The organism is Pseudoxanthomonas kaohsiungensis, assembly GCF_010211765.1.
GTDB lineage: Bacteria > Pseudomonadota > Gammaproteobacteria > Xanthomonadales > Xanthomonadaceae > Pseudoxanthomonas > Pseudoxanthomonas kaohsiungensis.
Genome location: NZ_PDWO01000001.1, coordinates 1 through 111189, shown reverse-complemented (window position 1 = coordinate 111189; position 111189 = coordinate 1). Strand labels below are relative to the sequence as shown.

At 70.2% G+C, this 111189-nt stretch carries 111 protein-coding genes and 1 pseudogene (1 of these 112 only partly in view); 59 read left to right on the top strand and 53 right to left on the bottom strand.

Annotation, left to right across the window (positions count from 1 at the left end; translation table 11 throughout):
- The 22 genes from fliF to CSC66_RS00445 all read left to right on the top strand — a co-directional run.
- A protein-coding gene (gene fliF / locus CSC66_RS00550; protein ID WP_162375340.1) for a flagellar basal-body MS-ring/collar protein FliF crosses the window boundary here: on the top strand, nucleotides 1-70 show its final stretch. 1649 nt of this gene lie to the left of the window's left edge; 70 of the gene's 1719 nt are visible here — the last part of the coding sequence; the start codon falls outside the window, past its left edge; its stop codon occupies nucleotides 68-70.
- Entirely contained in the window at nucleotides 57-1073 is a 1017-nt protein-coding gene (gene fliG, locus CSC66_RS00545; protein WP_162375339.1) for a flagellar motor switch protein FliG, read from the top strand. The genes fliF and fliG overlap by 14 nt, the downstream gene beginning before the upstream one ends.
- Entirely contained in the window at nucleotides 1070-1687 is a 618-nt protein-coding gene (locus CSC66_RS00540; RefSeq protein ID WP_162375338.1) for a FliH/SctL family protein, read from the top strand. Before fliG ends, CSC66_RS00540 begins: the two co-directional genes overlap by 4 nt.
- Nucleotides 1684-3114, top strand: coding sequence for a flagellar protein export ATPase FliI (gene fliI / locus CSC66_RS00535; RefSeq protein WP_162375337.1), 1431 nt, complete (start codon nucleotides 1684-1686; stop codon nucleotides 3112-3114). Before CSC66_RS00540 ends, fliI begins: the two co-directional genes overlap by 4 nt.
- A complete protein-coding gene (fliJ, locus tag CSC66_RS00530; RefSeq protein ID WP_162375336.1) occupies nucleotides 3111-3569 on the top strand; it encodes a flagellar export protein FliJ in 459 nt (152 codons plus the stop codon). The genes fliI and fliJ overlap by 4 nt, the downstream gene beginning before the upstream one ends.
- Nucleotides 3566-4834 carry a flagellar hook-length control protein FliK gene (locus tag CSC66_RS00525; RefSeq protein WP_162375335.1) on the top strand — a complete coding sequence of 423 codons (1269 nt, stop codon included), beginning with the start codon at nucleotides 3566-3568 and terminating at the stop codon, nucleotides 4832-4834. The genes fliJ and CSC66_RS00525 overlap by 4 nt, the downstream gene beginning before the upstream one ends.
- Nucleotides 4835-5105: 271 nt before the next feature.
- Nucleotides 5106-5636, top strand: a complete 531-nt coding sequence (locus CSC66_RS00520; protein WP_162375334.1) for a flagellar basal body-associated FliL family protein — start codon at nucleotides 5106-5108, stop codon at nucleotides 5634-5636.
- 13 nt (nucleotides 5637-5649) lie between these two features.
- A complete protein-coding gene (gene fliM / locus CSC66_RS00515; protein WP_162375333.1) occupies nucleotides 5650-6669 on the top strand; it encodes a flagellar motor switch protein FliM in 1020 nt (339 codons plus the stop codon).
- A complete protein-coding gene (gene fliN, locus CSC66_RS00510; protein ID WP_162375332.1) occupies nucleotides 6666-7004 on the top strand; it encodes a flagellar motor switch protein FliN in 339 nt (112 codons plus the stop codon). Before fliM ends, fliN begins: the two co-directional genes overlap by 4 nt.
- An 8-nt stretch (nucleotides 7005-7012) precedes the next feature.
- Entirely contained in the window at nucleotides 7013-7417 is a 405-nt protein-coding gene (gene fliO, locus CSC66_RS00505; protein WP_162375780.1) for a flagellar biosynthetic protein FliO, read from the top strand.
- Nucleotides 7418-7420: 3 nt separating this feature from the next.
- A complete protein-coding gene (fliP, locus tag CSC66_RS00500; protein ID WP_162375331.1) occupies nucleotides 7421-8188 on the top strand; it encodes a flagellar type III secretion system pore protein FliP in 768 nt (255 codons plus the stop codon).
- A gap of 500 nt (nucleotides 8189-8688) precedes the next feature.
- Entirely contained in the window at nucleotides 8689-8958 is a 270-nt protein-coding gene (locus tag CSC66_RS00495) for a flagellar biosynthetic protein FliQ (protein WP_162375330.1), read from the top strand.
- A gap of 17 nt (nucleotides 8959-8975) precedes the next feature.
- On the top strand, nucleotides 8976-9770 hold the full coding sequence (gene fliR / locus CSC66_RS00490) for a flagellar biosynthetic protein FliR (RefSeq protein ID WP_162375329.1): 795 nt from the start codon (nucleotides 8976-8978) through the stop codon (nucleotides 9768-9770).
- 202 nt (nucleotides 9771-9972) lie between these two features.
- A complete protein-coding gene (locus CSC66_RS00485; RefSeq protein ID WP_162375328.1) occupies nucleotides 9973-12171 on the top strand; it encodes an EAL domain-containing protein in 2199 nt (732 codons plus the stop codon).
- Between the two features lie 81 nt (nucleotides 12172-12252).
- Nucleotides 12253-13398 (top strand): flagellar biosynthesis protein FlhB, encoded by a 1146-nt coding sequence (gene flhB / locus CSC66_RS00480; protein ID WP_162375327.1) that lies wholly within the window; start codon nucleotides 12253-12255, stop codon nucleotides 13396-13398.
- Between the two features lie 77 nt (nucleotides 13399-13475).
- Nucleotides 13476-15488 (top strand): flagellar biosynthesis protein FlhA, encoded by a 2013-nt coding sequence (flhA, locus tag CSC66_RS00475; RefSeq protein ID WP_379655851.1) that lies wholly within the window; start codon nucleotides 13476-13478, stop codon nucleotides 15486-15488.
- Nucleotides 15489-15535: 47 nt separating this feature from the next.
- Entirely contained in the window at nucleotides 15536-16945 is a 1410-nt protein-coding gene (gene flhF / locus CSC66_RS00470; protein ID WP_162375325.1) for a flagellar biosynthesis GTPase FlhF, read from the top strand.
- A complete protein-coding gene (locus tag CSC66_RS00465) occupies nucleotides 16932-17813 on the top strand; it encodes a P-loop NTPase (protein WP_202935564.1) in 882 nt (293 codons plus the stop codon). The genes flhF and CSC66_RS00465 overlap by 14 nt, the downstream gene beginning before the upstream one ends.
- Nucleotides 17810-18553, top strand: a complete 744-nt coding sequence (locus tag CSC66_RS00460) for an RNA polymerase sigma factor FliA (RefSeq protein ID WP_162375323.1) — start codon at nucleotides 17810-17812, stop codon at nucleotides 18551-18553. Before CSC66_RS00465 ends, CSC66_RS00460 begins: the two co-directional genes overlap by 4 nt.
- Nucleotides 18554-18603: 50 nt before the next feature.
- Nucleotides 18604-18996 carry a chemotaxis response regulator CheY gene (locus CSC66_RS00455; RefSeq protein ID WP_162375322.1) on the top strand — a complete coding sequence of 131 codons (393 nt, stop codon included), beginning with the start codon at nucleotides 18604-18606 and terminating at the stop codon, nucleotides 18994-18996.
- Complete coding sequence (locus CSC66_RS00450; protein ID WP_162375321.1) at nucleotides 18993-19616, top strand: protein phosphatase CheZ; 624 nt, start codon at nucleotides 18993-18995, stop codon at nucleotides 19614-19616. Before CSC66_RS00455 ends, CSC66_RS00450 begins: the two co-directional genes overlap by 4 nt.
- Before the next feature lie 13 nt (nucleotides 19617-19629).
- Nucleotides 19630-21489 (top strand): chemotaxis protein CheA, encoded by a 1860-nt coding sequence (locus CSC66_RS00445; RefSeq protein WP_162375320.1) that lies wholly within the window; start codon nucleotides 19630-19632, stop codon nucleotides 21487-21489.
- A gap of 42 nt (nucleotides 21490-21531) precedes the next feature.
- Here the strand turns inward: CSC66_RS00445 and CSC66_RS00440 are convergent, their stop codons facing one another.
- The 4 genes from CSC66_RS00440 to CSC66_RS00425 form a co-directional block, all read right to left on the bottom strand.
- Entirely contained in the window at nucleotides 21532-23673 is a 2142-nt protein-coding gene (locus CSC66_RS00440; protein ID WP_162375319.1) for a M56 family metallopeptidase, read from the bottom strand.
- Nucleotides 23666-24085, bottom strand: coding sequence for a BlaI/MecI/CopY family transcriptional regulator (locus CSC66_RS00435; protein WP_162375318.1), 420 nt, complete (start codon nucleotides 24083-24085; stop codon nucleotides 23666-23668). Before CSC66_RS00435 ends, CSC66_RS00440 begins: the two co-directional genes overlap by 8 nt.
- A gap of 124 nt (nucleotides 24086-24209) precedes the next feature.
- Complete coding sequence (locus CSC66_RS00430) at nucleotides 24210-25061, bottom strand: HDOD domain-containing protein (RefSeq protein ID WP_162375317.1); 852 nt, start codon at nucleotides 25059-25061, stop codon at nucleotides 24210-24212.
- 186 nt (nucleotides 25062-25247) lie between these two features.
- Nucleotides 25248-26168, bottom strand: a complete 921-nt coding sequence (locus CSC66_RS00425; protein WP_162375316.1) for a M14 family metallopeptidase — start codon at nucleotides 26166-26168, stop codon at nucleotides 25248-25250.
- A 284-nt stretch (nucleotides 26169-26452) separates the two neighbouring features.
- Between CSC66_RS00425 and CSC66_RS00420 the strand changes: the two genes are divergently transcribed.
- The gene (locus CSC66_RS00420) at nucleotides 26453-26656 is read left to right on the top strand and encodes a hypothetical protein (RefSeq protein WP_162375315.1); all 204 of its coding nucleotides are present in this window, start codon (nucleotides 26453-26455) and stop codon (nucleotides 26654-26656) included.
- 15 nt (nucleotides 26657-26671) lie between these two features.
- On the opposite strand, the gene CSC66_RS00415 is transcribed toward CSC66_RS00420, so the two are convergent.
- From CSC66_RS00415 to CSC66_RS00395, 5 genes are all read right to left on the bottom strand, one after another.
- Complete coding sequence (locus CSC66_RS00415) at nucleotides 26672-26920, bottom strand: hypothetical protein (RefSeq protein WP_162375314.1); 249 nt, start codon at nucleotides 26918-26920, stop codon at nucleotides 26672-26674.
- Between the two features lie 76 nt (nucleotides 26921-26996).
- Complete coding sequence (locus tag CSC66_RS00410) at nucleotides 26997-27479, bottom strand: YciI family protein (protein ID WP_162375313.1); 483 nt, start codon at nucleotides 27477-27479, stop codon at nucleotides 26997-26999.
- A 129-nt stretch (nucleotides 27480-27608) separates the two neighbouring features.
- Nucleotides 27609-28514: an acyltransferase gene (locus CSC66_RS00405; protein ID WP_379655879.1), complete on the bottom strand. Its 906-nt coding sequence runs from the start codon at nucleotides 28512-28514 to the stop codon at nucleotides 27609-27611.
- Between the two features lie 232 nt (nucleotides 28515-28746).
- Entirely contained in the window at nucleotides 28747-29217 is a 471-nt protein-coding gene (locus CSC66_RS00400) for a hypothetical protein (RefSeq protein ID WP_162375312.1), read from the bottom strand.
- 239 nt (nucleotides 29218-29456) lie between these two features.
- Nucleotides 29457-29990, bottom strand: coding sequence for a riboflavin biosynthesis protein RibA (locus tag CSC66_RS00395; RefSeq protein WP_162375311.1), 534 nt, complete (start codon nucleotides 29988-29990; stop codon nucleotides 29457-29459).
- A gap of 238 nt (nucleotides 29991-30228) precedes the next feature.
- Between CSC66_RS00395 and CSC66_RS00390 the strand changes: the two genes are divergently transcribed.
- Together CSC66_RS00390 and CSC66_RS00385 are read left to right on the top strand one after the other, a co-directional pair.
- Nucleotides 30229-30624 carry a DUF1398 domain-containing protein gene (locus CSC66_RS00390; RefSeq protein WP_162375310.1) on the top strand — a complete coding sequence of 132 codons (396 nt, stop codon included), beginning with the start codon at nucleotides 30229-30231 and terminating at the stop codon, nucleotides 30622-30624.
- Nucleotides 30625-30737: 113 nt separating this feature from the next.
- On the top strand, nucleotides 30738-31847 hold the full coding sequence (locus CSC66_RS00385; RefSeq protein WP_162375309.1) for an NAD(P)/FAD-dependent oxidoreductase: 1110 nt from the start codon (nucleotides 30738-30740) through the stop codon (nucleotides 31845-31847).
- Between the two features lie 41 nt (nucleotides 31848-31888).
- Here the strand turns inward: CSC66_RS00385 and CSC66_RS00380 are convergent, their stop codons facing one another.
- From CSC66_RS00380 to CSC66_RS00365, 4 genes are all read right to left on the bottom strand, one after another.
- Nucleotides 31889-33763 carry a DUF885 domain-containing protein gene (locus CSC66_RS00380; protein ID WP_162375308.1) on the bottom strand — a complete coding sequence of 625 codons (1875 nt, stop codon included), beginning with the start codon at nucleotides 33761-33763 and terminating at the stop codon, nucleotides 31889-31891.
- 169 nt (nucleotides 33764-33932) lie between these two features.
- Complete coding sequence (locus tag CSC66_RS00375; protein ID WP_162375307.1) at nucleotides 33933-34973, bottom strand: S66 peptidase family protein; 1041 nt, start codon at nucleotides 34971-34973, stop codon at nucleotides 33933-33935.
- Nucleotides 34974-35082: 109 nt separating this feature from the next.
- Nucleotides 35083-35640: a cysteine hydrolase family protein gene (locus tag CSC66_RS00370; RefSeq protein WP_162375306.1), complete on the bottom strand. Its 558-nt coding sequence runs from the start codon at nucleotides 35638-35640 to the stop codon at nucleotides 35083-35085.
- 45 nt (nucleotides 35641-35685) lie between these two features.
- Nucleotides 35686-35889 carry a hypothetical protein gene (locus CSC66_RS00365; protein ID WP_162375305.1) on the bottom strand — a complete coding sequence of 68 codons (204 nt, stop codon included), beginning with the start codon at nucleotides 35887-35889 and terminating at the stop codon, nucleotides 35686-35688.
- A 310-nt stretch (nucleotides 35890-36199) separates the two neighbouring features.
- Here CSC66_RS00365 and CSC66_RS00360 point away from each other — a divergent pair, with 310 nt between their 5' ends.
- Nucleotides 36200-37210, top strand: a complete 1011-nt coding sequence (locus CSC66_RS00360) for an SDR family oxidoreductase (protein ID WP_238394187.1) — start codon at nucleotides 36200-36202, stop codon at nucleotides 37208-37210.
- 90 nt (nucleotides 37211-37300) lie between these two features.
- On the opposite strand, the gene CSC66_RS00355 is transcribed toward CSC66_RS00360, so the two are convergent.
- The 6 genes from CSC66_RS00355 to CSC66_RS00330 form a co-directional block, all read right to left on the bottom strand.
- The gene (locus CSC66_RS00355; protein WP_162375303.1) at nucleotides 37301-37498 is read right to left on the bottom strand and encodes a hypothetical protein; all 198 of its coding nucleotides are present in this window, start codon (nucleotides 37496-37498) and stop codon (nucleotides 37301-37303) included.
- A gap of 13 nt (nucleotides 37499-37511) precedes the next feature.
- The gene (locus CSC66_RS00350) at nucleotides 37512-37799 is read right to left on the bottom strand and encodes a hypothetical protein (RefSeq protein WP_162375302.1); all 288 of its coding nucleotides are present in this window, start codon (nucleotides 37797-37799) and stop codon (nucleotides 37512-37514) included.
- Entirely contained in the window at nucleotides 37799-38053 is a 255-nt protein-coding gene (locus CSC66_RS00345; protein WP_162375301.1) for a hypothetical protein, read from the bottom strand. Before CSC66_RS00345 ends, CSC66_RS00350 begins: the two co-directional genes overlap by 1 nt.
- Nucleotides 38054-38146: 93 nt before the next feature.
- Complete coding sequence (locus CSC66_RS17670) at nucleotides 38147-38995, bottom strand: hypothetical protein (RefSeq protein WP_162375300.1); 849 nt, start codon at nucleotides 38993-38995, stop codon at nucleotides 38147-38149.
- A 206-nt stretch (nucleotides 38996-39201) separates the two neighbouring features.
- Nucleotides 39202-40176 carry a GGDEF domain-containing protein gene (locus tag CSC66_RS00335; RefSeq protein WP_162375299.1) on the bottom strand — a complete coding sequence of 325 codons (975 nt, stop codon included), beginning with the start codon at nucleotides 40174-40176 and terminating at the stop codon, nucleotides 39202-39204.
- Between the two features lie 452 nt (nucleotides 40177-40628).
- Nucleotides 40629-41966, bottom strand: coding sequence for a tyrosine/phenylalanine carboxypeptidase domain-containing protein (locus CSC66_RS00330; protein WP_162375298.1), 1338 nt, complete (start codon nucleotides 41964-41966; stop codon nucleotides 40629-40631).
- Between the two features lie 213 nt (nucleotides 41967-42179).
- Between CSC66_RS00330 and CSC66_RS00325 the strand changes: the two genes are divergently transcribed.
- The 4 genes from CSC66_RS00325 (at nucleotide 42180) to CSC66_RS00310 (ending at nucleotide 44461) form a co-directional block, all read left to right on the top strand.
- A complete protein-coding gene (locus CSC66_RS00325; protein WP_202935563.1) occupies nucleotides 42180-43076 on the top strand; it encodes an SDR family NAD(P)-dependent oxidoreductase in 897 nt (298 codons plus the stop codon).
- 176 nt (nucleotides 43077-43252) lie between these two features.
- Nucleotides 43253-43774: a DUF2975 domain-containing protein gene (locus tag CSC66_RS00320; RefSeq protein ID WP_162375297.1), complete on the top strand. Its 522-nt coding sequence runs from the start codon at nucleotides 43253-43255 to the stop codon at nucleotides 43772-43774.
- 1 nt (nucleotide 43775) lies between these two features.
- Nucleotides 43776-43997, top strand: coding sequence for a helix-turn-helix domain-containing protein (locus CSC66_RS00315; RefSeq protein ID WP_162375296.1), 222 nt, complete (start codon nucleotides 43776-43778; stop codon nucleotides 43995-43997).
- A 2-nt stretch (nucleotides 43998-43999) separates the two neighbouring features.
- Nucleotides 44000-44461: a hypothetical protein gene (locus CSC66_RS00310; protein WP_162375295.1), complete on the top strand. Its 462-nt coding sequence runs from the start codon at nucleotides 44000-44002 to the stop codon at nucleotides 44459-44461.
- Nucleotides 44462-44497: 36 nt separating this feature from the next.
- On the opposite strand, the gene CSC66_RS00305 is transcribed toward CSC66_RS00310, so the two are convergent.
- Nucleotides 44498-44857 (bottom strand): DUF2200 domain-containing protein, encoded by a 360-nt coding sequence (locus tag CSC66_RS00305; RefSeq protein WP_162375294.1) that lies wholly within the window; start codon nucleotides 44855-44857, stop codon nucleotides 44498-44500.
- Nucleotides 44858-44948: 91 nt separating this feature from the next.
- Between CSC66_RS00305 and CSC66_RS00300 the strand changes: the two genes are divergently transcribed.
- Nucleotides 44949-46298, top strand: a complete 1350-nt coding sequence (locus tag CSC66_RS00300; protein WP_238394186.1) for a hypothetical protein — start codon at nucleotides 44949-44951, stop codon at nucleotides 46296-46298.
- A 137-nt stretch (nucleotides 46299-46435) separates the two neighbouring features.
- On the opposite strand, the gene CSC66_RS00295 is transcribed toward CSC66_RS00300, so the two are convergent.
- Complete coding sequence (locus tag CSC66_RS00295; protein WP_162375293.1) at nucleotides 46436-47284, bottom strand: amidohydrolase family protein; 849 nt, start codon at nucleotides 47282-47284, stop codon at nucleotides 46436-46438.
- Nucleotides 47285-47566: 282 nt separating this feature from the next.
- Between CSC66_RS00295 and CSC66_RS00290 the strand changes: the two genes are divergently transcribed.
- A complete protein-coding gene (locus tag CSC66_RS00290; protein WP_162375292.1) occupies nucleotides 47567-48016 on the top strand; it encodes a VOC family protein in 450 nt (149 codons plus the stop codon).
- 266 nt (nucleotides 48017-48282) lie between these two features.
- Nucleotides 48283-48762 (top strand): VOC family protein, encoded by a 480-nt coding sequence (locus CSC66_RS00285; RefSeq protein WP_162375291.1) that lies wholly within the window; start codon nucleotides 48283-48285, stop codon nucleotides 48760-48762.
- A gap of 256 nt (nucleotides 48763-49018) precedes the next feature.
- Here the strand turns inward: CSC66_RS00285 and CSC66_RS00280 are convergent, their stop codons facing one another.
- The 4 genes from CSC66_RS00280 to CSC66_RS00265 all read right to left on the bottom strand — a co-directional run bounded on the left by CSC66_RS00280 (nucleotide 49019) and on the right by CSC66_RS00265 (nucleotide 53249).
- Nucleotides 49019-49945 (bottom strand): DUF4344 domain-containing metallopeptidase, encoded by a 927-nt coding sequence (locus CSC66_RS00280; protein ID WP_238394185.1) that lies wholly within the window; start codon nucleotides 49943-49945, stop codon nucleotides 49019-49021.
- A 71-nt stretch (nucleotides 49946-50016) separates the two neighbouring features.
- A complete protein-coding gene (locus CSC66_RS00275; protein WP_162375290.1) occupies nucleotides 50017-50856 on the bottom strand; it encodes a DUF5694 domain-containing protein in 840 nt (279 codons plus the stop codon).
- Nucleotides 50857-51011: 155 nt separating this feature from the next.
- Nucleotides 51012-52355: a hypothetical protein gene (locus CSC66_RS00270; RefSeq protein WP_162375289.1), complete on the bottom strand. Its 1344-nt coding sequence runs from the start codon at nucleotides 52353-52355 to the stop codon at nucleotides 51012-51014.
- Nucleotides 52356-52445: 90 nt separating this feature from the next.
- Nucleotides 52446-53249, bottom strand: coding sequence for a PIN domain-containing protein (locus CSC66_RS00265; protein WP_162375288.1), 804 nt, complete (start codon nucleotides 53247-53249; stop codon nucleotides 52446-52448).
- Nucleotides 53250-53320: 71 nt separating this feature from the next.
- Here CSC66_RS00265 and CSC66_RS00260 point away from each other — a divergent pair, with 71 nt between their 5' ends.
- Nucleotides 53321-54013: an NAD-dependent epimerase/dehydratase family protein gene (locus CSC66_RS00260; protein WP_238394184.1), complete on the top strand. Its 693-nt coding sequence runs from the start codon at nucleotides 53321-53323 to the stop codon at nucleotides 54011-54013.
- A gap of 72 nt (nucleotides 54014-54085) precedes the next feature.
- Here CSC66_RS00260 and CSC66_RS00255 read toward each other — a convergent pair whose 3' ends face one another.
- Entirely contained in the window at nucleotides 54086-54442 is a 357-nt protein-coding gene (locus tag CSC66_RS00255) for a GAF domain-containing protein (protein ID WP_238394183.1), read from the bottom strand.
- Here CSC66_RS00255 and CSC66_RS00250 point away from each other — a divergent pair.
- Nucleotides 54324-55244: a DUF429 domain-containing protein gene (locus tag CSC66_RS00250; RefSeq protein ID WP_238394182.1), complete on the top strand. Its 921-nt coding sequence runs from the start codon at nucleotides 54324-54326 to the stop codon at nucleotides 55242-55244. The genes CSC66_RS00255 and CSC66_RS00250 overlap by 119 nt on opposite strands.
- 67 nt (nucleotides 55245-55311) lie before the next feature.
- On the opposite strand, the gene CSC66_RS00245 is transcribed toward CSC66_RS00250, so the two are convergent.
- The 3 genes from CSC66_RS00245 to CSC66_RS00235 form a co-directional block, all read right to left on the bottom strand.
- Entirely contained in the window at nucleotides 55312-56169 is an 858-nt protein-coding gene (locus CSC66_RS00245; RefSeq protein ID WP_162375285.1) for a restriction endonuclease, read from the bottom strand.
- A gap of 156 nt (nucleotides 56170-56325) precedes the next feature.
- Nucleotides 56326-57165: a glycoside hydrolase family 11 protein gene (locus CSC66_RS00240; protein WP_238394181.1), complete on the bottom strand. Its 840-nt coding sequence runs from the start codon at nucleotides 57163-57165 to the stop codon at nucleotides 56326-56328.
- A gap of 551 nt (nucleotides 57166-57716) precedes the next feature.
- Nucleotides 57717-58187 carry a hypothetical protein gene (locus tag CSC66_RS00235; RefSeq protein ID WP_162375284.1) on the bottom strand — a complete coding sequence of 157 codons (471 nt, stop codon included), beginning with the start codon at nucleotides 58185-58187 and terminating at the stop codon, nucleotides 57717-57719.
- Nucleotides 58188-58454: 267 nt separating this feature from the next.
- On the opposite strand from CSC66_RS00235, the gene CSC66_RS00230 reads away from it, so the two are divergent.
- Entirely contained in the window at nucleotides 58455-59261 is an 807-nt protein-coding gene (locus CSC66_RS00230; protein WP_238394180.1) for a protein NO VEIN domain-containing protein, read from the top strand.
- 22 nt (nucleotides 59262-59283) lie between these two features.
- Nucleotides 59284-60171, top strand: coding sequence for a nuclease-related domain-containing protein (locus CSC66_RS00225; protein WP_162375283.1), 888 nt, complete (start codon nucleotides 59284-59286; stop codon nucleotides 60169-60171).
- 126 nt (nucleotides 60172-60297) lie between these two features.
- Here the strand turns inward: CSC66_RS00225 and CSC66_RS00220 are convergent, their stop codons facing one another.
- Nucleotides 60298-61266 carry an IS5 family transposase gene (locus tag CSC66_RS00220; protein WP_162375282.1) on the bottom strand — a complete coding sequence of 323 codons (969 nt, stop codon included), beginning with the start codon at nucleotides 61264-61266 and terminating at the stop codon, nucleotides 60298-60300.
- Between the two features lie 131 nt (nucleotides 61267-61397).
- Here CSC66_RS00220 and CSC66_RS00215 point away from each other — a divergent pair, with 131 nt between their 5' ends.
- On the top strand, nucleotides 61398-62159 hold the full coding sequence (locus CSC66_RS00215) for a DUF2971 domain-containing protein (RefSeq protein WP_162375281.1): 762 nt from the start codon (nucleotides 61398-61400) through the stop codon (nucleotides 62157-62159).
- Nucleotides 62160-62225: 66 nt separating this feature from the next.
- Here the strand turns inward: CSC66_RS00215 and CSC66_RS17760 are convergent, their stop codons facing one another.
- The 7 genes from CSC66_RS17760 to CSC66_RS00185 all read right to left on the bottom strand — a co-directional run bounded on the left by CSC66_RS17760 (nucleotide 62226) and on the right by CSC66_RS00185 (nucleotide 71686).
- On the bottom strand, nucleotides 62226-62447 hold the full coding sequence (locus CSC66_RS17760; RefSeq protein ID WP_162375280.1) for a KTSC domain-containing protein: 222 nt from the start codon (nucleotides 62445-62447) through the stop codon (nucleotides 62226-62228).
- Nucleotides 62447-63565 (bottom strand): helicase HerA-like domain-containing protein, encoded by a 1119-nt coding sequence (locus tag CSC66_RS17725; protein WP_202935561.1) that lies wholly within the window; start codon nucleotides 63563-63565, stop codon nucleotides 62447-62449. The genes CSC66_RS17760 and CSC66_RS17725 overlap by 1 nt, the downstream gene beginning before the upstream one ends.
- Nucleotides 63566-63568: 3 nt before the next feature.
- Entirely contained in the window at nucleotides 63569-64123 is a 555-nt protein-coding gene (locus tag CSC66_RS17755) for a helicase HerA domain-containing protein (RefSeq protein WP_425501021.1), read from the bottom strand.
- Nucleotides 64124-64200: 77 nt separating this feature from the next.
- Complete coding sequence (locus CSC66_RS00200; protein ID WP_162375279.1) at nucleotides 64201-65193, bottom strand: SIR2 family protein; 993 nt, start codon at nucleotides 65191-65193, stop codon at nucleotides 64201-64203.
- Nucleotides 65194-65371: 178 nt separating this feature from the next.
- The gene (locus tag CSC66_RS00195) at nucleotides 65372-69391 is read right to left on the bottom strand and encodes a methylmalonyl-CoA mutase family protein (RefSeq protein WP_162375278.1); all 4020 of its coding nucleotides are present in this window, start codon (nucleotides 69389-69391) and stop codon (nucleotides 65372-65374) included.
- A 691-nt stretch (nucleotides 69392-70082) separates the two neighbouring features.
- On the bottom strand, nucleotides 70083-71021 hold the full coding sequence (locus CSC66_RS00190; RefSeq protein WP_162375277.1) for an alpha/beta hydrolase: 939 nt from the start codon (nucleotides 71019-71021) through the stop codon (nucleotides 70083-70085).
- 20 nt (nucleotides 71022-71041) lie between these two features.
- Nucleotides 71042-71686, bottom strand: coding sequence for a TetR/AcrR family transcriptional regulator (locus CSC66_RS00185; RefSeq protein ID WP_162375276.1), 645 nt, complete (start codon nucleotides 71684-71686; stop codon nucleotides 71042-71044).
- A gap of 226 nt (nucleotides 71687-71912) precedes the next feature.
- Between CSC66_RS00185 and CSC66_RS00180 the strand changes: the two genes are divergently transcribed.
- Complete coding sequence (locus CSC66_RS00180) at nucleotides 71913-73013, top strand: Glu/Leu/Phe/Val family dehydrogenase (protein ID WP_162375275.1); 1101 nt, start codon at nucleotides 71913-71915, stop codon at nucleotides 73011-73013.
- 439 nt (nucleotides 73014-73452) lie between these two features.
- A complete protein-coding gene (locus tag CSC66_RS00175; protein WP_162375274.1) occupies nucleotides 73453-74625 on the top strand; it encodes an acyl-CoA dehydrogenase family protein in 1173 nt (390 codons plus the stop codon).
- 338 nt (nucleotides 74626-74963) lie between these two features.
- Here CSC66_RS00175 and CSC66_RS00170 read toward each other — a convergent pair whose 3' ends face one another.
- Nucleotides 74964-77840 (bottom strand): autotransporter serine protease, encoded by a 2877-nt coding sequence (locus CSC66_RS00170; protein WP_162375273.1) that lies wholly within the window; start codon nucleotides 77838-77840, stop codon nucleotides 74964-74966.
- Between the two features lie 173 nt (nucleotides 77841-78013).
- On the opposite strand from CSC66_RS00170, the gene CSC66_RS00165 reads away from it, so the two are divergent.
- From CSC66_RS00165 to CSC66_RS00130, 8 genes are all read left to right on the top strand, one after another.
- Nucleotides 78014-79189, top strand: coding sequence for a thiolase family protein (locus CSC66_RS00165; protein WP_162375272.1), 1176 nt, complete (start codon nucleotides 78014-78016; stop codon nucleotides 79187-79189).
- A 122-nt stretch (nucleotides 79190-79311) separates the two neighbouring features.
- A complete protein-coding gene (locus CSC66_RS00160; RefSeq protein ID WP_162375271.1) occupies nucleotides 79312-79665 on the top strand; it encodes a hypothetical protein in 354 nt (117 codons plus the stop codon).
- A gap of 148 nt (nucleotides 79666-79813) precedes the next feature.
- Nucleotides 79814-80215, top strand: a complete 402-nt coding sequence (locus CSC66_RS00155) for a hypothetical protein (protein ID WP_162375270.1) — start codon at nucleotides 79814-79816, stop codon at nucleotides 80213-80215.
- Between the two features lie 121 nt (nucleotides 80216-80336).
- A complete protein-coding gene (locus CSC66_RS00150; protein WP_162375269.1) occupies nucleotides 80337-81944 on the top strand; it encodes a carboxyl transferase domain-containing protein in 1608 nt (535 codons plus the stop codon).
- Nucleotides 81945-81952: 8 nt separating this feature from the next.
- A complete protein-coding gene (locus tag CSC66_RS00145) occupies nucleotides 81953-82699 on the top strand; it encodes an SDR family oxidoreductase (RefSeq protein ID WP_162375268.1) in 747 nt (248 codons plus the stop codon).
- Nucleotides 82700-82740: 41 nt separating this feature from the next.
- The gene (locus CSC66_RS00140; RefSeq protein ID WP_202935559.1) at nucleotides 82741-83517 is read left to right on the top strand and encodes an SDR family NAD(P)-dependent oxidoreductase; all 777 of its coding nucleotides are present in this window, start codon (nucleotides 82741-82743) and stop codon (nucleotides 83515-83517) included.
- A 31-nt stretch (nucleotides 83518-83548) separates the two neighbouring features.
- Nucleotides 83549-84052 (top strand): SRPBCC family protein, encoded by a 504-nt coding sequence (locus CSC66_RS00135; RefSeq protein ID WP_379655882.1) that lies wholly within the window; start codon nucleotides 83549-83551, stop codon nucleotides 84050-84052.
- A gap of 97 nt (nucleotides 84053-84149) precedes the next feature.
- Nucleotides 84150-85487, top strand: a complete 1338-nt coding sequence (locus tag CSC66_RS00130; protein WP_162375266.1) for a family 8 glycosyl hydrolase — start codon at nucleotides 84150-84152, stop codon at nucleotides 85485-85487.
- A gap of 256 nt (nucleotides 85488-85743) precedes the next feature.
- Here CSC66_RS00130 and CSC66_RS00125 read toward each other — a convergent pair whose 3' ends face one another.
- Genes CSC66_RS00125 through CSC66_RS00115 form a run of 3 tightly spaced genes read right to left on the bottom strand, consistent with a single transcriptional unit; the run spans nucleotide 85744 to nucleotide 88130 of the window.
- On the bottom strand, nucleotides 85744-86004 hold the full coding sequence (locus tag CSC66_RS00125) for a DUF6587 family protein (RefSeq protein WP_379655883.1): 261 nt from the start codon (nucleotides 86002-86004) through the stop codon (nucleotides 85744-85746).
- Nucleotides 86005-86013: 9 nt separating this feature from the next.
- The gene (feoB, locus tag CSC66_RS00120) at nucleotides 86014-87873 is read right to left on the bottom strand and encodes a ferrous iron transporter B (protein ID WP_162375265.1); all 1860 of its coding nucleotides are present in this window, start codon (nucleotides 87871-87873) and stop codon (nucleotides 86014-86016) included.
- Entirely contained in the window at nucleotides 87870-88130 is a 261-nt protein-coding gene (locus CSC66_RS00115) for a FeoA family protein (RefSeq protein ID WP_202935558.1), read from the bottom strand. Before CSC66_RS00115 ends, feoB begins: the two co-directional genes overlap by 4 nt.
- 126 nt (nucleotides 88131-88256) lie before the next feature.
- Between CSC66_RS00115 and CSC66_RS00110 the strand changes: the two genes are divergently transcribed.
- From CSC66_RS00110 to CSC66_RS00090, 5 genes are read left to right on the top strand one after another with little or no spacing between them, the layout of a single operon-like run.
- Nucleotides 88257-89045, top strand: coding sequence for an enoyl-CoA hydratase-related protein (locus CSC66_RS00110; RefSeq protein WP_162375264.1), 789 nt, complete (start codon nucleotides 88257-88259; stop codon nucleotides 89043-89045).
- A 4-nt stretch (nucleotides 89046-89049) separates the two neighbouring features.
- Nucleotides 89050-89436 (top strand): VOC family protein, encoded by a 387-nt coding sequence (locus CSC66_RS00105; RefSeq protein WP_162375263.1) that lies wholly within the window; start codon nucleotides 89050-89052, stop codon nucleotides 89434-89436.
- A 17-nt stretch (nucleotides 89437-89453) separates the two neighbouring features.
- Complete coding sequence (locus tag CSC66_RS00100; protein WP_162375262.1) at nucleotides 89454-91451, top strand: acetyl/propionyl/methylcrotonyl-CoA carboxylase subunit alpha; 1998 nt, start codon at nucleotides 89454-89456, stop codon at nucleotides 91449-91451.
- Nucleotides 91452-91454: 3 nt separating this feature from the next.
- On the top strand, nucleotides 91455-92369 hold the full coding sequence (locus CSC66_RS00095; RefSeq protein WP_162375261.1) for a hydroxymethylglutaryl-CoA lyase: 915 nt from the start codon (nucleotides 91455-91457) through the stop codon (nucleotides 92367-92369).
- A complete protein-coding gene (locus CSC66_RS00090) occupies nucleotides 92366-94921 on the top strand; it encodes a sensor domain-containing protein (protein ID WP_162375260.1) in 2556 nt (851 codons plus the stop codon). The genes CSC66_RS00095 and CSC66_RS00090 overlap by 4 nt, the downstream gene beginning before the upstream one ends.
- Before the next feature lie 375 nt (nucleotides 94922-95296).
- On the opposite strand, the gene CSC66_RS00085 is transcribed toward CSC66_RS00090, so the two are convergent.
- On the bottom strand, nucleotides 95297-95995 hold the full coding sequence (locus CSC66_RS00085; protein WP_162375259.1) for an MOSC domain-containing protein: 699 nt from the start codon (nucleotides 95993-95995) through the stop codon (nucleotides 95297-95299).
- 26 nt (nucleotides 95996-96021) lie between these two features.
- Nucleotides 96022-97221 (bottom strand): aminotransferase-like domain-containing protein, encoded by a 1200-nt coding sequence (locus CSC66_RS00080; RefSeq protein ID WP_379655884.1) that lies wholly within the window; start codon nucleotides 97219-97221, stop codon nucleotides 96022-96024.
- Nucleotides 97222-97375: 154 nt separating this feature from the next.
- Here CSC66_RS00080 and CSC66_RS00075 point away from each other — a divergent pair, with 154 nt between their 5' ends.
- Nucleotides 97376-97567 carry a hypothetical protein gene (locus CSC66_RS00075; RefSeq protein ID WP_162375257.1) on the top strand — a complete coding sequence of 64 codons (192 nt, stop codon included), beginning with the start codon at nucleotides 97376-97378 and terminating at the stop codon, nucleotides 97565-97567.
- A gap of 111 nt (nucleotides 97568-97678) precedes the next feature.
- On the opposite strand, the gene CSC66_RS00070 is transcribed toward CSC66_RS00075, so the two are convergent.
- The 6 genes from CSC66_RS00070 to hrcA all read right to left on the bottom strand — a co-directional run bounded on the left by CSC66_RS00070 (nucleotide 97679) and on the right by hrcA (nucleotide 104827).
- On the bottom strand, nucleotides 97679-98815 hold the full coding sequence (locus CSC66_RS00070; RefSeq protein WP_238394179.1) for a prephenate dehydrogenase: 1137 nt from the start codon (nucleotides 98813-98815) through the stop codon (nucleotides 97679-97681).
- Entirely contained in the window at nucleotides 98812-99717 is a 906-nt protein-coding gene (pdxY, locus tag CSC66_RS00065) for a pyridoxal kinase (protein ID WP_162375256.1), read from the bottom strand. The genes CSC66_RS00070 and pdxY overlap by 4 nt, the downstream gene beginning before the upstream one ends.
- A 151-nt stretch (nucleotides 99718-99868) precedes the next feature.
- On the bottom strand, nucleotides 99869-100996 hold the full coding sequence (gene dnaJ / locus CSC66_RS00060; RefSeq protein ID WP_162375255.1) for a molecular chaperone DnaJ: 1128 nt from the start codon (nucleotides 100994-100996) through the stop codon (nucleotides 99869-99871).
- Nucleotides 100997-101087: 91 nt separating this feature from the next.
- Nucleotides 101088-103013 carry a molecular chaperone DnaK gene (gene dnaK, locus CSC66_RS00055; RefSeq protein WP_162375254.1) on the bottom strand — a complete coding sequence of 642 codons (1926 nt, stop codon included), beginning with the start codon at nucleotides 103011-103013 and terminating at the stop codon, nucleotides 101088-101090.
- A 112-nt stretch (nucleotides 103014-103125) separates the two neighbouring features.
- Nucleotides 103126-103641, bottom strand: a complete 516-nt coding sequence (gene grpE, locus CSC66_RS00050) for a nucleotide exchange factor GrpE (RefSeq protein WP_162375253.1) — start codon at nucleotides 103639-103641, stop codon at nucleotides 103126-103128.
- 118 nt (nucleotides 103642-103759) lie between these two features.
- Nucleotides 103760-104827, bottom strand: coding sequence for a heat-inducible transcriptional repressor HrcA (gene hrcA / locus CSC66_RS00045; RefSeq protein WP_162375252.1), 1068 nt, complete (start codon nucleotides 104825-104827; stop codon nucleotides 103760-103762).
- A 226-nt stretch (nucleotides 104828-105053) separates the two neighbouring features.
- On the opposite strand from hrcA, the gene recN reads away from it, so the two are divergent.
- On the top strand, nucleotides 105054-106775 hold the full coding sequence (gene recN, locus CSC66_RS00040; RefSeq protein ID WP_162375251.1) for a DNA repair protein RecN: 1722 nt from the start codon (nucleotides 105054-105056) through the stop codon (nucleotides 106773-106775).
- A gap of 55 nt (nucleotides 106776-106830) precedes the next feature.
- On the opposite strand, the gene fur is transcribed toward recN, so the two are convergent.
- Complete coding sequence (gene fur / locus CSC66_RS00035; RefSeq protein WP_162375250.1) at nucleotides 106831-107238, bottom strand: ferric iron uptake transcriptional regulator; 408 nt, start codon at nucleotides 107236-107238, stop codon at nucleotides 106831-106833.
- A 117-nt stretch (nucleotides 107239-107355) separates the two neighbouring features.
- Between fur and CSC66_RS00030 the strand changes: the two genes are divergently transcribed.
- On the top strand, nucleotides 107356-107760 hold the full coding sequence (locus CSC66_RS00030; protein WP_162375249.1) for an outer membrane protein assembly factor BamE: 405 nt from the start codon (nucleotides 107356-107358) through the stop codon (nucleotides 107758-107760).
- 6 nt (nucleotides 107761-107766) lie between these two features.
- Here the strand turns inward: CSC66_RS00030 and CSC66_RS00025 are convergent, their stop codons facing one another.
- Nucleotides 107767-108033 carry an RnfH family protein gene (locus tag CSC66_RS00025; RefSeq protein WP_162375248.1) on the bottom strand — a complete coding sequence of 89 codons (267 nt, stop codon included), beginning with the start codon at nucleotides 108031-108033 and terminating at the stop codon, nucleotides 107767-107769.
- Nucleotides 108034-108035: 2 nt separating this feature from the next.
- On the bottom strand, nucleotides 108036-108464 hold the full coding sequence (locus tag CSC66_RS00020; protein WP_162375247.1) for a type II toxin-antitoxin system RatA family toxin: 429 nt from the start codon (nucleotides 108462-108464) through the stop codon (nucleotides 108036-108038).
- 48 nt (nucleotides 108465-108512) lie between these two features.
- On the opposite strand from CSC66_RS00020, the gene smpB reads away from it, so the two are divergent.
- The 3 genes from smpB (at nucleotide 108513) to CSC66_RS00005 (ending at nucleotide 110301) form a co-directional block, all read left to right on the top strand.
- Nucleotides 108513-109028: an SsrA-binding protein SmpB gene (smpB, locus tag CSC66_RS00015; protein ID WP_162375246.1), complete on the top strand. Its 516-nt coding sequence runs from the start codon at nucleotides 108513-108515 to the stop codon at nucleotides 109026-109028.
- Between the two features lie 253 nt (nucleotides 109029-109281).
- Nucleotides 109282-109494 (top strand): hypothetical protein, encoded by a 213-nt coding sequence (locus tag CSC66_RS00010; RefSeq protein ID WP_162375245.1) that lies wholly within the window; start codon nucleotides 109282-109284, stop codon nucleotides 109492-109494.
- A 213-nt stretch (nucleotides 109495-109707) separates the two neighbouring features.
- Nucleotides 109708-110301, top strand: coding sequence for a hypothetical protein (locus tag CSC66_RS00005; RefSeq protein ID WP_162375244.1), 594 nt, complete (start codon nucleotides 109708-109710; stop codon nucleotides 110299-110301).
- A 73-nt stretch (nucleotides 110302-110374) separates the two neighbouring features.
- On the opposite strand, the pseudogene CSC66_RS17495 reads toward CSC66_RS00005, so the two are convergent.
- A pseudogene (locus CSC66_RS17495) lies at nucleotides 110375-111189 on the bottom strand (hypothetical protein); the annotation flags it as partial.

Here is a 111189-nt window from a genome sequence, read left to right as displayed (position 1 = left end):
GGCGGTCAAGACCGACTCCAAGCGGGTCGCGCAGGTGGTCAAGGACTGGTTGGGAAATGAAGCCGCATAACGCCCACGAAGACCTCAACGGCGTGCAGCGCGCCGCGGTGCTGCTGCTGTCGCTGGGCGAGGCCGACGCCGCCGAAGTGCTCAAGCACATGAGCGCCAAGGAAGTGCAGAAGCTCGGCCTGGCCATGGCCACGATGAGCGGTGTCAGCCGCGAGCAGGTCATGCGGGTGATGGACGACTTCACCGGCGCGCTCGACAAGCAGACCTCGCTGGGCGTGGGCGCCGACGATTACATCCGCAACGTGCTGATCCAGGCGCTGGGCGCGGACAAGGCCGGCGGCCTGATCGACCGCATCCTGCTCGGCCGCAACACCACCGGCCTGGACACGCTCAAGTGGATGGACGCGCGCGCCATCGCCGACCTGGTCCGCAACGAGCATCCGCAGATCATCGCCATCGTGCTCTCCCACCTGGACGGCGACCACGCCGCCGACACCCTCAAGCTGCTGCCCGAGCGCACCCGCGCCGACGTGCTGCTGCGGATCGCGACCCTGGACGGCATCCCGCCCAACGCCCTCAACGAGCTCAACGAGATCATGGAGCGCCAGTTCGCCGGCGCGCAGAACCTGAAATCGTCGAACATCGGCGGGGTCAAGGTCGCGGCCAACATCCTCAACTACCTTGAGACCGGGCAGGACCAGTCGATCCTCGGCGCGATCTCGCAGGTCGACCAGGAGCTGAGCAACCGCATCCAGGACCTGATGTTCGTGTTCGACGACCTGGTCGAGCTGGACGACCGCGAGCTGCAGTCGCTGCTGCGCGAGGTATCCGGCGAGCGGCTCGGCATCGCCCTGCGCGGCGCCGACGTCAAGGTGCGCGAGAAGATCACCCGCAACATGTCCCAGCGCGCCGCCGAGATCCTGCTCGAGGACATGGAAGCGCGCGGCCCGGTGCGCCTGTCCGACGTGGAGGCGGCGCAGAAGGAGATCCTCACCATCGTGCGCCGCATGGCCGACGAAGGCGTGATCGCGCTCAACGGTGGCGGCAGCGAGGAGCTGGTATGAGCGCGGCGGTCCGCTGGCTTGCACCGGACCTGGCGGCCGGCCCCCGGGCGGCCGCCGAGGCGGTGGCCGACGTGCCGGTGCCGCGGCCGCCCAGCCTGGAAGAGATCCAGGCGATCGAGGAAGCCGCGCGCCGCGACGGCTACGAGGCCGGGCTGGCCCAGGGCCACCAGGAGGGCTTCGCCCAGGGCCAGGCCGAGGTCCGTCGCCTGGCCGCCCAGATCGAAGGCATCCTCGACAACTTCACCCGTCCCCTCGCCCGCCTTGAGGACGAGGTCAGCGCCGCGCTGGGCGAGCTGGCGGTGCGCATCGCCGGCTCGCTGGTCGGCCGCGCCTACGATGCCGACCCGGTGCTGCTGTCGGACCTGGTCGGCGAGGCCCTCGACGCGGTCGGCGGCACCAGCCGCGAGGCCGAGGTGCGCCTGCATCCGGACGACATCCACGCCCTGGCGCCGCTGCTGGCGCTGGTCTCGGGCGCGCGCCTGGTCCCGGATCCGTCGCTGGGCCGCGGCGACCTGCGCGTGCATGCCGAAAGCGTGCGCATCGACGGCACCCTGGAGGCACGCCTGCGCGGCGCGCTGGAAACGGTGATCCGCAAGTCGGGGAGCGGCGCGTGACGCCGCCGCCCTCCCCGGCCAGCGAACACCCCGTCGCCGGCGCGGTGCCGGCCGACTGGCTGGCCGCGCGCAACCTGCGCCTGGCCGCGCGGCTGGACGGTATCGCACTCGACACCGCCAGCGGCCGTGGCCTGATCCGTGAGGGCATCCTCCGCCGCGCGGTCGGCCTGACCCTGGAAGCGGTCGGCTGCGAGGCGCCGATGGGCGCGACCTGCAAGGTCGAAGTGGCCGACGGCGGCTGGGTCGAAGCCGAAGTGGTCGGCTTCGCCGGCGAGCGCACCTCGCTGATGCCCAGCGCCGAGCTGCACGGGTTGCTGCCGAACGCGCGCGTGGTGCCGGTGCGGCGCCGCGGCGGCGTCGAGGTCGGCGAAGGCCTGCTCGGCCGGGTGATCGATTCCGACGGCGTGCCGCTGGACGGCAAGGGCCCGGTCCGGGCCGAGGGCAGCGTCGGCATGGCCGGCGTGGCGATCAACCCGCTGGCGCGCGAACCGATCATCCAGCCGCTGGACGTGGGCGTGCGCGCGATCAATGCGCTGCTGCCGATCGGTCGCGGCCAGCGCGTGGGCCTGTTCGCCGGCTCGGGCGTGGGCAAATCCACGTTGCTGGGCATGATGACCCGCTTCACCGCGGCCGATGTCATCGTCGTGGGCCTGATCGGCGAGCGCGGCCGCGAGGTGCGCGATTTCGTCGAGACCACCCTCGGCGAGGAAGGCCTGCGCCGCGCCGTGGTGGTGGCCGCCCCGGCCGACCGCCCGCCGCTGGCGCGCCTGCACGGCGCCTACCGCGCCACCGCCATCGCCGAGTGGTTCCGCGACCAGGGCCTGAACGTGCTGCTGCTGATGGACTCGCTGACCCGTTTCGCCCAGGCCCAGCGCGAGATCGGCCTGTCGGTCGGCGAGCCGCCGACCACCCGCGGCTATCCGCCGTCGGTGTTCGCCAAGCTGCCGGCGCTGGTCGAGCGCGCCGGCAACGGCGCCGCCGGCCGCGGCTCGATCACCGCCTTCTACACCGTGCTCACCGAAGGCGACGATCCGCAGGATCCGATCGCCGACGCCGCCCGCGCGATCCTCGACGGCCACATCCTGCTGTCGCGGCGGATCGCCGACGCCGGCCTCTACCCGGCGATCGACGTGGAGTCCTCGGTCAGCCGCGTGGTCCAGGACATCGCCGACGAGACCTGGCGCGAGCGCATCCGCGCGCTCAAGCGCCTGGTCGCCGCCTACAACAGCAACCGCGACCTGATCGCGATCGGCGCCTACCAGCGCGGCAACGACCCGGTGGTGGACGAGGCGCTGGAGCGCTGGCCGGAGATCGTCGAGTTCCTCGGCCAGGACGTGGCCCGCGCCGCCGACCTGGAGCACAGCCGCGGCGCGCTCGCCGACCTGCTGCAGCGCAACCGGGCGCAACACAAGGAGAACGCCGCATGATGCAGTCCCGCCGCTTCGACCCCCTGCTGCGCCGCGCGCAGGACCACGAGGACGCGGTGGCCCGCGAGCTGGCCGAGCGCCAGCGTGCGCACGAGATGCAGGAATCGCGGCTGGCCGAGCTGCGCCGCTACGCCGAGGAATACGCCTCCAGCCAGATGGCCGCGATCAGCCCGGCGCAGCTGGCCAACCGGCGCGCGTTCCTCGACCGCCTGGAGAGCGCGGTGGAGCTGCAGAGCCGCACCGTCGACAGCAGCCGCGAGCGGCTGGAGGCCGAACGCACCCGGCTGCTGCTCGCCAGCCGCGACAAGCAGGTGCTGGAGCAACTGGCCGCCAGTTATCGCGCGCAGGAGCGCAAGGTCGACGAACGCCGCAGCCAGCGCGAGATGGACGACCTCGGCGCGCGCCGGGTCCGCGCCGCGCAGCAGGCCGGCGAAACGGAAGGAGAACCGCGTTGAACCTGTCGGTGATCGCCGGGACGGCCCCGAAGCCGCCGGCCAATGGCGGCGGCGCGCCGGCTTCGGCTCCGGGGAGCGGCGACGACGATTTCTCGCGCCTGCTCGGCCGCGCCGGGGACAGCGGCCCGCAGGCCGCCGGTGCGGGCACCGGCCCGTCGCGTCCGGGCTCGCGCGACGCGGCCCAGTCGCGCGCCGATGCCGAGGCGCCCGCTGCGTCCGCGCGGGAAACGGCTGCGAAGAAGCCGGCTGCCGAAGCGGAGGCAACGCCCGCGGACGCGGCCGGCGACAGCACCACCGGTACCGACGTCGCCGAGCGCGCCCCGACGCAGGCCGGCGAAGAGACCGGCGCGACCACCGACGGCTGGCCGCCCCCGGGACTGGCCAGCCTGCTGGCCGCCCCGCCGGTGCCGGCACCGGCCCCGCCGGCAGCCATGCCTGCCGTCCAGGCGCCCGCGTTCCCCGCACAACCCCCGACCTTGCCTTCCCTGGACACGCCGGCCGGACATCCCGTCGGCAAGGTCGCCTCCAGCCCGTTGGTGCCCGCGCCCGTCGCCGGCACCGCCGGCACCGCCGGCACCGCCGGCACCGCCGGCACCGCCGGCACCGCCGGCACCGCCGGCACCGCCGGCACCGCTACGGCTCCCGCGCCGGCCGGACCCGCTCTGCCGGCCATGGCGGCCGGCGGCGAGGGTTCGGTACCCGCGCTCGTGCTCGCCGGTGCCGAGGCCAATGCAGCGGCCCTGCCGGAACCGTCGCCGGCCGCCACGCCGTTCGCGCTCCACCTCGCCCCGGCGCCGGGTCACGGCAATACCGCCGGCGCGACCGCGGTTCCGCTGTCGGCGCCGCCCGACGCACCGGTGCCGCAGCTGCAGGGCGAAGGCTTCGCCGACGACATCGGCACCCATGTGCAGTGGCTGGCCGGGCAGAAGATCGGCCATGCCCACATCCGCATCGCACCGCAGGAGCTGGGGCCGGTCGAGGTCCGCCTGCAACTGGATGGCGACCGCGTCCGCGCCGACTTCACCAGCGCCCAGCCCGAGGTCCGCCAGGCGCTGGAAAGCAGCCTGCCGCGCCTGCGCGAGATGCTCGGGCAGCAGGGCTTCGAACTGGCCCATGCCGGCGTCGGCCAGCAGTCGCACTCCCCAGGCAATGGCAGCGGCCAGTCGCGCACCGGGCCAGGCGACGAAGTGGCCACCGCGGCGGACGATACGCCGACGCCAGCCCCGCGCACCCTGCGCCTGGGCCTGCTCGACGCCTACGCCTAGCGCCCCGTCCCTTCTTTGCGGGGGCCCATCCTCATGGGTGACCGCGACCGCGACTGCGCGCGACCGCGGCACTGCGCGAGCGCGGCGCAGGCAACCTTCGGGGGTCGCCTGGGCTGGGCTTGCCGTCGGGTCGCCCATGAGGATGGGCTCCTACAGCAGCTGGGTCGCACCTGTCCCCACTTGCGCGCGCCCGCGACCAACGACGGATTCCCGTCTTCACTACGGCACGCCGCTTGCATCCTGAACCGGGGACCTTCCTGGAGATCGACGCGTGGCCACCGCAGCCGACAAGAATTCACGCTCCCCGGCGCAGAAGAGCGCCGCCCCGGCCGCCAAGGGCGGAAGCAAGCTGCCGCTGATCATCAGCGCGGTCGCGGTCCTGGCCGCCGCCGGCGCCGGCGGCGGCTGGTACTGGAGCTCGAGCAAGGCCGCCGCCGCCGAGCACGCGGCCGCCGCAGCGGCCAAGCCCAAGCTGCCCGCCCCCGCGCAGTACCTGGCCCTGGAACCGCCGTTCGTGGTCAACCTCAACGGCGCCACCGGCGGCCCGCAGTACCTGCAGGTCGAGATCCAGCTGATGACCCGCGACGCGGTCGCGCTGTCGGACCTCGAGCGCCACGCGCCGGCGATCCGCGCCCGCCTGCTGATGCTGCTCGCCCAGCAGGATGCGCAGGGCATCGCCGATCGCGCCGGCAAGGAGAAGCTGCAGGCGCAGGCGCTGGCCGAGGTGCGCAAGCTGATGCGCGCCGAAACCGGCAAGCCCGGCGTCGAAGACCTGCTGTTCACCAGCTTCGTCACCCAGTAACCGGCGCGCCTCCATGAGCATCAACGACCTGCTGTCCCAGGACGAGATCGACGCGCTGCTGCACGGCGTCGACTCCGGCGCGGTCAGCACCGAGCCCGAGCCGGTCGACCCGGGCACGGCGCGCACCTACGACTTCGCCAGCCAGGACCGGATCATCCGTGGCCGGATGCCGACCCTGGAGATGGTCAACGAGCGTTTCGTGCGCCTGTGGCGGATCGGCCTGTTCAGCCTGATCCGGCGCTCGGCCGACCTGTCGGTGCGCGGCATCGACCTCGTCAAGTTCGGCGACTACATGCATTCGCTGTACGTGCCGACCAACCTCAACCTGATCCGCTTCAAGCCGCTGCGCGGCATGGGCCTGATCGTGTTCGAGCCCAAGCTGGTCTTCACCGTCGTCGACAACTTCTTCGGCGGCGACGGCCGCTACCCCACGCGGATCGAGGGCCGCGAGTTCACCCCGACCGAGATGCGGGTGATCCAACTGCTGCTCAAGCAGACCTTCACCGACCTGGTCGAGGCCTGGGCGCCGGTGATGGACGTGGAGTTCGAGTACATCAATTCCGAGATCAACCCGCACTTCGCCAACATCGTCACCCCGCGCGAGTACGTGGTTGTCAGCCGCTTCCACGTCGAACTGGAGGGCGGCGGCGGCGAGATCCACGTCACCCTGCCGTACTCGATGCTCGAGCCGATCCGCGAACTGCTCGACGCCGGCATCCAGAGCGACCGCATCGACCGCGACGAGAGCTGGAACAGCACCCTGCGCGAGCAGCTGATGCTGGCCGAGGTCACCGTCTCCAGCGTGCTGGCGCAGAAGCGCATCGACCTGCGACAGCTCACCCGGCTGAAGGTCGGCGACATCCTGCCGATCGAGCTGCCCTCGAGCGTGCCGGTCTGCGTCGAGGACATCCCGGTGTTCACCGGCGAGTTCGGCCTGTCCCACGGCCGCAACGCGGTGAAGATCGTGCAGACCCGCCCGCCGGGCGCGCCCCAGCCGCGCACGGCCACCCTTTCCGAGGAATCGCCCGCATGAACACCCAGGAAGACTCCGCCACCTCGCTGGCGCAGTTCGACGCGCTGCAACCGGACGCGGCGCTCGATGCCCGCGACCTCAACCTCGACGTGATCCTCGACGTGCCGGTGACCCTGTCGCTGGAAGTGGGCCGCTCGCGGATGCCGATCCGCAACCTGCTCCAGCTCAACCAGGGCTCGGTGATCGAGCTGGAGCGCGGCGCCGGCGAACCGCTGGACGTCTACGTCAACGGCACCCTGATCGCCCACGGCGAGGTGGTGGTGATCAACGACCGCTTCGGCGTGCGCCTGACCGACGTGGTCAGCCCCAGCGAGCGGATCCGGAGACTGAGGTGAGCAGCGCACTGGCCGTCCTCGCCGTCGCCGCCGCACCGGCGGCGAAGGCCGCGGTGCCGGCCGCGCATGCGCCCTCCTCGCCGGGCCTGGCCGGCGCGTTCTTCGCCCTGCTGCTGGTGCTGGGCCTGATCCTGGGCCTGGCGTGGATGCTGCGGCGCCTGCCCGGCGCCGGCTTCCGCCCGGCCGAGGGCCTGCGCGTGGTCGCCAGCCTGCAGCTGGGGGCGAAGGAACGCGCGGTGGTGGTCGAGGTCGGTGGCCAGCAACTGCTGCTCGGCGTCACCGCCGCCGGCATCAGCCGCCTGCACGAGCTGCCGCAACCGTTGCCGCCGGCCGAGCCGCCCAAGCTTCCGAACCTGAAAGACCTGCCCAACTTCGCCCAGCTGCTGTCGCAGCGGCTGCGCAAGGACGCCTGACCCATGTCGCGCCGCACCCTGCTCCTGCTCGTCCTGCTCCTGCTCGCCCTGGTACCGGCGCTGGCCCTGGCCGCCCCCGGCGGCACGCCGCAGGTACCGTCGCTGCCCAACCTGACCGTGGGCCGCATCGGCGACGCCCCGGTGAGCGTGCCGCTGCAGACCCTGCTGCTGATGACGGCGATCACCCTGCTGCCGTCGCTGCTGCTGGTCATGACCGCCTTCACCCGGATCATCATCGTGCTGGCGCTGCTGCGCCAGGCGCTGGGTACCGGCCAGACGCCGTCCAACCAGATCCTGGTCGGCCTGGCCCTGTTCCTGACCGCGATGATCATGATGCCGGTGTGGCAGAAGGCCTGGGACGCCGGCTTCGCGCCCTACCTCAACGGCGACATGGACTTCCGCAGCGCCTGGGACCTGGGCACCGCGCCGCTGCGCGGCTTCATGCTGGCCCAGGTGCGCGAAACCGACCTGATGACCTTCGCCGGCCTGGCCGGCCACGGCACCTACGCCGGCCCGGACGACGTGCCGTTCCCGGTGCTGGTGGCCTCGTTCGTCACCTCCGAACTGAAGACCGCCTTCGAGATCGGCTTCCTGATCTTCATCCCGTTCGTGATCATCGACCTGGTCGTGGCCAGCGTGCTGATGTCGATGGGCATGATGATGCTCTCGCCGATGCTGATCTCGGCGCCGTTCAAGATCCTGCTGTTCGTGCTGGTCGACGGCTGGGTGCTGACGGTGGGCACGCTGGCGGCGAGCTTCAACGGGGTCTGACGCCTTCACGACTGCATTGCGGTTGCCATCACCCAGGTTCATGCCATTGGGGCTGCTGTTGCAGTTGCTTTGGCGTCTGATCTTCGATCTTGACCTCCCCGCCCGTAAAGCGAGCCGAGCATCACAGGATGGCGGGGCCGAAGAGCTGCCCTTGTCTGAGCGCAGCGAGTTTGGGCAGCGTGCCCCGTCATCCGAGAAGCGCAGGGAACCGGCCGGCGTAGCCGGCCGGCTCGCGGCCCGGGCTGTGCTTTCTTTTGGTTACTTTTCTTTGCACAAGCAAAGAAAAGTGACTCGCTCGATGCGAAGCAGCGAGTGAAAGCCTTGGTTCCAATCTCCTCGATGCGAAGCGAGAGCAGATGCGTGTCCCGTGGAAGGGCCCTCCAAAGCCTGGAAACCAGGCCGGAACAGCAGTCTCCGCAACGACGCCGGATCGATGTCTTTCGCGACCAATGCGTCGGATGCCAGCACCACGCTGGCACCGTCCTTGCATCAGCCCGCCCATGAGCCCCGAACTTGCCCTCACCGAACTGCGCCGCGGCCTGGAAGTCGCCCTCTGGGTCGGTGGCCCGCTGCTGGTCGCGGTGCTGGTGGTCGGCGTGGTGGTCGGCGTGGTCCAGGCCGCCACCCAGATCAACGAGCCGACCATCGCCTTCATCGCCAAGGCGGTGGCGCTGACCGCCTCGCTGTTCGCGCTGGGCAGCTTCCTGCTGGCCTACCTGGTCGACTACACCACCGCGCTGTTCCAGCGCATCCCGCACCTGATCGGCTGAGCCGGGCGCGCTGCACGATGGATCCGGCGACCGCCACCCTGATCGACGGCCAGCAGGCGTTCGGCATGATCGGCACGGTCATGTGGACCATGCTGCGCACCGGCGCGATGCTGATGGCGATGCCGCTGGTCGGCACCCGCGCCGTGCCGGTCCGGGTCCGGGTGCTGCTGGCCGGGGCGCTGGCGATGGCGATCGCACCGCTGCTGCCGCCACCGCCGGCCTCCGCCGGCATCGACGCGGCCACCGTCCTCGGCGTGGCCCGCGAGGTGGCCCTCGGGGTTGCGATGGGGTTCGTCCTGCGCCTGGTGTTCGAGGCCGGGGCCGTGGCCGGCGAGCTGGTCTCGCAGGGCATGGGCCTGGCCTTCGCGCAGATGAACGATCCCCTGCGCGGGACCAGTTCGGGCGTGGTCGCGCAGTGGTTCTACCTGGCCTTCGGCCTGCTGTTCTTCGCCGCCGACGGCCACCTGGCGATGGTCGCGCTGCTGGTGCGCAGCTACCAGGCGCTGCCGGTCGGCACGCCCTGGAGCGACGCGGCCGGCAGCCTGGGCAGCATCGTCGAACTGTTCGGCGTGGTGCTGCGCGGCGGCCTGCTCCTGGCGCTGCCGGTGATGGTCGCGCTGCTGGCGACCAACCTGGCCTTCGGCGTGCTCGCCCGCGCCGCGCCGGCGCTCAATCCGATCCAGCTCGGCCTGCCGGTGGCGGTGCTGATGGGCCTGTTCCTGCTGGCGGCGCTGGCCGGGGAGCTGGCGACCCCGGTGCAGCGTCTGTTCGACGCCGCGTTCGAGGCCGGGGCCCGCGTGTCCTCGCCCTGAGTGGCAAGGGCGGTAAAGCCCGGGGCCGGCAAGGCCGATATCCCGGCAATGGCCGCCGAGGCGCGGCACGGAGCACCCGATGCGTCCTTCGCCCCGCGATGGCCACCCCCCGGGTGGCACCGGCCCTGGCCGGGCCGACCCGCGCTTTCCATTTGCCACGGGCCGCCGCATAGTGGCCCCAGGCACTGGCGCAGGGGACGTCATGCAGCGATGGACACGCCGCAACACGCGTGACGCGATTCTGATCGCGCTGGCTTGCCTTGTCCTTCCCCTGCTCAGCATCCCCTACTGGCCCGGCTTCGGGGCCGGGGCCATCGCGCCGCTGGCGCACCTGCAATGGGGCCTGTTGCTGGCGCTGGCGATGCTGTCGCCACACAAGCTCTACTTCCGCATCGGCTACCTGGCGCTGTTCGTGGCCTGGTGCGTGCAGCTGCTCTGGCGCGCGCCGCCGGACGTCCTGCCGTTGCTGCTGCGCTCGGTGCCGATGTACGCGGCGATGTACGGCTGGACCGTGCTGTGCGCGCGCTGGATGGGATGGCCGCGGCCGCCGGAGCAGGCGCGGATCCGCCAGCGCGACATCGTGCCGTTCGGCGCGATCGCCCTGGTCCTCTATCCGCTGGGCTGGGCCCTGGCCCACGCCCTGGTCAACGGCCTGCTATCCCAGGTCAGCGCGCCCGACCTGCTTGCGCAGACGCTGCAGGTGGGGTTCGCGCGCTTCTTCGGCGTGCTGTGCCTGACCTTGCCGTTGGTGCTGTTCTTCACCGGGCGCCACGAGCCGGCGCCGATGCCCAGCCGGCCGCCGTGGTGGGAATGGGTATTGCTGGGCGGCTACTCGATGCTGCTGACCGCGCTGCTGTGGGCGCTGCCCGGCAGCGGCGAACATCCGCTCGGCGGCCTGCTCGACCAGCGCTTCATGCTCGCCGCACTGATGATCTGGGCGGTGCTGCGCCTGCCCTGGCGCTGGTCGGCGCCGCTGATCGCGGCGGTCACGCTCCTGCTCACCTACCTGGTCGGTGCCGGCACCCGCGTCGGCCTGCGCACCGACGCCCTGCACCTGCTGCAGATCGCCTTCGAGATGAGCGTGCTGCAGCAGCTGATGGTATTGACCCAGGTGATCGCGCGCGACAACCGCCGCGCGATCGCGCGCCTGGCCCAGGAGAGCCGCCGCGACGGCCTCAGCGGCGTACCCAACATCAACGCCCTGCGCCACGACCTGGCCCAGGGGACGCAGGCGCCGACCGAGATCGCCTGCCTGGGCATCGAGCACCTGGACAGCCTGATGGCCGGCTACGGCCTGCCTGCGCAGGAGGCCCTGACTGCGGCGATCCACGACCACCTGGCGCCGGACATCCGCGCCTATACCCTGGGAATGGGGCGCTTCGCATTGCTGCCCGCGGCCGGCGAAGTGTCGTGGAAGGACCTGCTGGCCCGGATCGAGCAGGTCGAGTTCAGGCTGGGCGACACCCAGGTCAGGCTCGAACCGCACCTGGGCGTGTGCCCGCTGCGGGACGGCAGCGGCCAGTCGCTGGACCTGGCGCTCGACGCGGCCTACGGGGCCATGCAGGCGGCGCGCCAGCGTGGCGAGACGGCGCCGGTGTTCGCCACCCCGGGGCTGAGCGACCCGGCCGCCCTCCGCGCCGTGCTCGAGACCCATTCCCTGGCGCTGTCGCTGCTGCGGCGGCGGCAGCTGGAACTGCACGTGCAGCCGATCCGCCGGCTCTCCGGAGGCGCGGCGCAGATGGGCGAGATCCTGTGCCGCCTGCGCACCGATGACGGCCGCCTGCTGATGCCGCGCGACTACATGGACGAGCTGGACGCCAGCCGCGGCGTGGTCGAACTGGACCGGGCGGTGATCGAGACCCTGCTGCCCTGGCTGCGCGAGCATGGCGACGCGATGCCGTTCCAGCGGCTGACCGTGAACCTGACCGGCCGCAGCCTGGTCTCGGAAAACTTCCGCAACTGGCTGCTGTACCAGCTCGACCTGCAGCCCGGCACCGCCGAGCGGCTGTGCTTCGAGATCACCGAGCGGGCGATCACCGGCGGCCTGGGCCAGGTGCGGCCGCTGTTCGACGGACTGAGCCAGCGCGGATGCCTGATCGCGCTGGACGATTTCGGCACCGGCATGCAGAGCTTCGAGCGGCTGCAGCAGCTGCCGATCGACCTGGTCAAGATCGACGGCACCTTCGTCCGCAACGTCGCCCACAACGCCCGCGACCGCGATCTGGTGCAGGCGATGGTGACCATCGCCCGCGCCTACCAGGCCGAGACGGTCGCCGAGTACGTCGAGGACGCCGACATCCTGGCCGCGCTGGAGCCGCTGCAGGTCGACTGGATCCAGGGCTACCACATCGGCCGCCCCGTGCCGCTGTCGACGCTGGACCTGACGCCCACCGGGGCCTGACGCCGCCGCCGCGGCCGCTTCTGGAACGGCGCTTGCATCGCTGCTCCCGCAGCCCCCCTCCCGCGGGGACCGGAGCCGGCGATGGCCGAGAACGAGGACGGCCAGGAACGTACCGAACAACCCAGCGCCAAACGCCTGCGCGAGGCCCGCGAGAAGGGCAACATCGCGCGCTCGCGCGAACTGGCGACGGCGGCGGTGTTCGGCGCCGGCGTACTGGCGCTGATGGCGGCCGGGCCGATGATCGCCCGCGGCTCGCGCAACTGGATGCGCGGCGCGCTGCGTCCGGACCCGGCCCTGCTCGACGAACCCGGCCTGCTGTTCGGGCACATGGGCCTGCTGGTCCTGGAACTGGCCTGGGTGATGCTGCCGCTGGTGCTGGCCGCGCTGCTGGCCTCCTTCGCCGCGCCGTTGCTGATGGGCGGGCTGCAGTTCTCCGGCAAGTCGCTGGTGCCCGACCCGGGCCGCCTCAACCCTCTCAGCGGGATCAAGCGCACGTGGGGACCCGAGGGCCTGGCCGAACTGGCCAAGTCGCTGCTGCGCGTGGCCCTGGTGGGCACGGCCGCCGTGCTGACCCTGAGCCACGGCATGGACGTGCTGCGGACCATGCCCAACCAGAGCCTGGAGGACGCCAGCCGCACCGGCTTGCACTTCGCCGGGCGGCTGTTGCTGGCGACCGCCGGCGCGCTGGCGCTGCTGGCCGCGCTGGATGCGCCGTACCAGAAGTGGAACTGGCTGCGGAAGCTGAAGATGACCCGCCAGGAACTGCGCGACGAAATGAAGGAGAGCGAGGGCAACCCGCAGGTCAAGGGCAAGATCCGCCAGATGCAGTTCCAGCTGTCGCAGCGCCGGATGATGGAGGCGGTGCCGGCGGCCGACGTGATCGTGGTCAACCCGACCCACTACGCGGTGGCGCTCAAGTACGACGGCGGCAGCATGCGCGCGCCCACCCTGGTGGCCAAGGGCGTGGACGAGGTCGCGCACCGGATCCGCGAGGTGGCCGACCGGCACCGGGTGGCGATCGTCTCGGCCCCGCCGCTGGCACGCGCCTTGTATCGGGAAGGCCAGCTCGGCAAGGAAATCCCCGTGAGACTGTACGCCGCTGTCGCCCAGGTCCTCTCCTACGTCTACCAGCTGCGCGCCTGGCGCGCCGGCACCGCGCCCGCCTCGCCCGAGCTGGGCGAGGTGGCGGTGGACGAGTTCGCGCCCGGCCAGGGTGACCGCCGGTGAGCGCGGTGCCCGCCCCGCCGCTGTCGCGCCGCCTGCTCGAGCTGGCCCGTAACGGCCTCGGCGCGCCGCTGGCGGTGATGGCGCTGCTGGCGATGATCGTCGTGCCGATGCCGCCGATGCTGCTGGACGCGCTGTTCAGCGTGAACATCGCCATCTCGCTGGTGGTGCTGCTGGCGGTGGTCTACGTGCAGCGGCCGCTGGACTTCACCATCTTCCCGATCATCCTGCTGACCACCACGATGCTGCGCCTGGCGCTGAACGTGGCCTCCACCCGGGTGATCCTGCTCAACGGCCAGGGCGGCCACGACGCGGCCGGCAAGGTGATCGCCGCGTTCGGCGAGTTCGTGGTCGGCGGCAACTACGCGGTCGGAATAGTCGTCTTCGCGATCCTGACCATCATCAACTTCGTGGTGGTGACCAAGGGCTCGGGCCGCATCTCCGAGGTCACCGCGCGCTTCATCCTCGACGCGATGCCCGGCAAGCAGATGGCCATCGACGCCGACCTCAACGCCGGCCTGCTGACCCGCGAGGAAGCCAAGGCCCGCCGCGAGGAAGTACGCGAGGAGGCCGACTTCTACGGCGCGATGGACGGCGCCAGCAAGTTCATCCGCGGCGATGCGATCGCCGGCATCCTGATCCTGTTCATCAACCTCATCGGCGGCCTCGCCGTGGGCGTGCTCCAGCACGGCATGCCGGTGGCCGACGCGGCCTCCACCTACACCCTGCTGTCGATCGGCGACGGCCTGGTCGCGCAGCTGCCGGCGCTGCTGGTCTCCACCGCCGTGGCGATCCTGGTCACCCGCGCCTCGCGCGCCCAGGACATGGGCCAGGCGATGGTCGGCCAGGCCTTCGGCCAGCACAAGGCACTGGCGATCGCCGCCGGCATCCTGATCGTGGTCGGCCTGGTCCCGGGCATGCCCAATGTCGCCTTTTTGACGCTGGGCGCGGCGCTGGCCTACGGCGCCTGGAAGCTGTGGCAGCGCAGCGAGCTGGAGCAGGCTGGCGGCACCGGCGGCGAGATCGCCGGCGCCCTGCCCGCCCCCGGCGCCGGCGGCAGTGCCGAGCTGGGCTGGGACGAACTGCGCCCGGTCGATCCGCTCGACCTGGAGGTCGGTTACCGGCTGATCCCGCTGGTCGACAGCGGCCAGGGCGGCGAACTGATGGCGCGGATCAAGGCGGTGCGCCGCAAGCTGACCCACGAGATCGGCTTCCTGGTGCCGCCGGTGCACATCCGCGACAACCTGGAGCTGCAGGCCAACCACTACCGGCTGCTGGTCCACGGCGTGCCGGTGGCCACCGCCGAGATCCATCCGGATCGCGAACTGGCGCTGGATCCCGGCGGCGCGCTGGGCGCGATCGAGGGGATCAAGGGCAAGGATCCGGCGTTCGGCCTGGACGCGACCTGGATCCAGCCGCACCAGCGTGCCCAGGCCGAATCGATGGGCTACACCGTGGTCGACCCGGCCACCGTCGTCGCCACCCACCTCTCCCACCTGGTCCGCGAGCACGCGCCGGAACTGCTGGGCCACGAGGAGGTGCAGGAACTGCTGGCCACCCTGGCCAAGCGCGCGCCGAAGATGGCCGAGGACCTGAGCCCGAAGACGCTGTCGCTGTCGGTGCTGGTGCGCGTGCTGCAGAACCTGCTGGTCGAGCGGGTGCCGATCCGCCAGCTGCGCAAGATCGCCGAAGCGCTGGTCGAGCATGGCGCCCATACCCAGGACCCGGCGGTGCTGACGGCCGCGGTACGCAATTCGCTCGGCCGTTTCATCGTCCAGGAGATCGCCGGCGCCGCGCCGGAGCTGCCGGTGTTCACCCTGGCCGCGCCTCTGGAACGGGTCTTGCAGGATTCCGCGCAAGGCGCTTCCGGCGCCGCGCTGGAACCCGGACTGGCCGAGCGGCTGCAACAGAGCCTGGCCGATTGCGCGGGGCGGCAGGAGGCCCGCGGCGAACCGGCGGTGGTGCTGGTGCCGGCGACGGTCCGCGCCGCGCTGGCGCGGCTGGTCCGCCACAGCGTGCCCTCGCTGTCGGTGCTGGCCTACACCGAGGTGCCGGAAGACAAGCGGCTCAAGCTGGTCGGAACGATCAGCTGACCGACGGAACAAGAACGCGGTAACGAACGAGCGGGTAAGGAGCAGTCATGAAGATCAAACGATTCGTCGCCGCCGACATGCGCACCGCGCTGCGCATGGTCCGCGCCGAGCACGGCCCGGACGCGGTGATCCTCTCCAACCGCCGCACCGAAGAGGGCGTGGAGATCGTGGCGGCCAGCAACTACGACGAGAACGCGGTGCAGAAGGCACTGGTCGATGCGCAGCGCAGCGCCGAGGCCGAGGCCGCCGCCCGCGCCGCCGCGCGGCCGAATCCCTTCCTCGACAACCTGCCGCCGGCACCGGCGGTGCCGCAGCCGGCCCCTGCGCCGCGCATGACCCCGGATTTCGCCGCGGCCATGGCGGCCGCGCTGGCCACGCCGGCCGCGGCGCCGGTCGCCGCGCAGGCGTCGGCGCCGGAACCGGCACAGCCGACGATGGCGGTGGCGGCGGCACGTGCCGCCGACGCCGGTGAACCCGCACCGGCCGCGTCACCGGCCAGATCCGAACCGGCCCACCTGTCCGCGGTGCCCGCGTCCCCGGCGCCGGCCAACGACGAACAGCTCGTGGCCATGCGCGAGGAACTGGCGCAGATGCGGCAGATGATCGAACGCGAAATGCACCGCCTCACCGACGAGCGCCTGCGCGGTTCGCCGGTGCGCCTGCAGGCGATGGAGCTGATGGAAGACTACGGCTTCGACGCCGGCATCACCCGCGACACCGTGCTGCAGCTGCCGGCCGACACGCCGCCCCATCGCGGCCGCGGCCTGATGCTGGGCCTGATCTCGCGGCGGCTGCCGGTGTGCCCGGCCGACCCGCTGGAGCAGGGCGGCGTGATCGCCCTGGTCGGTCCGACCGGCGCCGGCAAGACCACCACCATCGCCAAGCTGGCCGCCCGCTACGCCGCCGAGCACGGCGCGCGCAACGTGGCCCTGGTGACCACCGATACCGCCCGCATCGGCGGCCGCGAACAGCTGTACAGCTACGGGCGCCAGCTGGGCGTGGCGGTGCACGAAGCCGACAGCGACGCGGCCCTGATCGGCCTGCTGCAGCGCCTGCAGGACTACCGGCTGGTGCTGGTGGATACCGCCGGCCTGGGCCAGCGCGACCGCGCCCTGGCCAACCAGCTCCACTGGCTGCGCGCCGCGCGCGAGGTCCGCACCCTGCTGGTGCTGCCGGCCAACTCGCACTACGCCGACCTGGACGAGGTCGTGCGCCGCTTCGGCCCGGCCAAGCCGCAGGGCGTGGTCCTGACCAAGCTGGACGAGACCGGCCGCCTGGGCAGCGCCCTGTCGGTGGTGGTCGACCACCAGCTGCCGCTGACCTGGGTGACCGACGGCCAGCGCGTTCCCGACGACCTCCACCGCGCCAATGCCGCCAGCCTGGTCCTTCGCCTTGAAGATCTGCGCCGCGCGGCCGATAAGCCGAACATCCCGGAGCACGACCATGCCGCCGCGTGAGTACCCGCCCTTGAGCCTGAACACCGCCAACCCGAGCCTGGCCCCCGTCCGCAGCATCGCCGTCACCGGCGGCAAGGGTGGCGTGGGCAAGACCAACCTGTCGGTCAACCTTGCCGCCTCGCTGGCCGGCCTGGGCAAGCGCACGCTCCTGCTCGACGCCGACCTCGGCCTGGCCAACGTCGACGTGCTGCTGGGCCTGTCGCCGCAGAACACCCTGGCCGACCTGGTCTCCGGGCGCTGCGAGCTGGACGAGGTCATCCTCGAAGGCCCCAACGGCATGCTGGTGGTGCCCGCCGCCTCCGGCCGCCGGCACATGGCCGAACTGCAGCCGGCCCAGCACGTGGGCCTGGTCAACGTCTTCAACGAGCTGCAGCGCGACCTGGACATCCTCATCGTCGACACCGCCGCCGGCATCACCGACAGCGTGCTGACCTTCTGCCAGGCCGCGCAGGACGCGGTGGTGGTGGTCTGCGACGAGCCGGCCTCGATCACCGACGCCTACGCCCTGATCAAGGTCCTCTCGCGCGAGCGCGGCGTGGACCGGGTGCAGGTGGTGGCGAACATGGTGCGCAGCCCGGCCGAGGGCCGCGGCCTCTACGACAAGCTATCGCGCGTGTGCGAGCGCTTCCTCGGCGATGTCTCGCTCAACTTCCTCGGCGCGGTGCCGCAGTGCGACTGGCTGCGCATGGCGGTGCAGCGCCAGCAGGCGGTCGCCACCGCCTACCCGGCCAGCCCCTCGGCCCGCGCCATCGCCGAGATCGCCCGCCGCGCGGCGCGCTGGGAAGCCCCGGCCAGCCCGCGCGGCAACATCGAATTCTTCGTCGACCGCCTGCTCGCGCAGGGCGTGCGGCAGGGAGCGGCGGCATGAACGCCCTGGCCGAATACCGCGCGGTCCAGCGCAGCGTGGCCGACGACGCCGTCGCCCGCCATGCCGACCTGGTGCGCCGCATCGCCCACCACCTGGCGGCGCGCCTGCCGGCCAGCGTGGAGGTCGACGACCTGATCCAGGCCGGCATGATCGGCCTGATCGAGGCCTCGCGCAGCTACGACCCCGACCAGGGCGCCTCGTTCGAGACCTACGCCTCGATCCGCATCCGCGGCTCGATGATCGACGAGATCCGCCGCGGCGACTGGGTGCCGCGCTCGGTGCACCGCCGCGCCCGCGACGCCGCGGCGGCGGTGCGCCAGATCGAGCAGGCCACCGGCCGCGCCGCCAGCCCGCAGGAAGTGGCCGCGCACCTGGAGATGCCGCTGCCCGAATACCTGCGCCTGCTCGAGGACGCCTCGCGCGGCCAGGTGCTGAGCCTGGACTCGCACGTGGAGGACCACGGCGAGGTGACCATCCACAGCGGCGGCATGACCCCGCAGCAGGTCCTGGAACGCAGCGACTTCGGCCGCGAGCTGGCCGCGGCCATCGGCCTGCTGCCCGAGCGCGAACAGCTGGTGCTTTCGCTGTACTACGAGCAGGAGCTGAACCTCAAGGAGATCGGCGCGGTGCTCGGGGTCAGCGAGTCGCGCGTGTGCCAGATCCACGGCCAGGCCGTGCTGCGCCTGCGCGGCCGCCTGGGCCAGTACGAATCGCGCGACGCCGGGCTGGACGACGAATAGGCCGGCGCCTCCCACCCGCTACACCGCACCACCCTGAAACGGAGCAAGAAGTGAACAAGAACATGCGCATCCTGATCGTGGACGACTTCTCGACGATGCGTCGCATCGTCAAGAACCTGCTCAACGATCTGGGCTACACCAACACCGCCGAGGCCGACGACGGCCACACGGCCCTGGCCGCGTTGCGCTCGGCTCCGTTCGATTTCGTGGTCACCGACTGGAACATGCCCGGCATGACCGGCATCGACCTGCTGCGCTCGATCCGCGCAGACGAGAAGCTCAAGACCCTGCCGGTGCTGATGGTCACCGCCGAGGCCAAGCGCGAACAGATCATCGAGGCCGCGCAGAACGGCGTGAACGGCTACATCATCAAGCCGTTCACCGCGCAGACCCTGGAAGAGAAGCTGGGCAAGATCTCCGAACGCCTGGCGGCCACCGCATGAGCGCGGTGGCCGTGTCCCCCGAACGCGCCGCGCTGATCCAGCGCCTGCACGAGGCCCTGGACGCGCTCGAGCGCGGCGACGAGACCTCCATGCGCGCGGTGATCGACGCGCTGGCGTCGGCCCGCACCCGGCCGCTGGTGCAGGGCCTGGGCCGGCTCGCCCGCGAACTGAGCCAGGCCCTGGGCGAACTGCCGCGCACGCCCGACGAGGACGGACGCCCGGTCGAGCTCGACGATGCCTGCGCGCGCCTGGACCACGTGGTGGCGGTGACCGAACAGGCCACCCACCGCACCCTGGACCTGGCCGACCAGTGCCGCGACCTGCTCGAGAGCGTGCGCATCGAAGGCGTCTCCGCGCGCCAGGACGAAGTGCTGGACAGGATCCGCCACAACCTCACCGAGATCGGCCTGACCCAGAGCTACCAGGACCTCACCGGCCAGATCATCCGTCGGGTGGCCGGCATCGTGCGCAAGGTCCACGAGGGCTTCGGCGCGCTCGGGCTGCCGCCCCGCGAGGAAACCCCCGGCCCGGCGCTGGCCGGCCCCGCCGTGCACGGCCTGGACCGCCACGCGGTGACCCAGGTCGACGCCGACGCGCTGCTGGCCGACCTGGGCCTGTAACGAGACCCATGCCATGAGCGGAGTGACCGCGGAGATCGCGGCTGATTTCATCGTCGAGGCCCAGGAAATCCTGGACCGCCTCGGCGAGCAGCTGGTCGCGCTGGAACATGCACCGGACGACCGCGACCAGCTCAACGCGGTGTTCCGCGGCTTCCACACCCTGAAGGGCGGCGCCGGCTTCCTCGGCATCACCCCGATGGTGGAGCTGTGCCACGCCGCCGAGGAGACGCTCGGCAGCGTGCGCGCTGGCCAGGCCGCGCTCGAGGCGCAGCACTTCGACGCCGCGCAGCGATCGCTGGACTGGCTGCAGGCCATGCTCGATGCGGTGGGCGCCGGAACCGAACCGGCGCACGCGCCGGCCGAGCTGATCGCGCAGTTCAGCCTGGACCCGGTCGTCGCCGCGGCACCGGCCCCTGCCTCGTCCGCCCCGGCGTCGCCGGAGATGATCGGCGACGACGAGTTCGAAGCCCTGCTCGACCAGTTGCATGGCGCCGCCGCACCCGGCAGCGCCCCGCCCCCGGCCAAGCCGGCGGCCGCCCGGCCTGCGCCGGACATGATCGACGACGACGAGTTCGAGGCCCTGCTCGACCAGCTGCACGGCGGTGCCGCACCGGGCGCCTGCCCGGCGGCGCCGGCACCGGCCACGCGCGTCGCGCCGGCGGTGCCCGCCTCGCCGCCGCGACCGGCCACGCCCGCGCCGCCACGCGCGACGGCACCGGTCGAGGCCGAGCAGACCGTGCGCGTGGACACGCGCCGGCTGGACGCGATCGTCAACCTGATCGGCGAGCTTGTGCTGGCGCGCAACCGGCTCAAGACCCTGCGCGTGCGCCTGAAGGACGAGGAACTCGACCGTGCGGTGGGCACCCTGGACGTGGCCACCGCGCGCCTGCAGTCGGCGGTGATGCGCACGCGCATGCAGCCGGTCGGCAAGGTGTTCTCGCGCTTCCCCAAGGTGGCCCGCGACGTCGCCCGCTCGCTGCGCAAGGAAGTCGAGCTGGAGATGGTGGGCGCGGAGACCGAGCTGGACCGCAACCTGGTCGAGGCGCTGGCCGATCCGCTGGTGCACCTGGTCCGCAACGGCATCGACCACGGGGTCGAATCGCCGGAATTGCGCGAGGCGGCCGGCAAGCCGCGGGTCGGCCGGCTGCGCCTGTCAGCGCAACAGGAAGGCGACTACGTCAGCATCGAGGTGCAGGACGACGGCGCCGGGATCGACCCCGAGCGGCTGCGCGCCAAGGCCCGCGAGAAGGGGCTGCTCGATCCGGAAGCCGCCGCGCGGCTGGGTCCGGACGAGTGCCTGCACCTGGTGTTCCTGCCCGGCTTCTCGACCAAGGCCGAAGTCACTGACATCTCCGGCCGCGGCGTGGGCATGGACGTGGTCCAGTCGCGCATCCGCGAACTCGGCGGCCAGATCCAGATCCAGTCCGAGCTCGGGCGCGGCACCCGCTTCATGATCCGCGTGCCGCTGACCCTGGCGATCCTGCCGACCCTGCTGGTCCAGGCCGGCGACGACGTCTATGCGCTGCCGCTGGCGCGGGTGCAGGAGGTGCTGCACGCCGCGCCCAAGTCGCTGGGCTGGTTCGACGGGCGCCCGGTGCTGGACCGCCAGAGCCACACCCTGGCCCTGCTCGACCTGCGCCGCTGGCTCGGCATCGAGCCGCAGGACACCGCGCTGCTGACCGTGGTCGTGCTGCAGATGGGCGATTCGCGCTTCGGCCTGATCGTCGACCAGGTCCGCGGCCGCGAGGAGGTGGTGATCAAGCCGCTGCCGCGCGCCCTGCGCGGCCTGCCCGGCTATGCCGGCGCCACCCTCATCGGCGATGGCCGCCTGGCCCTGATCCTCGACGTCGACGGACTGCGGGCCTCCGGCTGAGGAAGCCGGGCCCCGCGCCGGGGCCCGCCTTCCGGCCCACCCTCACTGCCGCTGCGTCGGCGACAGCGGGCGCGCCAGGCCCGTTTCCAGCGCGTGGTCGATCTGCTGGCGGGTCTCGCGCTCGGCACGCTGGCTGACCACTTCCATCTGCTTGCCCAGGGCCTCCATCGGCCGCGAGGCTTCCTCCATGCGCCGCGACAGGCCCTCCATCGGCTGCAGCTGCCGCTGGTGGCGTTCGGCCTCCGCCTCGATCCGCAGCGACTGCTCCTGCATCCGGCGCGACACGGCTTCCTGCTGCTCGGCCAGCGAACGCATCTGCTGCTCGAGCGCGGCGCGCTTGCGCTCGTCGGCGTCGATCATCGCGATGGACAGGCGCGCCTGGCGTTCGGCGATTTCGCCCTGCTGGCGCCCGAGCACCTCCATCTGCCGCGAGGCCGCCTCGATCGCGGCCGGTTCGGCGACGTCGGACAGGTTCTCCATCTCGCGGCCGATCGCCTCCATCTTGCGGCCGTGGCCGTCCATCTGGTCACCGAGCACGCGCATGCGCTCGCCCAGCGCATCGGCTCCGGCCCACGACTTGCGCACCTGCGCCAGCGTGGCCGGATCGGTCACCACGTAGGCCTTGCCGTCGCGGAGGAACCAGAGGAAGTCGCCCTTCATCGAGCGCCGCAGCGCTTCGATCTGCGGCATGTCATCGCTGGAGCCGGACATCAGGTAACCGTCGCTGCCGTTGCCCACCAGCGCGTACGACTCGCCGCCGTTCCCGTGCATGCGTACCTGCACCGCCGGCGGGGCCGGTGGGGCCGGCACGTTCGCCGGACGGGCCGGCGCCGGTGGCGCGGGAGGCGCCGGCACCGCCGTCGGCGTCGCCGGTGCGGGTGGCGCCGGCGGTGCCGGGACGTTCGCCGGCGATGGTGGCGCCGGCGGTGCCGCAGGCGCGGTGGCGACCGACGCGCTTGCCGTCGGCACCGCGGCCGGGGTCGCCCGGACGGCGGTGGTAGCGCGCGCGGCCGGCGTCGGTGATGCCTGCGCCACCGCGGCGACGACGCCGCCGCGCGGCACCGTCGCCGCCGCCGGCGCCGCGGTGCCGATCGCCACTGAAGGCGTGGAATTGAAGACGTTCATTCCCGCCGGCGACGCCGAAGGGTCGCGGTGCGCGTGGGCGTAGAAGGCCAGCCCCGCGGCGGCCAGGCCCAGCAGCGGAAATACAATGCGCCCGCCGCCGGTGGCGTGTCCGGGACGTACGAGCTGTTCGATGCGTTTCATGAGCGGTCCTCCAGTGGGAGACAGGGCGGCGAGTGCCGGTTCGGGGGCGGCGTGCAGGCTCGCCTGGTGGTCGGCCAGCGCCGCCAGCGCCAGCGCGAGCCGTCGCGGGTCACCGGTGGCCTCGGCGGCGAGCCGGTCGGCCACGTGTTCGCGTTCGACGCGGATCCGGCGCGACAGCCACCAGGTGGCCGGGTGGTAGAACAGCAGCGCCTCGGCCACGCCCTGCAGCAGGTTGACCAGGTAGTCGTGGCGTCGCACGTGGGCCAGTTCGTGGGCCAGCAGGGCCTCGAGGTAATCGGCCGGCAAGCGTGTCAGCAACGAGGCCGGCAGCAGCACCACCGGCCGCCACCAGCCCACGACCACCGGCGAATCCAGTGCCGCCACCAGGCGCAGGGCCACCACGCGGCGCAGGCCGGAGCGTTCGCCCAGCGCATCCAGGCGCTGCTGCCAGCTGCGCTGGAGTTGCGGCGAGGCCAGCACCGGCAGGCGTCCGAGCCACCACACGCCCGCGGCAAGCCGCAGCGACAGCGTGCAGGCGCCGGCGGCCCAGAGCAGCACGACCGCCGGCAGGAACGCCTCGACCCCGCGCACCGCCTCGCCAGCGTGCCGCAGCGGCGCGGCGATGGCTGCGATCGCGTTGCCTGACGCGGGCGCCAGCGCGGCCGCGGCCGCGGCCGGCAGCATCGCCCCGGCAACATCCACGTGAGCCCGCGGCCATGCCCAGGCGATGTAGCCCAGCGGCGCCAGCACGCAGGCCAGCAGCGCCAGGCAGGCGACCGCGTAACGCAGCTGCGGCCGGGCATCGCGCAGCAACTGCAGCGCGATCGCCGCCAGCAGCGCGACCAGGGTGCCTTGCCAGAGGAAGTGCAGCAGCGCCCGGCCCAGCACCGGCACCAGGGCATCGGTCAGCTCATGCATGGTCCTTCCCTCCCCGGCCGGCGGAATCGTCCTGGCCCTGCTCGAGCAGGCGGCGGATCTCGGCGCGTTCGCGTTCGCTGACATGCCCGTCCAGCGCGGCCAGGACCAGGGCCTTGCCCGAGCCGGCGAACACCTTCTGGATCAGCTCGCCCAGCAGGTTGGTCTGCAACGCGTCCTGCGCATGCGCGGCCGCATAGACGTGCGAGCGCTGGCTCTCGTCGCGCACCACCAGGCCCTTGCCGTGCATCACCTGCAGCAGGCGCAGGACCGTGGCCGGCTGCATGTCCGGCCGGTCGGCCTGCAGCGCCTGGTGGACTTCGCGCGCAGTGGACGGCCCCAGCCGCCAGATCGCCCGCAGCAGGTCGAGCTCGGCGGCGGTGGGCTTGGGTGGACGCGTGTTCGAACGGGACATCGGCGGGCTTCCACGATGGCGACGGCCGCATCGTGCACCCTCCAGACAAACTTGTCTAGACATTTTTGTCTAGGTCAAAAGTCATGGTCCCGGAGCGATCGGCCTGGAACGCGATCCAGGCGCCTCAGTCCCGGGCGGCCGCCCCGTCGCGCATCCGCGCCACCGCTTCGACGCTCGCCTGCGCGAGCAGGCCGGCCAGGGAACCGCGTTCGTGCGGCACCGCGCTGGCCTGTCCCTCCAGCGCGGCCAGCAGCGCGGGCGCCAGTTGCCACTCCTGCGCCACCAGGCGGCCGATCCGCGGTGACCAGTGCTGCAGGAGGCTGGCGATCGCAACCGCGGGTGGCGCTGGCTGGCCCGCACGTAAGCATTCGTCGCGCAGGGCCTGCACGACCACGATCGCGCCCAATCCCTGCAGCAGGACCGGCAGCTGGGCGCCGAAGGCATCGACGCCTTCCCGACGCGCCGCCTCCACCACCCATGCGGACGCATGCTGGGTGTGTTCCCAGAGCCGGGCGGGCAGTTCGCCCAGCACCCCGCCCTCGGTGCGCATCACCGGCTGCATCAGCGCCACCGCCAGCATCCGCCGCACGCCCTCGGTGCCGAGCAGGGACACGGCCCGCTCCAGCCCTTCCACCGGCGTGGACTGGAGCCTGTACAAGGGACTGTTGGCCAGTTTCAGCAGGTTCGCCGCCAGCGCCGGATCGCGCGCGATCAGCACGGCGATGTCGCGCGCCGAGGAAGCGTCGTCGTTGAGCATGCCCAGCAGCTGCGGAAGCAGCTGCGGTCGCCGCGGCAGCCGTTGCGGTTCGGAGGCGAAGCGCGACAGGACCTGCGTGGCGCCCGCGCAGGCGCGCGCATCGGCGGTGGCGGCATCCCCGCCGATGCCCGCCAGCTCGACCAGGGCCAGGGCCCATCCGCCATCACTTGCGAATGCTTCGGCACCGGCCTGGGCAGCCGATTCAACGCGCGGTGCCATCGGCGCCGGTGCGGCGCCGGTGCGGCGGGAACGCCACCACCAGCCACCCGCCGCGAGCGCGATTACCGGCAATCCGATCCAGGCCAATGTCGACATCCGTCCCCTGCACTCACTGCGTGACCCTGCGCCAGGCGCGATGGTAGCAACCGCCGTGCCGGCACGCGGCCGTGCCGGCGCGCGCGACGGTCAGCCGTGGGCGAGCGCGTAGTCGATGGCCGCGCGCACGGCGGCCACCTGCGCGGCATTGCACTGTTCCGGGGTGGCCTGCGGGCTGTCCGGATAGACCTCGGTCGTGGTCGCGTAACGCGCATCGGTGGCGCCGGCGCACAGGCCCAGCGACTTGACCGGGTAGTTGATCACCCCGTGAGCCACCACCGGCGAGCCGATCATCTTCCCGTCGGCGTCGGCCGGCGCGATATGCGTGACCCGCTCGACCGCGGCGATGACCGCCTGCTGGAACGCCGGTTGCGGATTCTCCGAATCGCCGACCAGGTAGAACCCGTCGGGAACGCCTTCCGGCTCGAATGGCTTGCCATCGCGCGCGGCCAGGGCCGGGCGGAACTCGCTCTCGTCGGTATCGGTGGTCTCGTGCAGGTCGATGTGCACCAGGAAGCGGCCCTGCATAGGCGCCAGCAGCCGCATCAGCGCGATCGACTCCAGCGCCTTGCCGTGCGCGCTGAAGGACCGGTTCGGGTCGACCGCGGCCGGATTCCAGCGCTGCACGTGCTCGTAGCCCCACGGGCTCACGCAGGGCACCACCAGCACGTTGATGCGGCCCTCGTAGGCGCTGCCGTGCTCGGCGGCGAAACGCAGCGCGCCGTGCACGCCGCTGGTCTCGTAGCCGTGCACGCCCCCGGTCACCAGGGCGATCGGCCGGTCATGGCTCCAGTCGGCGCTGTGCAGGGCGACCAGGGGATAGAAATCCGGGGCATAGTCCAGCTCGCCATAGGGCTGCACGTCCCAGTGCGCATGCAGGTGCGCGACCGCTTCGAGCACGTCGCTGGCGTAACTGCGCTGGCGACGCTGGCGCGAACGCCACAGGCTGCGCTCCGCCTCCCCCCAAGGCTGGCCGGGGGTTCCGATCGGATGGAAGCGCTGGGGCGTCATAAAAACACCGGGTCTGCAGTAGGGCCATCACTCTAGCAGCGCCCCGCCCCCGGCCGGAGGCCCGCGGCGGCAGGGCCATTCCGGCCCGCTTCACGCCAATGGAGTACGATCGGGCGCAAGGCTCGCAGAGGCGCGTGCCGCCGCGGCCCACGGGCCGCCGACCCGCCATCCTCGTCCCCTCCGCCCGGACCTTCCGGACGCCTCCGCCGCCATTGCCGTCCGCGACCGCGCGGGCCGTCACCGGCCTCACCGTTCCACCCTCCCGCACTGGAGCTCCGCCCTGCATGGCCACCCGCAAACCCCCGAGCCCTCCCTCCTCCGACCGCAGGCCCGCCAGTGATGGCGGCAAGGGCGGTGGCAGCCTGACCAGCGAGCGGATCTCCGGCGACCTGGAGGCCTTCCGCAAGGCCGGTGGCCGTATCGAAGTGCTGGGCAACACGCGCGTGCTCACCCGCATCGAGGAAGTCGAGAAAAAGCCCGGCAAGTGACCGGCCGCGGCCGGGTCAGATCCGCGACGTCGGCAACGGGCGAGCGCGGTGCATCAGGCTCCACTCGGCGTGCTCGGTCAGCGCCGCCTCGCCCAGCGCGACCAGGATCCGCCGCTTCTCCTCCAAGCCCGGTGCATCGGCAAGCAAGCGCCGCGCCGAGGCGAAGATGCGCTGCATGAACCGGTACTGGCGCACCATCTCGCGGTCGGCCTTCTTGTGCATGTAGGCCTCGTGCACCCCGGCGGCGATCGACAGGAAGCCCACCGCCGATCGCGACCGGCAGGCGTTCGCGAACGCGCTCGATGCCTGGCTGGCCCGGCGCCGCTAGGCGCGCCCGGCCTCAGGGCGCGGCGGTCGCGGCCGCCGGCTTGACCAGCTGCTTGTGCAGTTCCGGCAGCAGCATGTTCGCCGCGCTGCCATACCAGCGGTGGTACTCGGCCACCATCTCGCCGTTGGCGATGACCGGATCGGTCGCGGTGAGCGCGCGGGCCTGCTCGATATCGTCGACCGCGAACACGAACAGTCCGCGCCAGCCATCGGGGTCCTTCATGAAGGGACCGGCCAGCGCCAGCTTGCCCTCGCCGGCCAGGCGTTCCATGTTGGCGAAGTGGCCGGCGAACATCGCATCGCGCGCCGCGCCATCGGGCATGCGCTTCGGGCCGGTCTTCAGGATCACCAGCACGTATGGCCGCATCCCGTGCTCGTCGGCGCCCACGCGCCGGGCCAGGGCCTCGTCATAGGCCGGCGCTGCCGCGGGTTCGGCCGCGAATCCAGCCGGTGCTGCCAGCCAGGCCAGCAGGAAAGGAACCGATAGCCACTTCATGCGCTGCCTCCCGACGGCCTGCCATGCCGCACGGCGCGGCGATGGCCGGGATCGTAGTCCCGCCCCGCGCCGGCCGCCAGCCCACGGACCAGGCCCCGGCGAACGGCGCTCGCGCGACTTCGACGCCGCTCAGTCCGCCCGTCCGGCCGGGGACTCGAGCATGGCGTCGAGGTCGGCGTCCTTCTGCTCCCATAGCCCGTTCATCCACTGCTGGAAGCGGGCGCGGAAGGCGCGGTCGTCCTGGTAGTGCCCGCTGGCAAGCTCGGCGGGAATGTCCCGCTTGCGCACGCGGATGCGGATGGCGGGCACGCGATCGGCCATCAGGTCGAGCATCGACGGCCGGCCCGCCGGATAGGCGATGGTGACGTCCAGGATCGCGTGCAGCCCGTCGCCCATCGCATCGAGCACGAAGGCCACGCCGCCGGACTTGGGCTTGAGCAGGTGCCGGTACGGTGAAGCCTGGCCGGCATGCTTGGCCGGAGTGAAGCGGGTGCCCTCGACGAAGTTCATCACCGCCACCGGGATGTCGCGGAACTTGGCGCAGGCCCGGCGCGTGGCCTCGATGTCGCGCCGGCCCAGCTCCGGGTTGCGCGCGATCTGGCGGCGGTTGTAGCGGCCCATGAACGGGAAATCCAGTGCCCACCACGCCAGCCCAAGCACCGGCACCCAGAACAGCGAACGCTTGAGGAAGAAGCGCAGCAGCGGGATGCGCCGGTTGAACACCTTCTGCAGCACCAGGATGTCGACCCAGCTCTGGTGGTTGGCCAGAACCAGGTAATGGCCGTAGCGCTGCAGGTCGCTGAAGCCTTCGACGTCGAACCGTGCCGAAGTGAAGCGGTCGATCATCGCGCTGTTGACCGCGATCCAGCTTTCGGCGAGGCCGGTCAGCAGCGGATTGCAGGCGCGCCGCACGGCGGCCAGCGGCAGCGCCGCCTTGAACAGGCCCACCAGCAGCAGCGGCAAGGCATGGACCAGGGTATTGACCACGACCAGCAACAGGATCGACGCGAGACGCAACCCGGTCAGTAGGGACACCGGCGGTTTTCCAGGCGATGCAGGGGCTGCGAAGGTTACCAAAACATCGCCGGCCGCCGCCTGCGCCGGCGCGAGCGGAAACGGGCGCGCCGGTCCCCGACGTGCGATGGCTGCAGGAACGCAGCGCTCGCGCGGGTGCCGCCGCGGCGACGGCGCGGATTCGACAGGGAGCCCGGGATGCCGGCTCCTGGCGACGGCTCGAACCCGTTCCGCGCCGCCGGACGCGACCGCTTCAGTTCACGAGCGGTATCGCGTTGGCCAGGCGCGCCTGGCTGGCAAGCCCCAGCCGCCGGCTGATCTGGATCACGCGCGCGGCCTGTCCCGGATCGATCACCTTGGCGTATTCGCGCAGGTACTTCTCGCGCAGGTCATGGATGCGCTGGTCGCGATCCAGCAGCGCCTGCACGTACTCCAGCGAGTCCTGGTCGGTCATCGCCGCGTAGTCGTCCGCGTACTCGCGCACCGCCGCCACCTGCGCGTCGATCACCGCCGCCTGCTCGGCCTGGAAGCGCTTGAATACCGGCCAGAACCGCGTGGCCTCCTCGGTGGACAGCGACACCGACTTGGAGACGATCTCGGTTTCCACCGACTGCAGCTCGTTGCGGAACTCCGCCAGCATCTCCTTGGTCGGCTTGCCATCCTGCTCCGCGGGCTCGGCGGCCGCCAGCGGCAGCGCAACCAGCAACCCCAGCAACCCCAGCAACAACCATCCCGCACCCTTCCCGCCTGCGCGCGCCTTGCCCATGCCGTACCCCCCATTGAAGTGACGGACGGCAGCCTATCCGGACGACCTTCGACTGGCTGTAGGACTCTGGGGCAATGCGCCGGCCGGCGCTGGCAGCGGGCTGTTGGCCGGAGCGATTCCCGGCCGCGGCACGGATTCCGATTCGGGGGTCAACCGCGTTGGGCGGCCTCGCACGACCCCCGTGCTCGCACAACCCGCTAGAGGGTGCGGATCGTCTCGCCGCCATGGGCCGCCAGCACCTCCTGCGCACGAGCGCGTTCGCCGTCGTCGAAGGCATGCACCACGATCGCGCACCGTCCCTCGTCCAGGGCCGTGCGCACCTTCGCCACGTAGGGCGTGTGGTCCGGACGCAGGGAGACCAGGCCACCCGCCATCAGGCCGAACACGCCCCCGTAGCCGATGATCAGCGCCGCCGCCAGCCGCGGCGACAGCACCACCGGCTCCAGGCCGGCCAGGTAAAGGCAGGCGAACAGCAGCGCGCCCAGGCCCAGGCCGGCGAGCCCGAGGCGGTAATGGGCGACCAGGATCGTGCGGAAGATGCCGCGGCCTTCGGGCTCCAGCTTGCGGCCGGGACGCGCGTCGTGCGGCGTGACCACCTGGACCTGCGCCGGTTGCATTTGCAGCATGTGCTGGACCTGGCGGGCGATGGCACGCGCTTCGGATTCGTCGTCGAATACGGCGGCGACCTTGCTGTCGGACATCTCGCCGGTCACGGAAGAAAGGAGGTTCATGGCCTTCTGCCGGCAGTGGGGGTACGCGCAGGCTGGCATGCGTGCGGTCGCCGAGGCGTGAGCCGGAATCGCCTGTATCCGGCAGCGGTTCAGGCTTGCGGCCGCCCCCCTCCGCGCGGATCCAGCGGCCTTAACCGTTCCCATGCATTTTCCTCACGATCGTGCACGCACAGTCCGGCTGTCGCCGCCGCTGCCGTTCGCATTACCCTGTCGTCGCGCGCATCACCCCGGAGCCTGCATGCCCTCCCCGACCCTCGACCTGATCCGTGAGGCCGCCGCCGGTTCGTCGGAGGGCCGCCTGCAGTTCAGCCAGGTGGTCGGCCTGATGGTGGTCGCGGGGGTGGAGTCCTACACCGTCGATTACCGCAGCGGCCGCACGACCTACTATCCGCGCGACGGCGCGCCGCTGGACCTGGCACTGGACACGCCGGAAATGCCGATCCCGGCGATGCTGGACATCGCCGCCCTGCGCGCGGCGATCGCCGGTTCCCAGCGCGGCGTGGTGATGTATCCGCAGTTCAAGCGGCTGTCGATGGCGGCCGGATGCATCGGCTACACGGTGTGGATCGACGGGCGGCACGTCAGCTATTACGGCCGCCGCGGCGAGGTCCACGTCGAGAAGTTCCCGGACTGACAGCCAGGCACGCGCGGCGTCGCACGGCCGCCGCGCGACTTCGCTTCACCCTGGCCCCACACACGCGCCGCATGCCGCGCGTAGCTTCCCGGTCCCGCCCTGCCGGAACGACCATGGAAGCCTTTCCCCCGCGCGCCACCCGCTCCGCCCCCGACCTGGTGGTGGTCGGCGCCAGTTTCGCCGGCGCCGCCTGCGCCATCGCCGCGGCCCAGCGCGGCCTGCACGTGGTCGTGCTCGAGCGCAAGCGCGATCCGGGCGCGAAGCTGCGCACCACCGGCATCATCGTCAAGGAGGCCGCCGAGGCGACGCTGCTCGGCCAGCTGCCGGCCGTCCTGGTGCGGCGCGTGGAACGGGTGCGCCTGTACGCGCCGAGCCTGGAGCAGGTGGCGCTGGCCGCGCCCGGCTACTACTTCCACACCACCGACACGCCCGCCGCCATGCGCTGGCTGGCCGGGCGGATGCGCGAGAACGGGGTCGACCTGCGCCTGGGCCAGGCGTTCACCGGCTGCACGCGGGCGGGTGATGGATGGCAGGTGGAAGGCGTCGGCCCCACCCGCTACCTGGTCGGCGCCGACGGGGCGCGTTCGCGCGTGGCGCGGCACTGCGGCCTGGGCCAGGTGCGCCAGTTCCTCTATGGCATCGAGTACGAATTCCCCGGCTCGCTGCTTGCCGATCCCGGCGCCCTGCACTGCTTCATCAGCAAGCGCTACGCACCCGGCTACATCGGCTGGATCGCCCAGAGCCCGACCGGCATCCAGGCCGGCCTGGCGCTGCGCCACGACCCGGCCCATGCGCGCCTGCCCGACATCGACGGCTTCCTGCTGCGCGTCGGGGTCGCCGCCGGCCTGCCACGCCAGCTCCGCCCCGGCAGCACGCGGGCCGGACTGATTCCGTGCAGCGGGCCGGTGTTCGACCTCGCAAGCGATCGCGCGATCCTGGTCGGCGACGCGGCCGGCGTGGTATCGCCGGTGACCGCGGGCGGCATCCATTCGGCCTGGACCCACGGCTGGACGGTCGGCGAGGCCATCGCCCGCCGCCTGCGCGACGGCGGTCCGCCGGCCGAAAGGGTCGCCATCGACGCCGCGCCCAGGTTCCGCCTCAAGCGCGCCCTGCGCTGGGCCTACGACCACCTGCAGTTCGACTGGCCCTTCGACCTGCTGCTGCACTCGCCGCCGCTGCGCTGGGCCGCCAGCCAGGTGTATTTCCACCGGCGCGGCGGCTGAGATCGCGCCGGCCTGCACGACCGGCGCACGAGCGGTGCCGGTCAGCCGGCCGGCGCCGCCCGCGTCGCCGCGATCCAGTCGTCCACCGTCGCTTCCAGCACCGCCAGCGGGATGGCGCCATTGCCCAGCACCAGGTCGTGGAAGGCGCGGATGTCGAAGCGGTCGCCCAGCTGCGCGCGTGCGCGCTCGCGCAGTTCGACCATCTTCAGGTGGCCGACCTTGTAGGAGCATGCCTGCCCCGGCTGGACCAGGTAGCGGTATACCTCGATCCGTACTTCCGCCGGCTCCATGCCGGTCTGCGCGTGCATGTAGGCGATCGCCTGTTCCGGCGTCCAGCGCTTGCGGTGCAGGCCGGTGTCGACCACCAGCCGCACCGAGCGGAACAGCTCGGCGCGCAGGCGGCCGATGTCGCCCCACGGATCGTCGCGGTACAGGCCCATTTCGGCCACCAGCTGCTCGGCGTACAACGCCCAGCCTTCGGTGAAGGCACTGGGATTGAGCCCGCGCCGCATCATCGGCAGGTCGGCCAGCGCCTGGCCGATCGCGATCTGGAAGTGGTGCCCGGGCGAGCCCTCGTGGTAGGTCAGCGTCGGCAGGCTCCAGCGCGTGTTGACCTTGGGGTTGCCCAGGTTGATGAAGTACAGCCCGGGCCGCGACCCGTCCATCGCCGGCGCCAGGTAGTAGGCGCCGGGCGCGGTGGCTTGCGCCGCCGGGGCGACGGTACGCACTTCCAGCGGCGCCGGTGGCAGGCGGCCGAAGTACTTCGGCACCTCCGGCTCGAGCCTGGCCAGCGCGCGGTGGATGTCGGCGACGACCTCGGCGCGACCGGCATCGGTGTCGGCGTAGAGGAAGCGCGGGTCGTCGACCAGCGCGGCCATGCGCTCGCCCACCGTGCCGTCGGCCATGCCCTGCGCACGCAGCAGCGCATCCATCTCCTGCTGGATCCGCGCCACTTCGGCCAGGCCGATCCGGTGGATGCGCTCGGCGTCCAGGTCGGTGCTGGTGTTCCAGCGCAGAGCGGCGTCGTAATAGGCATCGCCACCAGGCAAGGCCCACATGCCCCGGTCGCCCGGCTGCGTGGCGATCGCCTGCTCCAGCCTTGCCAGCAGGCGCGCGTAGCCGGGATTGGCGTCGTCGCGCACCGCCGCGGTGGCCTGCTCGAGCAGCTCGCGCTGGCGCGCGGGGGCCAGTGCGGTCTTCTCGAGCTTGCGCTGCAGCGCCAGCACGAAACGGCTCTGCGCCGGCGGTGGCGCGATCAATGCGCGGACCTGGCTGGCCGCGCCTTCCAGCGCCACCTGCGGCGGCAGTACGCCCTGGCCGGCCTGCAGGTCGAAGTTGGCGCGGACCTGGTCGAGCTTGGTGCCGATCGCGTGCAGCCGCGAGACGTAGGCCAGCGCGCTGGCCTCGTCGCGCACCGCATGCTGGTTCTCCATGAACTGCGGCAGCATCACCGGGATGCTGAACAACTGGTCGACCGCATAGGTCGTCGCACCGGCCGGCAGCCAGGCCGGCGCCCAGGCCGGGGCCATCATTTCGATCTGGCGGTCGTAGAACCAGCGCATCAGCCCCAGGGTCCAGCGGTCCTGGCCCTCCACCGGATGGGCGGCGACGTAGCGCTCCATCTCATCCAGGTTGTCCTGCATCGCCTGGCGCAGCACCTGCCGCCGCGCCGGCGAAACGTCGGTCAGCTGCGACGACAGGTCGATTCCGTCGCCGGAGATGCCCAGCAAGGTACGCAGCTCCGGATCGCTGTTGGCCGCACGCATGGTCTGCGCATCGACCAGGGCGCCGAGGGTCTGCGACGGCGGCGCTGCTTCGACTGCGACGTGCGCCGCGTCGGTCGCGCCTGCGACGGCGGGCGCGGCGATGGCGCAGGCGGCCATGCAGGCGGCGAGCAGGACAGTACGACGGGGCATCGGATCTCCTGGGGAACGGCGCGACGGGTCAACGCGCAAGGATCGCATGCGCGTACGCGCCTGATCAGCACACCACGTCGCGGATCGGGAGATGGACATGCGCGGGCGGCGGGCGCCGCTACGGCCGCTCGGGCGAACGCAGGCACGGCGGCCCGACCGCGCGGTGTCCCTAGCCCGTGAACACCGGCTCGAGCATCCGCAGCGTCCCCGCATCCGCGTCCAGTTCCACCATGCCACCGACCGGCAGGATGAACTGCTCGCGGATGTGGCCGATCATGGCGCCGCGGTAGGCGGGGATGCGCAACGGCCGGATGTAGTCGTCGAGGATCTGCTCCAGGGTCAGCGAGCCGTAGCCGTCGCCGGGATCGCAGTCGGTGCACTGGCCGAAGACGAAGCCGGCGATCCGGTCCAGCGCACCCATCAGCTTGAGCGTGCTGAACATGCGGTCGATCCGGTACGGCGCTTCGGCCACGTCCTCCAGGAACAGGATCCGCCCGTCGAAGGCCGGCAGGTAGGAGGAGCCGGCCAGCGCCACCAGCACCGACAGGTTGCCGCCGACCAGCTCGCCACGCGCCTTCCCGCCGCGGAGGGTGATTGTGCGGTTGCTGCGCTGGACCAGCTCGTCGCCGGGGTCGGCGGCGTTGCGGTATTCCATCAGTTGCCGCTCGAGGAACAGGCGCCGGAACTGGTCGACGTTGAAGCGGTTCCAGCTGCCGGACCCGATCGGCCCGTGGAAGGTGACCAGGCCGGTCCTGGCCTGGATCGCGCAGTGCAGCGCGGTGATGTCCGAGTAGCCCAGCAGTACCTTGGGATCGCGCCGGATCGCGTCGTAGTCCAGCAGCGGCAGCAGCCGCGCCGCACCCGAACCGCCGCGCACGCACACGATCGCCCTGACCTGGCGGTCGGCGAACATCGCGTTGAGGTCGCCGGCCCGCTGCGCATCGGTGCCGGCCAGGTGGCCCCACCGCGCGCCGTAGTGCTCGCCGGTGCGCACCTTGAAGCCCAGCGCCTCCATCGCCTCGCGCGCCAGCTGCAGGCTGAAGCTGTCATCGGTGGCCGACGACGGGCTGACCAGGCCGACGGTGTCGCCGGGTTGCAGCGGCGGTGGCCGCAGGCGGCCGCGCACGGCGGCGAACGCCGGGCTGCTGCCGGCCATCCATGGCAACAGCGACGCGCCCAGGGCGCCTCCCAGGAACTGCCGTCGATGCATGCGTGCCGATCCTCTCCGGTGGATGATCCGCCGAGGGTAGCAACCGGGGGCGATCCGCGCCCGGGCCCAGCGCCGCCGTCCCAGATGCACATCGCACTGCCACCGCGGCTCAGCCGCGGGGAAACACCGCCTGGATCGCACTGGCAGGATCGGTCCGCACTCCCATCGATTCGGCCAGCAGCGCCAGCGCGCGCCGGCCCAGCGCCGCCCTGCGCGAAGCGACGCAGTCGGAGGGCACCCAGATCCCGAACTCGCGCATCTTGGCGTCCTGGGCGGTCGCCAGCACGCACGAATCGGTGGCGATGCCGGCGATCACCAGCCTGGCCACGTCCAGCTGCGCGAGCAGGACCGGCAACGCCGTGCCCAGGAAGGCCGAGTGCCTGGGCTTGAGGATGTAGTAGTGGTCCGGTTGCGGGGCGAGCGCTGCGGCGATCCAGGCCGGCGTACCGCCGTTGGCGCGGCAGCGCTCGACCAGGTCGGCGAACTCGCCGCGCCAGTGCGCGAAGTTGTCGTTGACATGGATCACGGGGGCGCCGGCGCGGTCGAAGCGTTGCCGCAACCGAAGCAGCGCCGGCGTGATCCGGCGCGCGGCCCGGGCCATCGCCTGCCCGTCCGGGAAATCGAACAGGTTGAACATGTCCAGCACGAGCAGCGCCGTGCGCGCCATCGGGAGGCCGTACCCCGACGGCACGCGGCACCGGGCCCGTGCGCCTCAGTCGAGATCCGCGAGGGCATCCGATTCTTCGATGTCGCCCTGGATGCCTTCCAGGTCGCTACGCTGGCGCGTGGCCTCGCGTATGTAGGCAAGCGCGTGGTCAGGATCGCGGTACACGGCCACCGGGTTGCGACGATCGGAAACATGCACCTCCCAGGTGTCGCCCGCTTCCACGAGCGAGTATTCGTGACGTTCCACCATTGCCGGTCCTCCAGGGACTGGGATTTTCATTGGGGCGCGAGCCGGATTTATCGTAGATGAAAGACGCGGAAGGTTTTTGTTGGAACGTGAAGCGGTTCACATTGACTGCTTGCATCGCTTCGCCATTGAACCTATGAGTGCAACGAAGCGCGCGACCAGTAGCGCATCGTCCGACCGCCGGTCGCGATGACCGACGCGTGAACGGTCGCCCCCTATGGGCTGCGTACCGCACCGGCGCCACGCTCCCATCACGCAATGGCGACCAAGGGTTTCGCACGCTGCATGCATCGCATTGCAGAGGGTCGATTCCATGGCCAATCCGAAGGGATCCCGCGCGCGGGCCGGCAACAGCGCCGCGGCGGCGAACCGCACCGCAGCGCGGCAACGCCAGCTGCAATCGGGCATCGACAGGAAGGATGCCAAGCCCGGGAGGAAGGCTGCGCCGAAGAAGGCGGTGCAGGCCGGCGTTCGCCGCCAGCCCGTGCGCATGCCCGCGCAGCACCTGGCCAAGCCCGGCCATGAGTCCGACCTGGCATTGGCGCCCCGGTTCGAGGCGCGCGACTATGCCGGCAGCGGCAAGCTCGCCGGGATGAAGGCGATCGTCACCGGCGCCGACTCGGGAATCGGGCGTGCGGTGGCGGTGCTGTTCGCCCGCGAAGGCGCCGACGTGGCGCTGTTCTACCTCAACGAGCACAAGGACGCGCGCGAGACCGCGCGCTGGGTCGAGGCCGAGGGACGCACCGCGGTGCTGGTGCCGGGCGATGTCCGCGATCCGGCCTTCTGCAACCGCGCGGTGAAGCGCATCGCGCGCAAGTTCGGTCGCATCGACGTACTGGTCAACAACGCCGGCTTCCAGTTGCACGCCGACCGGCTCGAGGATCTCACCGACGCGCACCTGCAGGAAACCCTGCAGACCAACGTCGCCGGCTACATCCAGATGGCGCGGGCCTGCCTGCCGCACATGCAACGCGGTGCGTCCATCGTCAACTGCGGCTCGGTCACCGGCCTGTTCGGCAGCCCCGGCCTGATCGACTACTCGGCGACCAAGGGCGCGGTCCATGCGTTCACCAAGGCCCTGGCCGCGAACCTGCTCGGGCGCGGGATCCGGGTCAATGCGGTCGCGCCCGGCCCGGTCTGGACGCCGTTCAACCCGGCCGACAAGCCGACCGCGGAGGTCGCCGAGTTCGGCAGCGACAGCGCCATGGGCCGGCCGGCGCAACCGGAAGAACTGTCGCCGGCGTTCGTGTTCCTCGCCTCGCCGGTGATGTCGTCCTACGTCAACGGCATCGTATTGCCGGTAATGGGCGGTCCCAAGGGCTGAAGCGCGCCGTCATGCCGGGCCGATCGGCGCCCGGCCATTCCGGCGCGTCCGCCTCGGGCCGTCGATGCCTTCGGCAAGCGCGCGGCGGGCTCAGCCGGTGTTGCCCAGCGACGCCTGCAGTGCCGTCGCCAGCGCGGCATCACCGTTGACGAGGTCGACCCAGGCCAGCTCGATGCCGTTGCGGTGCCCTTTCGGCACCAGCTTCAGGCCTTCGGGCGAGATCGTCAGGGTGAAGAGGCGGTCATCGACCTGCAGTTCGCGGCGCAGGGGCTTGTCGAGCGGGGTCATCGGCACCTCCAGATCAGGGGTCCACGCGTGAACCGGCAGCCGCTTCGTCTGCACGCCGCCGCCGCCAGGACAGGATCTGTCCGGCCAGCGCAGTGACCAGCAGGCAGCTGTTGGTGACGATGAAGACCCAGTTGCCGACCAGCACCGAGTACAGCACGAACAACGCCGAGGCGGTCGCCTGGCCGATGAACAGCCAGGTCGACACGGCCTCGCTGTGCGGGTCGCGGGCCTGCTTGGCGATCTGGCGCACCAGCGTGGCCAGCAGGATCGCCGAAGCCAGCCAGCCGACCAGGTCTTCCATCACGCCGCTCCGTGCCGCGCCGGTGCCGATGGATCGGGCCCTGCCCCCTCCGGCAGCAGGCCCGCGCGCGCCAGCATGCGAGCGATGCGTTCGCGCACCAGCGCGATCTCCACCGGCGAGGACAGGCCGGCGAGCGAATCCGCCTCGGCGGCGAAGGCCGCCAGCACCTCCTCCGCGGGCAGGCGGGCAACGAGCATCGGCAGCAGGTCCTGCAATCGCCTGAGCTCGCTCTCGATGTCCACGTGGGGATGCATGCGCACACGTTGGTGCGCCGCGCGTGATGGAGGCGTCGTCGCCAAGTGTCCCGCAGGCTGCACCGCACGTGCCTCGGCACGACCGCAGCGTGATCAGCGGTACGGCCCCGGCCCCCGCCACACCAGTTCGCCGCGCCGGTAGACGTACATCACCACCACCACCTGGCGCGCGTCGCCGATCTCCTGCATCTGCGGATCGGTGGGCTCCAGCAGCCGGCACTTGCCCGAGCCGCGGCGCAGCGCGATCTCCACCGGGCAGACCATGCGCTGGCGCAGGCCCGGCAGCGGGAACGAGATTTCCTTCATGCCGGCCGCCTGCCAGGTGCGCAAACGTTCCTCGGCGAGCAGGTCGTAGATGATCTGGAAGCCGCCGATGTCCATGCTCGGCTCGCCGCCGGACATGTCGCGCTGGGTGCCCGGGTCCTCGGCCGCGCCACCGGTGGTGCCCGCGTCGCGCGGACCGAGGTCCTCCTCGAGCAGGCCCGGCGGGCGCCCGGTCCAGCGCGGATTGCGCTGCGCATAGGCTGGCGACCCGGACGCCTGCGCCGGGGTCCTGGCCGGCGGCTCCGGGGCGGGCACCGGTTCGGGCGCGGGCGGTGGCAGCACGTATTCGGCATGCGGGACCGGCTTGCTCTCGACCAGGCGGTCGCGCGCCCGCTCCGGTTGCGGGGGCGTGGGCGCCGGCGTGGGCGACGGACTCGGCGGCGCCGGCGCCGGTTCGCCGATGAAATTCACCCGCACCCGGCCGCCGCTGGACGCGCCCTGCGGCGAGGTCACCACCGGCGGCGGCGCGGCGAACATCAGCACCAGCAGGAACGCCACGTGCAGCAGCACGCTCAGGGACGCGGCGATCCACCGCGACCAGCGTTCGATCCGGGGTTCGGCCTCCGGCGCGGCCTGGGGGTCGACCTGGCGTTCCAGGTCCGTCGATGTGTCGCTCATGCCGCCAGTGGAAGGTGGGGGGTGGCGGCCCTCATGCGGGAACCACGCAATGCTGCCGGTGAAGAGTGCGTCATCCCGCCGCCCGGTGTCGACCACGGAGGCAGTTCAGCCGTGGCCGCGATGCGCTCGCCTCCGGTACCCCGGCGATGCGGTCGCCCGCGCGGGCGCCGCCGGGGACCCAGCGGCGCGCTTCCGCGGGTCCGGCCTCAGTCGGCCAGCACCTCGATCCGGTTGCGGCCGCCGCGCTTGGCCGCGTACAGGCGCGCGTCGACCGCGGCGACGAAGTCGCTGGCCTCGCCGGTGCTGGCGACGGTCGCCGTGCCCACGCCCAGGCTGGCGGTCACCACCGGCCCGGCCTCCGGGGCGCCATGCGGGATTCCCAGCGCGGCCAGCCGCTCCATGCACTGCCGGGCCAGGGCCAGCGCGGCAGCCGCGTCGGTGTCCGGCAACAGCAGGATGAACTCCTCGCCGCCGAAGCGCGCCACGACATCGCGCGGGCGCTGGGCCACGCCGCGCAGCAGCGCCGCCACCCGGCGCAGGCAGTCGTCGCCGGCGACATGGCCGTGGGCGTCGTTGAACTGCTTGAAGTGGTCCAGGTCGAGCACCACCAGCGACAGCGGGCTGCCGCTGCGGCGGGACGCGCTCCACTCCGTCTCCAGGCGCTGGTCGAACATGCGCCGGTTGGCGATGCCGGTCAGGCCGTCGGTCAGCGACAGCTGCTCCAGCTCGCGGTGCAGGCGCATCCGCTCTTCCTCGGCCTGCTTGCGCTCGCTGATGTCGAACATGAAGCCGACCAGGCTGTCGACCTCGCCGCTGGCGTCGCGGACGACGTGGACCACGTCGCGGATCCAGACGTAGCCGCCGTCGCGGGTCAGGGCGCGGTAATCGGCCTCGTGGTCCACGCCGGCCTGCGACTGCGACACGCAGAACCCCACGACCGCATCGCGATCCTCCGGGTGCATGCGCGACACCCAGTCGTCCACGGTCTGCCAGCTGTCCTGCGACCAGCCCAGCAGGGTCTCGATCTGCGGACCGATGTAGGCGAAGCGCATGCTTGCCCAGTCGATCTTCCAGGGGATGGCGCGGGTGGATTCCAGCAGGGTCCGGTAGACGTCGGCCGATTCGGGCAAGGGCTGCGGCTGGCCGGCACGGGCCGGGACCGCCTCGGGTCGGGTACTCATGCCGCCATGGTACCGGGCAACGCCCCGCCCTTCACCGCGGCAGCCACCTGCCGCCCGCATGCCGCCAGCCCTGCTTGTAGGAGCCCATCCTCATGGGCGACCCGACGCACCTTCCCGCCCGATGCGCCCTCCCCGTCCAGCGCCCTCGGGTCGCCGATGAATCGGCTCCTACAGAAAAGCGATGGGGGGTTCGCTGGCCCGCGTGCCGCCCCCTCTGTAGGAGCCCATCCTCATGGGCGACCCGACGCACCTTCCCGCCCGAATGCGCCCTACCCGTCCAGCGCCCTCGCGTCGCCGATGAATCGGCTCCTACAGAAAAGCGATGTGACCGCTCGCTGGCCCGCAAGGCCGCGCCCCCTGTAGGAGCCCATCCTCATGGGCGACCCGACGCACCTTCCCGCCCGGATGCGCCCTCCTCGTGCAACGCCCTCGGGTCGCCGATGAATCGGCTCCTACAGAAGAGCCGGCGCCGCCCATGCCGCCTCGGCCATGGTCTCCTCCTCGTGCTCGGAGAAGCGGTCCAGGGTGAACGCGTCCAGGCGCAGCGACTGGGCCGCGGTGGAGAACGCCAGCGTCGCCAGCACCCGTTCCGGGTAGCGCGCCCAGGGCGGCACGTAGTGCGCGGGCGCGACCAGGCCGCTGTCGCGGCAGGCCGACAGCGCCACCAGGTCGCCCAGCGCCACCCGCCCGCAGAACAGCAGGCGCAGCGTGTCGGCGCGGTTCTCGTGCAGTGCGCGCTTGATGAACGCGGTCACCAGCAGCAGGCCTTCCAGGTAGGCGCCGTCCTTGGTGAAGCACACCCGTCCGCGCACGTCGCCACCGCGGAAGATCCGCACCGCGCTGCGGTAGCTCTCCACGTCCGACTGCCCGGCCGCCAGGAACGCGCGGAACACCTCGATGAAGTCCGCCCCGGCCAGCGCCTCCTCCAGCCGCAGCACGCGCAGGGCGAGCCGGCGCAGGCGGTTGATGTCCATCGCGCCGGTGATGATCTCGGCGAACGTGGCCAGACCCTCCTGGGTGCGGGTGGTGCGCGGCGCGCCGGCGCCCAGGCAGCGCAGCCACGGCTGGCGCTTGCCGTTGAGCATGGTCAGCGAGTGGATGTAGGCCTCGTGCTCGACCAGCTGGTCCAGGTCGAGCGCGGAGAACAGCGCGTCGGCGCGGAGGCGGATGACCTTGCTGCCGGCGGCGGCCTTGGAGGCCAGTTGCGGGTCGAGCACGACCTCGACCGGATCGTCGGCGAAGAACGGCCCGATCCGTTCGCGCAGGCGCTCGGCGAACAGCGGCGCCGGGATGTCGTAGGGCACCTCGGGGATGAAGCGCGCGTCGATCAGCTGGTCGGTGATCTCCAGCATCTTCGCCGCCGACTCCAGCGTGGTCGTGTCCTGCGAGCGGTAGTGCGTGGACGGGCGCCCGTACAGCAGGGTCGAGCATTCGGTGAACCGCGGCGTGCCGATGGCGGAAAGCATGAGCGCGGCGACGCGGTAGCTCCACGCGGTGCGGTATAGCCAGTCGCCGACCGGATGGCCGCGGTCGAGCTTGCGCATGACCGCGTCCAGCGCCTCGATCGTGGCGGCATGGTCTACCGGGGCGGTGGGCGGCGCCGGCATCTCGACCCGTCCGGCGCGCCAACGCTTGAGGAAACGCAGCTCGTGCTCGACCGGCCAGGCCAGGCCGGACAGGATCCGGACCCGCGCGCCCAGCCGGGCGATGCGCGCGTCGTGTTCCAGCAGCAGGGCCAATGCCGGATCGTCCCGGGTCGGATCGGTGGTGCCTGGCTCGACGGCATGCATGCGACGCTCTCCTCGGCCACGGAAACCGGCGACGGACCCGCGCCGGACCACAGGGCTGCGAACGCCGGCTGCCGCGCGGAGCGGACCGGCGTCCGGCATGGCGGCCAGCCTCGCCCAGCCCCGGCCTGGGCTCAATGGCCTCTTGGCCCCATGCCACCGCCGCGCAGGCGCCCTCTGGCCTATGCTGCCGGCGAGCCCGACCGGAATCCCGTCATGCGCATCCTGCTGGCTGCCGTCGTCCTTTCCCTGCTGCTGGCCCTGTCGCCGCAGGCCATCCGCGCCGCCGACGCACCGCTGTCCTACGCCGGCAAGACCGCGCTGGTCACCGGCTCCACCGATGGGCTGGGCCGCGAGCTGGCGCTGGCCCTGGCCGCCGACGGTGCGCATGTCATCGTCCACGGCCGCAACGCCGCCCGCGGCCAGGCCGTGGTCGACGAGATCACCCGCGCCGGCAAGGGCTCGGCGCGCTTCATCGCCGCCGACTTCTCCTCGCTGCAGGCCACCCGCGAGTTCGCCGACACCATCGCCCGGGACTACCCGCGCCTGGACCTGCTGGTGAACAACGCCGGCATCGCCTTCAACAACGCGCCGGCGCGCAGCGCCAACGCCGACGGTTACGAACTGCAGTTCGTGGTGAACTACCTGGCCGGCTGGATCCTGGCCAACCGGCTGCTGCCCAACCTGGAGGCGGCCGCGCCCTCGCGCGTGGTCAACATCGCCTCCGGCAGCGCCGCGGCGATCGACTTCGACGACGTCATGCTCGAAAAGCCCGACGCCCATCATCGCGGCTACGGCCAGAGCAAGCTGGCCCAGGTGATGATGACGATGGCGCTGGCGCCGGCCTTCGCCGGGCGCGGCGTCACCATGATCTCGCTGCATCCGGCCACGCTGATGGACACCACCATGGTCAAGGGCATCGGCATCCCGCCGCGCACCACCGTGGCCGAGGGCCGCGACCACGTGATGGGCCTTGTCACCGCGCCGACGCTGCAGGCCGGCGCCTACTACGAGCAGGGCCAGCCGGCCACGCCGCGCGACCCGCAGGCGACCGACCCGCAGGCGCGCGCACGGCTGGTGGCATTGAGCGCCGAGCTGACCGGGGTGCCGTAAGCCGCCACCGGCCCGTCGGGCGCCTCACTCCTTCCCGTCCACCCGCACCGGCGCGCCGACGTCCACGTCCTCCTTGGGCGTTCGGTTAGCGGACGCGTGTCCGCGACTGCGGGCACTTGATTATCGTTATTCGATATGCGTAATATCGTTTAACGATGTCACGACCGGAGCCGAGCATGTCCGCCCCCGCCAACGCCCTGGCCCTGTCCCGCCCGCTGCTGCGGGGGCTGGTGCTCCTCAACCTGCTCTACGCCGCCGCCATCGGCCTGTTGTTCGTGGCCGGCCTGGTCGCACCGGATGTCGTGTTCGACGCGCTCGGCGTGCGCCACGGCGAACAGCGTGCAGCGCTGGTCCTAGGCATGCGCACGGTCATGGTGGCCGGTCTGGTTGCCGCATTCGTGGTCGACCGGGTGCTGCGCCACCTGCTGGCGATGGTCGACACGGTGCGCGCCGGCGACCCGTTCGTGGCCGGCAATGCACGGCGCCTGCAGGCGATCGCCTGGTGGGTGCTGGCCGGCGAGGTGCTGCGCCTGGCGATCGGTGCGACCGCCTGGGCGGCCAGCAGTCCGGCGCAGGGGCTGGACCTGGACACGGGCTTCTCGCTGGCGCCGTGGCTGGCGGTGCTGCTGCTGTTCGTGCTCGCCCGCGTGTTCGCCGAGGGCACGCGCCTGCGCGACGACCTCGCAGGCACGGTGTGACATGGCCATTACCGTTCGCCTCGACGAGCTGCTGCACGCGCGCCACATGACCCTGACCGAACTGGCCGCGCGCGTGGACATCACCCTGGCCAACCTGTCGATCCTCAAGACCGGCAAGGCCCGGGCGATCCGCTTCTCCACCCTCGAAGCGATCTGCGCGGCGCTGGAGTGCCAGCCCGGCGACCTGCTCGCCTTCGATCCGTCACTTCCGCAGGAGGATTGACCATGCACGCCCTGAAGCGCTTGTTCGCCCGCGACCATGTCCACCACGAAGGGGTCCGCCCGTTCCAGGTCTGGGGCCTGCGCCTGTTCTGCCTGCTGATGCTGGTGTTCGTCGTGCCCGAAGCCTGGGGCGTGCTGCTGCGCCACCAGGGCCCGTGGGATCCGCTGCACGCGGTGGCGTTCTGCGTGTGGGCCACCTACCCCGCACTGGCCGTGTTCGGCCTGTTCCGCCCGCTGCGCTGGCTGCCGCTGATGCTGTTCGTGCTCGGCTACAAGATCCTGTGGCTGGCATTCGTCGCCTGGCCGCTGTGGAGGACTGGCACCCTGGCCGGTTCGGCTGCCGCACCGATGGTGCCGGCGTTCGCACCGCTGCTCCCGCTGGCACTGGTGGTGCCGTGGGGGTATGTCGTGCGCAAGTACATCGGACTGCCGCGCCGGCGCGCGGGGCTGGCCGGCGCGGGCTGACGCCTTGAGTGACGGGAGTGATCCGCACGCGGACGCCTAACCGTCCGCCGCGCGCAGCAGCTTCTCCAGCGCCTTGCCCTTGGCCAGTTCATCGACGAGCTTGTCGAGGATCCGGATCTGCCGCATCAGCGGATCGTCCAACTCCTCCACGCGCACCCCGCAGACCACGCCGGTGACGAACTCGCGTCGCGGGTTCATCGCCGGCGCCTCTGCGAAGAAGGTGGTGAAATCCACCTCCCGGGCGACCTGCCGTTCCAGCGCGGCCTGCGAGTAGCCGGTGAGCCAGCGGATCACCTGGTCGACTTCGGCGCGGGTGCGGCCCTTGCGTCCGGCCTTCTGCACGTACATCGGATAGACCTTGGCGAAGGCCGTCTGGAAGATGCGGTGGCCGGACATACGGACTCCTGGAGGCTGGTGCGCGACGGCAAGCCGATGGCTGCGCACGCGGCCGGTGCTATCGTCCCGCTGCATCGAACGGGAGGACGGGATGAGCGTACGCATGATCGGCTGTCGGCACCCGTCGCGCGCCGGCCGGGTGCTTGGGATCCTCGCCGCGCTGGCCCTGGCCGGACCGGCAACCGCTGCACCGGATCCGGCAGCGTCCCGCGAGGTGATCGCGCAGGCGCAGGCGCTGTGCGACCGCGACGGCGGCGCGCTGTGGGGCGTATCGCTGTGCGGGCCGCTGATGATCGTCGATCCGGCCGACCGCGCCGTGGTCGCCAACCAGGCCGACGCCAAGGGCGCGCTGGTCGCCCGCGACGGCGCGTACGTGGGCACCCTGCCCGCCGACGCCATGCTGGCCAATACCGCCATGGACTGGTCCGGTACCCGCTGGACGCAGTTGCTGTGGCCGCTGCCGACGGAACCGGCGCTGCTGCGGGTGATGCTGCTGCACGAGATGTTCCACCGCGAGCAGCCGGCGCTGGGCCTGGCCCGCGACGAAGCCGGCAACCGCCACCTGGACAGCTTCGACGGCCGCTACCTGCTGCAGATGGAATGGCGGGCGCTGGCCCATGCGCTCATGGAGGACGGGCCGGACGCGCGTCGCGCCCGGCTCGCCGACGCCTTCGCCTTCCGCCAGGCGCGGCGCGCCCGCTTCCCCGGTGCCGCCGCCGAGGAGGCGGCGCTGGAGATCAACGAAGGGCTGGCCGAGTACACCGGCGTGCGCCTGGGCCTGGCCGCGCCCGAACAGCGGCGCGCCTATGCCATCTATGCCCTGGCCCGGTTCGTCGACGCGCCCAGCTTCGTGCGTTCCTTCGGCTACGCCAGCGGCCCGGCCTATGGCCTGCTGCTGGACCAGGCCGACCCGCAATGGCGCGGCAAGCTCGGCGCCGACGCCGACCTGGGCCGGCTGCTCGCCGGTGCGGTTGGCATCGACGCAGCCGTGCCCGCAGATCTGGACGCACGTGCACAACGCTACGATCCGGAAGACCGCGTGCGCCAGGCCGAACAAACCCGCGAGCGCGAGCGCCAGGCGCGCCTGGCCGCCTGGCGCTCGCAGCTGGTCGATGGCCCGGTGCTGGTCCTGCCGCTGGCCCGTTCGCGCTTCCAGTTCAATCCGCAGACCCTGGCCGCGCTGGACGGCGTCGGCACCGTCTACCCGACCCTGCGCCTGGCCGACGACTGGGGCGAGCTGGTGGTCGACGGTGGTGCCGCCCTGGTCCACGCCGACCGCAAGCACGCGACGGTGGCCCTGCCGCGCGGCGGCGACGGCCGCCGCGGCGATGGCTGGACGCTGGCGCTCGAGCCGGGCTGGTCGCTGGTTCCGGGCGAACGGGACGGCGACCTCACCGTGGAGGCCGGCCAGGCCCAGCGCACCGCACCGACAACGAAGTGATCGCGGCAGGGCGTCAGCCCAGCCGCGGCGAGTGCACACCTCCATCGCGCATTGCGCCGCGCCTGGGGCGGTCGCGCCCACTGCGCAGGAGCGGCCCGGCCGGCGCGGACGGGACGCCGCCGCTCAGCGCCGCCGCATCACGGCTGGCGCCCGAACAGCCGCCGCGCGTTGCCCGACAGGATCTTCGCCTTCTCCTCTGCGGTCAGGTCCAGCTTGTCCAGCGCCTGCACCGTGCGACCCAGGCCGATCTGCGGATAATCCGAGCCGACCAGCACCCGATCGATGCCGACATTGCGCAGGGTCCACACGAACTCGTCCTGCAGCGGCGAGCCGGCCGCCAGCAGCACGGTGCCGGAGATGTCGAAGTAGACGTTGTCGGCGAACAGGTTCTCGGCGGTGCGCACCAGCGCCAGGATGTTCCAGAAGCGGAATTCCATCCCGCCCATGTGTGCGAAGATGAACTGCGTGCGCGGCGCGGCCAGCGCCAGGTTGAACAGCGCCTGGCTGTCGCCGGCCACGATCCCGGCGTTGTCCATCAGCACCACCACGCCCAGCTCGCCGGCGCGCTGCACCAGCGGCAGCACGCGCGGATCGGCCAGCTCGAAGCGCTGGGTATGCGGATGCAGCTTGAGCACGCGCACCCCGGCCTTCGCCACCCGCGCCAGTTCCTCCAGCGCGGCCGGGCCGTCGTACGGATGCACGGTGGCCACCGGCACCACCTGCGGATGCGCGCGCGCCAATGCGATGACGCCGTCGTTGCCGGCGCGGATCGCGGCGATGTCGCCGGCGCGCGCCTGGTAGGGGCCGCCGAACCACATCGCCGCCAGCCCGGCCAGTTCCACGCCGGACTTGGCCACGTCGGCCTCGTAGTCGGCGAGCGAGGCCTGGCCTTCGCGCAGGTGCACGTGGGTGTCGAACACCGGCACCTGCGCGGCGGCGTGTTGGGCGAGCAGGCACAGCAGCAGGGCGGCAGCGGAACGGATCATGCTTGGGCACCGGGATCGGGATCGGCCCGGGAGTCTAGACCACGACGACATACCGGACATGCAGTGCTATCCAGCGAGCCCAGTCCACTTCCCTCTCGCGACGCGTTCATCGCCGTGATGTCGATTCCCGACCGGCCCGGCCGTCGTAGCCCTGTGATACGCCAGCAAGCGCACGCCCCGGCCCGCCGTGCCACGCGCCGGACACCGGACGTTCGCGGCCGGCTAACGCGCGCAGGCGTACCCCGTGATCCAGCTTTCCCCCGACACCGCCAAGGAGACCGCATGAAGATCGTGACCAGCCTCAGCTTCCAGGGCCAATGCCGTGAAGCGTTCGAGTTCTACGCCAAGGTGCTGGATGGCCGCATCACCGCCGCCTTCCCCTATGGCGACGGCCCGCCGGGCATGGAAGTCAGCGACCCGAAGCAGAAGGACTGGCTGATGCACTGCTGGCTGGACGTGGGCGACCAGTCGCTGATGGGCGCCGACATGGCCCCGGAATGGGCGCCGAACATCGACAAGCCCAAGAACGGCTTCGACGTCACCCTGCACACCGACGACATCGACCAGGCCCGCCGCTGGTTCGACGCACTGGCCGCGGGCGGGAAGGAAGTGATGCCGTTCGCCGAAACGTTCTGGTCCCCCGGCTTCGGCTCGCTGGTCGACCGTTTCGGGATCCCGTGGATGGTCAACACCAACGCCGGTCCGGACTGGAAGCCGACGCAGGGCGCCTGATCGCCAGAGCGGGGTCGCAGTCGACCGCCAGGACCGGCCCAGGCCGGCGCAGCCGCTGCCCGGCCTCCCGGCCGGGCGGAGGATCGAGGTTCCGGAAGGGCCGCCGGGTTCGCGCAGGCATCGCAGCCCGCCGGCCGCATCGGATTCGACGCTGGCCCGGTGACGTGCCTGGCGCAGCCGGTGATGCCGATTCGATGGTGACCCGACCGTTTTTCTTGCGCGGAAGGCAGCGTCCAGCGCCTGCCCGACATGACGAGGAGTTCCTGATGATCCCCAAGAACACGATCTGCCTGTGGTTCAACGACGACGCCCTCGATGCGGCGAAGTTCTATGCCGCCACCTTCCCCGACAGCGCCGTCGGCGAGGTCCACCATGCCCCCGGCGACTTCCCCGGCGGCCAGGCCGGCAAGGTGCTCACCGTGCAGTTCACCGTGCTCGGCATTCCCTGCCTGGGCCTCAATGGTGGTCCGGTGTTCCCGCAGACCGAGGCCTTCTCGTTCCAGGTGGCCACCGACGACCAGGACGAGACCGACCGCTACTGGAACGCCATCGTCGGCAACGGCGGCAAGGAAAGCGAATGCGGCTGGTGCAAGGACAAGTGGGGCGTGTCCTGGCAGATCACCCCGCGCGTTCTGACCGAGGCCTTCCGCGACCCCGACCGCGCCGCGGCCAAGCGCGCCTTCGAAGCGATGATGACCATGCGCAAGATCGACGTGGCCGCGATCGAGGCGGCACGCCGCGGCTGACCCCGTAGAGCGGGGCTTGCCCCGCTGCTCTTCTCGCCACCTCGTAGAGCGGGGCTTGCCCCGCTGCCCTTCCCGTCGCCCCGCCAGCCGGGCAAGCCCGGCTCTACGACGCATCGATCCACCCCGTAGAGCGGGGCTTGCCCCGCTGCCCTTCTCCCGTAGAGCGGGGCTTGCCCCGCTGCTTCCCTCGTCGCCCCGCCAGCCGGGCAAGCCCGGCTCTACGTCGTACCGGTCCGCCGTTGCGGCGATCGGGCGCCTACCGTTGCCGCAGGAACGCCGCCGCTTCTTCCCGGTACGCCTGCGCGCCGGGCGCCAGGTACGGCAGCAGCAGCCGCACCCAGGCGCGGCTGGTCTGGCGGCTTTCACGCGGGCAGCCGGCGGCGCGCGCGGCGGTGAGATCGCCGGCGTCGACCATGCCGGCGAAGGCGTCCGGGTCGGTGCCGTAGACCAGGCATTGCAGGTTGAAGAAGCGCTGTTCGCCCAGCGCGTGCTCGTCGGCGAAGGCGTCGATGTCGTAGGCACCGGTGCTGCGCGAAAGCATCCAGTTGGCGACCAGGCGCAGGTCCTCGATCACCTCGCCCGGGCTCTCGTCGCGCCCGCCGAAGCGCAGCATCAGGATCGCGGCGAGCTGGTCCACCGCATCCTCCTGGCGGCCGGTGACCGGCAGGTCGAACAGGTCCACCAGCGCGTGCCCGGCCTCGTGCAGGACCATGAAGCGCACGTTGGCGCGCAGGTAGCGCAAGGGATGGTCCTCGGCCAACCCCAGCGCCTGCCGGTGCGCCTGGCCCTGCGCGTAGAGCGTGCGCAGGCTTTCGTAGCACAGCACCACCTCGCCCTGGTCCGGGCGATAGAACGCACCGGGCTCGCCGCATTCGGCGGTGACGAAACGCAGCCGGCGCGGCAGCGCAAACAGGCCGTCGAGTTCCTGCAGTTCCGGCAGTTGCCGCCACAGGTCCGCCTCCACCACGCGCTGGTAGATCGGCTGCAGGTCCGGCGCGGACGGCGGACGGTAGGCGTATTCGAAGGCGGGCCCGCGCGCCGCGGTAGCCGGCTGGGCAGCCACGGACCCGGTCGGTGTCGAGCTCTTCCGCGCATCGCCGGCGGCCACTGTCGCCGGGGTGCCGCCGGCAAGCAGCACGGCCAGCGCCATCGTCAGGGTGGTCGCGAAACTGCTGGAAGGCATCAAGCAACCATGGCGTCGAAAGATGCCGGTAGCGTAAGCGCAACTGCCGCGGAAAGTGAACCGCGGCGCCTTCAGGGCACCAGATACGGCATGACGTCCTCGGCCTGGCGCTCGCCATCGAGGGCGAGCAGGTCACGGAGGATGGCCGTATGCCCCTGCCCGGCGACCACCAGCACGCGGCGCCCGCGCGCGGCGGCCTGTTGCACGTTGGCGTACATGCGGAAGTTGCGCTGCCACCAGCTGGCCGCCGCGTCGGCGCCGGCGAAGCCGCCGCCGGCATCGAGGTCGTTGGTGCCGATGTACAGCGCCTTGTTCTCGCGGTCGCGCGCCGGGTCGTTGGCCAGCCGCAGCAACTCGGGCAGCGGCAAGGTGGCCTGCTCGCGGGTGTGGCGCGCCGCCAGCGAGGCGAACAGCGCCTCGATCGCCGCCTTGCGCTCGGGCGCGTGTGCGGCCATGTACTCGAACATCGGCCCGGCCTTCCACTGCACGCCGCCCTCGTCGAAGCAGGTCACCGTGGACAGGCCGGCTTCACCGGCCACGCGGAAGCCGATCTGCTGCACTTCGTTGACGGTCAACGCGGCATCGCCATCGCGCCAGGCCGCGAACTGTGCATCCTGCCGCGCCTGCGCGGCGGGATCGCACTCCACCAGCACGTCGGTCGGGCCGAACGCGGCCAGCCGCTGCGCCAACCCCGCCAGGTAGGCCTGGTTGGCAGGCGTAGTGACGTCGATGACCTCGGACTTGACCATGTCCATGCCGGGATTGGCGAAGTGGAACACGCCCAGCAGCATCAGTTTCGCGGGCGCCGGCACCTTCGCCGGTGCGGCGGCGGGTTCGGGTGCGGCGGCCTGCATGGCGAACGCGACCACGCACAGGAGAAGGACGACATACGGCGAACGGCGCTTGGACATGGTCTTGCTCCCGGTGCGCGGCCTCGCGGCATGCCGCGAGGCGTGGCGGATGGCCCATGCTGGCGCGCGCGCGGCCCGGCCTCATGTGCCGGAAGTGCAGCCCGAAAGCCAGGCGCCACTGTTGCTTCACCACCAGCGGCCAGGAGCAGGCCAGCTCAAGCCGATGCGCGCACCGGCAGGCCCAGGAACTGCGCCCATCGTTCCGCGTCTTCGTCGATCGCCCGGGCCAGTGCGACGAGGTTGACCCAGAGCGGCACCGACAGGCCCGGCCGTTCGCAAAGATGGTCCACGCACGCGCGCAGGGCGGTCAGGTCCGGCACGTCATGCATCAGCAGGGTCTCGCCGGCGCGCCGGTTCACTTCGGCCGGATTGGGCTGCAGGCGGAAGGAATCCACGTCCGCCCGTGTCACGCCGACGAACTCCGGCTTACCTCCCCGCCTGATCCAGCGGAAGTAGCCCAGCACCTGTGTATCGCAACCGACCTGCGAGGCCTTTCCGCCGAAGGATTCCTCGACGAACTCCCGCTCCATCGCCCGCACCAGCGTGGCCTTGAGGTCCACCGCACCGCCCTGCGCGACGACATCGCTCCAGTCGCACGAGCCCGACCCGGTCGGCGCCAGCAGGTTGCGCGAATGCAGCGCCTTGCCGCTCTGGTTCCAGAGCACCAGCTTGCGGTCGCGGGTCACCACCAGCGTGCTGATGCCGACATGGTCGGCCATTCCGGACATCGACAGTGGCCACAGCCGCCACCGCTCGCTGTCCGGAGCCGGCTGGCGCGACACCGGAAACTGGGCCGCGCCGGAGAATTCCTGCTGGGCGATGCCGTCGTCCGATACCAGCCGCCGGCTGACGGCCTCGTTGGTGACCACCGCATGGAAGTAGTCGACCTGGTGGCAGCGCACCGACGTCCTGTCGATCGCCATGCCGTCCGACAGGCCGAACTTGGCGCCGTTGAAGAACACCCGCGACGGATCGGAACGATAGGACTCGCGCGCGCGGCAACGCAGCATCGCTTCGAGCATCGCCGCATGGCTGCGCAGCCGTGCCTCCATGTCCTGCCGCTTCTGCCCGTCCTCCACCGCCGTGATCGAGGTCGTACGCAGCCACCGGTCCAGCCGGTCCGAACGCAGCACGACCTCGCGCGGGTGATGCGGCACGCGTGCGACCGCAAACCCGTCGCGCTCCTCCTCCACGGACGGCCTGACCTGGGCGACGAGCTCGTCGACGAACGCGTCGTCCTGCTCGATCAGCGCGGTGGGCGTGCCGAACAGGTCCGCCATCGCCGGCCAGGCCTCGCGCAGCAGGCCGATGACGCCGACGGCGAAGGCCAGCCAGGCACCGGTGGAATAGTCACTGACGGCGAGGAAGACACCCAGCGCGAAGAAGAACACGGTGAGCGCGATCGCCCACCAGCGGCGCGCACGAAGTACCCGTGTCGCAAAGGCGTTGACCTGCACCAGGCTGCGGATGCCGTTCCACGCCCTCAACCAGAACCCCATTACGTCCCCCGTGGCCAATGATTCATTACCGCCGCCCGACCCACCATCCAGCGCCCGCATTGCTGCAGGCGGCACTCGTTCTGAATGGTCCTACCCCAACCGGTACGACACCTTGGTACCGTTCACCATCACGACGTTGAGCTTGCGCAGCTGGTCCATCACGCGAGCCAGCATCGCGGCGTCGAATGCGTCAGGTGCCCAGGACTTCAACGAGGATTGCAGTGTCTTGACCGTGGCGGGCCTGCCCGCTTTCTGCGATTTGAGGCGCGCGACTGCCAGCTCGGTGAGCTTCGCCACCGCGTCCGAACCAGCTCCGTTGGCCGGCGGCGTCCCGTTCACCGGCGGCACGGTGATGGCCACCGCCTTCTTCGCCTTGGCGGCCGGTTGCGCCACAGGCTTGGCCGATACACCTGCTTTGGCCGCGGGCTTGGCGGCAGCCGCGGCTGGCTTGCCCTGTGACCCCGCCACATCCCCCGGCAACGCACCGACGCGCCTGCACTTGATCTTCAGCGACCCCAGGTGCCGCACCAGCGGATCGAATCCGGTATCGCGCGAGACGATCACGTAGTTCGCCGCCGGATCCTCGCTCGCCAGGCGCCCGATGTAGAACGCGACGTGGAAGTCCACCGCGTTGGGGCCGCTGCCTACGATCTGCACGTACTCCACATCGCTGCCGAAAGGCTGCAACGCCTGCATCAGCGCCACCGGCACCTTGGCCTGGTTCTGGCCCAGGAACAGCTTGATCCTGCAACTGCCAGGCACTAGCCGGCCAACACCCGCCGGCTGCACGTTCTCGAAATCGATCAGGAATACGTCCAGACCCGCGCCTCCCCTCTGCCCCGGCCGAACTATGTCATCCCGTTCGCCTGCCTGCACCTGTCCGGGGTGCCCCACGTTCCGGAGCCTGCACGGGACCTGCACCCGTTTTCGCTAGACTCCCCGCATCGCCCCGCGACGGAGGCTCCATGCGCATCCTGATGACCGGCGCCACCGGACTGCTCGGCCAGGGCGTGCTGCACGAGGCCCTGGCCGATGCCTCGGTGACCCGCGTGGCGGTGCTGGGCCGTCGCGCGCTCGCGCATCCCGACCCGCGGGTGGAAGACCTGGTGGTGGAACGCTTCGACGACGTGTCCGCCGTGCACGCGCGGCTGGCGCCCTTCGATGCCTGCTTCTACTGCGCCGGGGCGCCGCCGCTGGGCACGCCGGAGGCGACCTATCGCCACGTGACCCTGGACCTGACCCTGCACGTGGCACGCGCCTTCGCCCAGCAGAACCCCACCGCGCGGCTGCTCTACATCTCCGGCGCGCATGCCGACCCGGCCAGCATGCTGATGCCGATGCGGATCAAGGGCGAGACCGAAGCCGCCCTGCGCGCCCTGCCCATCACCACCGTGATGCTGCGCCCCGGCGGCATCCAGCCCGCGCATGGCGAACGCAGCCCGCATGGGTGGATGCGGCCGTTCTACCGGCTGGCCGCGCCGGCGATGGGCGTAGGCGTGCGGCTGATGCCGGGGGTAATGACCAGCACCGCGCACGTGGGCCGGGCGCTGCTGGTGCTGGCGGCGATGCCCGATCCGCCGCCGGTGGTGGAGAACGCACGGATCAACGCGCTGGGCGAGTCCGCCTCCGGTGCGCGCGGCCCAACCGGCGACGGCTGACGACGCCCGGACTTCGAACTGCGCGGCGGACCAGGCGGTGGACCGTGCCTCGCCCTCCGGTGACGCGCCGGATCAGGCGGCCGACGCCGCCTCCAGCTTGAGCTGCGCGGCGATCGAGGCGGCCAGCGCCTCCACCTTCTGCATCACCGCCGCATCCAGCGTCGCCGGCCGCGGGTCGAGCGCGCACAGCGAGCCGAACAGGCTGCCGTCGGCCAGCACCAGCGGGATGGAGATGTGGCTCTCGAAGCCGTAGATCCGCGGCGCCGGATGGGCGCTGTACACCGGGTGCGCGCTGGCCTTGCCGAAGCTGGTGGTCCGGCCCGGGCGCAGCTCGCGGCAGACGGTAGTCTCCAGCACCAGGTCCTGGCCGGGCTGCAGCCCGAACTCGAGCCCGTCCAGCACATGGACGCCCGGAAATCGGGGCGCCATCACGGCAGCGCTTCGCCGGCGCGACGGTTCATTCCAGGAAATCACTGCTCCCCAGGCGGCCGACTTCCCACAAGCCCAGGCCGAAATCCTCGACTGGCAAGCGCACCACAGTCCTCAATCGACGATCATCCTCATCGACCAGCCCACCATCGTGGTGAACGGCTCTGGCCAGCGTCCGGTAGAGAACATCGTCTGCGCCAGCGTCAGTCGTCGCAGGGGCGGCATGCAGCCAGCCAATACTGCCAGGGCTGAAATGTTCGGACATGCGGCGCCCGTATGGCGATTCCTCGGCCAGTTCGGCGGCGCCGCAAACCCGCTGGCCCCCGAGCCTCGAACAGTCTCAGTACTTGAAACCTATCCTGTGCTCGCAATGATCGCTCTCGGTTGGGTTCGCGAAGATTCACGACCGCACGGAAGACTGCCCAAGTACAACCCCGAGCGCAGAAAGACCTTCTCGATTCACGATTGGCAGTACGTCTGTCAATCGGCAGCCGTATTTTTCCGCGCGACCGGGTTATCGGACACTGCGGCGTGGATTGACGGAATCGGCCGCAAGGAAAAACCGAACAAATCCGACCAGGACAGGCTGGATGCATGCCTGTGCCTACTCGTGGCCGTCCATGTCGCCGAAGGCCGCACCTGCCTCATGGTTGGCGACGTAGAGCACGGCTACATCATCGCGCCGCATTGCCCCACTCTCAGGACTGAACTCGAATCACGCTGCACCGCGTCCGCCAGGGATCCGTCCGCCTGGGTGCGAGTGATCGGGACCACGGCAGCGAAGCCGGGACCTGGCAGTTGAACGGCGGAACTCCTTCATAGTCCCGCCGGCGAAGATCGCCCGTCCCTCGCCTCGCTTGAAACTTGCCTTAGACCTCCGGCGTCGTGGCCTCGATGACCTTCATGGCCTCCTCGGCCTTGCGCTGGGATTCACGGATCTCCTCTTCCGTTTGCGGTCGCGGTGCAGTGTCGGCAGCAGGGGACGCCCGATTCTTGGAAGGCGAAACTTCCGGCGGGACAACTCCATCGGTGACTGCCTCTAGGCCACTGCTCCCCGGCACCAGCGAACCGAGCCCCGATCGCAGCACATTCATTGCAAGGAATGGCGCCAAGAGAAAGATCGCGATCGACAGCAGGGCGAGCGCCAGTCGACGGCCCAGGCCGGCGCCGCCCACCCCAGCGGCCGCGCCAGTCCGGCCACGCCCGAGACGCGCCTTGCCTTGCCCCCGACGATCCGGGGCCGGACGCATCTGGCCGAGCCCGGCGCCGGCTCCGTCCGCACCCGGAAGACCATAGGCACGCCGCAGCAAATCCTCCGGCTCCAACAGAGGCTCAAGCATCTCGCGCAGGGCATCGCCATCTACCAATTGAACGTGGCCGCCTTTGGCCGCGGCGTCGATGGCGGCCCGCGTGAACTCACCGGCGGTGACGAGAATGGCGCCGGTCGCGCCTTCGTTGACCACCAGTCCGATCAGCTGGTGTACCTCGTTGTGCGGCACCTGGTAGGCGTTCCAGCCCTTGCACTGGACCAGGACGTACTGGTCCTCCTTGCGTAGCTTGAGATCGATACCGCCATCGAAACGCTTGGCGGTACGACCCGTCCCCACATGCTCGACGTGGTACCCCTGGCCGGCGTAGTACTCGGCGAGGAGAGCCTCCAGGCGATCCCAAGGGATGGCGGACACCCCATCCTCGCGCCGATTCTTGACCCGCTTCAGCCCGTGCATCGATCCCCCTTCACTCAGGCGCGGCTTGCCGCCGCAGCCCTCTACCCCGCTTCGTCGTGCGGACCCGATCTAACACCGCATCGCCGGCCCGCGTTTGGCAAAGCGCAACGGCTCAGAAGTGCACTCTGACCCCGGTTTACGGACCCCGGTTTACGCCTACTTGCCCGCATCCCACACCCGCCCCGACACGCTGCCACCCTTCTCCACCAGGAACACCTCGACCGCGAAGACCTGGTAGGTGGGGTCGTCGCTGGCGTCGAAGTTGTCCAGGTCGGGGAGCTTCCAGCCGTTGGCTTCCCAGGCCTTCACGTGGTCGGCGAAGATGATCTTGTGGTCGACCCCGAGCGGCATCTGCTCCTTAGGCTTGCTCCAGTACTGGTAGAACGTCTCGGTGTTGTTGATCGAGGGCTTTTCCCGGCGCACGGTGCGGTACGTGGTGTACTCCACGCCGTTGCTGGTGAAGGTCACGCCCTGCTCGCCGCCCTGGGCCGGGGTGCGGACCCAGCGCTGGATGATGTAGTACTCGACCAGGTGGGCGGGGTCGGCCGGATCCATGTCCTTGTCGTAGCCCCAGCCATAGAGGGTCACGTAGCTGGCGCCGGCGTCCTCGTCGAGGCGGTAGCCGATCACGCGGTTGCGGTCGCCGCTCTCCCAGCCCGGGCCGCCGACATAGTTGTAGTCGCCGCCGATCCAGTCGATCTTGAAGTGGCCCTGCTCGTCCAGCTTGAACGAGGCCTCGCCGCCGTCCTTCCAGTGGGTGAAGAACAAGTCGCCCACATGGCCGGTCGCATGGCTCTGGGTGAGCAGCGTCTCGCCGGCAAAGCGCCGGGTGTAGGCCTTGAACTTGGTGATCGGGGGCTTGGCCGGGACCGCAGCAACAGCTTGGGGAGTCGGCGCATCGGAGGCCGCGGGCGCGGCGCAGCCGGCGAAGCCGAGGATCAGGGCGGAGGTCAGGATCGAGGTCGTGAGGCGGCAGGTCATGAGGGAACGTCGCAACTCTTCGGTTTCTGCACGGAAGACCGACCGTAGCATCCGTCGCCCCGATGTTCACCATCATGGCCGGATACGGGACGGGTGAACGCGTCGCCCCGCGCCAGCCCCGCACCTCCCTGGGGCTGAACCTGACCCATGACTCCCGCCTCAGCCCCTCAGAGCTTTTTTCTCCATCACCAAGGAAAAAAGCTCGACGCGCCGAGCTTTGAACTGCGACGTCGCTGAAAATTTGTCCGACCGCCGAGAAAAAGGCTCCGACGTCGCTGAAATTTTGTCCGACGCCCGAGAAAAAAGCTCCGCCGTCGGTGAAATTTTGTCCAACGCCGGAGCCCAGAGCCCTGGCGATGGTGAAAATTTGTCCGACCGCCGAGCTCGGAGCTCCGAGCGCCGAGTTATTTTCCCTGACCGTTGCAAAAGAAACGGCCGCGCGCGCCAGGTGGGCGGGGCGGCCGTGGAAGGTGCAACGAGGGGTTTGGCCCGGGGGTTGGGCTCCGCTGCACCCCGGCGCGGGGGAGAGACAGCGCCGGCGGGGAAGTCGTGCAAAGGAACGCAGGTCAGGCTTCGACCGGCTCCACTTCGGCGCTGCTGCGGCGGGCCCAGCGGTTGGACAGCTCCTTGCGCAGGCCATCGAGCCCCTGCTGGCGGCCGGACACCCGCAGCAGGCCATAGCCTTCCAGCGCCGCGTCCATCACATCGGCGCCCAGCGCCATCTCCGTGTCGCGGCCGCGCTCGGCCAGGCGCTGCAGCCGGTCCAGCAACGGCGCCAGCTGGTCCAGCGCAAGCAGGTCGGCCTGCGCCTCGGCCAGGTCCAGCCCCGGCGGCACCACCTGCGGGTTCTGCGCCAGCAGGCGCAAAGCCTGCCGGCAGAACACTTCCGACTTCTGGCCCATCTTCACCAGCCGCCGGCGCTCGGCCGGCGCCAGCGACACCAGCCCGGCGAAGGCCTGCTCCAGCGTGGTGATGGCCTGCGCGGCCTGCGACAGTTGCTCGTTGCTCAGTTCCAGGGACACGTTGTTCTGCGACACGACGGTTCTCCTTTTCCGGTGCGCCAGCCGGGGTTGGCTGGACGGACGCAGGGTCAACGGAAAGGGCCGCGGGCGTAGTCGGCCTTGGCCGCGCTGGCGTGTGGGAAGTGGCTGGGATTCGTGTAGGAATTTTCTGAGCCGGGGGTAGGAATGAGGCCATCCAGGCCTGCCTCCGGGTTAACCTGGCACCTAACCGAAGGCCGCACGAAGGGGAGCGGACGGATGGCTAAAGGCGAAGACTGGTCGCGAATCGAGGTGGAGGCCTGCGTGGCCGACTACCTGCGGATGCTGACTTTAGAACTCAATGGCCAGAGCTACAGCAAGACCGAACACGCCCGTGCGCTGCTGCAGACATTGGACGGCCGCAGTCGCCCCTCCCTGGAGTTCAAGCACTGCAACATCAGCGCGGTGATGCTGGCGCTGGGCTATCCCTACATCGACGGCTACAAACCTCGCGGCAACTACCAGGCGCTCCTGGCGGACGTGGTCGCAGCACAGTTGGACGGCAACGCACTCCTGCAGGAGGCGGCACAGGCGGCCGTCCTGCGCCCGGCCGCCGATGTCGCCGTGACCGACGGCGCCGCCGTCTGGGTGGCGCCACCCCGGCCTTCAAAAGTCCGGGAAGCGCCCGCCGACTATGCTTCCCGCTTCTCTGCGGCCCGTCGCGACTACCTAGCCCAAGAGGCACGCAATCGTTCGCTCGGCCGCGCCGGCGAGCTATTCGTGCTTAAGCTGGAAGCCCGGCGTCTACACGCCGCCGGCAGGAAAGCACTAAGCGAACGCATCGAACATGTGGCGGCCACCCAGGGCGACGGCCTGGGGTACGACGTGCGCTCGTTCGAGGAGGACGGCCGCGAACGCCTGATCGAAGTCAAAACCACAGCCTTCGGCGAGCTGACCCCGTTCTACGTCACCCGCAACGAACTGGCGCGGTCCGAGCGCGACGCCGCGCAGTACCAGCTTTACCGACTGTTCGACTTCCGCGATAAGCCGCGGGTGTTCAGTCTCCCGGGCGCCATCGCCGCGCACTGCCAGTTGGATGCGGTTTCTTACCTGGCCAGGTTAGCGGGCTGAATCGAAACGGAAGGATCCGACCATGCTCTCCAACCTCATCTTCCTTTCAGCGTTCCTGATCACATCGGCCTTGATCATCGCCTGCGCCGCGCTCGCCAAACTGATCCGCAAGCGCAGCAGCAGGCGATCCCCGCTGCAGGGGAAGAAGATTGCGAACCTTCCCGGCCAGCAACTCATGGCGCGGATCAGCGATCACGGCGACGACATGATCGCGGCCTTCATGGTCATGTACCTGTCGCTGCCGATGATGCTCTTTGCCTGGGCGATAGGGCGCGTCGACTGGACCAGATTCAAGTTTGGCGTTGTCGAGGCCATGTTTCTAGCTGCGGGATTGGCGATATTCGCCTTTGGCCTCTGGTCCTACGTGCGTAACCTCAGGGCTTACCTGCGCGCCAAGGAAGGCCAACTCGCCGAGCAGGTCACCGGCCAGTTGCTCAACCGCCTAGTCGGACCCCGCTGCGTCGTCGCCCACGATGTACCTTGCGAAGGCTTCAACATCGACCACGTGGTGATCGCACCGCGCTGCGTGTACGCCGTGGAGACCAAGTCGTTCCGCAAGCCGCGCAACTCCGACGACGACAGCCATTACAAGGTTGCCTTCGACGGAGCCGCGCTGAGGTTCCCCGACTTCGTGGACACCAAGGCCGTCGAACAGGCCCGCCGCCAAGCCCAGTGGTTAGCTCGATATCTCAAGGAAAGCCTCGGGCAGGAAGTACCCGTCGTCCCGGCCGTCGCTCTTCCCGGCTGGTGGATCGAACGCACCGACGCCGCACGCCGCAGCGACGTGCGCGTCTTCACACCAATGGGGCGTGGTGCCGAGTTCCTACTCGACGGCGAGGAAAACCTTGTGCCTGCTATGCGATCGCTTGTCGCCCAGGCCGTCTCTCAGAAGTATCCGAGCGTCGACTAGGGAAGGTCTGATCAAAGCGCGCTGATGCTTAGATTTCAGCGCCAAGGCGCCTGATCGACCTCGATGTGATCACTTTCTCGCCATTTCTGGCGCTTTTCTACGGGTTTCCCCGTCCAACGGACGGATTTAGCCCGTCGGCAGCAACAGACGTCGCCGCGCTATCCACAGGTTCGACAGCGCGAACAGCGTCAGCACCTGCGCCGTGTTCTTCGCCAAGCCGCGGTAGCGCACCTTGGTGTAACCGAACTGCCGCTTCACCACCCGGAACGGGTGCTCAACCTTTGCCCTTAAACTGGCCTTGAAGTGCTCCCAGCGCTCGGCGTACTTGCGCTCGCGCTTGTTCTTCAGCGCTCGCAATTTCGAGGGCTTCTCCGCGATCCAAAACGCAGCCTCCACGCCTTGCAGCTCCTCGCGCTTGTCCGCGCCGGTGTAGCCGCTGTCGCCGCAGATCGTATCTTCCTTGCCGTGCAGCAGCTTGTGCACCTGCGTCACGTCATTCACGTTCGCCGCCGTGCACTCCACGTGGTGCACCAGGCCCGACTCCTCGTCCACGCCAATGTGCGCCTTCATCCCGAAGTGCCACTGGTTACCCTTCTTCGTCTGGTGCATCTCCGGATCGCGTTCGCCGCCCCTGTTTTTGGTCGAACTCGGCGCCGCGATGATCGTGGCGTCCACGATCGTGCCGGCCTTCAAGCTCTGGCCCTTGCGCGCCAGGTGAGCGTTCACGCGCTCCAGGAGCTGCGGCGCCAGATCATGCGTCTCCAGCAGCCGGCGGAAGTTGAGGATCGTGGTCTCGTCCGGGATGTTGTCCAGCCCGCCCAGGCGGGCAAAGCGGCGCATCACCGGCATCTCGTACAGCGTCTCTTCCATGCCAGGGTCGCTCAGCGAGTACCACTGCTGCAGGAAGTGGATGCGCAGCATCGTCGCCAAGGGATACGGCTGCCGGCCGCGCTGGCCCATCTTCGGGTAGTGCGGTGCGATCAGCGCCAGCAATGCGTTCCACGGCACCACCTGCTCCATCTCCGCCAGGAAGACCTCGCGCCGCGTCTTCTTGCGCTTGCCCGTGTGTTCCGCGTCCCCGAAGCTCAGCTGCATCGTCGTCATCCGTCGAACCTTGCGCTATTGTCGCCGAAGGGATTTGTTCAGAGCATCCCTAGGGGAATTACATCCCCAACCCGGAAAGTGAACCTGACTCCGTTACCTTCCTTCCAAGCAGATAATCAAAGATGCATCATCGAATCTTCCACTACACGAATGCTCGCTCTCTTGCGTTGATCCTGAAGTCGCGCAAATTTCGCTTCACTCGTCTGGATCAATTTGACGACGTGTACGAGGCGCAGTCAGTCGGAAAGTTCGACTTTGGCCAACTCCTCTTCGCGAGTAGTTGGACTACTAACGAGGAAGAGGACTTACCTCAGTGGTCCATGTACGGGGATGCCATGCGTGGTGTTCGCATATCTCTTCCGCAGCACCCATTCAAGTGGCACCGATACCAGCCCCTTCCCGGCGATATTGCAGTTGAGACAGAGATACCCATGCCTATGGATCAGGCCATAGGCGAAACATACAAGGTCCGGCCGTTCTATGAACGGTCGCATTTCTTCCAAGAAGTTGAGTACGTAGATGACGTAGAAGCCATTTGGCAAAGCCGCGTCATCTTGACCGGCGCAAACTCGTTCGTCGCAGAAGATCCATGCGCACTGGCACGCTTCAAGGGAAAAGCATGGTCATTTCAAAAGGAGCACAGGTTTGTTCTTATGGCGCAGGGACGCTCGTCGAAGCACTCAGAAGCGGCAGTGCCGCCCCCACCACCGTTTATGCATATCGATGTTCCAATTGTCGACGAGGCGCTATCGAACATACAAATAACCTTGGGCCCGCTGCGAGCACCTGCTGACCGCCTAATAGTCGAGGCATTGGCGCACAAATTTGCGCCTTCCGCCGAGATCAAAGAAAGCAAGCTACTCGACGCCATTCGCCCCCGTTGATCGTGCACATAACAGGCGCATTCCCACCATGGTTTCGGGAGCGAAATCTACCTCAAGCCACCTCTCTCACTGATCCATGTATTTACCACCTGGCTTCTGCTTGAGCACCTCATTAATGTACCTTCCACGCGACTGCCCGGGCGCCGTGAACTCGGCCCAAACATGAGGCGGACATGCGCGATAGGCCCAAGAAGTTCCGTCTTTGAATCGGACATAGATGGTCTCCTCGTCGGCGCTATACGCCTCCGCGGAAACCCAACTCGAATCTACTGGCTGCCATACCAACATCACTCTTCTCCGTAAGTGCCACGCCACGAGGAAATTGCTTGATCGACCTGAAACTCCTTCAGATCCTTCCTCCAACCTGCAAGGCTAGGATCTTCGGCTTTCGGGAATGGGCTCGGGACATCGAGAACCGTCCTCGTCGGAATTACCGCGGCCTCGCCACTGACGAGCGCTTCGCCCGTCCTCAGCGCTGGCAAAACCGCCGAAAGGCCAGAAACGTCGTCCGGCAACGCAGTCTTCACGGCGCCCTGATCTGCACTATTTGTCAATCGTAGAGCGATCAAGGTTCCACATTGAGCTAAAGCAGTTTCGGGCAACTCGGTTGGGCGCTGCGAGACTAACCACATCCCGACCCCATACTTTCGTCCCTCACGCGCGATCTTGTTCGCCGATTCTCGCGTCAGCATAGAGGCACCTTCACTCAGATACCGATGAGCCTCCTCAAGGACAAGAAGAACTGGAAGGTTTTTTCCAATCGCTTGATCGCCATCCGGAGCGCGCATAGCCACTTGTAAGATCAAGCTAAGAACAACGCCGATGGCTGCGTCAGCAGCCTCCGGGGGTACCCCAGAGAAATCGAGAACCGCTATTGGCTTGTCGCGACCGAGCCACTCGATAATTGCGTGCACCATCGGGTCCGGACCCGCAAAGGTTGCTTTCGGCTTTAGCAAGAACTGAAGCCTTGGATCTCTCAATCCGAGACGCAGCAGGTCCGGCATGGTCCCGTGAACTCCGTACATCGCCCCCTTGAAGGGAGCTGCGGCCCCAGCGCCATACGGACTAAACACTGTTGATCTCAAGGCCGAAGCATCACCGAGATTGACTACGGCGCGGGTAGTCGGATCCGCCTTAACCGTTAACGTTTCGCGGTTCTCGGAATCCAACTCGAACCATACCAAGTTGATGTCGAACGGCACAGGCGTGTCTGGGGTCACCGCGCTCGCATCCATCTTGAGCCAAGCGGATGCCGTAACGAACTGCTTTCGATACTTCCCGACTAGTTCGACAAACCTACCCAAGAAAGTTGCACCACCGGTGCCACCTGCGAATATTCGCAGTATCTCAACCGCTGGCAAAGCCCAGAAAGGCACATGCAATGCACCTTCGCCGTCGCCCAACACGCTTCAGACTCGAGCGCTGTCGCCTAGCGCCCGTGAATACTCTCCATGCGGATCGACAACAATGATATTGGACGACGACCACCCCCCAGAGACGAAGCCTTGCAACAAGGACGACACGCAACTGGTCTTTCCGGATCCTGTCGAGCCCACGATTGCCGCATGCCTTACAACCAGTCGTGCTGCGTCAAGGCTAACGGTCAACCCCTCCGCCGCAGCCAGCCGCCCGATTCTTAGCCGCCTCTCGTCTGCCGCCGGGAACAGAGGAAGCAGTTGATCAGTGGTAGCGAAGTGAACTGGATCGTCCAAGCCAGGATAGCAGGCCACCCCCCGGCGAAAAGCACCAGATGTCCTATCAATCTGGCCGACCAACTGTACCTGCAGCCACCGCTCACCCACTGTCGTCGCACTTGATGGCTTCAAACTGGTGACAAGTTCTGCAATTCCAACAAGACTCACAGAGCCGATTAGGTCGACTAGGCCTTGCGGTATGCGAACGATCGAACCAATCTGACCCACCGATACAACTTCGCCGCGAAATATAGGCGATATGCCGGCCATCTCGGGATCTAAAGCTACGGTCACGGTCGAACCAAGCACATGCTTAACCGTGCCCACACATGTTGGTTCACGGTTAATCATTGCTCCACTCCTCCGCCCAGCAGCTCAGTTAGGCTGGGATCCTGCGCAGAACTTCCCGCATGCACCCTCGCGAGGAAATCACCAAGCTGGGCGAAGTCAGCGATTACCAACTTGTCGGCTTTCCAGTAAGCACACTCAGCCTCTGTTTTAGCCCAAGGCGCCCTCACTCCACCAATGATGGCCTCACTTGAATGAATTACCTGAAGATTCGGCGTTATCGATGCGCGCTGAGCTAAGTCGTCTTGTATCGGATCGTAGGAGAAGACAATGATTTCGGATCGCTCCCGGCGTGCGGCAGCATCAAAAATAATCTCGTTTAGATGCTGATCGCCAAAAGCATAACCACTTATGACTGTAATGGTCTCAGGGACATTCAATGCACGCCTGAATCGATCTTGCAGAACCACGAAAGGATAGCGCCGCGATTGATCGTATTTAGCCTGCGAAGGGTAGATGGCCGCTACATCCTTATGCTCAGCGGCAGCCCCCAAACGACGAACGTTGACACCATCCCATGCCCAGTTAACAGAACCGTGCAACTTCCAGAGCCTCGTAAAGAGGCTAGGTATTTCTTCACGCACCTGCACTTGGCCAGGATCGACAAGCTCTATCCGAAATGGCGCTCGGAGCACTCCCGAGAATCCATCGAAGTAAAGAACGGACTCCGTATCGAAAGCGGTCTCGAGGAGAAGATCGTAATTGGTCGTAAATACCTCAACAGCTGACTCGTACTGCGCTCGCTTTACCCACGCTGCGAACCTTCGCACAGGCAGCAGGTCAGCGCCGCCAACATCAACTCCCTTCACTATTTGAAGGCAAACGCTTCTATCTAGTTTATCGGCATCGTCTTTAGTCAAGCCATCGAGAATCTGCCCAACTTTAAGCAATCCCGACATTGCACGAAGTCGACTCAGCGCGTTCTCGAGACCATGAGCTTCGATAAGTGGCGAGAACTTATTCCGCTCATCTATAGACAAGCCAGCAAGCACCTCCGCTTCCAACCCCTTGAGGTCAGGAAGATTGCATGCTCGAGAGACCCCCGCACCGAGCAGAAAACAAACATGCCTACTTCTAGTCGCTAGCTTTGCGGCTAGAGCGCTCAAGAATCGATTCGGATCGTGCTCCATACCCCCCCCCGCATAGATGCCCTATGGCAGCTCGATTGCTTTACATATTCCTTCGGTACTCCCCGCCCACGTCATACAGCGCATGGCTGATCTGACCGAGGCTGTGGGTCTTGACCGCTTCCACCAGCGCCGCGAAGACGTTCCCCCGCCTGCGCGCCGTGTCCTGAAGATACGCCAGGCCGTGGCCGTCGTGAACGGCCTCGGCCAGGCCGCTGCCTGACTCCTCGGCCCCGGCGATATGGCCGGTGGCGGTCTCCCCTTCCGGGGCCAGGCGGTTGCGGTTGGCCTGCCAGCCGGCGACGTTCGCGATCTGCTGGGCCTTCTCGCCCTCGGTGGAGCGGATCAGCTCGATCTCGGTGGCGACTTCGCCGGCGTGTCCCTTGGGCAGGAAGGTGTTGACGCCCACCAGGGGCAGCGAGCCGTCGTGCTTCCTGTGTTCGTAATAGAGGGACTCTTCCTGGATCTTGCCGCGCTGGTACATGGTGTCCATGGCGCCGAGCACGCCGCCGCGTTCGCTGATGGCCTCGAACTCCTTGTAGACGGCTTCTTCGACCAGGTCGGTCAGGTACTCCACGGCGAAGCTGCCCTGCCAGGGGTTCTCGCAGAAGTTCAGCCCCAGCTCCTTGTTGATGATCATCTGGATGGCCACCGCGCGGCGCACGCTCTCTTCGGTGGGCGTGGTGATGGCTTCGTCGTAGGCGTTGGTGTGCAGGCTGTTGCAGTTGTCGAACAGCGCGTACAGGGCCTGCAGCGTGGTGCGGATGTCGTTGAACTGGATCTCCTGCGCGTGCAGTGAGCGGCCGCTGGTCTGGATGTGGTACTTCATCATCTGGCTGCGCTCGTTGCCCTGGTAGCGCTCGCGCATGGCGCGGGCCCAGATGCGGCGGGCGACGCGGCCGATGACGGTGTACTCCGGGTCCATGCCGTTGCTGAAGAAGAAGCTCAGGTTGGGCGCGAAGTCGTCGATGTGCATGCCGCGGGCCAGGTAGTACTCGACGATGGTGAAGCCGTTGGACAGGGTGAAGGCGAGCTGGCTGATCGGGTTCGCCCCGGCCTCGGCGATGTGGTAGCCGGAGATGGACACCGAGTAGAAATTGCGGACCTGGTGGTCGACGAAGTACTGCTGGATGTCGCCCATCATCCGCAGGGCGAACTCGGTGCTGAAGATGCAGGTGTTCTGGGCTTGGTCTTCCTTGAGGATGTCGGCCTGCACGGTGCCGCGCACGGTCTTGAGCGTCTCGGCCTTGATCGCCGCATAGGTGTCGGCATCGAGCAGCTGCTCGCCGGTGACGCCGAGCAGGCCCAGGCCCAGGCCGTCGTTACCGGGCGGCAGGTCGCCGTGGTAGCGCGGCCGGCTTCTATTGGACCCGTCGCGGCCTTCGAAGAACGCGTCGATCTTCCTCTGCGCATCGGCCCAGCGCTGCGGGTCGGCCTTGAGGTACTTCTCCACCTGCTGGTCGATGGCGGTGTTCATGAACATCGCCAGGATGATCGGCGCCGGGCCGTTGATGGTCATCGACACGCTGGTGGTCGGCGCGCACAGGTCGAAGCCGGAGTACAGCTTCTTCATGTCGTCCAGCGTGGGGATGTTGACCCCGGAGTTGCCGATCTTGCCGTAGATGTCCGGGCGCTTTGCCGGGTCTTCGCCGTACAGGGTGACCGAGTCGAACGCGGTGGACAGGCGCGCGGCCGGCTGGCCGGCGGACAGGTAGTGGAAGCGGCGGTTGGTGCGCTCGGGCGTGCCCTCGCCGGCGAACATGCGGATCGGGTCTTCGCCGGTGCGGCGGTACGGGTAGACGCCGCCGGTGTAGGGGTAGCTGCCCGGCAGGTTCTCCTTGCCGAGGAAGGTCAGCAGCTCGCCCCAGGACTTGTAGGTGGGGGCGGCGATCTTGGGGACCTTCTGGTGGCTGAGCGACTCGCGGTAGTTCTCGACGCGGATGGCCTTGTTGCGGACCTGGTATTCGGTGAACTCGTCGGTGATGGACTTCAGGCGCTGCGGCCACTCGCGCAGGTTGCGCAGGGATTCGCTGGACAGCGACTGCACGGCGTCGTTGTAGCGCTGGCGCAGGGTGAGCAACGAGCGGTCCGGCGCGTCCTGTTCTGTAGGAGCCCATCTCATGGGCGACCCGACGGCCTCGCCCTGCCCCGCGTTCGCCAGCGTAGCCGGCACATCCGACGCCTTCGCCGTTCCATTGCCCGTGTCGCCCATGAGATGGGCTCCTACAGGGGATCCCCCATGGTCGGGGCCGGCATCGGCGGCCAAGGCGCCGCCGCGTAGAGCGGGGCTTGCCCCGCTGCCCTGGTTCGCTGGCAGCAAGGCATCGGCCGGATACAGGCCCAGCGGTTCGGGCAGGCGCTCGTCGCCCAGGTCGCGCAGCGACTCCCAATACGACTGCGCGCGGCTGGCGGTCTCCGCTTCCATCTCGATGCGGCGGTTGATCGCCCGGCCTTGCTCGGCGATCTCGGCCAGGTAGCGCACGCGCGCGCCGGGGATCAGCACGGTGGCGCGCGGCTCCTTGAGCGTGGTGTCGATCTGCGGCTGGAAGTCGCAGCGCCCCGCCGTCGTAGGAGCCCATCTCATGGGCGACCCGACGGACGCATCCTGGCCCGCGTTCTGCGGCGTGGCATGGGTATCCGACGGCTTCGTCGCTCCATTGCCCGTGTCGCCCATGAGATGGGCTCCTACAGGGGGGGCGTCGCGGTTGGACAGGCCGAGCTTCTGCCGCAGCAGCCGGCACAGGTTGGCGAACATCCAGCTGATGCCGGGGTCGTTGAACTGGCTGGCGATGGTCGGGTAGACCGGGATGTCCTCGTCCTTGACGTTGAAGGCCACGCGGTTGCGCTTCCACTGCTTGCGCACGTCGCGCAACGCGTCTTCGGCGCCGCGGCGGTCGTACTTGTTGAGCACGATCAGCTCGGCGTAGTCGAGCATGTCGATCTTCTCGAGCTGGCTGGCCGCGCCGTAGTCGGAGGTCATCACGTACATCGGGAAGTCGACCAGGTCGACGATCTCCGAGTCCGACTGGCCGATGCCGGCGGTCTCCACGATCACCAGGTCGAAGTCCAGCGACTTGAGGTAGGCCACGCAGTCCTTGAGCACCGCGTTGGTGGCCACGTTCTGCCGGCGGGTGGCCATCGAGCGCATGTAGACGCGATGGGACCTCAAGGAGTTCATGCGGATGCGGTCGCCCAGCAGCGCGCCACCGCTGCGGCGGCGGGTCGGGTCGACCGAGACCACGGCAATCCGCATGGCCGGGAAGCTGGAGAGGAAGCGGTTGAGCAGTTCGTCGGTGACCGAGGACTTGCCGGCGCCGCCGGTGCCGGTGATGCCGATGACCGGGGTGCGGCCGGCGGCGAGCTGCCAGTGCTTGCGCAGCTTGGCCAGGTCGGCGTCGGTGTGTTCGCCGTCCTCGATCGCGCTGAGCGCGCGGCCGATGGTGATTTCATCCACGGTAGGAGCCCATCTCATGGGCGACCCGACACCGCCGGATTCCCCGGCGTTCGCCAGCGCGGACGACTCCCCCGACGCCTTCGCGGTTTCATTGCCCGTGCCGCCCATGAGATGGGCTCCTACAGTCAGCGCCACGCGCGCGGCGCGTGATTCGCGCGCGGCGCTGGCGCGGGCGACGACGTCCTCGATCATCTCCACCAGCCCCATCTTCATGCCGTCGTTGGGGTGGTAGATGCGTTCGACGCCGTAGGCTTCGAGCTCGCGGATCTCCTCCGGCGTGATCGTGCCGCCGCCGCCGCCGAACACGCGGATGTGGCTGGCACCGTGCTCCTTGAGCATGTCGACCATGTACTTGAAGTACTCGACGTGGCCGCCCTGGTAGCTGGACAGCGCGATCGCGTCGGCGTCTTCCTGCAGCGCGGCGCGCACGACGTCCTCGACGCTGCGGTTGTGGCCCAGGTGGATGACCTCGGCGCCCTGGGCCTGGATCAGCCGGCGCATGATGTTGATCGCCGCGTCGTGGCCGTCGAACAGGCTGGCGGCGGTGACGAAGCGCAACGGGGTGGCGTCGGGATGCGGCTGAGGGATCTGGCTGGCGGGCGTGCTCATGCGTGCGCTGCTGGAATCAAGGACTTGGGCCCGATTCTAGTGCTTGCACGCGAAACGTATGGGTGCGCTGCAGCGTGACTTTGGTCGAAGCGCCGGCGCGTGACCGGCGGCGCCTCGTAGAGCCGGGCTTGCCCGGCTGGTGCCGTCTCGTAGAGCCGGGCTTGCCCGGCTGGTGCGCGGCGGGCGGTTCAGCCGGGCAAGCCCGGCTCTACGGGGGCACGCATCGGGGGCACGCACCGGCGACAGGCATCGACGGCGGGGATGGGCGGGTGTCGCGGTGCCGACGGCGCCGGGTCGCCGATGAATCGGCTCCTACAGGGGAGCGTAGCTTGGCTCCATTGGGTCGCCGGCCAATCGGAGCCCATAAGAGCGACGGCCACGCCGCCGGCAAGCCCGCCCCGCCCGGCCATCGGGCGCCCTGGGGAGACCGCCCATCGAGGGGGCGGGCTTGCCGGCGGCGCGGCGACAGGCGGCGCTGCAGACCCGGGCGCCTGGCGCTCGTGGATCCGCCCGCTGTCTGGTCCCCCACGCTCGCTCGTCCATCAATGCCGCTCCGCGCTGATCTCCTTCCCTTACCCACGCACGCGGCGACGCCGGATCGCTCCGGCGGGGTGCCCATGTGCTCGCGCCGGCATCTTCACCCCGCCTGCGCATGCGGCCGCCACCGCCCTATCCGCCCTGCCCGGCACCCTCACTCGAACCCGAACGGCAGGTTCGGCGAGGACACCACGCGCTCGCCCACCGCCTCGCCACGCAGGAAGCGCAGCGCCGCGTCGATCACCGTGGCATCGCCAGCGATGCGGTGGTGGCCCAGGCCGGTGGTGCTGAGCAGGCGCGCGCCGGGCCACAGGCGGGCGTAGCGTTCGCCCTCCTCCCACGGCACGTCGTCGTCTTCCAGGTCGTGCACGACCAGCGCCGGCGCGGCCATGCGCGGGGCGTGGTGCTGCGCGGCGAAGCTGTCGACCGGCAGGCCGATCTGGCGCTCGAAGCCCTCGAACATCCGCGCCACCAGCGGCGGCGCCAGGCCGATCATGCGGCCGAAGCGGCCACCGGCCGCGCGCAGGTCGGCCGCCGGGGCGACCAGCACCACGTGGCCGGCGCGCAGCCCGGCGCTGAGCGCCAGCAGCGCCGCCGCGCCGCCCATCGAATGGGCGACCAGCGCCGCCGGTGCGCCGTGCGGGCGCGCGACCGCGGCCAGCGCCGCCGCGAACGACGGCAGGATCGCCCGCCCGCCTTCGTTGCGGCCGTGGGCGGGATGGTCGAACGCGACCACCGCATAGCCGGCCTCGCGCAGCGGCGCGATCCACGGCCGGCAGCGCAGGCCGAAGCTGGACCAGCCGTGCGAGAACAGCACGTAGGGCTGCGTGGCCGGATCGCCCCAGGTGTAGGTGGCGACGGCGTGGCCTTCGCTCATCACCTCGCCCACGCGCGCGTCGCCGGCCTCGGCCGCCAGGGCGCGGCTGCGCGAGGACGCCATCGGCGTACCGAACAGGCGCGAGGCGCGGCGCACGGTGGCCTCGGGCACCACCCAGCTGCCGATGGCGAAGGCGGCGCGCAGCAGCCGCGGCGCGGCGGGCGTGCGAACGGTCGTGCTTTTTTGCGGCGGCGAGACGGGCGCGACGGCGGCCATGGCGAGGGCTCCTGCGGGACTTAGGGACGGGGGGAGGCGGCCGGCGCGGGCGCGTCGGCCTGGTAGCGCGCGAACAGGTCGGCAATGGCGCGCTCGGTCAGCGTGCGCGCGGACTGCGGGTGGTGCATGCGGGCGTGGTGGTAGCCCTGCATCAGTGCCTGGAACTGGAACGCGACCAGCGCCGGGTCGGTGCCCGCACGCAGGTGGCCTTCCTCGACCGCCAGGGCCACCGCGCGCTCGAGCGCGGCGCGCCAGGACTCGAGCATGCTGGCGACGTGGTCGCGCATCGGCCCGGGACGGCCGTCGTACTCCATCGCCGCGCCGAGGAACACGCAACCGTCCGGATGCTCGCTGATCCAGGCCAGCCAGGCGTTGCCGATCGCGCGCAGCCGCGGCATGCCGCGCGGCAGCCGCAGCGCCGGGGTCATCACCTCGGCGATGAACTGCCCGGCGGCCCAGTCCAGGGTCTGCCGGACCAGGTCCTCGCGCGAGCCGAAATGGGCGAACACCCCGCTCTTGGACATGCCGGCCGCGCTGGCCAGCTCGCCGATCGTCAGCCCTTCCAGGCCGACCTTGGCGGCCATGCCGCAGGCGCGTTCCAGCAGCATCCCGCGGGTGCTGGCGCCCTTGGCGGTACTGGCGGTAGCGGCGGCGGCCGGGGTCATGGCGGCTTGAATAGCACGACCGTTCGTATCATTCAAGCCCCCATGGCGAACAGCGTCACAAGGCTGGGGTTAGAATGCGCCCTGCGACGACCGCCCCTCCCCCTGGCCACGTCGCATTTTTGTTTTCTGGGGCCCGGTAATGCCGGGCGATGTCCAGCCACCCAAGCCACACGGCCACTGTCGCGACCTGCCCGCCGACGCACGCGACACGATGCGGAGCCTTCCGATGCTTTTCGAAACCCTCGCCACTTCCGGCCACGAGCAGGTCGTCTTCTGCAACAACCCGGAGGCCGGCCTGAAGGCGATCATCGGCGTGCACAACACCGTGCTCGGCCCGGCGGTCGGCGGCGTGCGCATGCGCCACTACGCCAACGAGGCCGACGCGGTGCGCGACGTGCTGCGCCTGAGCCGGACGATGACCTACAAGAACGCGCTGGCCGGGCTGAACATCGGCGGCGGCAAGGCGGTGATCCTGGGCGACCCGAAGACCGACAAGAGCGAGGTGCTGTTCCGCGCCTTCGGCCGCGCGGTCGAGGCGCTGGGCGGGCGCTACATCACCGCCGAGGACGTCGGCACCGACGTCAACGACATGGAGCAGATCTACCTGGAGACCGAGTTCGTCACCGGTGTGCACCAGGTGCATGGCGGCTCCGGCGACCCGGCCCCGTTCACCGCCTACGGCACCCTGCAGGGGCTGATGGCTTCGCTGCAGCGCAAGTTCGGCCACGAGGAAGTGGGCAAGACCAGCATCGCGATCCAAGGCCTGGGCCACATCGGCATGGAACTGGTGAAGCTGCTCAAGGAGCGCGGCGCCAAGCTGTTCGTCGCCGACCTGGACCCGCAGCTGGTGGAGCGCGCGGTGAGCGAGTACGGCGCCGAGGCGGTGTCGTGCAGCGACATCTACGACGTGGCGGCCGACGTGTTCGCGCCGTGCGCGATGGAAGGCAGCATCGATGCGCAGACCCTGGAACGGCTGAAGGTCAAGATCGTCTGCGGTTCGGCCAACAACCAGCTGGCCAGCCATGCGATCGGCGACGAGCTGTACCGGCGCGGGATCCTGTATGCGCCGGACTACGCGGTCAACGCCGGTGGCGTGATGAACGTGTCGCTGGAGATCGACGGCTACAACCGCGAGCGGGCGATGCGGCTGATCCGCAGCATCTACTACAACGTCTCGAAGATCTTCGACCTGTCCGAGAAGGAGAAGATCAGCCCGCAGTACGCCGCCGACCGCATCGCCGAGGCGCGCCTGGCCGCGATCGGCAAGCTCAAGCTGCCGATGGGCCGCACCCGCCCGCGGATGGGGCACCTGCGCGGGGAGCACTGAGGCTCGCCTGTCGCCTCGATGCGGGCGTCGCATTGTAGGAGCCGATTTATCGGCGACCCGGCGCCCTCGGCACAGGCGACGCCATCGCACGTCCGACGTCCCGGTCGCCCATGAGGATGGGCTCCTACAAGTGGGGAAACCGCGCCCGAACCGGGCCGCCCTGTAGGAGCCGATTCATCGGCGACCCGACGCCCTCGGCACAGGCGACGCCATCGCACGTCCGACGCCCCGGTCGCCCATGAGGATGGGCTCCTACGAACCAGGGAACCGCGTATGCAGGGTTTTGCGGGTCATGGAAGCCTGGACCGCCGCGTTGTCCTAGGCCACCGCTCGATCCCAACGCCCCCCTGATCCGGGTCCATCCCTTTTGTGCAGCCGCACGTGTGGCCGGGGCGGCGGCCACCTACAATGGGTGCACATGTAACCATCAGGGGATCCGATGCACGCGTTCCAGCTGGGAGAGGAGATCGACGCCCTGCGCGAGGCGGTGCGCCGGTTCGCCGAGGCCGAGATCGCGCCGCGGGCGGCGGCGATCGACGAGGAAAACGTGTTCCCGCAGGACCTGTGGCCCAAGCTGGGCGAGCTGGGCCTGCTGGGCATGACCGTGCCGGCCGAGTACGGCGGCAGCGAGATGGGCTACCTCGCCCACCTGGTGGCGATGGAGGAGATCTCGCGCGCGTCCGGGTCGGTCGGCCTGAGCTACGGCGCCCACTCCAACCTGTGCGTGTCCAACCTCTACCTCAACGGCAACGAGGCCCAGCGTCGGAAGTACCTGCCCAAGCTGTGCAGCGGCGAGTGGAAGGGCGCGCTGGCGATGAGCGAACCGGGCGCCGGCTCGGACGTGGTCGGCTCGATGCGCTGCAGCGCCCAGCTTGAGACAAGAGCGGGGCGCGACGGCGTCTGGATCGCCAACGGCAACAAGATGTGGATCACCAACGGTCCCGAGGCTGACGTGCTGGTCGTGTACATGCGCACCGCCGGCAAGGACGCGGGCAGCCGCTGCATGACCGCCTTCATCGTCGAGCGCGGGATGAAGGGCTTCTCCACCGCGCAGAAGCTGGACAAGCTCGGCATGCGTGGCTCCAACACCTGCGAGCTGGTGTTCGAGGACTGCGCGATCCCGCAGGAAAACGTGCTCGGTGAAGTGAACCAGGGCGTGCGGGTGCTGATGAGCGGCCTCAATACCGAGCGGCTGGTGCTGACCGGCGGCCCGATCGGCCTGATGCAGGCGGCGATGGACATCGCCCTGCCCTACGTGCGCGAGCGCAAGCAGTTCGACCAGGCGATCGGCACCTTCAGCCTGATGCAGGGCAAGCTCGCCGACATGTACACCGCGCTGCAGTCCTCGCGTGCGTTCGCCTACCAGGTGGCGCGCGACTTCGACGCCGGCCACGCCTCGCGCGCGGCCGCCGCCGGCTGCCTGCTGCACGCGTCCGAAGCGGCGGTGCAGGTGGCGCTGGAAGCGATCCAGGCGCTGGGCGGCAACGGCTACATCAACGAGTTCGCCACCGGCCGCATCCTGCGCGACGCCAAGCTCTACGCGATCGGCGCCGGCACCAACGAGATCCGGCGCATGCTGATCGGCCGCGAGCTGTTCGACGGCCGCGGCTGACCGCACCCGTAGAGCCGGGCTTGCCCGGCTGAGGGACGTCGCACGGCACAGCGGGGCAAGCCCCGCTCTACGCAACGGCACATCGCTGCGCACCCGTAGAGCCGGGCTTGCCCGGCTGGGGGGACGTCGCACGGCGCAGCGGGGCAAGCCCCGCTCTACGCAACGGCACACCACTGCGCACCCGTAGAGCCGGGCTTGCCCGGCTGGGGGGACGTCGTACGGCACAGCGGGGCAAGCCCCGCTCTACGCAACGGCACACCACTCCGCACCCGTAGAGCCGGGCTTGCCCGGCTGATGGGGACGCCGTACGGCACAGCGGGGCAAGCCCCGCTCTACGGTCAGAACCCGAACGCGTACTTCAGCGACACCAGGCTCGCGTCCCCACGCGGGCCGAATCGCTGGTCGTAGCCGAACGACAGCGTCGAGTGCGCGCCCAGCCAGGCCGAGGCCTGCAGCCCAACCATGCCACCCGACAGCGCCGGGTCGGAAGCCGCCAGCGGCGACCAGCTGTCCACGCCGACGAAGCTGGCCGACAGTTCCAGTCCATCACTGGCCAGGGTCTGCTGCCACTCGGCGTAACCGCTCACGCTGAAACGCCGCCAGTCGTGGCTGGCGCGCAGCCCGGCAATGGCCTGGGTACGCCAGGACGTGCTGTCGCCCGTGCGCAGCCCGAATCCGGCCGCGCCCTGCTCGTAAAACCCGTCGCTGCGCACCTGCGCGTGCTCGGTGCCCACATACGGCACCAGCGAGCCGGCGGCGCCGTCGAAGCGGTAGCCCGCCTCGAATCCGGCCACAGCAAAGTCGCCGTCATAGTCGCTGTGCACGCCGTAACGGCTGGCGCCCAGCAACAGCTCGCGGTCGATCTGCCGCTGCCACTGGCCGGCACCGAACTGGCCCATCAGGTAGGCCTGGTTCCAGTGTCGACCGAGGTAGGCCTGCGCCTGCGCCTGCCGCTCGCGGCTGCGGTCGGCCAGCCCGTCGATGCGGCTGTCGATGCGCGACTCGCCGAAGGCCAGGCCGGCGACCATCGTGCCGTCCAGGGCCATGTCGTGGCCGGCCAGCCAGCCATCGACCTGCGCGTCCACCCCGTTGCCCAGCGAGGCCGCGCCACCGAGCGCTTCCATCCAGCCGCCTGCACGACGGCCGCCCGAGGCCAGGTCGTCGAAACGCGCGGACAGCGCCCGCCGCCCCAGGTCCAGCGTGTCGTAGGTCGCCGCCGCGGCGGCCGCGTGCACTTCGCCCGACAGGCTGCGCAGCGAGGCCGAGGCCGCACCGGCGCTGGCGGTGTTCTGGAAGTCGCCGGCGATGCGGATGAAGCCGTCGGATATCGCACCGGTGCCGTCGCGTTGCTGGTCGTCGATGCCGTCGAACGCGGTTTCCACCCGCTGCGCAGCGCCGAAGGCCGCCGGGGTGATGTCGGCCAGGCTCAACGCCGCGGCGGTGACGTCGAGGCGGCGGATGTCGAGCCAGGCAGCCGTGGGGGTGTACAGCAGCGAGGCGTCGAGGAATATGGTCGAGGCGCTGGTCACCCCGGCGAACTGCCCGCTGATGCCGCCCGTGGCGCTGAGCACGTCCTCCCGGGCCTGGGTCACGTACCCGGATCGCACGCCTGCCACGTGCACGTTGCCGCCCTCCAGCGTGGCGGTGCCGTCGACCTGGAGGTGGCCGTAGCCCAGCACCATCGACAGCTGGCTTCCCGCCCGCTGCACGTAGTTGCCGTCCACGCTGATCCCCGTGCCTCCCGCATTGGCCTCGCCGATATGCACGACGCCGGCGTTGGTCAGGTCGCCGCCGAGCTGGGCGGCACCCTCCAGGCGGCCGCCGGCCTCCACGAAGACGTCCGAGCTGCGCACAGCCCCCAGGACCTTCAGCGTGCCGCCCTGCACCCGCGTGTTGCCGGCGTAATCCAGCCCTGCGCCCGTCCCGCCCAGGCTTAGCGTGCCGCCGCCCTGCTTGACCAGGCCACCGTCGCCGGTGATCGGGTTGGTCCAGGTCGACTCGCCGGCGAAATTGACGGTGACGTCGCCCCAGTCGAACTTGGCGGGGCCGCCCAGCGCCTTGCCCAGGTTGAGCAGGCCATACCCGAACACCGCATCCGGGCCGGCCGCGCCCAGGTCGGTGGCCGTGCCCAGCAGGGTCTGCCGCACCAGGTCGTTGGTGAAGTACGGGAACTTCTGCCAGACCACCGCGGCGGCACCGGAGACCAGCGGCGCCGCGTACGAGGTGCCGCTGCCGTAGCGCAGGTTGGGCGTGGTCCCGGTGTCGGTATGCGAGGGGAACACCGCCGTGCCCGGTGCGACCAGGCAGTAGTCCTTGGCCAGGCCGCAGGCGTTGGAGTAGTACATCAGGCGGGTCGGATCGGACGTGTCCAGCGCCGCCACCGCCAGCCAGCCGCGTTCCAGGTCGGCCGCCGGCATCGTGCCGTTGGGGCCGGGCTGGCTGGGCAGCGAGGACATGTCGGTCGGATCGGCGCGGCTCTCGTTGCCGGTGGCGAACACCACCAGGCCGTCGTTGTCGACGATGAAGAAGCGGTATTCGTCGGCGATCGGCGCGGTGGCGCTGGCCTGGGTCCAGTACAGGCCGCCCCAGGAGTTGTTCATGATCCGCATGCCGCGGGCCAGCAGGTCCTGGTGGATCGGCTTCAGGCCCAGGGCGCCGGTGACCTCGTTGCCCTGGCCCGAGCCGTCGTCGGTGGGGCGCTCGTCGTTGATGATCCGCGCCGACAGGATCGAGGCCCCGGGGGCGACGCCACCCGGCCAGCTGCCATAGGCGGCACCGGCAGCCAGCAGCGACACCGTGGTGCCGTGGCCGACCTTGTCGTCCACGCTGAGGTCGTTGCGACTGGCGCTCACGTAGGTCAGGTTGGCCGCCACCCGCCCGGCGAGCGAGGGATGGTTGCGGTTGACGCCGGTGTCGATCACGCCGATGCGGTAGCCAGCGCCGGTATAGCCCTGGCGCTCGGTGGCAGTGGCGTGGGTCAGGGCCAGGTGGGCGTCGATCGGCGGCTGCACCAGCGGCGGCGGCGGCGGCGAGCTCGGCGGAGGTGGCGGGGGTGGCGGCGAGACCGGTGGCGAGGTCGGCGCCCCAGCCCTCAGGTTGCCACCGCCACCGCCCCCACAGGCGGCCAGTCCGGTCGCCAGCGTGGTTGCGATGGCGACCGCCAACAGCGAGCGCGCCACGCCGCCGCGAGCGCCTTCATTGCCGAATATGTGCATTACGTCACCTGATTCGTTGATCCTGGACGGCTCGCACCGCCCGCCCCCGGACATGCCCGATCTATACCGCAAACACCGTCCACTGTCGCCTGCCCGGGTGGACGCTGGCGGCGCTTGCCGGCTGCGCCGATAATCGGTGCTTCGAATCCGCTCCACCTGCAGAGGAATCCCCCATGTCCGACATCGTCATCGCCGCGGCCAAGCGCACCGCCATCGGCTCCTTCCTCGGCCAGTTCACCGGCGTGCCCACCCCGACCCTGGGGGCCGCGGCGATTTCGGCGGCGCTGGATCAGTCCGGCATCCCGGCGGCCGACGTGTCCGAGGTGATCATGGGCTGCGTGCTGCCGGCCAACCTCGGCCAGGCGCCCGCCCGCCAGGCGGCGCTGGCCGCCGGCCTGCCGACCGCCACCGGCGCCACCACCATCAACAAGGTCTGCGGCTCGGGCATGAAGGCGATCATGCTCGGCCACGACCTGATCAAGGCCGGCTCGGCCAGCATCGTGGTCGCCGGCGGCATGGAGTCGATGACCAATGCGCCGCACCTGATTCCCAACTCGCGCACCGGCAACCGCTATGGCGGCTTCCAGGCCGTGGACCACATGGCCTGGGACGGCCTGACCAACCCTTACGACGGCCAGGCGATGGGCGTGTTCGCCGAGGCGACCGTGGCCAAGTACGGCTTCACCCGCGAGGAGCAGGACGCGTTCGCGATCGAATCGGTCAAGCGCTCGCAGGCCGCGCAGGCCTCGGGTGCGTTCGACGGCGAGATCGTCCCGGTCAGGGTGGCCACCCGCAAGGGCGAGGTTGAGGTGGCCAGCGACGAACAGCCGGGCAAGTCCGACGTGGCCAAGATCCCGACCTTGAAGCCGGCGTTCAAGAAGGACGGCAGCGTTACCGCGGCCAGCTCCTCGTCGATCTCCGACGGCGCAGCCGCCACCGTGCTGCTGTCGGCCGACGAAGCCGCGCGCCGGGGCCTGCAGCCGCTGGCCCGGATCGTCGCCCACGCCACCTTCTCGCAACAGCCGGAGTGGTTCACCACGGCGCCGGTCGGCGCCATCTCCACCCTCCTCGACAAGGCCGGCTGGAAGGTCGGGGACGTGGACCTGTTCGAAATCAACGAGGCGTTCGCGGTCGTGGCCATGGCGCCGATCAAGGAGCTGGGCATCCCCCACGCCAAGGTCAACGTCAACGGGGGTGCCTGTGCGCTGGGCCATCCGATCGGCGCTTCCGGCGCCCGCCTGGTGGTGACCCTGGTCAACGCCCTGCGCACGCGGGGGCTCAAGCGGGGCGTGGCGGCGCTGTGCATCGGCGGCGGCGAGGCTACCGCGATCGCCCTGGAAGTGCTGTAATCGTTTTTCACGGCATTTCCACGAAGATGACCAACGCCCGCTTGACAGCGGAAACGGGCTTGTCATCATGTTGCCGGCGCGCAACCGCGCGTTGCCCAAACTAACGACGAGGAATATCCAACATGAGCATCAACAAGCTGCTGATCGCTTCGGCTCTGGTTCTGGCCATGGCCGCGTGCTCGAAGGAAGAGCGCGCTGCTGACGCCGCCGCCGAGGCGAACGAGGCCGCTGCCGAGGCCCAGGCTGCCGCCGATTCGGCCGCTGCTGCCGGCGCCGCCACCGCCGACGCTGCCCAGGGCGCTGCTGACGCCGCTGCCGCTGCCGCCGACACCGCCGCGGACGCCGCTGCCGCTACCGCCGGCGCCACCACCGAGGAAGCTGCCAACGCCGCGCAGAACGCCGCCGAGGCTGCTGCCGACGTCGCCGAGCAGGCCCAGTCGGCTGCCGAAGAGGCCAAGGAAGAAGTCAAGCAGTAATTTGCTGGCCTTCCTGCTGTACCGAAAAGCCGCCGGGAAACCGGCGGCTTTTCTCTTTCCGGGATCCGCACGACGCGCGGGATTCACGGCGCCATGAACCCGGCCGCGGCAAGCTCCGACGCGTCCCGCCAACCCAAAGGAGCATCCGATGAAGCACCGCACCCTACTGCTGGCCACCGCCTTCCTGGCCATTCCCCTGGCCGCCTGCAACCAGCCGGCCCAGACCGAAGCCGAGCGCGCGGGCGAGCATGCCGCCGCCGCGGCCGACCACGCCGCCGCGGCCACCGAGCATGCCGCCGCCAACGCCGTCGACGCGGCCCAGGAAGCCGGCGCCAAGGCCGAAGCGCAGGCCGAGCAGGCCGCGGCCAACACCGAGCAGGCGCTCGCGGACGCGGCAGCGGCGACGCGCGATGCGGCCAGCCGTGCAGCCGACGCGACCGCCGACGCCACCGCTCGCGCCGCCGATGCCACCGCCGACGCGGCCGAGCGCACCGCCGCCGAGGCCCGCGAAGCGGCCGAAGCCGCCGAGCGCAAGGCCGAGGAAAACTGACGTCCCCGCGGATCCGCCGGCCCGCCGGCGGATCCGCGCAGCGGGCGCGCCTTGCTGCGCCGCCAGAAGGCCGCGCGCGCGACCTCACGTATCCTTCGGGCATCCGCACGCCAGGACGCCCATGCCTCCCCTCCGCAGCCAGATCGATCCCCGGTCCCCCGAATTCGCCGCGCACGCCGAGCACCACCGCGCGCTGGCCGATGAACTCCACCGCCGCCTGGCGCGAGCGGCTGCCGGTGGCGGCGACAAGGCGCGGCAACGCCATACCGAGCGCGGCAAGCTGCTCGCCCGCGAACGCATCGACACCCTGCTCGACCCCGGTTCGCCGTTCCTGGAAATCGCCCCGCTCGCGGCCGAAGACATGTACGACGGCGCCGCGCCCGCCGCAGGCATGGTCTGCGGCATCGGCCGGGTGATGGGCCAGGAGGTGGTGGTCGTGGCCAACGACGCCACGGTCAAGGGCGGCACCTACTTCCCGATGACGGTCAAGAAGCACCTGCGCGCGCAGGAAATCGCCCGCGAGAACCGGCTGCCGTGCGTCTACCTGGTCGACTCCGGCGGCGCGTTCCTGCCGCTGCAGGACGAGGTGTTCCCCGATCGCGAGCATTTCGGCCGGATCTTCTACAACCAGGCGCGGCTGAGCGCCGACAACATCCCGCAGGTCGCGGTGGTGATGGGCAGCTGCACCGCCGGTGGCGCCTACGTGCCGGCGATGTGCGACGAGTCGGTGATCGTGCGCGACCAGGGCACGATCTTCCTCGGCGGCCCGCCGCTGGTGAAGGCCGCCACCGGCGAGGTGGTCGATGCCGAGGCGCTGGGCGGCGCCGACGTGCACACGGCGGTGTCGGGCGTGGCCGACCACTACGCCGAGGACGACGCGCACGCGCTGCAGATCGCGCGCGGCATCGTCGGCCACCTCAACCGCGCCAAGACGGTGCCGGTGGCGCTGCGCGAACCGCGCGAGCCGCTGTATCCGGCCGAGGAACTCTACGGCATCGTGCCGGCGGACACGCGCCGCCCGTTCGACATCCGCGAAGTCATCGCCCGCCTGGTGGACGGCAGCGAGTTCGACGAGTTCAAGGCGCGCTACGGCAAGACCCTGGTCACCGGCTTCGCCCACATCCACGGCTGCCCGGTCGGCATCGTCGCCAACAACGGCATCCTGTTCGCCGAAAGCGCGCTCAAGGGCGCGCACTTCATCGAGCTGTGCAACCAGCGCGGCATCCCGCTGGTGTTCCTGCAGAACATCACCGGCTTCATGGTCGGCCGCAAGTACGAGAACGCCGGCATCGCCAAGGACGGGGCCAAGATGGTCACCGCGGTAGCCTGTTCCTCGGTGCCCAAGTTCACGGTGGTCATCGGCGGCAGCTTCGGCGCGGGCAACTACGCCATGTGCGGCCGCGCCTATGGCGCCCGCTTCCTGTGGATGTGGCCGAATGCGCGGATCAGCGTGATGGGCGGCGAGCAGGCCGCCAGCGTGCTGGCGACCGTGCGCCGCGATGCGATCGAGGCCGGTGGCGGCCAGTGGAGCGCCGACGAGGAAGAGGCCTTCAAGGCGCCGATTCGCGAGCAGTACGAACAGCAGGGCAGCCCGTGGTACGCCACCGCGCGGCTGTGGGACGACGGCATCATCGACCCGGCCGACACCCGCCGCGTGCTGGGCCTGGCACTGTCGGCCTCGCTCAACGCGCCGATCGAGCCGGCGCGGTTCGGCGTGTTCCGGATGTGACCGCGGCGATGCGCAAGGTGGTGCTCGTGACCGGCGGCGGGCGCGGCATCGGCGCGGCGACCGCGCTGCTGGCCGCCAGGCGCGGCTATGCGGTCGCGGTGAACTACCTGCGCGATGCCGGCGCGGCCGACGAGGTGGTCGCGCGGATCGTCGCCGACGGCGGCGAGGCGACCGCCCTGCAGGCCGACGTCGCGGTCGAGGCGCAGGTGGCCGGCCTTTTCGCCCGGCTGGACGCCCGTTTCGGCCGGCTCGATGCGCTGGTGAACAACGCCGGCGTGCTGGAAACCCAGATGCGGCTGGAATCCATGGACGCGGCGCGCGTGCGCCGGGTGCTCGACGCGAACGTGGTCGGTCCCCTGCTCTGCTGCCGCGAGGCCGTCCGGCGGATGTCCACCCGGCATGGCGGCCAGGGAGGCGCAATCGTCAACGTGTCGTCGGTGGCTGCGTTGACAGGCTCTCCTGGCGAGTACGTCGACTACGCCGCCTCCAAGGGGGCGCTGGACACGCTGACCCGCGGACTGGCCCATGAGGTGGCGCAGGAAGGCATCCGCGTCAATGGCGTGCGGCCGGGTTTCATCTACACCGGCATGCACGCCAGCGGTGGCGAGCCCGGCCGGGTCGACCGGGTCAAGGCGTTCATACCGATGCGTCGCGGGGGCCAGCCCGAGGAAGTGGCGCAGGCGATCGTGTGGCTGCTTTCGGACGAGGCCTCTTACAGCACGGGCGGCTTCATCGACGTGGCCGGCGGCCGCTGAGCACGCGGATCGCGATCTGGGCGGACCGGAGGAGGAACCCTATGGACCTGCAGTTGCAAGACAAGCGCTGCGTGGTGCTGGGCGGCAGCCGCGGCATCGGCCGCGCGATCGCGCTTGGCCTGGCCGCGGAGGGCGCGGACGTGGCGGTCTGCGCGCGCGGCGCCGGTGCCCGTGGACGCAATGCACTGGACGAGGTCGAGGCGTCGCTGCGCGCGCAGGGGCGGCGGGCGCACGTGCGCCGTTGCGACCTGGCCGACGCCGCGTCGCTGGCGGAGTTCCTGGACGGCACGCGGCAGGCGCTGGGCGGGGTGGACGTGCTCGTGCACAACGCCTCGGCGCTGGCACTGGGCCCGTCGGTAGCCGATTTCGAGGCGAGCCTGCAGCTGGACGTGCTGGCGGCAGCCCGCGCCTGCGCGCAGGTGATCCCCTGGATGAAGGCCGCCGGCGGCGGCAGCATCGTCCTGGTCGCCTCGATTTCCGGCCTGGAGGCCAGCCCCGGACCGGACTTCGGCTATGCCTCGGCCAAGGCCGCGCTGATCGCCTACGCCAAGAAGCTGTCGATTTTCCACGGCCCGGACCGGATCCGCGCCAACGCGATCGCGCCGGGCTCGATCGAATTCGAGGGCGGGCTGTGGGACCAGGTCCGGCGGCAGGATCCGCCGCGCTACGAAGCCGTGCGCGGCACCATTCCCTGGGGCCGCATGGGCACGCCGCAGGAAGTGGCCGATGTCGCGGTGTTCCTGGCTTCGCCGCGCGCGCAATGGATCACCGGCGCGTGCGTGCCGATCGATGGCGGCCAGCACAAGGGCATGCGCTGAACACGCTGCCCGTGCGCGTGTCGATCCGCGCATGGCTGGCGCGTCGTCCCGGAACAAACCCCAAAGCCACCGACAGGAGAATCCCATGGCCACCGGAACCGTCCGCCTGCATCGCGTCCTGCGCTGCCCGCCCGAGCGCGTCTATCGCGCCTTCCTGGAAGCCGAGGCGATGGCCAAGTGGCTGCCGCCGCATGGCTTCACCGCCCGCGTCGAGCAGATGGAAGCGCGCGTTGGCGGCCGCTTCCGCATGGCCTTCACCAACTTCGGCACCGGGCACAGCCATTCCTTCGGCGGCGAGTACCTGGAGCTGGTGCAGGACGAACGGGTCCGCTACGTCGACCGCTTCGACGATCCGAACCTGCCCGGCGAGATGCAGGTCACCGTGTCGCTGAAGGCCGTGCTGTGCGGCACCGACGTGCAGGTCATGCAGGAGGGCATCCCCGAGGCGATCCCGGTGGAGATGTGCTACCTGGGCTGGCAGGAATCGCTGGAGCAACTGGCCCGGCTGGTCGAGCCGGAAATCCCGGACGAATGACCGGCGGAGGGACACGACGCCATTCCATGCCGGTGCGCACGGCGTGGCCGTTCTGCTAGCGTCGACGGCCCGTCGCCCTCGCCCACGCAGGACCCGCATGACCGCCCGCCTTCGTACCGCCCGCTCCACCGGCATGCTGCTGCTCGCCCTGCTCGCCGCGGCATGCACGCGGACCGGAGCCGGGCCCGCAGCGCCTGCGGCGACACCGGCCGCGAGCGCCACCGCGCCGGCCGGCGCAGTGGCCACTGGCGCCTATCCGGACCTGTTCGCCGAAGCCGGTTATGCCCGCGCCGAGGTCGAAGCGAAGATCCAGGCCGCCTTCCAGCAGCTGTTCCACGGCGACCAGGCGCAGCAGGCGGTTTACTACGAGGACGGCAGCAACGAGCACGGCCCGCTCGCCTACATCCACGACGTCAACAGCGGCGACGTGCGCTCGGAAGGCATGTCCTACGGGATGATGATCGCCGTGCAGCTGGACCGGAAGGCGGAGTTCGACGCGATCTGGAACTGGGCCGTGACCCACATGTACCAGGACGATCCGGCGCATCCGGCTTACGGCTACTTCGCCTGGTCGGTGCGCACCGACGGCGTGCCGATCGACGAGATGCCCGCGCCCGACGGCGAGGAATACTTCATCACCGCGCTCTACTTCGCCGCCCAGCGCTGGGGGGATGGCGAAGGCCGCTACGACTACCGCGCCCACGCCGAGCGCCTGCTGGCCGACGTCCTCCATCGCCAGCCCATCACCGGCAAGACCGCGCGCGGCCAGATGACCGCGGTCAACCTGTTCGACCACGACGCGAAGATGGTGCGTTTCACCCCCGACCTGGCCAACGCGGCGCACACCGATGCGTCCTACCACCTGCCTGCGTTCTACGAGGTCTGGGCACGGGTGGGCCCGCAGGCCGACCGGGCGTTCTGGCGCGAGGCCGCGCAGGTCAGCCGCGACTATTTCGCCAAAGCCGCCCATCCGCAGACCGCGCTGACCCCCGACTACGGCAACTTCGACGGCACGCCCTGGGCGGCGCCGTGGCGGCCGGAGTCGGCGGACTTCCGCTACGACGCCTGGCGCAGCGCGATGAACTGGTCGGTGGACTGGTCGTGGTGGGCGCTCGATCCGCGCCAGGTCGCGATGAGCAACCGCCTGCAGGCGTTCTTCGAAGCCCAGGGCATGGCGGACTACCAGAGCCTGTACACGCTCGACGGCAAGCCGCTGGGCGGCGGCCAGACCACCGGCCTGGTCGCGACCAACGCGGTGGCCAGCCTGGCCGCCGACCATCCGCGCCGGCTGGCGTTCGTGCGCGCGCTGTGGGAACAGCCGGTGCCCAGCGGCCAGCATCGCTACTACGACGGCATGCTCTACCTGATGGCCCTGCTCCACTGCAGCGGCGACTTCCGGGCTTGGCTGCCGGAGCATGCAGACGACGGGAACTAGGCAAGCCAACGACCGAGGGTGGGCGTCGCGAGAGCAGCCGGCCAGGGCCGGCTCTACGTGGAGCCGCAGGCCGCGGCTGGGGAACGGGTGTGCAAGGAGTCGCAGGTGCGGGCCACGGACCGTCCAATGGCCACCTAACCGGGCCCGGTCCTACAGAAGGGGAAGTGTCGGTCCATACCGCGGCGCAAGGCGCTCTTCGTAGAGCCGGCCCTGGCCGGCTGCCTTTCCGGCCGCGACGACGCCATCCCCTCGGCGGTCAGCGCTGCTTCGGCTCCGGCCCGCAGTTGTCGCAGCCGCCGCAGGCCGATGCGCCGTCGCCCGATCCCGGCGGCGCGATGCGCCGCGCCAGCGAGCGCATCCACGCCGGGCGGCCGTCGCGCACCAGCGGCGCGGCCAGCGCCACCCGCGCGCGGCGCAGCGGGCCCGGCAGCTGCTTCCTGGCGAAGATCCACAGCGCGGCCGCGACGATGACGCCGACCACCAGGTACTGCAGCCACAGCGGCAGCTCCAAGGTCATCGCCCGGCCCTAGCCGCCACCCAGCCGCACGGCGACCTGGTAGGTCAGCAGCGACGCCAGGTAGGCCAGCGCGAACAGGTAACCGGCCGCGATCGCCATCGTCTTCCACGAACCGGTCTCGCGCTTGATCGCCGCCCAGGTGGCGATGCATTGCGGCGCATAGATGAACCACACCAGCAGCGACAGGCCGGTGGCCAGCGACCAGCCATCCTGCAGCAGCGGCAGCAGCGCCTGCGCGGCCGCGTCGTCGTCGGCGGCCGACAGCGCGTAGACCGTGGCCAGCGACGACACCGCCACTTCGCGCGCGGCCAGGCCCGGGATCAGCGCGATGCAGATCTGCCAGTTGAACCCCAGCGGCGCGAACACCACCGCCAGCGCGTGGCCGATGCGGCCGGCGAAGCTGTAGTCGATCGCCGGCATGGTCGCGTCAGGCGGCGCGGCCGGGAACGACAGCAGCACCCACAGCAGCACGGTCAGGGCGAAGATGATTCCGCCCACGCGCTTGAGGAAGATCATGCCGCGCTCGTACAGGCCGATCAGCAGGTCGCGCGGATTGGGCAGGCGGTAGGACGGCAGTTCCAGCATCAGCGGGTGCTCGCCCTTGTCGCGGCGCCACTTCTTCATCACCCACGACACCGCCAGCGCGCTGAGGATGCCGGCCATGTACAGGCCGAACAGCACCAGTCCCTGCAAGTTGAAGCCGCCCCACACCTGGCGTGCCGGGATGAAGGCGCCGATCAGCAGCGCGTACACCGGCAGTCGCGCCGAGCAGGTCATCAGCGGCGCGACCAGGATGGTGGCCAGGCGGTCGCGCGGGTCCTGGATGCTGCGGGTGGCCATGATCCCGGGAATGGCGCAGGCGAAGCTGGACAGCAACGGGATGAACGAGCGCCCCGACAGGCCGGCGCCGGCCATCATGCGGTCGAGCAGGAACGCCGCGCGCGGCAGGTAGCCCGACTCCTCCAGCGCCAGGATGAAGGCGAACAGCACCAGGATCTGCGGCAGGAACACGATCACCCCGCCCAGCCCGGCGATGATGCCGTCGACCATCAGGCTGGCCAGCGGCCCCTCGCCCATGCGCGCGCCCACCCATTCGCCCAGCGCAACGGTGCCGGCCTCGATGAGGTCCATGACCGGGGTGGCCCAGGCGTAGACGGCCTGGAAGATCAGGAACATCACCACCGCCAGCGTGAGCAGCCCGAACAGCGGATGCAGCAGCCAGCGGTCCAGCGCGTCGTCGATCCTCGCCGTGCGGGTGGGCATGCTGACCGTGGCCGCGAGCAGGCGCCGGGTCTCGGCGTGCAGGTCGGCATCGGCGGACAGATGCACGCCGGGCGGATGCGGATGGGCGGCTACCTGGTCGATGCGTTCCACGAGCGCGCGCGCGCCGTGGTGGCGGATGGCGACCGTCTCCACCACCGGAACGCCCAGCTCGTGCTCCAGCGCGGCGCGGTCGATGGCGATGCCGCGGCGCTGGGCGGCGTCGCTCATGTTCAGCGCCACGATCATCGGCTTGCCCATCTGCCGCACCTCCAGCACGAAGCGCAGGTGCAGGCGCAGGTTGGTCGCATCGACCACGCAGACCAGCACGTCGGGGGCCGCTTCGCCGGGATAGAAGCCGCGGCACAGGTCGCGGGTGATCGCCTCGTCCAGGCTGGCCGGCGTCAGGCTGTACGCCCCGGGCAGGTCCAGGACGGCGTAGGCATGCCCGCCCGGCGAGTGCAGCCGCCCCTCCTTGCGCTCGACGGTGACGCCGGCGTAATTGGCGACCTTCTGCCGGCTGCCGGTGAGCTGGTTGAACAGCGCGGTCTTGCCGGAATTGGGATTGCCCAGCAGCGCCAGGCGCATCGGAACGGCCTGCGCGCTCATGCACCGGCCTCCCGGCCGGCCGCCGAGGCGCTCACCCGCACGCGCGCCGCCTCGGCGCGACGCAGGGCGAAGCGCGTATAGCCGACCTGGACCAGCAGCGGTTCGGCACCGAACGGACCCTGCGCGACCACCTGGACCGGTTCGCCGGCGACGAAGCCCAGTTCGCGCAGGCGGCGGGCAATGGGGTCGTGCGGGTGCCGGTCCTCGACGGACTCGACGACGACGGGCGTGCGTGGCGGCAGGTCGGACAGCGTCACGGGGGATCCGGTATCAAGAACTGTTCTCAATTGTAGCATCCGGTGGCCGGCCTCGCGCCGCGGCGCGTCATGGCCGGATGCGGCCGCGCGGCTATCATCCGGGGCTGCGATGTCCCGGAAACGACGATGGCCGAACCGCTGCTGATCGAACACGCCGGCCCCGCGCTGCGCCTGCGCATGAACCGGCCGCACCTGCACAATGCGTTCGATCCGGCGCTGATCGCCGCGCTCACCGCCGCGCTGCGGGCCGCCTGCGACGACACCGCGGTCCGGGTGGTGGTCCTGGAGGGCGAAGGCCCTTCCTTTTCCGCCGGCGCGGACCTGCAATGGATGCGTGGCATGGCCGCGGCCAGCGAGGACGAGAACCGTGCCGACGCCCTCGCCCTGGCCCGCCTCATGCGCACCCTGGACGAACTGCCGCGGCCGACCATCGCCCGCGTGCACGGGCCGGCCTTCGGTGGCGGCGTCGGCCTCGTGGCCTGCTGCGACATCGCCATCGGCACGCCGCAGGCGCGCTTCGGCCTGACCGAGAGCCGGCTCGGGCTGCTGCCGGCGGTGATCTCGCCCTACGTGATCGATGCGATCGGCCCGCGCCAGGCCCGCCGCTGGTTCGCCACCGCCGAGACCTTCGATGCCACCACCGCCCTGCAGGTCGGCCTGCTGCACCAGGTCGTGGACGCCGCGGCGCTGGACGCGGCGGTGGCCGCGCAGGTGGACCTGCTGTGCCGGGCCGCCCCCCATGCCACGGCGCTGGCCAAGGTGCTGGTGCGCGACGCGGCCGGCCGCGACGACGCGCCCGCCCGCGACCGCGCGAATGCCGACCTGATCGCGCGCCTGCGGGTGTCGCCGGAAGGCCAGGAAGGCATCGGTGCGTTCCTCGAAAAACGTCCGCCGGCCTGGGCGGCACGGGGCTAGTCCGATGCTCGACCACGTGGGGGTCACCGTCGCCGACTTCGCCCGCAGCCTGGCGTTCTACCGCCTCGCCCTGGCGCCGCTGGGCATCGATGTCGCGATGGAGGTCGATTCCTCGCTGACCGGCGGCAGCGCGCACGCCGGCTTCGGCAGCGAAGGCAAGCCGTTCTTCTGGATCGGCGACGGCGGAGCGGTCGCCGCGGGCGTGCACGTGGCGTTCCTGGCGCGCTCGCGCGCGGCCGTCGATGCCTTCCACCGGGCCGCCCTGGCCGCCGGCGGCGTCGACAACGGCGCGCCCGGCCTGCGCCCGCATTACCACCCCAACTACTACGGCGCCTTCGTCCGCGACCCGGACGGACACAACGTCGAAGCCGTGTGCCACCACCCCGAATAGGCCGACCGCAGGACCCCATGTTCGAGAAGATCCTGATCGCCAACCGCGGCGAAATCGCCTGCCGCGTGATCCGCACCTGCCGCCGGCTGGGCATCGCCAGCGTGGCGGTCTACTCCGAGGCCGACGCCGCCGCCCTGCATGTGCGCCTGGCCGACGAGGCGTACTGCATCGGCGGCCCGGCCCCGGCCGACAGCTACCTGCGCGGCGACGCGGTGATCCAGGCCGCGCTCGACAGTGGCGCCCAGGCGATCCATCCCGGCTACGGCTTCCTGTCGGAGAACGCCGCGTTCGCCGAGGCGGTCGCGGCCGCCGGCCTGGTGTTCATCGGGCCCGGCGCCGGCTCGATGCGGCGCATGGGCAGCAAGGCCGGCGCCAAGCAGCTGATGGCGCAAGCCGGCGTGCCGGTGGTGCCCGGCTACAACGGCGAGGACCAGGCGCTGGCGACGCTGTCGCGCGAAGCCGCACGCACCGGTTTCCCGCTGATGGTCAAGGCCGCCCACGGCGGCGGTGGCAAGGGCATGCGCGTGGTCCACCGGCTGGAGGACTTCGTGCCGGCGCTGGAGAGCTGCCAGCGCGAGGCGCTCGGCGCCTTCGGCCGCGACCGCGTTCTGCTGGAACGCTACGTGTCCTCGCCGCGCCACATCGAGATCCAGGTGTTCGGCGACACCCATGGCAACGTGATCCACCTCAACGAGCGCGAATGCTCGGCGCAGCGCCGCTACCAGAAGGTGCTGGAGGAGTCGCCCTCCCCGTTCCTGACCCCGCAGCTGCGCCAGGCCATGGGCGAGGCGGCGGTGCTGGCCGCGCGGGCGATCGACTACGTCAACGCCGGCACGGTCGAGTTCATCGTCGATCCGGACGGCGCGTTCTACTTCATGGAGATCAACACCCGCCTGCAGGTCGAGCATCCGGTCACCGAGATGGTCACCGGCCTGGACCTGGTCGAGTGGCAGCTGCGCGTGGCCGCCGGCGAACCGCTGCCGCTGGCCCAGGCGCAGGTGCCGCAGCAGGGCCATGCGATCGAGGTGCGGCTGTACGCGGAGGATCCCGAATCCGGCTTCCTGCCGGCCTCCGGCACGCTGCGCGCGCTGCAGCTGCCGCCGCCTTCGGCGCACGTGCGCATCGACGCGGGCGTGGAGGCCGGCGACACGGTGACGGTGTTCTACGACCCCATGATCGCCAAGCTCATCGTCCACGACGCCGACCGCGCGCATGCGCTGGCCCGCCTGCGCGGCGCGCTGGCGCAGTGCCATGTCGCCGGCACCAAGACCAACCTCGGCTTCCTCGAGGCGCTGGCGCGCCATCCGGCGGTGGTCGAGGCGCGGATCGATACCGGCTACCTGGATCGCCACCTGGACGAGTTCACCAAACCCGGCGAACCGCCTGCGCGCAGCCTGCTCGCCGCGGCCGCGACCGCGTTCCTGCTTCGGCAGCAGGCGGAGGAGCGCCGGCGGGCCGCCGCGGCCGAACCCCATTCGCCGTGGGCGCGGGCCGATGGCTGGCGCCTGCATGGCCGTGCCCCGCGGCGCTTGCGCCTGCAGGCCGGCGGCCAGGTCCACGCCCTGCTGGCCACCGGCCAGGATGGCGACTGGACGCTCGAGGTCGATGGCAGCCGTTTCGCGATCTCCGGCGCGCGCCTGGCCGACGGCGTGATGGACTTGCGTATCGACGGTCAGGGACGCCGGGTCCCGGCGTTCTTCGACGGCGACACGGTCGAGCTGCACGATGGCCGCCGGCGGTTGCCGGTGCACTGGCTGCCGGCCGAGCGCGGCGAAGGGGGCGACGAGTCCAGCGGCGACGGCCGGGTGCTGGCGCCCATGCCCGGGCGCGTGGTACTGGTGAAGGCCACCGCCGGCCAGGCCGTGGCCGCGGGGGCCGAACTGCTGGTGATGGAGGCGATGAAGATGGAGCTGACGGTGCGGGCGCCGCGCGAAGGCATCGTCGCCGAGCTTCGCGCCGTGGCCGGCGATTTCGTCGAAGCCGACACGGTGCTCGCCCGGGTGGCGGCGGAGTAACCGATGCAGCCGCACGCTTCCGCCGCCGGCGATTTCGTCCGCATCGTCGAGGTCGGCCCACGCGATGGCCTCCAGAACGAGTCGGCGATGGTCGCCACCGCCGACAAGATCGAGCTGGTGGACCGGCTGTCGGCGACCGGCCTGCGCAGCATCGAGGCGACCAGCTTCGTCAGCCCGCGATGGGTACCGCAGCTGGCCGACGCGGCCGAGGTGATGGCCGGCATCCACCGCCTTCCCGGCGTCTCCTATCCGGTCCTGGTGCCGAACGAACAGGGCTACGAGCGTGCCCGCGCCGCCGGCGCCGACGAAGTCGCGGTGTTCACCGCCGCCTCGGAAGCGTTCAACCGGCGCAACATCAACGCCTCGATCGACGAATCGATCGAGCGATTCGCGCCGGTGCTGGCCCGCGCCCGCGAGGACGGGGTGCGGGTGCGCGGCTACGTCTCCACCGTGCTCGGCTGTCCCTACCAGGGCGAGGTGCCGGTGGCCGAGGTGGTGCGCGTGGCGCGGCGCCTGCATGCGCTCGGCTGCTACGAGATCTCGCTGGGCGACACCATCGGCGTCGGCACCCCGCACCAGGCACGGGAGATGCTGCTGGCGGTGGCGACCGAAGTGCCGATGCCGGCGCTGGCCGTGCACTTCCACGACACCTATGGGCAGGCCCTGGCCAACGTGGCCGCCTGCGTCGAGGCCGGGGTGCGGGTGGCCGATTCGGCCGTGGCCGGCACCGGTGGCTGCCCGTATGCCAAGGGGGCCAGCGGCAATGTTGCCAGCGAGGACCTGGTGTATATGCTGCGCGGCATGGGCATCGAGACCGGCATCGACCTGGAGGCACTGGCCGACACCGGCCGCTGGCTGGCGTCGCGGCTGGGCCGGTCGACCGGCAGCAAGGTCGGACGGGCGCTGGCGGCCGCATGAACGCCGCCGGCCAGGCCGTCTCCGCGTCCGCGCCGCAGGCGGACCCGGAGGCGGTTTTGGCCGAACTGGAGCAGGCCCTGCGCGACCGCGCCCTGCCCGCCGGCACGCGCCTGCTCCTGCAGCAGGCCTGCGACGCCCTGCACCACGCGCTGGCCGAAGGCGAATCGGCGCGGCTGCGCTACCACGCCCTGTTCGACGCGGTCCCCGACCCGGTCAGCATCCTCAGCGAAACCGGGATCGTGCTGGACCTCAACAAGGCCGGCATCCGCGCCTACCACCGGCCGCGCGATGAGATCGTCGGCCAGCCGATCGAGACGCTCAACCCGGACCTGCCGCCGGACCACCTCAAGCCGGTCTGGGAAACGCTCAACCGCGGCGAGACCTACGTCATCGAGGTCACCAACATGCGCGGCGACGGCAGCCGCTTCCCGGTCGAGGTGCATTCGGCCGGGTTCGAGCACGCCGGCCGGCGCTGCATCGTCGCGGTGGCGCGCGACCTCAGCGGCCGCTGGCAGGCCGAATCGCGCTATCGCCTGCTGATGGAATCGATCGACAAGGGCGTGCTGCTGCTGGACCGGCAGTTCAACCTGCTGTCGGCCAATCCGGCCGCGCACCGCATCCTCGGTGCGGGCCTGGAAGCCGACATGCGCTCGCACACCCGCGAGTGGACCATCCTGGACGAACACGGGCGCGTGCTGCCGGAAGACCAGTGGCCGGCGCAGCGCTCGCTGCGCACCGGCCAGATCATCCCCAGCACCACCATCGGCCTGCACCACCTGGCCAGCGACCGCATGGTCTGGATCTCGGCGACCACGGTGCCGGTGTTCTCCTCCGGCCGCGACGAGGCCGACCACGTGTTCGTGCTGTTCAGCGACATCACCGAACTCAAGCGCGACAGCACCCTGTTCGACCGCGCCCAGTCGCTGGCGCACATCGGCGGCTGGGAATGGGACCGCGGCCGCCAGCGCCTGTACCTCACCGGCGAGGCACTGCGCATCGTCGACCTGGAGCCGTTCCACCACGGCATGGAAGACCTGCTGGCGCGCCTGCGCACCGGCGACCGGATCCGGCTGGAAGGCGCGCTGGAACGCGCCTTCGGCCTGCGCGACGGTTTCGACCTGGAGCTGCAGGGCCAGCGCGGCGACGGCCACTCGTTCTGGGTCCGCATGATCGGCGAGGTCGAGCCCGGCAACCATGTCTCGCCACGCGTGGCCGGCACCCTGCAGGACATCACCGAGCGCAAACAGGCCGAGGAAACGCTGCGCATCCAGGCGCGGACCGACCCGCTCACCGGCATCCTCAACCGCGACGCGATCCTGGGCGAGCTGGACGCTCGCCTGCGAGAACCGGCCCAGGCCGAGGTCGCCGTGCTGTACATCGACCTGGACCGGTTCAAGACCGTCAACGACGTGCTCGGCCACGGCGCCGGCGACGAGCTGCTGGTGCGCACCGGCCAGCGCATCGCCCATGCGATCGGTACCGAAGGCCTGCTGGCGCGCTTCGGCGGCGACGAGTTCCTCGTGCTGTGCGACGGTGCCGAACCGGGCCAGGCGCCGCGCCTGGCCGATGCCATCCTGCAGGCGCTGTCGCGGCCGTTCCTGTTCGGCGACGACGAGTTCACCATCGGCGCCAGCATCGGTATTGCCTATGCGCCGGCCGACGGCAGCCGACCGCAGCAGCTGATCCAGAACGCCGACATCGCCATGTACGACTGCAAGCGCCGCAGCCGAAACGACTGGCAGGTGTTCACCCCCGACCTGGCGCGCAAGCAGCAGGACCGGCTGCAGATCGAGACGCAGCTGCGCCGCGCGCTCGACAACGCCGAGTTCCGCCTGGTCTACCAGCCGCAGGTGGACCTGCGCCATGGCCGCATCGTCGCCGCCGAGGCGCTGATCCGTTGGCAGAGCCACCAGCTGGGCGAGCTGCGCCCGGACCTGTTCATCAGCCACGCCGAGACCACCGGCGACATCGTCGGCATCGGCGACTGGGTGCTGCGCGAGGCCTGCCGCCAGGTCTGCGAATGGCGCGAGCAGGGCCTGGGCATCGTCCGCGTGGCGATCAACGTCTCCTACCGCCAGTTCGTCGCCGAGGACCTGGCGGTCAAGGTCGCCGAGACCCTGCGCGAGTTCGCCCTGCCCGGCTCGGCGCTGGAGCTCGAGTTCACCGAACGGGTGCTGATCGAGGACGCGCCGGCCACGCTGCGCACCTTCGCCGAGCTGCGCAGGATGGGCGTGGTCCTGACCATCGACGATTTCGGCGAGGGCTACAGCGCGCTGAACTACCTGCGCCGGCTGCCGATCCACGGACTCAAGCTCAGCCAGCTGTTCGTCGAGGGCGTCCCGGAGAACCGGTCCGACGTGGCGGTGTGCGAAGCGGTCACCGCGATCGCGCGCAGCCTGGGCCTGGGCCTGGTCGCCGAAGGCGTGGAGCTGGAATCGCAACGCCGCTTCCTGCTCGAGCTGGGCGTGCCGGTCGGCCAGGGCTTCCTGTTCGCCCCGGGCCTGCCGCCGGACGAACTGGCCCGGCGGCTGGCGGCAGCCGGCGGCCGCTGACGCAGGCGCACCGACCGTGGGCTCGATCACCCGCCTGGCCGACCGGTCGCCGCGCCTGCAGCGCCGGGACGACCGCGGCGCCGTCATCGCCAGCGCCTACGGCTTCACCGTCGGTGGACGCACCGTGGCCTGGCAGGCCGTGCACGAGATATGGGGTTGCCCGGACGCAGACGGCGGGGCGTCGCTCGAGTTCGTGGCCGCCGGGGAACGGATGGCGGTGGGCGAGCGGCAGCCGGGCTTCGCCCTGCTCGAGGCGGCGGCTCGCGCCGTGTTCCCGTCCGTGGCGGCTGGCGCGGATCGATCGCGCAGGCGGCCTGCGCGGGCGCCCGCACGCTGCTGTTCCGGCGAACCTGAGCACAGGGCCCGGGCCGCCCGTCAGCGTGCCGGCCCGCCGAGCCGCGAATCCCAGCTCTCGGTGTCGCCCTGCTGCACCCGGCGTTCGAACAGCTTCCGCCACGACGGCACCAGCGGCAGCGCCAGTGCGCCCTGCAGTTCGTCGCGGTCCAGCGTGCGCCGGTACAACAGCTCGGACAGGCGCGGCAGCGGCCAGTCCGGATGCGGGCGGTCGACCACGGCCAGCGTGTCGCCGGCCTGCACGGTCCCGGTTTCGAGGACGCGGTAGTACCAGCCGCTGCGGCCGCTGTCCTGCACGCGCCGGGCCATGTCGGCGATGCCGAAACGGTCGGACAGCTTCCAGCACGGCTGCCGCGCCTGCGACACCTCCACCAGCGCCGACCCCAGGCGCAGGCGGTCGCCCAGGCATATATCGGCCTCGGTGATGCCGGCCGTGCTGATGTTCTCGCCGAACGCGCCGGCCGCCTGCAGCAGCGCATGCGCACCGACCTCGCCTTGCCAGCTCGCGTAGTGGTCGCGCGGATAGTGGTGGATGGCCTTGTCCGGCCCGCCATGCACGCGGCGGTCGCCCTGCTCGTCGCCGGCCAACCCCTCGGGGCCGATCCGGACCGGCCCTTCGACCGCCCGCTTGTCGATCGCGCTGCGACTGCCCGGCCGGGTGTAGTCCACCGCCCGTCCGGTCAACACCGCGTCGATGATGGCCGACGGGCGCGTGGTCATTGTCCGCGCGCCGCGCCTGCCCGTTCTCAGGCCGCCGCCGGCAGCGCGGCGATCTCGGCCTTGAGCAGTTCGCCGAGGATCTTCACCCCGGCGTCGATCTTCTCGCCCGGCACGGTGACGAACGACAGGCGCAAGGTGTTCTTCTTCGGATCGACCGCGTAGAACGGCGCGCCCGGCACGAAGGCCACGTTGCGCTCGATCGCCTTGGCCAGCAGCGCGCCGCTGTCCACGCCCTCGGGCAGGTCCACCCAGATGAACATGCCGCCGTCCGGGCGGTTCCAGGTGACCTGCTTGGGGAATTCGCGCTCCAGCGCGGCGAGCATGCGTTCGCACTGCTGCCCGTAGAGCGTGCGGATCGAGGGGATGTGCGCGTCGAGGAAGCCATCCTGCACCGCCTCGTAGACGATGCGCTGCGAGAAGGACGGCGTATGCAGGTCCGCGGCCTGCTTGGCCTGGACCATCTTGCCGAACACCGGCTCCGGCGCCACGACATAGCCCAGGCGCAGGCCCGGGGCCAGCACCTTGGAGAACGAGCCCATGTAGATCACCCCGTCGGGATTCATCGACAGCAGGCTCGGCAGCGCCTCGCCGCCGTAGGACAGCTCCCCGTACGGATCATCCTCGACCAGCGGCACGCCGGTGGCGCTGGCCAGCGCCACCAGCGCCTTGCGCCGTTCCAGCGGCATGCGCCGGCCGGTCGGGTTCTGGAAGTTGGGCAGGCAGTACAGGAACCGCGCGCCGGCCAGCTGCTCGGCGTCGAGGCCGTCGGTGACGATGCCCTGCTCGTCGCTGGGCAGCGAGGCGAACTGCGGGGCGAACAGCGAGAACGCCTGCAGCGCGCCGAGGTAGCTCGGGGTTTCGACCAGGACCTTGCTGCCCTCGTCGATCAGCACCTTGCCCAGCAGGTCCAGGCCCTGCTGCGAACCGGTGGTGATCAACACCCGCGAGGCCGGCACGACGGCGCCGCCATGGCTCAGGCGCGCGGCGATCCATTCGCGCAGGGGGGTGAAGCCCTCGGTCGGCCCGTACTGCAGCGCAGCTTGCGGAGCGTCGCGCAGGACCTTTTCGGTCGCCTCGCGCATGCGCTCGACCGGGAAGGTGGCCGGGGACGGCAGGCCGCCGGCGAAGGAAATGACTTCGGGACGCTCGGTGACCTTGAGGATCTCGCGGATGGCCGAACTCGTGAGCGCCTGGGCACGGCGCGACAGGGTGTATTGGGTCGTCATGGCCGGCATTGTAGCGGGTCGGCCACGACCCGGTCCCGGGCACGCCCGAGGCCGGCGCGCCACGGGAACTTCACGCCTTTGCCACGATCCCTTAAGGCGCTGGCGGAATAATCGCGGGACGGGGCGGCGCCCCGCCGTAGAACCAGGAGGCCCCATGTCCTTTCGCCAGTTTCCAGCCACCGGCAACGATGGCAACGCCTACATCATCCTCGAGTTCCACGACGAGCACGGCGGCCCGGACGGCAAGCCGTCGTTGCGCTACGAACTGGCCGACGGCCAGCGCCTGCAGCGCAAGGACGACCGCTTCGCCAACGCCGACAGTACGCTGGTGCTGACCGCCGATTGAGGGGTCTGCCGCGCGCGGGCGACCGATGTCGCCGCACGGGGTGCACCCCGCCGCTGCGGTGCCGCCGGACGGGTTCCGGCGGCGGGCAGCCGGGCGAGCCCGGCTCTACGGTCAGGGGCGCTCGAGCACCCGGCCGACGCCGCTGCTGTCGATCGCCTCGGCCGCCCGGCGTAGCGCATCGAGGTCGGCCCCGTCGTCGAAGCCGATGCGGAAATGCACTTCTCCGGACGGCGTGCGCGAGGAATGGATCGAGGACAGGCTGATGCCCTGGGCCTCGAACACGTGCAGCAGCGCACGCAGCGAGCCGGCGCGGTCCTGCGGCAGATGGACGCTCAGCCGGCGCGTCTCGGTGAGGTCGGCCAGCAGGTAGCCGACCCGCTCGAAGGTGTAGCTGCCCTCGGCGACCGCTTCGTCGCCCCAGCAGTCGCGGTTGCCGGCGAGGTAGTGCGAGCGGAACTCCGCGCGCGCGGCCTCGTCGCCGCGCGAGACCAGGGTGCGCAGGCGGGTGATCTCCGCGCCCAGGCGTTCGAGCATCTCGCCCGTATGCGGGTTGCCGAACTGGATGTCCTCGTAGATCTCCGGATTGAGCGACAGGATCCGCGCGATGACCGCGGCGTCCATCTCGAACCCGATCGAGCGGTAGGGCATCAGCGCCGCCGGTCCGCCGAGGCTGTCGGCGAAACTGCGCAGCACGCCGGCCTGGCCCAGGTGCGCGGCGTGCACCATCGCCTGCACCAGCGCCATCACCCGGTCGTGGTGCGCCGGGGAGGTGCGCACGTACTCGCCCTGCAGCGCTTCCATCAGCGTGCGCAGCCATGGCCGCCACGCATCCAGGCGCGCCTCGCAGACCACCACGACGCGGCCCTTGAGCGTGGGCGTCTTCAGCGGTGCGGTCATCGGGTGCAGGCCGACCACCTCGGCCTGCGATTCCAGCATCGCCGCCACCGGCGCCTGCTTGAGCGAGGTGATGTCGAGCCACAACCGGCCGCGTTCGCGCCCGGCGCTCATCTGCGCGTATCGGCTGATCAGCGCAGGCGTCTGCCGGATCGGTGCGGCGAACACCAACACGTCCGCCTCTTCGATCAGGCGCGCGGGCGGGTCGCTGCCGGCGTCGGCCGGGTCGTGGCCGAGCACGCCCAGGCCCATGCGCTGTTCGAAGAAGCGCCGCAGCCATACGCCATAGGCCCCGGCGCTGCCGACGATGCCGATCACCGGCTGGTCCACCTGGCGGTCGCCCTGCCTGTTCAAACCGGCACCGCCTGGAAACGCACCACATCGGCCAGCGCGGCGGCCGGGGCGGCCAGTACGTCGAGTTCCTCCCAGCCATTGGCCAGGGTCGACTCCAGCGCCGCGTGGACGCCGGCCAGCGCGCGTTCGGCTGCACGCTGCGGCGGCTCGCCGCGCAGGAGGAAGGTGGCCAGCAGGGCGGCGAGCACGTCGCCGGTACCGGCGACGTCGACGTCCAGTCGCGGTGAACGGATGCGCCAGGCCGCATCGCGGCCGACCAGCAGGGTCACCAGGTCGCCGCCCTCGCCGGCCACGCTGTGCGCCAGCACCCACTCCGGTCCGCGCTCCAGCAGCGCGCGCGCGGCCACGAGCGCGTCGGCCTCCTGCAACGCCGCCCGGCCCGTGAGGCGCCCGAGTTCGAAGGCGTTGGGCGTGACCATCCACGCCAGCGGCAGCAGGCGTTCGGCGAACACCGTTTCCAGCCCCGGCTCGACATAGGCGCCGGTATGGGTGTCGCCGATCACCGGGTCCAGCAGGTAGCGCGGCGCGGTGCCGGCATCGCGGTGCGCCTCGAGCCATCCGGCGAACGCCTCGCCGTTGGCGACGCTGCCGAAGTAGCCCGACAGCAGCATCGACGCGCGCCGGCTCACGCCGCGCTCGTCCAGCCCGCGCAGCAGGTCGGCCAGCCACTCGGCCGGCAGCACCTTGCCGCGCAGGGTCGCGTAGAAGGGAGTGTTGCTCAGCAGCGTGGTGGGCACGCCGGCCACGCGCACGCCGAGCATGCGCAGCACGGGAATGGCCGCGCTGTTGCCGGCATGGCCGTAGGCCAGTTGCGACTGCACCGACACCAGGTCCACCGGCGCCGGCAGCGGAGGCCGGTTGCCTCGTTCGTGGACCAGGTGGCTTTCCAGCGCGTCGCTCATCGATCGGCCATGGATGCGGGGCCACGCATGCTAGCGCGTGGCACCGCCGGTCGCGCGCAGCGTTTCAGCTGCAACGGATATAGGCCGATTCCCGCGGATTTTCCGCACGTTTGCGCCGAACGCGACGTCCGGCGCGGCACGCAAGCTGCGATCAGGACGAGGTGATGCGCCCGAGGAACGACTTGACCCCGTCCAGGAACGTGGCCGAACGCGGCGAGTGCCGACGGCCTTCTTCGCCGGAAAAGGTCGCCTCGAACTTCTCCAGCAGCTCGCGCTGCTCGGCGGTGAGGTTGACCGGCGTTTCCACCACCACGCGGCAGTACAGGTCGCCGGCGCTGCGGCTGCGCACCGACTTGACGCCCTTGCCGCGCAGGCGGAAGACCTTGCCGGCCTGGGTCTCGGCCGGGATGCGGATCTCCGCCTCGCCGTCCAGCGTGGGCACGTTGACCACGTCGCCCAGCGCGGCCTGCGAGATGCGGATCGGCACTTCGCAGTGCAGGTCGTCGCCGTCGCGGCGGAAGATGTCGTGCTCGCGCACGCGCACTTCCACGTACAGGTCGCCCGGCGGCGTGCCGGGCGGACCGGCCTCGCCTTCGCCGGTGAGGCGGATGCGGTCGCCGCTGTCCACGCCCGCGGGAATCTTCACCGACAGGACCTTCTCGTCCTCGATGCGGCCCGCGCCGTGGCATTCCCGGCAGGGATTGCGCACCACCTGGCCGCGCCCGCCGCATTCCGGACAGGCCTGCTGCATGGTGAAGATGCCGCGCTGGAAACGCACCTGGCCGCGGCCGTGGCAGGTGTTGCAGGACTCGACCTTGCCGTCCTCCGAACCGCTGCCATGGCAATGGCCGCACTCGGACAGCGTGGGGATCTCGATCCGCTTCTCGATCCCGGCGACCGCCTCCTCCAGGTCCAGTTCCATCACGTAGCCGATGTCGGCGCCGCGGCGCGCCGCGCGTCCGCCGCCGCCGGCACCGCCGAAGATCGTGCCGAAGATGTCGCCGAAGATGTCGCCCATGTCCGGCCCCGGGCCGCCACCGCCGCCCATGCCGTGCTCGAACGCGGCATGGCCGTGCGCGTCGTAGGCGCGGCGCTTGCCGGCGTCGGACAGGACCTCGTAGGCCTCCTTGCATTCCTTGAACGCGGCCTCGGCGACCGCGTCGCCCGGGTTGCGGTCCGGGTGGTGCTTCATCGCGCAGCGGCGATAGGCCTTCTTCAGCTCTTCGTCGCTGGCGTTGCGGGCCACGCCCAGGACTTCGTAGTAGTCGCGCTTGCTCATCGGGTTTCCATGCGTCTGTCAGGCGACAGCCCGCGCCACCGTATCGATGGCGCGGGCTGCGAGGCCGCCGGCGCCGGGGCGCCGTCGCGACTTACTTCTTGTCGTCGTCCTTGACCTCGGTGAACTCGGCATCGACGACGTCGTCCTGCGAGCCGCCGCCGGCGCCGGCGGCCTCGCCGGCGTCGCCGCCGGCCTGGGCCGACGCCGCGGCCGCCGCGTACAGCGACTGCCCCGCCTCTTCCAGCGCCTTGCTCTTGGCCTCGATCTGCGCCTTGTCATCGCTCTTCATCGCCGTCTCCAGCTCGGCGATGGCGCCCTCGACCCGGCCGATCACGTCGCCCGGCACCTTGCCGCCGTGCTCGGTGACCGCCGAACGGGTGGCGTGGATCAGGCCGTCGGCCTGGTTGCGCGCCTGCACCAGCTCGTGGAATTTCTTGTCCTCCTCGCGGTGCGCCTCGGCGTCGGCGACCATCCGCTGGATCTCCTCGTCCGACAGGCCCGAGCCGGCCTTGATCTCGACCTTCTGCTCCTTGCCGGTCTTCTTGTCCTTGGCGGTGACGTGGACGATGCCGTTGGCGTCGATGTCGAACGACACCTCCACCTGCGGCATGCCGCGCGGGGCCGGGTCGATCCCGGTGAGGTCGAACTTGGCCAGCGACTTGTTGAAGCGGGCCTGCTCGCGCTCGCCCTGCAGCACGTGCACGGTGACGGCGGACTGGTTGTCCTCGGCGGTGCTGAAGGTCTGCGAGGCCTTGGTCGGGATGGTGGTGTTCTTCTCGATGATCTTGGTGAACACGCCGCCCAGGGTCTCGATGCCCAGGCTCAGCGGGGTCACATCCAGCAGCAGCACGTCCTTGACGTCGCCGGCCAGCACGCCGCCCTGCACCGCCGCGCCCAGGGCCACGGCCTCGTCGGGGTTGACGTCCTTGCGCGGGTCCTTGCCGAAGAACTCGGCCACGGCCGCCTGCACCTTGGGCATGCGGGTCTGGCCGCCGACCAGGATCACCTCGCCGATGTCGCTGGCGCGCAGGCCGGCGTCCTTCAGCGCGATCCGGCACGGCTCGATGGTCTTCTTCACCAGGTCGTCGACCAGCGCCTCGAGCTTGGCCCGGGTCAGCTTGATCGTCAGGTGCTTCGGGCCCGACGCGTCGGCGGTGATGTACGGCAGGTTGACCTCGGTCTGCTGGGCGCTGGACAGCTCGATCTTGGCGCGCTCGGCCGCGTCCTTCAGGCGCTGCAGGGCCAGCGGGTCCTTGCGCAGGTCGATGCCCTGGTCCTTCTGGAACTCCTCGACCAGGTAGTCGATGACGCGCGCGTCGAAGTCCTCGCCGCCGAGGAAGGTGTCGCCGTTGGTGGCCAGCACCTCGAACTGCTTCTCGCCGTCGACCTCGGCAATTTCAATAATCGACACGTCGAAGGTGCCGCCGCCCAGGTCGTAGACCACGATCTTGCGGTCGCCGCCGGCCTTGTCCAGGCCGTAGGCCAGCGCCGCGGCGGTGGGCTCGTTGATGATGCGCTTGACGTCCAGGCCGGCGATGCGGCCGGCGTCCTTGGTCGCCTGGCGCTGGCTGTCGTTGAAGTAGGCCGGCACGGTGATGACCGCCTCGGTGACCGTCTCGCCCAGGAAGGCCTCGGCGGTCTTCTTCATCTTCTCCAGCACCTTGGCCGAGATCTCCTGCGGCGCCATCTTGCGGCCGTCGGCGGTCTGCACCCAGGCGTCGCCGTTGTCGTGGGCGAGGATGCCGTACGGCACCAGGTCCAGGTCCTTCTTGACCTCGGCGTCGGTGAACTTGCGGCCGATCAGGCGCTTGACCGCGTAGAAGGTGTTCTTCGGGTTGGTGACCGCCTGGCGCTTGGCCGGCGCACCCACCAGGACTTCGCCGTCCTTGGTGTAGGCCACGATCGAAGGCGTGGTGCGGTCGCCTTCGGCGTTCTCGATCACCCGGGCCTTGCCGCCCTCCATGATCGCCACGCAGGAGTTGGTCGTGCCCAGGTCGATGCCGATGATCTTGCTCATTGTGTCTTGCTCCCTCGGGAATGTGTGCGGCCGTTGGCGCGATGGCCTTGTTCGCTAGATAGGGTCCTGGCGGCGCCGTTCAAGTGGGCGTCTCAACCGGGAAGAGAAGTGTTCAGTCGTGGCGGGCGACCACGACCAGCGCCGGGCGCAGCAGGCGGTCGTTGAGCAGGTAGCCCTTCTGGAACACCTGCAGCACGCTGCCCGGCGCGGCATCGCCCGGATCGGCCTGGCTGATCGCCTGGTGGTGCTCGGGGTTGAACGGCTGCCCCGCGGGATCGACCACGACCAGGCCGTTGTCCGCGGCGACCTTCAGCAGCTGGCGGTAGGTCAGCTCCATGCCGTCCTTCAACGGCCCGCCCTGCTCGCCCGCCGCGGCCAGGCCGGCATCCAGGCTGTCGAATACCGGCAGCAGCTCGCCCAGCAGGCGTTCGTTGGCGAAGCGGCGGGCCTGCTCGACGTCCCGGGCGACGCGCTTGCGCTGGTTCTCGAGATCGGCGCGCTCGCGCAGGGAATCGGCCCGGACCTGCTCGAGCTCGCCGCGCAGGGCTTCGATCTCGTCGCGCAGTTGCGACTCGAGGCTGGCGTCGGCGTCGGGGACGGTCGGGGTCGGGGTGTCGTTGTGGGTCATGCAATCGGCTCCGTGGCGGCGCTCCCGGCCGCCCATCCGGGCCCAATGGGGGCCGGAACGGAGCGTTTCAAGGCACTCGCCCCGGTCGCACGGGTGCCCGCGATGGCAACCCGGCCGCTCAGGCCGCCGTGTCGCGGTCGGTCCGGGGCCCCTGCAGCGCCGAGCCGAGCACGTCGGCCGCGGCCTGGACCACCGGGATCACCTTGTCGTAGGCCATCCGGGTCGGCCCGATGACCCCGAGCACGCCCAGCACCTGGCCGCCGGCGCCGTAGGGCGCGGTTACCAGCGAAACCCCGTCCAGCGGTGCCAGGCCGGTTTCCTCGCCGATGAAGATGCGCACGCCCGGCGCGCGCTGGGTGCGTTCCAGCAGCTGCAGGATCTCGCGCTTGCGGGCGAAGGCCTCGAACAGTTCGCGCAGCCGGTCCACGTCGGACAGGTCCTGCAGGCCCATCAGCCGGGTCTGCCCGGCCAGGACCATGTCGTCGCCGGGCGGCTCCAGCGCCTGCTCGGCCAGCTCCACCGACTGCGCCAGCAACTGTTCCATCTCGTCGCGGGCCTGGCGCAACTCGTGCAGCAGGGTCGTGCGGATCTGCGCCAGCGGACGGCCGGCGCAATGGGTGTTGAGGTAGTTGGCGACCTTCTCCAGCTCGGCCGGCTCGAACGCCCGCTGCGGCTCCACCACCCGGTTCTGCACCTCGCCGTCGGCGAAGACCACGATCGCCAGCACCCGCCGGCCGCCCAGGGGCACGAAGTCGATCTGGCGGAAGGCGAACTGTTCGCGCCGCGGCGCGCCGACCACGCCCACGAAATGGGTCATCGCCGACAGCAGTTCCGAGGCGTTGCCCAGCAGCGCCTGGGTGCCGCCGGCGCCGACGGTCAGCTCGGCGCGCAGGCGCGCGACCTCGCGCTCGCCCAGCGACCTGACCTGCAACAGGCTGTCGACGAACACCCGGTAGCCCTGTGCGGTGGGCACGCGGCCGGCCGAGGTGTGCGGCGAGCTGAGCAGGCCGCTGTCCTCCAGGTCGGCGAGGATGTTGCGGATCGTGGCCGGACTCACGTCCAGGCCGGCATGCCGGGCCAGGGTCTGCGAGCCGACCGGCTCGCCGTCGCGGATGTAGCGCCCGATCAGCGTGCGCAGCAGCTGGCGGGCACGGGGGTCGAGCGGCGGCGTGGCGGGCACGGTCATGGCGAATAGATAGCGGCCGCCGCGCCGCGCCGCAAGCGCCCTTGTCCTTCCGGGCCGCGACGATGCGTCCGTAGAGCGGGGCTTGCCCCCCTGCTCTTCGCACGCAATGGCGGAAACCAGCGGGTCAGCCGCCGTTCGGCGAAGCCGCTTCCCACATCCCGTCGCGGCGACTGCGACAGGCGCCACGCACCATCCGGGCACCGTGCCCCCCCCTACAATACCGGCCATGCTGACCCACCTCGCCCTGAAAGACTTCGCCGTCGTCCGCGCCACCGAGCTGGAGTTCGGCCCCGGAATGACAGTGGTTTCCGGCGAGACCGGCGCCGGCAAGTCGTTGCTGGTCGATGCGCTGGGATTCCTGTCCGGCCTGCGCGCCGACAGCGGCGTGGTCCGCCATGGCTGCGAACGCGCCGAACTGGCGGCCGGGTTCGACCTGGCCGGCAACGCCGCCGCCCAGGCCTGGCTGCACGAGAACGAACTGGACGAGGACGGCCAGTGCCAGCTGCGCCGCGTCATCCGCGGCGACGGCGGCTCGCGCGCCTGGATCAACGGGCGGCCGGTGACCCTGGCGCAGTTGGCCGAACTGGCCGGCCTGCTGGTGGAGATCCACGGCCAGCACGAACACCAGTCGCTGCTGTCGCGCGCCAGCCAGCTGGCCCTGCTCGATGGCCATGCCGGCAACGATGCCGAACGCGCGGCGGTGCGCACCGCCGCGGCGGCCTGGCAGGCGCTGCTGGCCGAGCGCGAGCACCTGCTCGCCCAGGGCGACGTATCCGACCGGATCGGCTGGCTCGAACACCAGCTGGCCGAACTGGAACGCGAGGACCTGGACCCGGCCGCGCTGGAGGCGCTCGACCTGGCCCACCGCCGCCATGCCAATGCCGCCGGCCTGATCGCCGCCTGCGAGGATGCGGTGGCCCGGCTCGGCGGCGAGGAATCGCCCTCCCTGGCGAGCCTGCTGCAGCAGGTCCGCGGCGTGCTGGGCCGCGCGGCCGCGCATGAGCCGCGGCTGGGCGAGGCCGACGGCCTGCTCGAAGGCGCCGGCGTGCAGATCGAGGAGGCGCTGGCCCTGGTCGGCCGCATCCGCGACGACCTGGAACTGGATCCGGCGCGCTTCGACGAGCTGGAGCGGCGCCTGGGCCGGGTCCACGACCTGGCCCGCAAGCACCGCCTCGCCCCGGCCGAACTGGCCGCCCATCGCGACCGGGTGGCCGACGAACTGGCGACGCTGCGCGGCGCCGGCGAGCGCCTGGATCGCCTGGACGGCGAGATCGCCACCGCCGCCGCCGCCTGGCAGAGAGCGGCCGATGCACTCAGCGCCAGCCGCCGCCGTGCGGGCGACGCCCTGGCCACGGCCACTACCGCGCTGGTGGCCGAGCTGGGCATGGGCGGCGGCCGCTTCCTGGTCGAGCTGGAACCGGCCGCGACCGGGCGCCCCGATCCCAACGGCGCCGAGCGCGTCGAGTTCCTGGTCGCCGCCAATGCCGGGCAGCCGCCGCGGCCGCTGCGCAAGGTCGCCTCCGGTGGCGAGCTGTCGCGCATCTCGCTGGCGATCGAAGTGGCCGCGCTCGGCTCGGACGCGGTGCCGACGATGGTGTTCGACGAAGTGGATTCGGGCATCGGCGGCGCGGTGGCCGAGATCGTCGGGCGCAAGCTGCGCGCACTGGGTCGCGCGCGGCAGGTGCTGTGCGTGACCCACCTGCCGCAGGTGGCGGCGCAGGGGCATGCCCATTACCGGGTCAGCAAGGCGCCGGTCGAAGGCATCACCCGCAGCGCGGTGGAACTGCTCGACGACGCGGGCCGCGAGCAGGAGCTGGCGCGCATGCTGGGCGGCGTGTCGATCGGCCCCGAAGCGCACGCCGCGGCGCGGCGCCTGCTGGACGGCGCGGTGGACGCCGACCAGGCCGTCACGCGGACGCCACGGCGCGCCGGCGCGCGCTCGCGCTGATCGTCTCGTTGCAGGACGGGTGCGGGGCGGACGCCAGGGCGCGTCCGCAGGCAGGTCAGCGGCGCTTCTTGCGCACGTACAGGACCAGCGAGTGCTCTTCCAGCTCATAGCCGTGCCGGGCCGCGATCTCGCGCTGGAGCTTCTCGATCTCCGGGCTCTCGAACTCGATGATCTTGCCGGTGTCCACGTCCACCATGTGGTCGTGGTGGCCGCCGCGGTCCAGTTCGTACATGGCCTGGCCGCCTTCGAAGTTGTGCTTGATCACGAGCCCGGCCGCCTCGAACTGGGTCAGCACGCGATAGACCGTGGCCAGGCCGATCTCGTCGCCATGCTCGAGCAGCCGGCGGTAGATGTCCTCGGCGGTGAGGTGGTGCTGGGGCTGTTTCTCCTCCAGCAGCTCGAGGATGCGCATCCGCGGATGGGTGACCTTCAGCCCGACGCGGCGCAGATCGTTCGATTCCATAGCCCCTCTCCGTTCAACCCATCCATTTACTGCCGGTTTACCGCCAGTCGCGTGTCGGCGGCCCCCGGGCGCGCCGGGAGTGTATCATCGGCCGACTTTCCGTCCCGCGTGCCCGCAATGCCCAGCTTCCGCCGCCTGCTGCTGATCGCCCCTCTTTCGCTCGCCATCGCCGGTTGCGGCGTGCTGTACAAACAGCCGATCTACCAGGGCAACCTGCTGGAGAAGGAAGCGGTCGACCAGCTCAAGCCGGGCCTCAGCAAGCAGCAGGTCGCCGGCCTGCTGGGGACGCCTTCGGTCCAGGATCCGTTCCACGCCCAGCGCTGGGACTACAGCGCCACCGAGCGGACCAATCGCCGCGGCACCACCGAAAGCAAGACCCTCACCCTGCATTTCGAGAACGACACCCTGGTCCGCTGGGAAGGTGACTATTTCCCGGAACAGGATCTCGAGCTGGCACGCAGCGCCAACCGCCAGTTCGGGCCCAACCTGCCCAAGGAAGAAAAGCGCGGCGGTCGCCGCTGACCGGGCTCAGCCTTCGCGCTGGCGCAGCGCGCGCCGGCGCCGCGCCTCCTTCGGATCCACCAGCAGCGGCCTGAGCAGTTCGACCCGGTCGCCTTCGCGCAACACGGTGGAGCGGTCCGCCAGCACGCCGAACACCGCCACCCCGGCCAGATCCGCCTCGTCGGCCAGCGCCGCCGCTCGCAGCGCATCGCCCACAGTCGCCCCGTCCGCCAGCCGCAGGTCGCGCTGCTCGTGCCGGTGCGGCCAGGCGATCACCACCTGCACGCGGGGCACGATCAGTCCCCGCGGTCGGCCACGCGTACGAAGTCGTCGACCATGCGATCGGCCAGGCCCTGGAAGCCGAGCGTGAGGACCGGCACCAGCAGCCGCGACTTAGGCTCGAAATCCAGGGTCAGGGCGACCTTGCACGACGCCTCGTCGAGTGCATGGAAGGTCCAGACGCCGTGCAGCTTCCGGAACGGGCCCTCGCGCAACTGCATGTCGATGCGATGCGGCCGTTCCAGACGGTTCTCGGTGGTGAACCAGGTCCGCAACGAACCCAGCCCCAGGTCCAGGCGCGCCAGCATCCGCGTTTCGTCCTGCTCCAGCACGTGCGCCTGCTCGCACCAGGCGAAGCGCCTGGGATAGGCGGCCACGTCGTTGACCAGGTCGAACATGCGGGCGGCCGAATGCTCGACCAGGGCGCTGCGGTGGATGCTGGGCATGGACGGGGCGGGCGTCTTCCGGCGCCCGAATTGGGCGACAATGGCAGGATGAGCAAGCAACCGGGCCATGATAAGGCAAAGGCCAAGGCGAAGGCCGAGCCGGCCAACCGCACCATCGCGCTGAACAAGCGTGCCCGCCACGAGTACCACCTGGTCGACCGGGTCGAAGCGGGCCTGGCCCTGCAGGGCTGGGAGGTCAAGGCGATCCGCGCCGGCCGCGCCAACCTGACCGACGGCTACGCCTACGTCCAGGACGGCGAGATCTACCTGATCGGCGCGCAGATCACCCCGCTGATCCAGGCCTCCACCCACGTCATCGCCAACGATCGCCGCACGCGCAAGCTGCTCCTGCACCGGCACGAGATCGACAAGCTGATCGGCCGCGTCCAGCGCGACGGCTATACCCTGGTGCCAACGGCGATGTACTGGAGCAAGAACAAGGTCAAGCTCGAGATCGCCCTGGCCAAGGGCAAGCAGGAGCACGACAAGCGCGACACCGCCAAGGAGCGCGACTGGCAGCGCGAGAAGCAGCGCGCCATGCGCCGCCACAACAAGGACGCCTGAGCGCGGACGGAGAACCCGGGGGATGCCTGGGGACTGGGCGCGCGACCCGGCCGCCTGCGCTCCGCGACCCCGGGTAGGAAATTTCCTACCCCACGGTGGGGAGTACCCTGACTGCGTGGTATCGCCTTCACGGGGCAAGCTTCCTTCGCCCCGGCAGAACGGCTTGCACCGCTAGATACGGAACCGCTCTGCAATGGACAAGGTCGCCGGCAGGACGCCGGGCCGGGGAGCCCCTCACCGCGAACGGACCGCCATGCCCCCGAGCACCCTGCAACTGGTCGGATCCCACGGCGGATGGCGCCTGATCGACAATGGCACGCCGTCGTTCTGGTTCCTTGAGCGCGAACAGGCCATGCAGATCGCCCGCGTCATCGCCGATTCGCGCGCCGGCCTGCGCTTCATCCCGACCCGGATCGAGGCGGAGAACGACGACGGCGAGCTTGAGCTGGTCGCTTCCTTCCCCTGAAGCCTGACTCCAGGAAACGCGAAAGGCCGGGACATGTCCCGGCCTTTCGCGTTTTGGATGGTGGAGGTGGGCGGAACGCAACGGTGCTCTTTCCAACGCATTGAAATGCAAGGAAAAAGCAGCGGTTCCGTCCCCTCAAAGCGATACCTCAAACGATACCCAACCATCTTAAGGTAAGGGGCTCGTGGGCGGCCACTCTCTTCGGAGAGTGGCATGCGCAAGTTCCTGGCGTTGGTGGTAATGCTGGCCTGCGGGCAGGCCTGGGCGGGCAGCGGTTCAATGGAGGTTGGCGGAACCCAACCGGCCGAGGTCCAGCGGGTGGTCGTGGCCGGCCTTGGCAGCATCGACTACCAACCCCTATTCGAGGCCGTCAGCGAGCCGGGTGAAACCCTGGATGCGTTCGTAATCCGGGTCGCGCCGCGGCTCGTCGCCTACAGCGATACCACCGGATTTGAGGCATGCGGTGTGCTGGCCAGCAACGGTGACCGCTTCGGGTTGGCCGTCGGCACAAACCGTTCCCATGTGGCCTGCGCCTCGTTTCGTAACAAGGTTCCCGCGGGCATGGTCTCGACAGCAGAAACGGTTCACTCGCATGGCAAGGGCGCGGCTCGCCTCAACCGCAACGACCTCCGGTTTTTGGGACTGTCCGAGGACGCGCGGAGCCATCGCATGTTCGGCACGCTCCACGGCCAGGACCGCTTCCGCTTTTCCGAACGGGATCTGGCGGGTGAGGCCGGTTATCTGGCGACGCCTCACGGCGTTGTTCACCACAACGGTGGCGGCCAAACGCGCGCTGTCATGCCGTAAGGGCTTCGCGTTGGATTGGAACGTAAGGGGGTGGGCACAAGCGCTCCCCCAAGCAATAAGCCAATAAGCTGGCCTAGAAACCGTTTACCGTGCAAATGCAGTGATAGCTGTGTGTTGCAACGTGCGCACCGGTCGCGCGGCTATAAATAGTTGCAAAGAAATCCGCTTCTTCATTGAGGTTACAGACCCAGTCAAAAGTGATTGACGTGGGCGCGTTGATTGTGAAAGGTGGCGACGCGTGCCCGTTGTAGGTAGGGCTGCCCGACGCCGACCACGCGGAAGACCATTGAATGGTGTAAGCGGCCGGCGAATTGGCGCCCGACTCGAACGTCCGGATGATGCGCCGGAACGCCGCGCTTTGATTTGAGTAGTAGGTTTGGACACAGGCCGGCCCGGGCTCGTTGCGCGTGGGCGGCGGCGTCGCCGGCGGCGCGCACGTGTTGCTTTCGCCGCGCCTGGCACCCGTCGCAGTCCATCCGCCCCAACCCGAGAACGTCGGCGCAGGCACCGAGGAGGTGCCCGCGGGGCAGTCGTAGGAACCCGTGCGTGAGCGTGTTTGCTCGGCCTCCCAGGTGTGCGATCCGACCTGACCCGGCGGGCAGGGGGCGCCGCCGGGCACCCATTGCGATTCCGTCTGGGTGAAGGGCGCTGGGCACGATGCGCAGGTGCCGCCGGTGGTGGTCCACGCACTCCACGGGCCGACGGTTTCCCGCGGAGCGTCCCACGCTTCCGGACAGTCGAAGGTGTGCTGGGCGCTGCGGCTTTCGGTAGTGCCGCCGAACTGACCCGCGGGGCAGTTGGCGCTGCGGTTTTCGGTTTGCGTCCACGGAGCGGGCGCGATACACGCGGGCACCGTCGTGGGTGGGCCGGCGGGGGGCGGCGTGGGTG

Excerpts from the sequence above, each read along its gene's own strand:
- fliG (WP_162375339.1), top strand. The coding sequence starts at position 57 with ATGAAGCCGCATAACGCCCACGAAGACCTCAACGGCGTGCAGCGCGCC.
- CSC66_RS00540 (WP_162375338.1), top strand. The coding sequence starts at position 1,070 with ATGAGCGCGGCGGTCCGCTGGCTTGCACCGGACCTGGCGGCCGGCCCC.
- fliJ (WP_162375336.1), top strand. The coding sequence starts at position 3,111 with ATGATGCAGTCCCGCCGCTTCGACCCCCTGCTGCGCCGCGCGCAGGAC.
- fliM (WP_162375333.1), top strand. The coding sequence starts at position 5,650 with ATGAGCATCAACGACCTGCTGTCCCAGGACGAGATCGACGCGCTGCTG.
- fliN (WP_162375332.1), top strand. The coding sequence starts at position 6,666 with ATGAACACCCAGGAAGACTCCGCCACCTCGCTGGCGCAGTTCGACGCG.
- fliP (WP_162375331.1), top strand. The coding sequence starts at position 7,421 with ATGTCGCGCCGCACCCTGCTCCTGCTCGTCCTGCTCCTGCTCGCCCTG.
- CSC66_RS00495 (WP_162375330.1), top strand. The coding sequence starts at position 8,689 with ATGAGCCCCGAACTTGCCCTCACCGAACTGCGCCGCGGCCTGGAAGTC.
- fliR (WP_162375329.1), top strand. The coding sequence starts at position 8,976 with ATGGATCCGGCGACCGCCACCCTGATCGACGGCCAGCAGGCGTTCGGC.
- CSC66_RS00485 (WP_162375328.1), top strand. The coding sequence starts at position 9,973 with ATGCAGCGATGGACACGCCGCAACACGCGTGACGCGATTCTGATCGCG.
- flhB (WP_162375327.1), top strand. The coding sequence starts at position 12,253 with ATGGCCGAGAACGAGGACGGCCAGGAACGTACCGAACAACCCAGCGCC.
- flhA (WP_379655851.1), top strand. The coding sequence starts at position 13,476 with ATGGCGCTGCTGGCGATGATCGTCGTGCCGATGCCGCCGATGCTGCTG.
- flhF (WP_162375325.1), top strand. The coding sequence starts at position 15,536 with ATGAAGATCAAACGATTCGTCGCCGCCGACATGCGCACCGCGCTGCGC.
- CSC66_RS00465 (WP_202935564.1), top strand. The coding sequence starts at position 16,932 with ATGCCGCCGCGTGAGTACCCGCCCTTGAGCCTGAACACCGCCAACCCG.
- CSC66_RS00460 (WP_162375323.1), top strand. The coding sequence starts at position 17,810 with ATGAACGCCCTGGCCGAATACCGCGCGGTCCAGCGCAGCGTGGCCGAC.
- CSC66_RS00450 (WP_162375321.1), top strand. The coding sequence starts at position 18,993 with ATGAGCGCGGTGGCCGTGTCCCCCGAACGCGCCGCGCTGATCCAGCGC.
- CSC66_RS00445 (WP_162375320.1), top strand. The coding sequence starts at position 19,630 with ATGAGCGGAGTGACCGCGGAGATCGCGGCTGATTTCATCGTCGAGGCC.
- CSC66_RS00440 (WP_162375319.1), bottom strand. The coding sequence starts at position 23,673 with ATGCATGAGCTGACCGATGCCCTGGTGCCGGTGCTGGGCCGGGCGCTG.
- CSC66_RS00435 (WP_162375318.1), bottom strand. The coding sequence starts at position 24,085 with ATGTCCCGTTCGAACACGCGTCCACCCAAGCCCACCGCCGCCGAGCTC.
- CSC66_RS00430 (WP_162375317.1), bottom strand. The coding sequence starts at position 25,061 with ATGGCACCGCGCGTTGAATCGGCTGCCCAGGCCGGTGCCGAAGCATTC.
- CSC66_RS00425 (WP_162375316.1), bottom strand. The coding sequence starts at position 26,168 with ATGACGCCCCAGCGCTTCCATCCGATCGGAACCCCCGGCCAGCCTTGG.
- CSC66_RS00420 (WP_162375315.1), top strand. The coding sequence starts at position 26,453 with ATGGCCACCCGCAAACCCCCGAGCCCTCCCTCCTCCGACCGCAGGCCC.
- CSC66_RS00410 (WP_162375313.1), bottom strand. The coding sequence starts at position 27,479 with ATGAAGTGGCTATCGGTTCCTTTCCTGCTGGCCTGGCTGGCAGCACCG.
- CSC66_RS00395 (WP_162375311.1), bottom strand. The coding sequence starts at position 29,990 with ATGAACCTCCTTTCTTCCGTGACCGGCGAGATGTCCGACAGCAAGGTC.
- CSC66_RS00390 (WP_162375310.1), top strand. The coding sequence starts at position 30,229 with ATGCCCTCCCCGACCCTCGACCTGATCCGTGAGGCCGCCGCCGGTTCG.
- CSC66_RS00385 (WP_162375309.1), top strand. The coding sequence starts at position 30,738 with ATGGAAGCCTTTCCCCCGCGCGCCACCCGCTCCGCCCCCGACCTGGTG.
- CSC66_RS00380 (WP_162375308.1), bottom strand. The coding sequence starts at position 33,763 with ATGCCCCGTCGTACTGTCCTGCTCGCCGCCTGCATGGCCGCCTGCGCC.
- CSC66_RS00375 (WP_162375307.1), bottom strand. The coding sequence starts at position 34,973 with ATGCATCGACGGCAGTTCCTGGGAGGCGCCCTGGGCGCGTCGCTGTTG.
- CSC66_RS00370 (WP_162375306.1), bottom strand. The coding sequence starts at position 35,640 with ATGGCGCGCACGGCGCTGCTCGTGCTGGACATGTTCAACCTGTTCGAT.
- CSC66_RS00365 (WP_162375305.1), bottom strand. The coding sequence starts at position 35,889 with ATGGTGGAACGTCACGAATACTCGCTCGTGGAAGCGGGCGACACCTGG.
- CSC66_RS00360 (WP_238394187.1), top strand. The coding sequence starts at position 36,200 with ATGGCCAATCCGAAGGGATCCCGCGCGCGGGCCGGCAACAGCGCCGCG.
- CSC66_RS00355 (WP_162375303.1), bottom strand. The coding sequence starts at position 37,498 with ATGACCCCGCTCGACAAGCCCCTGCGCCGCGAACTGCAGGTCGATGAC.
- CSC66_RS00350 (WP_162375302.1), bottom strand. The coding sequence starts at position 37,799 with ATGGAAGACCTGGTCGGCTGGCTGGCTTCGGCGATCCTGCTGGCCACG.
- CSC66_RS00345 (WP_162375301.1), bottom strand. The coding sequence starts at position 38,053 with ATGCATCCCCACGTGGACATCGAGAGCGAGCTCAGGCGATTGCAGGAC.
- CSC66_RS17670 (WP_162375300.1), bottom strand. The coding sequence starts at position 38,995 with ATGAGCGACACATCGACGGACCTGGAACGCCAGGTCGACCCCCAGGCC.
- CSC66_RS00335 (WP_162375299.1), bottom strand. The coding sequence starts at position 40,176 with ATGAGTACCCGACCCGAGGCGGTCCCGGCCCGTGCCGGCCAGCCGCAG.
- CSC66_RS00330 (WP_162375298.1), bottom strand. The coding sequence starts at position 41,966 with ATGCATGCCGTCGAGCCAGGCACCACCGATCCGACCCGGGACGATCCG.
- CSC66_RS00325 (WP_202935563.1), top strand. The coding sequence starts at position 42,180 with ATGCGCATCCTGCTGGCTGCCGTCGTCCTTTCCCTGCTGCTGGCCCTG.
- CSC66_RS00320 (WP_162375297.1), top strand. The coding sequence starts at position 43,253 with ATGTCCGCCCCCGCCAACGCCCTGGCCCTGTCCCGCCCGCTGCTGCGG.
- CSC66_RS00315 (WP_162375296.1), top strand. The coding sequence starts at position 43,776 with ATGGCCATTACCGTTCGCCTCGACGAGCTGCTGCACGCGCGCCACATG.
- CSC66_RS00310 (WP_162375295.1), top strand. The coding sequence starts at position 44,000 with ATGCACGCCCTGAAGCGCTTGTTCGCCCGCGACCATGTCCACCACGAA.
- CSC66_RS00305 (WP_162375294.1), bottom strand. The coding sequence starts at position 44,857 with ATGTCCGGCCACCGCATCTTCCAGACGGCCTTCGCCAAGGTCTATCCG.
- CSC66_RS00300 (WP_238394186.1), top strand. The coding sequence starts at position 44,949 with ATGAGCGTACGCATGATCGGCTGTCGGCACCCGTCGCGCGCCGGCCGG.
- CSC66_RS00295 (WP_162375293.1), bottom strand. The coding sequence starts at position 47,284 with ATGATCCGTTCCGCTGCCGCCCTGCTGCTGTGCCTGCTCGCCCAACAC.
- CSC66_RS00290 (WP_162375292.1), top strand. The coding sequence starts at position 47,567 with ATGAAGATCGTGACCAGCCTCAGCTTCCAGGGCCAATGCCGTGAAGCG.
- CSC66_RS00285 (WP_162375291.1), top strand. The coding sequence starts at position 48,283 with ATGATCCCCAAGAACACGATCTGCCTGTGGTTCAACGACGACGCCCTC.
- CSC66_RS00280 (WP_238394185.1), bottom strand. The coding sequence starts at position 49,945 with ATGCCTTCCAGCAGTTTCGCGACCACCCTGACGATGGCGCTGGCCGTG.
- CSC66_RS00275 (WP_162375290.1), bottom strand. The coding sequence starts at position 50,856 with ATGTCCAAGCGCCGTTCGCCGTATGTCGTCCTTCTCCTGTGCGTGGTC.
- CSC66_RS00270 (WP_162375289.1), bottom strand. The coding sequence starts at position 52,355 with ATGGGGTTCTGGTTGAGGGCGTGGAACGGCATCCGCAGCCTGGTGCAG.
- CSC66_RS00260 (WP_238394184.1), top strand. The coding sequence starts at position 53,321 with ATGCGCATCCTGATGACCGGCGCCACCGGACTGCTCGGCCAGGGCGTG.
- CSC66_RS00255 (WP_238394183.1), bottom strand. The coding sequence starts at position 54,442 with ATGGCGCCCCGATTTCCGGGCGTCCATGTGCTGGACGGGCTCGAGTTC.
- CSC66_RS00245 (WP_162375285.1), bottom strand. The coding sequence starts at position 56,169 with ATGCACGGGCTGAAGCGGGTCAAGAATCGGCGCGAGGATGGGGTGTCC.
- CSC66_RS00225 (WP_162375283.1), top strand. The coding sequence starts at position 59,284 with ATGCTCTCCAACCTCATCTTCCTTTCAGCGTTCCTGATCACATCGGCC.
- CSC66_RS00220 (WP_162375282.1), bottom strand. The coding sequence starts at position 61,266 with ATGCAGCTGAGCTTCGGGGACGCGGAACACACGGGCAAGCGCAAGAAG.
- CSC66_RS00215 (WP_162375281.1), top strand. The coding sequence starts at position 61,398 with ATGCATCATCGAATCTTCCACTACACGAATGCTCGCTCTCTTGCGTTG.
- CSC66_RS17760 (WP_162375280.1), bottom strand. The coding sequence starts at position 62,447 with ATGTTGGTATGGCAGCCAGTAGATTCGAGTTGGGTTTCCGCGGAGGCG.
- CSC66_RS17755 (WP_425501021.1), bottom strand. The coding sequence starts at position 64,123 with ATGGCCGGCATATCGCCTATATTTCGCGGCGAAGTTGTATCGGTGGGT.
- CSC66_RS00195 (WP_162375278.1), bottom strand. The coding sequence starts at position 69,391 with ATGAGCACGCCCGCCAGCCAGATCCCTCAGCCGCATCCCGACGCCACC.
- CSC66_RS00190 (WP_162375277.1), bottom strand. The coding sequence starts at position 71,021 with ATGGCCGCCGTCGCGCCCGTCTCGCCGCCGCAAAAAAGCACGACCGTT.
- CSC66_RS00185 (WP_162375276.1), bottom strand. The coding sequence starts at position 71,686 with ATGACCCCGGCCGCCGCCGCTACCGCCAGTACCGCCAAGGGCGCCAGC.
- CSC66_RS00180 (WP_162375275.1), top strand. The coding sequence starts at position 71,913 with ATGCTTTTCGAAACCCTCGCCACTTCCGGCCACGAGCAGGTCGTCTTC.
- CSC66_RS00175 (WP_162375274.1), top strand. The coding sequence starts at position 73,453 with ATGCACGCGTTCCAGCTGGGAGAGGAGATCGACGCCCTGCGCGAGGCG.
- CSC66_RS00170 (WP_162375273.1), bottom strand. The coding sequence starts at position 77,840 with ATGCACATATTCGGCAATGAAGGCGCTCGCGGCGGCGTGGCGCGCTCG.
- CSC66_RS00165 (WP_162375272.1), top strand. The coding sequence starts at position 78,014 with ATGTCCGACATCGTCATCGCCGCGGCCAAGCGCACCGCCATCGGCTCC.
- CSC66_RS00160 (WP_162375271.1), top strand. The coding sequence starts at position 79,312 with ATGAGCATCAACAAGCTGCTGATCGCTTCGGCTCTGGTTCTGGCCATG.
- CSC66_RS00155 (WP_162375270.1), top strand. The coding sequence starts at position 79,814 with ATGAAGCACCGCACCCTACTGCTGGCCACCGCCTTCCTGGCCATTCCC.
- CSC66_RS00150 (WP_162375269.1), top strand. The coding sequence starts at position 80,337 with ATGCCTCCCCTCCGCAGCCAGATCGATCCCCGGTCCCCCGAATTCGCC.
- CSC66_RS00145 (WP_162375268.1), top strand. The coding sequence starts at position 81,953 with ATGCGCAAGGTGGTGCTCGTGACCGGCGGCGGGCGCGGCATCGGCGCG.
- CSC66_RS00140 (WP_202935559.1), top strand. The coding sequence starts at position 82,741 with ATGGACCTGCAGTTGCAAGACAAGCGCTGCGTGGTGCTGGGCGGCAGC.
- CSC66_RS00135 (WP_379655882.1), top strand. The coding sequence starts at position 83,549 with ATGGCTGGCGCGTCGTCCCGGAACAAACCCCAAAGCCACCGACAGGAG.
- CSC66_RS00130 (WP_162375266.1), top strand. The coding sequence starts at position 84,150 with ATGACCGCCCGCCTTCGTACCGCCCGCTCCACCGGCATGCTGCTGCTC.
- CSC66_RS00125 (WP_379655883.1), bottom strand. The coding sequence starts at position 86,004 with ATGACCTTGGAGCTGCCGCTGTGGCTGCAGTACCTGGTGGTCGGCGTC.
- feoB (WP_162375265.1), bottom strand. The coding sequence starts at position 87,873 with ATGAGCGCGCAGGCCGTTCCGATGCGCCTGGCGCTGCTGGGCAATCCC.
- CSC66_RS00110 (WP_162375264.1), top strand. The coding sequence starts at position 88,257 with ATGGCCGAACCGCTGCTGATCGAACACGCCGGCCCCGCGCTGCGCCTG.
- CSC66_RS00105 (WP_162375263.1), top strand. The coding sequence starts at position 89,050 with ATGCTCGACCACGTGGGGGTCACCGTCGCCGACTTCGCCCGCAGCCTG.
- CSC66_RS00100 (WP_162375262.1), top strand. The coding sequence starts at position 89,454 with ATGTTCGAGAAGATCCTGATCGCCAACCGCGGCGAAATCGCCTGCCGC.
- CSC66_RS00095 (WP_162375261.1), top strand. The coding sequence starts at position 91,455 with ATGCAGCCGCACGCTTCCGCCGCCGGCGATTTCGTCCGCATCGTCGAG.
- CSC66_RS00090 (WP_162375260.1), top strand. The coding sequence starts at position 92,366 with ATGAACGCCGCCGGCCAGGCCGTCTCCGCGTCCGCGCCGCAGGCGGAC.
- CSC66_RS00085 (WP_162375259.1), bottom strand. The coding sequence starts at position 95,995 with ATGACCACGCGCCCGTCGGCCATCATCGACGCGGTGTTGACCGGACGG.
- CSC66_RS00080 (WP_379655884.1), bottom strand. The coding sequence starts at position 97,221 with ATGACGACCCAATACACCCTGTCGCGCCGTGCCCAGGCGCTCACGAGT.
- CSC66_RS00075 (WP_162375257.1), top strand. The coding sequence starts at position 97,376 with ATGTCCTTTCGCCAGTTTCCAGCCACCGGCAACGATGGCAACGCCTAC.
- pdxY (WP_162375256.1), bottom strand. The coding sequence starts at position 99,717 with ATGAGCGACGCGCTGGAAAGCCACCTGGTCCACGAACGAGGCAACCGG.
- dnaJ (WP_162375255.1), bottom strand. The coding sequence starts at position 100,996 with ATGAGCAAGCGCGACTACTACGAAGTCCTGGGCGTGGCCCGCAACGCC.
- dnaK (WP_162375254.1), bottom strand. The coding sequence starts at position 103,013 with ATGAGCAAGATCATCGGCATCGACCTGGGCACGACCAACTCCTGCGTG.
- grpE (WP_162375253.1), bottom strand. The coding sequence starts at position 103,641 with ATGACCCACAACGACACCCCGACCCCGACCGTCCCCGACGCCGACGCC.
- hrcA (WP_162375252.1), bottom strand. The coding sequence starts at position 104,827 with ATGACCGTGCCCGCCACGCCGCCGCTCGACCCCCGTGCCCGCCAGCTG.
- recN (WP_162375251.1), top strand. The coding sequence starts at position 105,054 with ATGCTGACCCACCTCGCCCTGAAAGACTTCGCCGTCGTCCGCGCCACC.
- fur (WP_162375250.1), bottom strand. The coding sequence starts at position 107,238 with ATGGAATCGAACGATCTGCGCCGCGTCGGGCTGAAGGTCACCCATCCG.
- CSC66_RS00030 (WP_162375249.1), top strand. The coding sequence starts at position 107,356 with ATGCCCAGCTTCCGCCGCCTGCTGCTGATCGCCCCTCTTTCGCTCGCC.
- CSC66_RS00020 (WP_162375247.1), bottom strand. The coding sequence starts at position 108,464 with ATGCCCAGCATCCACCGCAGCGCCCTGGTCGAGCATTCGGCCGCCCGC.
- smpB (WP_162375246.1), top strand. The coding sequence starts at position 108,513 with ATGAGCAAGCAACCGGGCCATGATAAGGCAAAGGCCAAGGCGAAGGCC.
- CSC66_RS00010 (WP_162375245.1), top strand. The coding sequence starts at position 109,282 with ATGCCCCCGAGCACCCTGCAACTGGTCGGATCCCACGGCGGATGGCGC.
- CSC66_RS00005 (WP_162375244.1), top strand. The coding sequence starts at position 109,708 with ATGCGCAAGTTCCTGGCGTTGGTGGTAATGCTGGCCTGCGGGCAGGCC.